General features: G+C 73.8%; 101 protein-coding genes (1 of these 101 running past the window's edge). 47 read left to right on the top strand and 54 right to left on the bottom strand.

Annotated elements, in window-relative coordinates:
* Positions 1–39, bottom strand: partial view of an alpha/beta hydrolase gene (locus tag CFP66_RS36465; RefSeq protein WP_094929900.1) — the start only. The gene continues 1,533 nt to the left of window position 1, outside the view; the window shows 39 of its 1,572 coding nt (coding positions 1–39); its start codon is at positions 37–39; the stop codon falls past the left edge of the window.
* A gap of 199 nt (positions 40–238) precedes the next feature.
* Between CFP66_RS36465 and panB the strand changes: the two genes are divergently transcribed.
* The gene (panB, locus tag CFP66_RS36460) at positions 239–1,117 is read left to right on the top strand and encodes a 3-methyl-2-oxobutanoate hydroxymethyltransferase (RefSeq protein ID WP_369805251.1); all 879 of its coding nucleotides are present in this window, start codon (positions 239–241) and stop codon (positions 1,115–1,117) included.
* 132 nt (positions 1,118–1,249) lie between these two features.
* Here panB and CFP66_RS36455 read toward each other — a convergent pair whose 3' ends face one another.
* The 5 genes from CFP66_RS36455 to CFP66_RS36435 all read right to left on the bottom strand — a co-directional run bounded on the left by CFP66_RS36455 (position 1,250) and on the right by CFP66_RS36435 (position 8,588).
* Positions 1,250–2,350: a glutamate-cysteine ligase family protein gene (locus CFP66_RS36455; protein WP_233160012.1), complete on the bottom strand. Its 1,101-nt coding sequence runs from the start codon at positions 2,348–2,350 to the stop codon at positions 1,250–1,252.
* Positions 2,351–2,442: 92 nt separating this feature from the next.
* On the bottom strand, positions 2,443–3,861 hold the full coding sequence (locus CFP66_RS36450) for an RNB domain-containing ribonuclease (RefSeq protein ID WP_198961904.1): 1,419 nt from the start codon (positions 3,859–3,861) through the stop codon (positions 2,443–2,445).
* A 585-nt stretch (positions 3,862–4,446) separates the two neighbouring features.
* Positions 4,447–5,181 carry a maleylpyruvate isomerase family mycothiol-dependent enzyme gene (locus CFP66_RS36445; protein WP_233160011.1) on the bottom strand — a complete coding sequence of 245 codons (735 nt, stop codon included), beginning with the start codon at positions 5,179–5,181 and terminating at the stop codon, positions 4,447–4,449.
* The gene (locus CFP66_RS36440) at positions 5,178–6,008 is read right to left on the bottom strand and encodes a fumarylacetoacetate hydrolase family protein (protein WP_094929897.1); all 831 of its coding nucleotides are present in this window, start codon (positions 6,006–6,008) and stop codon (positions 5,178–5,180) included. Before CFP66_RS36440 ends, CFP66_RS36445 begins: the two co-directional genes overlap by 4 nt.
* A 222-nt stretch (positions 6,009–6,230) precedes the next feature.
* A complete protein-coding gene (locus CFP66_RS36435) occupies positions 6,231–8,588 on the bottom strand; it encodes a xanthine dehydrogenase family protein molybdopterin-binding subunit (RefSeq protein WP_094929896.1) in 2,358 nt (785 codons plus the stop codon).
* A 183-nt stretch (positions 8,589–8,771) separates the two neighbouring features.
* Here CFP66_RS36435 and CFP66_RS36430 point away from each other — a divergent pair, with 183 nt between their 5' ends.
* Positions 8,772–10,421: a fumarate hydratase gene (locus tag CFP66_RS36430; protein WP_094929895.1), complete on the top strand. Its 1,650-nt coding sequence runs from the start codon at positions 8,772–8,774 to the stop codon at positions 10,419–10,421.
* Between the two features lie 24 nt (positions 10,422–10,445).
* On the opposite strand, the gene CFP66_RS36425 is transcribed toward CFP66_RS36430, so the two are convergent.
* The 3 genes from CFP66_RS36425 to CFP66_RS36415 are packed head-to-tail and all read right to left on the bottom strand — an operon-like array spanning position 10,446 to position 15,339.
* A complete protein-coding gene (locus CFP66_RS36425) occupies positions 10,446–13,256 on the bottom strand; it encodes a bifunctional GNAT family N-acetyltransferase/acetate--CoA ligase family protein (protein ID WP_198961912.1) in 2,811 nt (936 codons plus the stop codon).
* Positions 13,257–13,271: 15 nt separating this feature from the next.
* Positions 13,272–14,441, bottom strand: a complete 1,170-nt coding sequence (locus tag CFP66_RS36420; RefSeq protein WP_094929893.1) for an acetoin utilization protein AcuC — start codon at positions 14,439–14,441, stop codon at positions 13,272–13,274.
* Positions 14,442–14,475: 34 nt separating this feature from the next.
* Positions 14,476–15,339, bottom strand: coding sequence for a sulfurtransferase (locus CFP66_RS36415; protein ID WP_094929943.1), 864 nt, complete (start codon positions 15,337–15,339; stop codon positions 14,476–14,478).
* 93 nt (positions 15,340–15,432) lie between these two features.
* Between CFP66_RS36415 and CFP66_RS36410 the strand changes: the two genes are divergently transcribed.
* Both CFP66_RS36410 and galE read left to right on the top strand, forming a co-directional pair.
* Positions 15,433–16,155, top strand: coding sequence for a metal-dependent transcriptional regulator (locus CFP66_RS36410; protein WP_198961903.1), 723 nt, complete (start codon positions 15,433–15,435; stop codon positions 16,153–16,155).
* Positions 16,156–16,269: 114 nt separating this feature from the next.
* A complete protein-coding gene (gene galE / locus CFP66_RS36405; RefSeq protein ID WP_094929891.1) occupies positions 16,270–17,229 on the top strand; it encodes a UDP-glucose 4-epimerase GalE in 960 nt (319 codons plus the stop codon).
* Positions 17,230–17,276: 47 nt separating this feature from the next.
* Here galE and CFP66_RS36400 read toward each other — a convergent pair whose 3' ends face one another.
* Positions 17,277–18,413, bottom strand: coding sequence for a DUF4192 domain-containing protein (locus CFP66_RS36400; protein ID WP_094929890.1), 1,137 nt, complete (start codon positions 18,411–18,413; stop codon positions 17,277–17,279).
* 249 nt (positions 18,414–18,662) lie between these two features.
* Between CFP66_RS36400 and sthA the strand changes: the two genes are divergently transcribed.
* Positions 18,663–20,078, top strand: a complete 1,416-nt coding sequence (gene sthA / locus CFP66_RS36395; RefSeq protein ID WP_094929889.1) for a Si-specific NAD(P)(+) transhydrogenase — start codon at positions 18,663–18,665, stop codon at positions 20,076–20,078.
* A 17-nt stretch (positions 20,079–20,095) separates the two neighbouring features.
* Here sthA and CFP66_RS36390 read toward each other — a convergent pair whose 3' ends face one another.
* On the bottom strand, positions 20,096–20,986 hold the full coding sequence (locus tag CFP66_RS36390; RefSeq protein ID WP_233160009.1) for a M23 family metallopeptidase: 891 nt from the start codon (positions 20,984–20,986) through the stop codon (positions 20,096–20,098).
* Between the two features lie 519 nt (positions 20,987–21,505).
* Here CFP66_RS36390 and CFP66_RS36385 point away from each other — a divergent pair.
* Positions 21,506–22,699, top strand: a complete 1,194-nt coding sequence (locus CFP66_RS36385) for a hypothetical protein (RefSeq protein ID WP_094929888.1) — start codon at positions 21,506–21,508, stop codon at positions 22,697–22,699.
* 55 nt (positions 22,700–22,754) lie between these two features.
* On the opposite strand, the gene CFP66_RS36380 is transcribed toward CFP66_RS36385, so the two are convergent.
* Complete coding sequence (locus tag CFP66_RS36380) at positions 22,755–23,096, bottom strand: hypothetical protein (RefSeq protein ID WP_143517474.1); 342 nt, start codon at positions 23,094–23,096, stop codon at positions 22,755–22,757.
* Between the two features lie 117 nt (positions 23,097–23,213).
* Here CFP66_RS36380 and CFP66_RS36375 point away from each other — a divergent pair, with 117 nt between their 5' ends.
* Together CFP66_RS36375 and CFP66_RS36370 are read left to right on the top strand one after the other, a co-directional pair.
* Positions 23,214–23,888 carry a response regulator transcription factor gene (locus CFP66_RS36375; protein ID WP_094929886.1) on the top strand — a complete coding sequence of 225 codons (675 nt, stop codon included), beginning with the start codon at positions 23,214–23,216 and terminating at the stop codon, positions 23,886–23,888.
* Positions 23,885–25,210: an ATP-binding protein gene (locus tag CFP66_RS36370; protein ID WP_198961902.1), complete on the top strand. Its 1,326-nt coding sequence runs from the start codon at positions 23,885–23,887 to the stop codon at positions 25,208–25,210. Before CFP66_RS36375 ends, CFP66_RS36370 begins: the two co-directional genes overlap by 4 nt.
* Before the next feature lie 9 nt (positions 25,211–25,219).
* Here CFP66_RS36370 and CFP66_RS36365 read toward each other — a convergent pair whose 3' ends face one another.
* From CFP66_RS36365 to CFP66_RS36355, 3 genes are all read right to left on the bottom strand, one after another.
* A complete protein-coding gene (locus CFP66_RS36365; protein WP_094929885.1) occupies positions 25,220–26,161 on the bottom strand; it encodes an NADP-dependent oxidoreductase in 942 nt (313 codons plus the stop codon).
* A 116-nt stretch (positions 26,162–26,277) separates the two neighbouring features.
* Complete coding sequence (locus CFP66_RS36360) at positions 26,278–26,661, bottom strand: tautomerase family protein (RefSeq protein WP_094929940.1); 384 nt, start codon at positions 26,659–26,661, stop codon at positions 26,278–26,280.
* Between the two features lie 49 nt (positions 26,662–26,710).
* The gene (locus CFP66_RS36355; RefSeq protein WP_233160007.1) at positions 26,711–26,959 is read right to left on the bottom strand and encodes a YkvA family protein; all 249 of its coding nucleotides are present in this window, start codon (positions 26,957–26,959) and stop codon (positions 26,711–26,713) included.
* Between the two features lie 279 nt (positions 26,960–27,238).
* On the opposite strand from CFP66_RS36355, the gene CFP66_RS36350 reads away from it, so the two are divergent.
* Positions 27,239–27,718 carry a hypothetical protein gene (locus CFP66_RS36350; RefSeq protein ID WP_094929884.1) on the top strand — a complete coding sequence of 160 codons (480 nt, stop codon included), beginning with the start codon at positions 27,239–27,241 and terminating at the stop codon, positions 27,716–27,718.
* Between the two features lie 7 nt (positions 27,719–27,725).
* Here CFP66_RS36350 and CFP66_RS48710 read toward each other — a convergent pair whose 3' ends face one another.
* Positions 27,726–27,896, bottom strand: a complete 171-nt coding sequence (locus CFP66_RS48710) for a hypothetical protein (protein ID WP_198961901.1) — start codon at positions 27,894–27,896, stop codon at positions 27,726–27,728.
* A 208-nt stretch (positions 27,897–28,104) separates the two neighbouring features.
* Between CFP66_RS48710 and CFP66_RS36345 the strand changes: the two genes are divergently transcribed.
* Positions 28,105–28,782: a PadR family transcriptional regulator gene (locus tag CFP66_RS36345; RefSeq protein WP_094929883.1), complete on the top strand. Its 678-nt coding sequence runs from the start codon at positions 28,105–28,107 to the stop codon at positions 28,780–28,782.
* Between the two features lie 52 nt (positions 28,783–28,834).
* Here CFP66_RS36345 and CFP66_RS36340 read toward each other — a convergent pair whose 3' ends face one another.
* The 3 genes from CFP66_RS36340 to CFP66_RS36330 all read right to left on the bottom strand — a co-directional run bounded on the left by CFP66_RS36340 (position 28,835) and on the right by CFP66_RS36330 (position 31,673).
* Positions 28,835–29,230 carry an SCO5389 family protein gene (locus tag CFP66_RS36340; protein WP_094929882.1) on the bottom strand — a complete coding sequence of 132 codons (396 nt, stop codon included), beginning with the start codon at positions 29,228–29,230 and terminating at the stop codon, positions 28,835–28,837.
* A 45-nt stretch (positions 29,231–29,275) separates the two neighbouring features.
* Positions 29,276–30,235 (bottom strand): ATP-binding protein, encoded by a 960-nt coding sequence (locus tag CFP66_RS36335; protein ID WP_094929881.1) that lies wholly within the window; start codon positions 30,233–30,235, stop codon positions 29,276–29,278.
* A 109-nt stretch (positions 30,236–30,344) separates the two neighbouring features.
* Positions 30,345–31,673 carry a nitrate/nitrite transporter gene (locus CFP66_RS36330; protein WP_233160006.1) on the bottom strand — a complete coding sequence of 443 codons (1,329 nt, stop codon included), beginning with the start codon at positions 31,671–31,673 and terminating at the stop codon, positions 30,345–30,347.
* Positions 31,674–31,785: 112 nt separating this feature from the next.
* Between CFP66_RS36330 and CFP66_RS36325 the strand changes: the two genes are divergently transcribed.
* Both CFP66_RS36325 and CFP66_RS36320 read left to right on the top strand, forming a co-directional pair.
* A complete protein-coding gene (locus CFP66_RS36325; protein ID WP_094929880.1) occupies positions 31,786–32,715 on the top strand; it encodes a proteasome assembly chaperone family protein in 930 nt (309 codons plus the stop codon).
* A gap of 252 nt (positions 32,716–32,967) precedes the next feature.
* The gene (locus tag CFP66_RS36320) at positions 32,968–34,752 is read left to right on the top strand and encodes a BCCT family transporter (RefSeq protein WP_094929879.1); all 1,785 of its coding nucleotides are present in this window, start codon (positions 32,968–32,970) and stop codon (positions 34,750–34,752) included.
* A 74-nt stretch (positions 34,753–34,826) separates the two neighbouring features.
* Here CFP66_RS36320 and CFP66_RS36315 read toward each other — a convergent pair whose 3' ends face one another.
* Positions 34,827–35,144 carry a putative quinol monooxygenase gene (locus CFP66_RS36315; RefSeq protein WP_094929878.1) on the bottom strand — a complete coding sequence of 106 codons (318 nt, stop codon included), beginning with the start codon at positions 35,142–35,144 and terminating at the stop codon, positions 34,827–34,829.
* 29 nt (positions 35,145–35,173) lie between these two features.
* Positions 35,174–36,187 (bottom strand): LacI family DNA-binding transcriptional regulator, encoded by a 1,014-nt coding sequence (locus CFP66_RS36310; RefSeq protein ID WP_094929877.1) that lies wholly within the window; start codon positions 36,185–36,187, stop codon positions 35,174–35,176.
* Positions 36,188–36,303: 116 nt separating this feature from the next.
* Here CFP66_RS36310 and CFP66_RS36305 point away from each other — a divergent pair, with 116 nt between their 5' ends.
* The 5 genes from CFP66_RS36305 to CFP66_RS36285 all read left to right on the top strand — a co-directional run bounded on the left by CFP66_RS36305 (position 36,304) and on the right by CFP66_RS36285 (position 40,901).
* Positions 36,304–37,647: an NAD(P)H-dependent oxidoreductase gene (locus CFP66_RS36305; RefSeq protein ID WP_094929876.1), complete on the top strand. Its 1,344-nt coding sequence runs from the start codon at positions 36,304–36,306 to the stop codon at positions 37,645–37,647.
* A gap of 72 nt (positions 37,648–37,719) precedes the next feature.
* Complete coding sequence (locus tag CFP66_RS36300) at positions 37,720–39,165, top strand: Nramp family divalent metal transporter (protein WP_094929875.1); 1,446 nt, start codon at positions 37,720–37,722, stop codon at positions 39,163–39,165.
* Positions 39,162–39,500, top strand: coding sequence for a hypothetical protein (locus CFP66_RS36295; RefSeq protein WP_094929874.1), 339 nt, complete (start codon positions 39,162–39,164; stop codon positions 39,498–39,500). The genes CFP66_RS36300 and CFP66_RS36295 overlap by 4 nt, the downstream gene beginning before the upstream one ends.
* A 16-nt stretch (positions 39,501–39,516) precedes the next feature.
* Positions 39,517–40,233 (top strand): HAD family hydrolase, encoded by a 717-nt coding sequence (locus CFP66_RS36290; RefSeq protein ID WP_094929873.1) that lies wholly within the window; start codon positions 39,517–39,519, stop codon positions 40,231–40,233.
* 38 nt (positions 40,234–40,271) lie between these two features.
* Positions 40,272–40,901, top strand: coding sequence for a proteophosphoglycan 5 (locus CFP66_RS36285; protein ID WP_094929872.1), 630 nt, complete (start codon positions 40,272–40,274; stop codon positions 40,899–40,901).
* Positions 40,902–40,914: 13 nt separating this feature from the next.
* Here the strand turns inward: CFP66_RS36285 and CFP66_RS36280 are convergent, their stop codons facing one another.
* Positions 40,915–41,223, bottom strand: coding sequence for a hypothetical protein (locus tag CFP66_RS36280; RefSeq protein WP_094929871.1), 309 nt, complete (start codon positions 41,221–41,223; stop codon positions 40,915–40,917).
* 308 nt (positions 41,224–41,531) lie between these two features.
* On the opposite strand from CFP66_RS36280, the gene CFP66_RS36275 reads away from it, so the two are divergent.
* Positions 41,532–42,131 carry a class I SAM-dependent methyltransferase gene (locus CFP66_RS36275; protein ID WP_233160005.1) on the top strand — a complete coding sequence of 200 codons (600 nt, stop codon included), beginning with the start codon at positions 41,532–41,534 and terminating at the stop codon, positions 42,129–42,131.
* Positions 42,132–42,332: 201 nt separating this feature from the next.
* Here the strand turns inward: CFP66_RS36275 and CFP66_RS36270 are convergent, their stop codons facing one another.
* From CFP66_RS36270 to CFP66_RS36235, 8 genes are all read right to left on the bottom strand, one after another.
* Positions 42,333–43,238, bottom strand: coding sequence for a sugar phosphate isomerase/epimerase (locus CFP66_RS36270; RefSeq protein ID WP_094929870.1), 906 nt, complete (start codon positions 43,236–43,238; stop codon positions 42,333–42,335).
* On the bottom strand, positions 43,235–44,404 hold the full coding sequence (locus tag CFP66_RS36265; RefSeq protein WP_094929869.1) for a dihydrodipicolinate synthase family protein: 1,170 nt from the start codon (positions 44,402–44,404) through the stop codon (positions 43,235–43,237). The genes CFP66_RS36270 and CFP66_RS36265 overlap by 4 nt, the downstream gene beginning before the upstream one ends.
* Positions 44,405–44,471: 67 nt before the next feature.
* Positions 44,472–45,599 carry a Gfo/Idh/MocA family protein gene (locus CFP66_RS36260; RefSeq protein WP_233160003.1) on the bottom strand — a complete coding sequence of 376 codons (1,128 nt, stop codon included), beginning with the start codon at positions 45,597–45,599 and terminating at the stop codon, positions 44,472–44,474.
* Positions 45,600–45,604: 5 nt separating this feature from the next.
* The gene (locus tag CFP66_RS36255; RefSeq protein ID WP_233160002.1) at positions 45,605–46,369 is read right to left on the bottom strand and encodes an ABC transporter ATP-binding protein; all 765 of its coding nucleotides are present in this window, start codon (positions 46,367–46,369) and stop codon (positions 45,605–45,607) included.
* On the bottom strand, positions 46,362–47,099 hold the full coding sequence (locus CFP66_RS36250) for an ABC transporter ATP-binding protein (RefSeq protein WP_094929867.1): 738 nt from the start codon (positions 47,097–47,099) through the stop codon (positions 46,362–46,364). Before CFP66_RS36250 ends, CFP66_RS36255 begins: the two co-directional genes overlap by 8 nt.
* Positions 47,096–48,163, bottom strand: a complete 1,068-nt coding sequence (locus CFP66_RS36245; RefSeq protein WP_233160001.1) for a branched-chain amino acid ABC transporter permease — start codon at positions 48,161–48,163, stop codon at positions 47,096–47,098. Before CFP66_RS36245 ends, CFP66_RS36250 begins: the two co-directional genes overlap by 4 nt.
* Positions 48,147–49,031 carry a branched-chain amino acid ABC transporter permease gene (locus tag CFP66_RS36240; RefSeq protein ID WP_094929866.1) on the bottom strand — a complete coding sequence of 295 codons (885 nt, stop codon included), beginning with the start codon at positions 49,029–49,031 and terminating at the stop codon, positions 48,147–48,149. Before CFP66_RS36240 ends, CFP66_RS36245 begins: the two co-directional genes overlap by 17 nt.
* Positions 49,028–50,245: an amino acid ABC transporter substrate-binding protein gene (locus CFP66_RS36235; RefSeq protein WP_094929865.1), complete on the bottom strand. Its 1,218-nt coding sequence runs from the start codon at positions 50,243–50,245 to the stop codon at positions 49,028–49,030. The genes CFP66_RS36240 and CFP66_RS36235 overlap by 4 nt, the downstream gene beginning before the upstream one ends.
* Positions 50,246–50,365: 120 nt before the next feature.
* Between CFP66_RS36235 and CFP66_RS36230 the strand changes: the two genes are divergently transcribed.
* From CFP66_RS36230 to CFP66_RS36215, 4 genes are all read left to right on the top strand, one after another.
* Positions 50,366–51,397 (top strand): LacI family DNA-binding transcriptional regulator, encoded by a 1,032-nt coding sequence (locus CFP66_RS36230; RefSeq protein WP_094929864.1) that lies wholly within the window; start codon positions 50,366–50,368, stop codon positions 51,395–51,397.
* Positions 51,398–51,680: 283 nt separating this feature from the next.
* The gene (locus tag CFP66_RS36225; RefSeq protein ID WP_094929863.1) at positions 51,681–53,369 is read left to right on the top strand and encodes a hypothetical protein; all 1,689 of its coding nucleotides are present in this window, start codon (positions 51,681–51,683) and stop codon (positions 53,367–53,369) included.
* Between the two features lie 128 nt (positions 53,370–53,497).
* Positions 53,498–53,776 (top strand): hypothetical protein, encoded by a 279-nt coding sequence (locus tag CFP66_RS36220; RefSeq protein ID WP_094929862.1) that lies wholly within the window; start codon positions 53,498–53,500, stop codon positions 53,774–53,776.
* Positions 53,777–53,875: 99 nt separating this feature from the next.
* Positions 53,876–54,205 (top strand): hypothetical protein, encoded by a 330-nt coding sequence (locus CFP66_RS36215; RefSeq protein WP_094929861.1) that lies wholly within the window; start codon positions 53,876–53,878, stop codon positions 54,203–54,205.
* 70 nt (positions 54,206–54,275) lie between these two features.
* Here the strand turns inward: CFP66_RS36215 and CFP66_RS36210 are convergent, their stop codons facing one another.
* From CFP66_RS36210 to CFP66_RS36195, 4 genes are read right to left on the bottom strand one after another with little or no spacing between them, the layout of a single operon-like run.
* Positions 54,276–55,811, bottom strand: a complete 1,536-nt coding sequence (locus CFP66_RS36210; protein ID WP_094929860.1) for an alpha-N-arabinofuranosidase — start codon at positions 55,809–55,811, stop codon at positions 54,276–54,278.
* Between the two features lie 19 nt (positions 55,812–55,830).
* A complete protein-coding gene (locus CFP66_RS36205) occupies positions 55,831–56,754 on the bottom strand; it encodes a carbohydrate ABC transporter permease (RefSeq protein WP_233160000.1) in 924 nt (307 codons plus the stop codon).
* Positions 56,751–57,686, bottom strand: a complete 936-nt coding sequence (locus CFP66_RS36200) for a carbohydrate ABC transporter permease (protein ID WP_094929859.1) — start codon at positions 57,684–57,686, stop codon at positions 56,751–56,753. The genes CFP66_RS36205 and CFP66_RS36200 overlap by 4 nt, the downstream gene beginning before the upstream one ends.
* Entirely contained in the window at positions 57,683–58,987 is a 1,305-nt protein-coding gene (locus CFP66_RS36195) for an extracellular solute-binding protein (RefSeq protein WP_094929858.1), read from the bottom strand. The genes CFP66_RS36200 and CFP66_RS36195 overlap by 4 nt, the downstream gene beginning before the upstream one ends.
* Before the next feature lie 114 nt (positions 58,988–59,101).
* On the opposite strand from CFP66_RS36195, the gene CFP66_RS36190 reads away from it, so the two are divergent.
* The 4 genes from CFP66_RS36190 to CFP66_RS48700 are packed head-to-tail and all read left to right on the top strand — an operon-like array spanning position 59,102 to position 61,616.
* Positions 59,102–60,088, top strand: a complete 987-nt coding sequence (locus tag CFP66_RS36190; protein WP_094929933.1) for a LacI family DNA-binding transcriptional regulator — start codon at positions 59,102–59,104, stop codon at positions 60,086–60,088.
* A gap of 60 nt (positions 60,089–60,148) precedes the next feature.
* Positions 60,149–60,544, top strand: coding sequence for a helix-turn-helix transcriptional regulator (locus CFP66_RS36185; protein ID WP_094929857.1), 396 nt, complete (start codon positions 60,149–60,151; stop codon positions 60,542–60,544).
* The gene (locus CFP66_RS48705; RefSeq protein WP_198961898.1) at positions 60,541–61,032 is read left to right on the top strand and encodes an SRPBCC family protein; all 492 of its coding nucleotides are present in this window, start codon (positions 60,541–60,543) and stop codon (positions 61,030–61,032) included. Before CFP66_RS36185 ends, CFP66_RS48705 begins: the two co-directional genes overlap by 4 nt.
* Positions 61,029–61,616, top strand: a complete 588-nt coding sequence (locus CFP66_RS48700; RefSeq protein WP_233159999.1) for a TIGR03086 family metal-binding protein — start codon at positions 61,029–61,031, stop codon at positions 61,614–61,616. Before CFP66_RS48705 ends, CFP66_RS48700 begins: the two co-directional genes overlap by 4 nt.
* 181 nt (positions 61,617–61,797) lie before the next feature.
* Here CFP66_RS48700 and CFP66_RS36175 read toward each other — a convergent pair whose 3' ends face one another.
* Positions 61,798–62,928, bottom strand: a complete 1,131-nt coding sequence (locus tag CFP66_RS36175) for a M20/M25/M40 family metallo-hydrolase (protein ID WP_233159998.1) — start codon at positions 62,926–62,928, stop codon at positions 61,798–61,800.
* Positions 62,929–63,040: 112 nt separating this feature from the next.
* On the opposite strand from CFP66_RS36175, the gene CFP66_RS36170 reads away from it, so the two are divergent.
* From CFP66_RS36170 to CFP66_RS36140, 7 genes are all read left to right on the top strand, one after another.
* Positions 63,041–63,796 (top strand): GNAT family N-acetyltransferase, encoded by a 756-nt coding sequence (locus tag CFP66_RS36170; protein ID WP_094929856.1) that lies wholly within the window; start codon positions 63,041–63,043, stop codon positions 63,794–63,796.
* The gene (locus tag CFP66_RS36165) at positions 63,793–64,440 is read left to right on the top strand and encodes a MurR/RpiR family transcriptional regulator (protein ID WP_094929855.1); all 648 of its coding nucleotides are present in this window, start codon (positions 63,793–63,795) and stop codon (positions 64,438–64,440) included. Before CFP66_RS36170 ends, CFP66_RS36165 begins: the two co-directional genes overlap by 4 nt.
* A 1-nt stretch (position 64,441) precedes the next feature.
* Positions 64,442–65,566: an o-succinylbenzoate synthase gene (gene menC / locus CFP66_RS36160; protein WP_094929854.1), complete on the top strand. Its 1,125-nt coding sequence runs from the start codon at positions 64,442–64,444 to the stop codon at positions 65,564–65,566.
* Positions 65,563–67,005, top strand: a complete 1,443-nt coding sequence (locus CFP66_RS36155) for a Na+/H+ antiporter NhaC family protein (protein ID WP_094929853.1) — start codon at positions 65,563–65,565, stop codon at positions 67,003–67,005. The genes menC and CFP66_RS36155 overlap by 4 nt, the downstream gene beginning before the upstream one ends.
* Positions 67,002–68,582, top strand: coding sequence for an amidohydrolase family protein (locus CFP66_RS36150; RefSeq protein ID WP_094929852.1), 1,581 nt, complete (start codon positions 67,002–67,004; stop codon positions 68,580–68,582). The genes CFP66_RS36155 and CFP66_RS36150 overlap by 4 nt, the downstream gene beginning before the upstream one ends.
* Before the next feature lie 72 nt (positions 68,583–68,654).
* The gene (locus tag CFP66_RS36145) at positions 68,655–70,076 is read left to right on the top strand and encodes a Na+/H+ antiporter NhaC family protein (protein ID WP_094929851.1); all 1,422 of its coding nucleotides are present in this window, start codon (positions 68,655–68,657) and stop codon (positions 70,074–70,076) included.
* Positions 70,073–70,870, top strand: coding sequence for a serine hydrolase (locus tag CFP66_RS36140; RefSeq protein ID WP_094929850.1), 798 nt, complete (start codon positions 70,073–70,075; stop codon positions 70,868–70,870). The genes CFP66_RS36145 and CFP66_RS36140 overlap by 4 nt, the downstream gene beginning before the upstream one ends.
* On the opposite strand, the gene CFP66_RS36135 is transcribed toward CFP66_RS36140, so the two are convergent.
* Positions 70,865–71,698 (bottom strand): aminoglycoside phosphotransferase family protein, encoded by an 834-nt coding sequence (locus CFP66_RS36135; protein WP_198961897.1) that lies wholly within the window; start codon positions 71,696–71,698, stop codon positions 70,865–70,867. The genes CFP66_RS36140 and CFP66_RS36135 overlap by 6 nt on opposite strands.
* 175 nt (positions 71,699–71,873) lie before the next feature.
* Here CFP66_RS36135 and CFP66_RS48180 point away from each other — a divergent pair, with 175 nt between their 5' ends.
* A complete protein-coding gene (locus CFP66_RS48180) occupies positions 71,874–72,155 on the top strand; it encodes an META domain-containing protein (protein WP_158228335.1) in 282 nt (93 codons plus the stop codon).
* A 42-nt stretch (positions 72,156–72,197) separates the two neighbouring features.
* On the opposite strand, the gene pgm is transcribed toward CFP66_RS48180, so the two are convergent.
* The gene (gene pgm, locus CFP66_RS36125) at positions 72,198–73,823 is read right to left on the bottom strand and encodes a phosphoglucomutase (alpha-D-glucose-1,6-bisphosphate-dependent) (protein ID WP_094929849.1); all 1,626 of its coding nucleotides are present in this window, start codon (positions 73,821–73,823) and stop codon (positions 72,198–72,200) included.
* A 472-nt stretch (positions 73,824–74,295) separates the two neighbouring features.
* Positions 74,296–74,691 carry a hypothetical protein gene (locus CFP66_RS36120; RefSeq protein WP_143517472.1) on the bottom strand — a complete coding sequence of 132 codons (396 nt, stop codon included), beginning with the start codon at positions 74,689–74,691 and terminating at the stop codon, positions 74,296–74,298.
* Positions 74,692–75,068: 377 nt separating this feature from the next.
* Between CFP66_RS36120 and recC the strand changes: the two genes are divergently transcribed.
* The 4 genes from recC (at position 75,069) to CFP66_RS36100 (ending at position 84,653) form a co-directional block, all read left to right on the top strand.
* On the top strand, positions 75,069–78,392 hold the full coding sequence (gene recC, locus CFP66_RS36115) for an exodeoxyribonuclease V subunit gamma (protein WP_094929847.1): 3,324 nt from the start codon (positions 75,069–75,071) through the stop codon (positions 78,390–78,392).
* Positions 78,389–81,811: a UvrD-helicase domain-containing protein gene (locus CFP66_RS36110; protein ID WP_233159997.1), complete on the top strand. Its 3,423-nt coding sequence runs from the start codon at positions 78,389–78,391 to the stop codon at positions 81,809–81,811. Before recC ends, CFP66_RS36110 begins: the two co-directional genes overlap by 4 nt.
* Positions 81,808–83,655, top strand: coding sequence for an exodeoxyribonuclease V subunit alpha (recD, locus tag CFP66_RS36105; RefSeq protein WP_094929846.1), 1,848 nt, complete (start codon positions 81,808–81,810; stop codon positions 83,653–83,655). Before CFP66_RS36110 ends, recD begins: the two co-directional genes overlap by 4 nt.
* A 104-nt stretch (positions 83,656–83,759) precedes the next feature.
* Positions 83,760–84,653, top strand: a complete 894-nt coding sequence (locus CFP66_RS36100; protein ID WP_198961896.1) for an ornithine cyclodeaminase family protein — start codon at positions 83,760–83,762, stop codon at positions 84,651–84,653.
* A 110-nt stretch (positions 84,654–84,763) separates the two neighbouring features.
* Here CFP66_RS36100 and CFP66_RS36095 read toward each other — a convergent pair whose 3' ends face one another.
* From CFP66_RS36095 to CFP66_RS36075, 5 genes are all read right to left on the bottom strand, one after another.
* Positions 84,764–85,267: a bifunctional nuclease family protein gene (locus CFP66_RS36095; RefSeq protein ID WP_094929928.1), complete on the bottom strand. Its 504-nt coding sequence runs from the start codon at positions 85,265–85,267 to the stop codon at positions 84,764–84,766.
* 126 nt (positions 85,268–85,393) lie between these two features.
* Positions 85,394–86,347: a hypothetical protein gene (locus CFP66_RS36090; RefSeq protein WP_094929844.1), complete on the bottom strand. Its 954-nt coding sequence runs from the start codon at positions 86,345–86,347 to the stop codon at positions 85,394–85,396.
* Positions 86,344–89,709 (bottom strand): AAA family ATPase, encoded by a 3,366-nt coding sequence (locus CFP66_RS36085; RefSeq protein WP_094929843.1) that lies wholly within the window; start codon positions 89,707–89,709, stop codon positions 86,344–86,346. The genes CFP66_RS36090 and CFP66_RS36085 overlap by 4 nt, the downstream gene beginning before the upstream one ends.
* Positions 89,709–90,899 carry an exonuclease SbcCD subunit D gene (locus tag CFP66_RS36080; protein ID WP_094929927.1) on the bottom strand — a complete coding sequence of 397 codons (1,191 nt, stop codon included), beginning with the start codon at positions 90,897–90,899 and terminating at the stop codon, positions 89,709–89,711. The genes CFP66_RS36085 and CFP66_RS36080 overlap by 1 nt, the downstream gene beginning before the upstream one ends.
* A gap of 93 nt (positions 90,900–90,992) precedes the next feature.
* Positions 90,993–92,234 carry a PP2C family protein-serine/threonine phosphatase gene (locus CFP66_RS36075; RefSeq protein WP_094929842.1) on the bottom strand — a complete coding sequence of 414 codons (1,242 nt, stop codon included), beginning with the start codon at positions 92,232–92,234 and terminating at the stop codon, positions 90,993–90,995.
* 112 nt (positions 92,235–92,346) lie between these two features.
* Between CFP66_RS36075 and CFP66_RS36070 the strand changes: the two genes are divergently transcribed.
* Complete coding sequence (locus tag CFP66_RS36070; protein ID WP_094929841.1) at positions 92,347–92,724, top strand: VOC family protein; 378 nt, start codon at positions 92,347–92,349, stop codon at positions 92,722–92,724.
* A 5-nt stretch (positions 92,725–92,729) separates the two neighbouring features.
* On the opposite strand, the gene CFP66_RS36065 is transcribed toward CFP66_RS36070, so the two are convergent.
* Positions 92,730–94,403, bottom strand: coding sequence for an ATP-binding protein (locus CFP66_RS36065; protein ID WP_233159996.1), 1,674 nt, complete (start codon positions 94,401–94,403; stop codon positions 92,730–92,732).
* A gap of 341 nt (positions 94,404–94,744) precedes the next feature.
* On the opposite strand from CFP66_RS36065, the gene CFP66_RS36060 reads away from it, so the two are divergent.
* Entirely contained in the window at positions 94,745–95,362 is a 618-nt protein-coding gene (locus tag CFP66_RS36060; protein ID WP_094929840.1) for a hypothetical protein, read from the top strand.
* 25 nt (positions 95,363–95,387) lie between these two features.
* Here CFP66_RS36060 and CFP66_RS50485 read toward each other — a convergent pair whose 3' ends face one another.
* Entirely contained in the window at positions 95,388–96,353 is a 966-nt protein-coding gene (locus CFP66_RS50485) for a transposase (RefSeq protein ID WP_143517471.1), read from the bottom strand.
* A 111-nt stretch (positions 96,354–96,464) separates the two neighbouring features.
* On the opposite strand from CFP66_RS50485, the gene CFP66_RS36050 reads away from it, so the two are divergent.
* Positions 96,465–98,078: an MDR family MFS transporter gene (locus tag CFP66_RS36050; protein WP_094929838.1), complete on the top strand. Its 1,614-nt coding sequence runs from the start codon at positions 96,465–96,467 to the stop codon at positions 98,076–98,078.
* A gap of 327 nt (positions 98,079–98,405) precedes the next feature.
* Here the strand turns inward: CFP66_RS36050 and CFP66_RS36045 are convergent, their stop codons facing one another.
* From CFP66_RS36045 to CFP66_RS36035, 3 genes are all read right to left on the bottom strand, one after another.
* Positions 98,406–99,668 carry a YeeE/YedE family protein gene (locus CFP66_RS36045; RefSeq protein ID WP_094929837.1) on the bottom strand — a complete coding sequence of 421 codons (1,263 nt, stop codon included), beginning with the start codon at positions 99,666–99,668 and terminating at the stop codon, positions 98,406–98,408.
* 248 nt (positions 99,669–99,916) lie between these two features.
* Positions 99,917–102,532, bottom strand: coding sequence for an AAA domain-containing protein (locus CFP66_RS36040; protein ID WP_094929836.1), 2,616 nt, complete (start codon positions 102,530–102,532; stop codon positions 99,917–99,919).
* 129 nt (positions 102,533–102,661) lie between these two features.
* Positions 102,662–103,426 (bottom strand): GntR family transcriptional regulator, encoded by a 765-nt coding sequence (locus tag CFP66_RS36035; protein ID WP_094929835.1) that lies wholly within the window; start codon positions 103,424–103,426, stop codon positions 102,662–102,664.
* Positions 103,427–103,490: 64 nt separating this feature from the next.
* On the opposite strand from CFP66_RS36035, the gene CFP66_RS36030 reads away from it, so the two are divergent.
* The 4 genes from CFP66_RS36030 to CFP66_RS36015 are packed head-to-tail and all read left to right on the top strand — an operon-like array spanning position 103,491 to position 107,877.
* On the top strand, positions 103,491–104,819 hold the full coding sequence (locus CFP66_RS36030; RefSeq protein ID WP_233159995.1) for a D-tagatose-bisphosphate aldolase, class II, non-catalytic subunit: 1,329 nt from the start codon (positions 103,491–103,493) through the stop codon (positions 104,817–104,819).
* Positions 104,816–105,955 carry an SIS domain-containing protein gene (locus CFP66_RS36025; protein WP_094929833.1) on the top strand — a complete coding sequence of 380 codons (1,140 nt, stop codon included), beginning with the start codon at positions 104,816–104,818 and terminating at the stop codon, positions 105,953–105,955. The genes CFP66_RS36030 and CFP66_RS36025 overlap by 4 nt, the downstream gene beginning before the upstream one ends.
* Positions 105,939–106,958 carry an N-acetylglucosamine kinase gene (locus CFP66_RS36020; protein ID WP_233159994.1) on the top strand — a complete coding sequence of 340 codons (1,020 nt, stop codon included), beginning with the start codon at positions 105,939–105,941 and terminating at the stop codon, positions 106,956–106,958. The genes CFP66_RS36025 and CFP66_RS36020 overlap by 17 nt, the downstream gene beginning before the upstream one ends.
* Positions 106,951–107,877 (top strand): DMT family transporter, encoded by a 927-nt coding sequence (locus CFP66_RS36015; protein ID WP_094929831.1) that lies wholly within the window; start codon positions 106,951–106,953, stop codon positions 107,875–107,877. Before CFP66_RS36020 ends, CFP66_RS36015 begins: the two co-directional genes overlap by 8 nt.
* Positions 107,878–107,917: 40 nt before the next feature.
* Here the strand turns inward: CFP66_RS36015 and CFP66_RS36010 are convergent, their stop codons facing one another.
* From CFP66_RS36010 to CFP66_RS35995, 3 genes are all read right to left on the bottom strand, one after another.
* Entirely contained in the window at positions 107,918–108,265 is a 348-nt protein-coding gene (locus CFP66_RS36010) for a DUF1330 domain-containing protein (protein WP_094929830.1), read from the bottom strand.
* A gap of 500 nt (positions 108,266–108,765) precedes the next feature.
* On the bottom strand, positions 108,766–110,280 hold the full coding sequence (locus CFP66_RS36000) for an MFS transporter (protein WP_198961894.1): 1,515 nt from the start codon (positions 110,278–110,280) through the stop codon (positions 108,766–108,768).
* A 68-nt stretch (positions 110,281–110,348) separates the two neighbouring features.
* A complete protein-coding gene (locus tag CFP66_RS35995; protein WP_198961893.1) occupies positions 110,349–111,599 on the bottom strand; it encodes an MFS transporter in 1,251 nt (416 codons plus the stop codon).
* Positions 111,600–111,647: 48 nt separating this feature from the next.
* Between CFP66_RS35995 and CFP66_RS35990 the strand changes: the two genes are divergently transcribed.
* Complete coding sequence (locus tag CFP66_RS35990) at positions 111,648–112,316, top strand: FadR/GntR family transcriptional regulator (RefSeq protein ID WP_094929827.1); 669 nt, start codon at positions 111,648–111,650, stop codon at positions 112,314–112,316.
* Positions 112,317–112,358: 42 nt separating this feature from the next.
* Here CFP66_RS35990 and CFP66_RS35985 read toward each other — a convergent pair whose 3' ends face one another.
* From CFP66_RS35985 to CFP66_RS35975, 3 genes are all read right to left on the bottom strand, one after another.
* The gene (locus tag CFP66_RS35985) at positions 112,359–112,673 is read right to left on the bottom strand and encodes a DUF2695 domain-containing protein (protein ID WP_094929826.1); all 315 of its coding nucleotides are present in this window, start codon (positions 112,671–112,673) and stop codon (positions 112,359–112,361) included.
* A gap of 105 nt (positions 112,674–112,778) precedes the next feature.
* On the bottom strand, positions 112,779–113,114 hold the full coding sequence (locus CFP66_RS35980) for a WXG100 family type VII secretion target (RefSeq protein WP_094929825.1): 336 nt from the start codon (positions 113,112–113,114) through the stop codon (positions 112,779–112,781).
* Positions 113,115–113,232: 118 nt separating this feature from the next.
* Positions 113,233–113,805 carry a DUF3558 domain-containing protein gene (locus CFP66_RS35975; protein ID WP_158228334.1) on the bottom strand — a complete coding sequence of 191 codons (573 nt, stop codon included), beginning with the start codon at positions 113,803–113,805 and terminating at the stop codon, positions 113,233–113,235.
* An 876-nt stretch (positions 113,806–114,681) separates the two neighbouring features.
* Here CFP66_RS35975 and CFP66_RS35970 point away from each other — a divergent pair.
* The gene (locus tag CFP66_RS35970; protein WP_094929823.1) at positions 114,682–115,221 is read left to right on the top strand and encodes a putative immunity protein; all 540 of its coding nucleotides are present in this window, start codon (positions 114,682–114,684) and stop codon (positions 115,219–115,221) included.
* Positions 115,222–115,343 lie beyond the last annotated feature (122 nt).

The raw sequence follows: 115,343 nt of genomic DNA, 5'->3' as shown, positions 1-115,343 counted from the left end.
GGCGGCAGCGACGGCGACGGAGCGCAGGCGGACGAACACGGCACCAGCATGCCAGCGTCCTGCCCCGACTCCCCCGCACCACCCCGCGAGTCGCCCGCCCAACCCGCGAGTCGCGGCGCACAGGCGTGTGAACCTCGTCCCAGCCGCTGCTCGCCCCCGCGCCCCGGGTGTCACGCTGCTCCGGTCAGCACCTGACGACCCGGGGACCCGCACGGGCCTCGAGGGAGGACGGACGATGATGTCCCGACCGACGCACGCCCAGCCCGCGGACGCGCCCGAGAACCCGCCGTACCGCACCGGGCCCGCCACCGCCCCGCCACCGCGGCGCACCCGGATCCCGCACCTGCACGCGTTCAAGGAGCACGGGCAGCGGTGGGCGATGCTCACCGCCTACGACACCTACACCGCGGAGATCTTCGACGAGGCCGGCATCCCGGTGCTGCTCGTCGGCGACTCGGCCGCCAACAACGTCTACGGCTACGAGAACACGCTGCCGGTGACGGTCGAGGAGCTGCTTCCGCTGGTCAAGGCCGTCGTGCGGGGTGCGCGGTCCGCGCTCGTCGTGGCCGACCTCCCGTTCGGCAGCTACCAGGTGGGCCCCGAGCAGGCGCTGGGCACCGCGTTCCGGTTCCTCAAGGAGGGCGGCGCGCACGCCGTCAAGCTCGAAGGCGGTGCCCGCCTCGCTCCCCAGGTCGAGGCCCTCGCAGGCTCCGGCATCCCGGTGATGGCGCACCTGGGCTTCACGCCGCAGAGCGAGCACGCGCTCGGCGGGTACCGCGTGCAGGGCCGTGGCGCCGCGGGCGACCAGCTCGTCTCCGACGCCCTCGCGATGCAGGCCGCCGGCGCGTTCGCCGTCGTGTTGGAGATGGTGCCCGCCGACGTCGCCAAGCGGGTGACGGCCGAGATCGCCATCCCGACCATCGGCATCGGCGCCGGCCCGGACTGCGACGCCCAGGTCCTCGTGTGGTCGGACATGGCGGGCATGAACCGCGGCCGCAAGCCCCGGTTCGTCAAGCAGTACGCCGACCTCGGCGCCACCCTGCTCGACGCCGCGAGGCGCTTCGACGCCGACGTCCGCGGCGGCCACTACCCCGCCGACGAGCACTCCTACACCTGACACCCGCGCCCAGAGCGCGACACGGGCGCACGCAGACCGCGACTCGCGGGGGGCGTGCCCCCACACCCGCGAGTCGGGGTCTCGGCGCACGCATGTCGCGCGCTGCGCCTGTGTCGCGAGGCGCGCGGGAGTTCAGGGCTGCAGGCCGGCGACCGGCGTCCCCGCGCGGTACGCGGCGAGCATGGCCGCGGCCGGCGACTCGCGCCGCCGCCAGCGCCCACGCAGCCGTTCGAGCCGCGCGAGGTCGTCCGGGCGCCCGACCAGCGCCCGCGCCGCCGCGTCGAGCAGCTCGCCGGTGCCGGCGTGGACGGCCTCGTCGGCGAGCCCCGCGACGGCGACGTGCCGGTGCAGGGCCGCATCCGGTGTGGTGCGCCGACCGGGCAACGTCTCGTCCAGCACCAGGCCGGTGAGCAGGGACAACAGCTCGCCGTACAGATCGGGGTCCGGGCAGGAGTCGAACGCCTTGAACTCGATCCGCCCGACCTCCGCGGGCAGCCGCGCCACCTGCGTGAGCGAGGGGTCGGCGTCGACCTGCTCGTCGTCCGCGCCGAGGAAGACCAGCGCCGCGGGCCGCACGCCCGTGCGGACGGCGGTGCGCGCCGAGAGGCCGCCCCAGGGCGCCCCGTCCCGGAACGGCGAGGAGAAGGACAGCGGCACCAGCCACGGGCTGTAGTGGGTGAGCTTGCGGCCGACGTCGACGAGGGCGGTGGCGTCGAGATCCGCGCAGGACAGGTTCAGGTCCGGGCCGTAGGTCGACATGTGCAGGTGCGCCGTGCGCTCCTCGGGCGAGCCCTGGCGGTGGGTCTGCTCCCAGGCGTTCAGCGGCGGCTCGATGCGGTAGTCCGAGCGCACCGGGTTGAACGAGACCGTCGTGGCGCGCAGCCGGGTGCCGGCCAGCGCGGCGTCGAGCCGCTGCAGGTCGGCCCGCAGCGCGTCGACCGCTGCGTCCACCGCATCGTGGATGCGGGTGCGCACCTCGATGCCCTTGGGATCGCAGCGGGTGAGCTCACCGTGGCCGTCGAAGCGCTCGTAGCCCTCGACGTACCAGCGTTTGCGTTTGATCCCCTGATCACCGACCCGCAGGTCCGGGTAGTCCTTCGGGTCTTCGGGGAGCGCGTCGACCACGGACTGCAGCTCCTCGAAGGCGGTGTTCGTGTGGTCGGCGAAGCCGCCGTCGGCGAATACCATCGCGCACTCGTGCTCGATGCCGTAGCGGAACGCGCGCACGCGCACGGCCCACCTCCCCAGTTCTGCTCGGCGGACCGTCCGCCGCGACTGAGGGTAGCCTCACCACAACCCCGCGCGAACCCCGATCGAGATCATGATCATGCGGCGAACTCGATGCGCCCGGTCGCCGGATCCGCCTCCTGCAACCGCACGCGCACCACGGCACCGGCCGCGAGATCACCGGTGCACCGCGCCAGCACCGGCGGCTCCGGCACGTAGACCTCGCCCGCCTCCCCGTCCGCCTGCCCCGGACGCAGCACCACCGCGTCGAACTCCCGTCCCACGTGGGTGTGCAGGAGCGCGGCCTCGGTGCGGTCGACGCAGGCGCGGTCCACCCTCCCGGCCAGCGCGTCGGACGCGGCCATCGCCTCGGGCAGCGCCGGCAACGCGGTGCGCAACCACTCCGGCAGCTCCTGTCCCGCCACGACAGCCAGGCACACCTCGGTGCCGAAACGATCGATGAGACGCCGCAGCGGCGCCGTCACGTGCGCGTACGGGGCACCGATCCCGCCGTGCCCCGGGTCGTCGGGCGGCGGCGCGCCCGCGGCGCGGTCGAACGCCGCGTAACCGGCCCCGCGCAGCAACGTGGTGGCGGCACGGCGCAGCGCGAGGGCCGACGGGGTGTCGGCCGGCAGCCCCGCCAGCACCTCGGCCACCGAGGCGCCCTCCGGCCACGCGAAGCCCAGCTCGCGGGCCGCGCGCCGGAACGCCGCGAGCGCGTCGTCGTCCGGCGCCGGCAGCGTGCGGAGCAGGCCGACGCCCGCGTCGAGCATGATCCGCGCCGCCGCCATCCCGGTGAGCAGGGAGATCTCCGCGTTCCACGACTCGACGTCGAGCCGGCGGCGCACCTGGACCGTCCAGCCGCCCGCGCCGTCCGGCACGACCTCCTGCTCGGGCAGTTCCAGCTCGATCGCGCCGCGGCGCACCGCGTGGGCCCGCCGCAACGGCCCCAGCTCCGGAAGGCCGGCGATGCCCGGGTGCAGCGAGCCGGCAGCGATGTCCGCCTGCACGCCGGCGTAGTCCAGCCGGGCCCGCGACCGCACGAGCGCCCGCCCGACGTCGACCGCGACCACCTCGCCGTCGCCGTCCAGGTCGACCGTCCACAGCACCGCCGCCCGCGGCCCGTCCGGCAGCAGGCTCGCCGCGTCCTCGGACAGCACCGGCGGGTGCAGCGGCACCGCCCCGTCCGGCAGGTAGATCGTCTGGCCACGCCGCCGCACGTCCGTGTCGAGAGCGCCCCCGGGCACCACGACGGCACCGAGATCGGCGATCGCGTAGTGCACCCGGAAGCCGGCACCCCTGCGCACGACACCGACGGCCTGATCGAGATCCTTCGAGCCGGGAGGGTCGATCGTCACCAGCTCGACGTCCGTGGCGTCGCGGCGACCCGGCCCGGGGCCCGGCCGCTCCGCCGCCGCCTGCGTGGCCTCGGCCAACACGGCCGGTGGGAACGCGTCGGGGAGGGCGAACTCGGCACGGACGGCGGCGAAGTCCGGAACGGGACGCTGCGACGGCACGCCCGGGAGCCTCCCACGAGCGCAGCCAGGACGCGACGGGCCGCGAACCACCCCGCCCGCGAGCCGCGCCGCAACCTCCCGCGAGTCGCGCCGCAGTCCCCGCGAATCGCGACGTCCTACCCGCGAGCCGCGCCGCAGCCCCCGCGAATCGCGGCGCAGCCCCGCGAGTCGGCGCAGCCCCCGCGAACCGCGGCGCGTTGCACGCGAGTAGTGACGCAGCGGCCGCGAATCGCGGCGTCGTGCCCGCGAATCGTGGCGCAGGGGCTCGCGAAACGCGATGCGCCTCCCGGATCCGATTCGGCATGCAGCAAGACAGCGACTCGCGCAGCCCACACCCCAACTCGCGCAGCTGGTAGCCCAACTCGCGCGCCTGGCAACCCAACTCGCGTGGCTGGCAGCCCGACTCGCGCGGCCGGCACCCCGACCCGCGCGCCTGGCAACCCAACTCGCGCGGCCGGCACCCCGACTCGCGCGCCTGGCAACCCAACCCGCGCGACTGGCAGCCCAACTCGCGTGGCCGGCACCCCGACTCGCGTGGCTGGCAGCCTGACTCGCGGGTTCGGGGGTAGCGCCGGGCTCGCGCGCTCAGAGCCAGCGGGGTGGGATGAGGTGGGAGGGTCGCTTGCCGTCGGCGGTGCGCAGCTCGCGGCCCTTGCTCCGGCCGAGCAGCCACGCCGCGAGCTCCGGCGCCGACCCCCGGACCGTGAGGGCGGTGTCGGGGTCCCCGACCGACCACTGCGCGCCGTCGGCCGCGACGAGGTGCAGGGGCGGGCAGTCCGGCTTCTGCCCCATCATCGCGGTCACGTCGGCGAGGAGCTCGGTGACCATGGGAGCCGGCATGTCCGCGAAGGACGCGCCGACGTCGAGGTCGACGGCGTGGATCCACATCTCCCGCGCGCGCAGCCAGGGGATGTCGGTGGCTGTGAGATCGCGTCCCTGCGCGTTCTGCACCTGCGCCGACCACGCCGCCTTCGGCATCGCACGCACCACCTGCGCCAGGCGGTCGGACGACTCCACGACGTCGTCGCGGATCGCTGCCGGCGTGCGCATCGCCCCCGCCTCGATGTCCGCGTCGCGTTGCTCGCGCCCGGCGTAGGCGGGCGTGTGCACACCGGTGCGCGCCCAGGTCAGGAGGTTGATCAGCGCGTCCGCGTTGCGCGCGACGTGCGTGAGCACGTGCGCGCGGCTCCAGCCGGGCAGCGCGGACGGTGCCGCGAACGCCTCCTCGCCCATGCGCGTCATCAGGCCGCGCAGGTGGGCTGCGCCGTCGGCCGCCCAGGCGAGCGTGTGCGCGAGCGAGCGGTTGCCCGCTGGCGTCACGGTGCCGCCTCGAGGCGACAGGTGTTGCGGCACTCGCCGACGCCCGCAACGGTCGTGACCAGCTCGGCCCCGTCCGTCAGGTACCGCGGGGGCTTGCGCGCGTGACCGACGCCGCCGGGGGTGCCGGTGGCGATCACATCGCCCGGGTTGAGCGTGACGATCCCGGAGAGGTAGACGACCAGGTCGACCGCGTTGAACACGAGCTCGCTGGTGGTCGAGCGCTGCATCGTCTCCCCGTCGAGCACGGTGGAGACCTCCCAGCCGCCCTCGGGCAGCTCGTCGGGGGTGACCATCCAGGGCCCCAGCGGGGTGCTCTTCTCGAACGTCTTGCCCTGGAGGAACTGCTTCGTGCGGTACTGGAAATCGCGCACGCTCACGTCGTTGAGCACGGTGTAGCCGGCGATCGCCGCCTGGGCCTGCTCCGGCGTGGCGTGGCGGACCGAGCGCCCGATCACGACGGTGAGCTCGACCTCGTAGTCGATCGCCTGCGACGCGCGCGGCAGCACGATGTCGTCGTACGCGCCGACCAGGGCGGGGGCGAACTTGGCGAAGACGGTGGGGTAGTCGGGCAGCTGGTTGCCCATCTCGAGCACGTGGTCGCGGTAGTTCAGCCCGACGCAGATGATCTTCTCGGGCGACGGGACGAGCGGCGCGTAGTCCAGCCCGTCGAGCGGGTGCACCGGCCCGGCCGCCGCGGCGGCGTGCGCCGCCCAGTCCGGCCGCTCGAGCAGGGCGCGCACATCGACCTCGCCCGTCTCGACCGCGCCGTTCGCATCCACTCGCACCGCCCGGTGCCCCGTCGCCGTCCGGATCGTCGCCAGCTTCATCCCGTCTCCTCACCCATCAGACACCCGTCGGACACCTCGTCAGATGACTCGGTCGTCACGGCGGGCAGTCTCGCCCAGCGGGTTCCGGGACCCACGATCGGGGCCGGTCCGCCGGGACGGGCACTCGGTCGAACCGAGCGGAACGGGATGAATCGATCGAGCGGTGCGGTCACCACCCGAACGGGGCGCCCCGCCGCTCGCACGGCGGAGCGCCCGTCGGCGTCAGATGGTGGCCTCCGCCGCCCCGTCCTGGCTGCTGACCGGCAGCGTCGCGAACACGGCGGGCGGCTCGCGCCACGGGTCGGCGGCGCGACCGGCGCGACCGTCCTGCACCGCTCGCCATACCCGCTCGGGCGTGCAGGGCATGTCGACGTGGCGCACGCCGAACACGCTCAGCGCGTCGACCACGGCGTTCTGCACGGCCGGCGTGGACCCCACGGTGGCCGACTCGCCGATCCCCTTGGCGCCGAGCGGGTTCATGGGAGTGGGCGTCTCGGTGTTGGCCGTCTCGTAGTTGAACAGGTCGGCCGCGCTCGGCATCCGGTAGTCGGCCAGCGTGGCCGTGAGCGGCTGGCCGTCCGCGTCGTAGAGGACCTCCTCGTAGAGGGCCTGCGCGATCCCCTGCGCGAGCCCGCCGTGCTGCTGCCCCTGCACGAGCAGCGGGTTGAGGATGCGCCCGCAGTCGTCCACCGCGACGTGGCGCAGCGGTGTGACCCGCCCGGTGTCGGTGTCCACCTCCACCACCGAGACGTGCGACCCGAACGGGAACGTCGCGTCGTCCTGGTGGAAGTCGATCCCGGCGTGGAGTGGCGCGTCCTCGGCCTCGGCCCCGCTCGCGACCTGGGCCCACGTCAGGGTCACCGACGGCACGCCGGCCACGCCGAACGCGCCGTCCTCGGTGAGCTGCACGTCGTCGACGGACGCCTCCAGCATCGCCGCGGCGCGCTTGCGGGCCTGTTCCAGCACGTCGTCGGCCGCGCCCTGGACGGCGTTGCCGGCCATCTGCAGCGATCGCGACCCGCCGGTGCCCCCGCCGCGCGGCACCACGGCGGTGTCGGACTGCACGAAGCGGATCTTCTCCATCGGGATGCCGAGGCGGTCGCTGGCGAGCATCGCGAACGCCGTGGGGTGTCCCTGCCCGTGGCCGGAGGTGCCTGCCGAGACGGTGGCACTGCCGTCCGCGTGGACGGTGACCGAGCCGTACTCGTCACCGCCTCCCGCGGTGATCTCCACGTAGACGCTGATGCCGATGCCGAGCTGGACGGGGCCGCCCGCCTCGCGCCTGCTCGCCTGCTCCTCGCGGAGCTTGTCGTAGTCGACGAGTCGCAGTGCCTCGCGCAGCGGCAGGTCGTAGTCCCCGATGTCGTAGCGCACGCCCGACGGTGTGCGGTAGGGGAACTCCTCGGGCTGGATGAAGTTGCGCCTGCGGATCTCCGCCGGGTCGATGCCCAGCTCGGCGCCGGCCAGGTCGATCATCCGCTCGATGTGCGCGGTGGCCTCCGGGCGACCCGCGCCGCGGAACGCGCCCATCGGCGTGGTGTTGGTGAGCGCCACGGCGCCGTCGAACGCCAGCTTGGGGACCCGGTAGACGCCGGTGGCCATCGCCTGCGTCGAGGCGAACACCAGCCCGCCACCGAACCCGGCGTAGGCACCGCTGTCGGCCACGACCCGGGCCCGCAGCCCGGTGATCACGCCCTCGCGGGTGAGGCCGAGCTCGTAGTAGGCGACCTGGCCGCGACCCTGCGGCATCGACACGAGGTTCTCGGAGCGGGTCTCCACCCACGTGACCGGGCGTCCCAGCTTCCGCGCGACGCCGACGGCCGCCGTGTGCTCGGCGAGCATGCCCGCCTTGCCACCGAAGCCCCCGCCTACGTGCGGTGCGACCACCCGGACGCGCTCGGTCTCCAGACCGAACAGCGCCGCGGCCTGCGCGCGGAATCCGTGCGGCATCTGGGTGGACACCCAGATGGTGAGGTCGTGCTCCTGGTCCCCCGGCTGCACGGCGATCGCGTTGCCCTCCATGGGCATCACGGCCACGCGCTGGTTCACCAGCCGGGCCCGCACGACCACCTCGGCGTCGGCGAGCGCGTCCTCGTCCGTGGAGCGCTGCCCTGCGGCGAGGTTGCTGCCGAGCTCCGGGAACTGCAGCTCCGCGCCCGGCTCCAGGGCCGCCTCCATGTCGACGACGGCCGGCAGCGGGTCGTAGTCGACCTCCACGAGCTCGACGGCGTCGACGGCCGCGGCCTTCGTCTCCCCGACCACCACCGCGACGGGCTCGCCCACGAAGCGGACGCGGTCGGTGGCGAGCGGCGGGCGCGGGAGGTCGGGGTTCACGACCATCAGACCGTGGTGCGCAGGCAGGTCGAGATCACCCGCGGTGAGGACGGCGACCACACCCGGTGCCGCGGCCGCGCCGGCCACGTCGATCCCGGTGATCACCGCGTGCGCCATCGAGGAGCGCACGAAGGCGAGGTGCAGCACGCCCTCGAGGGCGAGGTTGCCGACATAGGTGGAGGCGCCGGTCATGAGGTCGCGATCCTCGACGCGGCGAACGGAGGTACCGAGAATCGATCCAGGCATGTCGATGACCCTACGGTCACCGACCCGGCCAGGCCCAGAAGTTGACGCACATCCGTCCGTCGGCGATGGTCTAGCGGAGGCTTTGCGCGCCGGCACGTCGCGACGCGCTCACCCCGGGAGGTCGGACTGGTCGGGGGCCGGTCCGGCCTCCCGACCCAAACTCCCCCGGGTTAGGTTTCTCCGGTGCCCGAGTTCCACCACACCGATGTGCTCCCCCTCGGCCCCGACGACACCGAGTACCGCCGCCTCGACCTCCCTGCCGGGGAGGTGATCGAGGCCGCCGGGCGGAGTTTCCTGGAAGTTCCGCCGGCCACGATCACCGCTCTCGTCCGCGAGTCCGTGCACGACATCCAGCACATGCTGCGGCCCTCGCACCTCGCGCAGCTGCGGGCGATCATCGACGATCCCGAGGCCTCCCCCAACGACCGTTTCGTGGCCACCGACCTGCTGCGCAACGCGTGTGTGTCCGCCGGGGGCGTGCTGCCCATGTGCCAGGACACCGGCACGGCGATCGTGGTCGGCAAGCGCACCGAGACCGTGCTCACCGGCGGCGACGACGAGCGCGCGATCTCCCAGGGGATCTTCGAGGCCTACGACGAGCTGAACCTGCGCTACTCCCAGATGGCGCCCACCTCGTTCTGGGACGAGCGCAACACCGGCACGAACCTCCCGGCGCAGGTGGAGCTCTACAGCGCGCCCGGGGCCACGCCGAAGTACGAGTTCCTCGTGATGGCCAAGGGCGGCGGATCGGCCAACAAGACCTTCCTGCACCAGGGGACGAAGGCGCTGCTCAATCCCAAGAAGCTCGCCACCTTCCTCGACGAGAAGCTGCGCGCGCTGGGCACCGCCGCCTGCCCGCCCTACCACCTCGCGATCGTCGTGGGCGGCATGTCGGCCGAGTACACGCTCAAGGTCGCGAAGCTCGCCTCGGCCCGTTACCTGGACAACCTGCCGTCCGAGGGCTCCGAGCTCGGCCACGCCTTCCGCGACCGCGATCTCGAGCAGCAGGTGCTCGAGCTGACGCGGCAGTTCGGCATCGGCGCGCAGTTCGGCGGCAAGTACTTCTGCCACGACGTGCGCGTGATCCGGCTGCCGCGCCACGGCGCCTCGCTGCCCGTCGGCATCGCGGTGTCCTGCTCCGCCGACCGGCAGGCCAAGGCCAAGATCACCCCGGACGGCGTGTTCCTGGAGCAGCTGGAGCGCGACCCGGCCCGGTTCCTGCCCGAGGCGACCTCGGAGAACCTCTCCGAGGAGGTCGTGCGGGTGGATCTGCACCGGCCGATGGCCGAGATCCGCGCGCAGCTCTCCTCCCTCCCGGTGAAGACGCGCGTGTCGCTGACCGGGCCGCTGGTGGTGGCCCGCGACATCGCCCACGCGAAGATCGCCGAGCGGTTGGAGGCCGGCGAGCCGATGCCGCAGTACCTGCGCGACCACCCCGTCTACTACGCGGGGCCGGCCAAGACGCCCGAGGGCTACGCCTCCGGCTCGTTCGGCCCCACGACCGCCGGCCGGATGGACTCCTACGTGGAGCAGTTCCAGGCTGCCGGTGGCTCGCTGGTCATGCTGGCCAAGGGCAACCGATCGGCCCAGGTGACCACCTCCTGCGCGGCGCACGGCGGCTTCTACCTCGGCTCGATCGGCGGGCCCGCCGCGCGGCTGGCCCAGGACTGCATCCGCAAGGTGGACGTGCTCGAGTACCCCGAGCTCGGCATGGAGGCGGTCTGGAAGATCGAGGTGGAGGACTTCCCGGCCTTCGTCGTGGTGGACGACAAGGGCAACGACTTCTTCGCAGGCGTCAGCCAGCCGACGCTGCAGGTCTCCTTCCGCCGCTGACCTCGCCCATCAGAAGGTGGGGCGTCAGCGCAGGCGGCGAGGGCCGCCTCGCTCCCTGCGGGTGGGGGGTGGGCCCAGCACGACGCGCGCGCCCGTGACGTAGGCGCCCTCTGGTGAGGTGAGGACCGGGTCGAGGCTGAGCGCGCGCACCTCCGGCAGATCCTCGGCGATGCGCCCCACGCGCAGCACCAGGTCTTCGCACGCGGCCAGGTCGACCGGCTCGGTGCCGCGGTAGCCGGCCAGCAACGGCGCGGCGCGGGGCGCGCGCACGAGCGCCGCGGCGTCCTGGTCGGACACCGGGACCACGCGGAACGCGCGGTCCCCGAGGAGCTCGGTGGCCATCCCGGACAGCCCGAACGACAGCAGCGAGCCGAACGACGGGTCCTCCACGATCTCCAGCACGCAGGAGACACCCTTGGGCGCCATCCGCTGCACGTACAGCTGGGACTCGCCGGTGAGCCGGGTGAGGTCGCCGTAGGCGCGCCGGACGGCGCCGGCGGCGCCGAGGTCGAGCCGGACGCCGACCAGGTCGGTGCGGTGCCGCCACCGGTCCCCGACCGCCTTGAGCGCCACCGGGTAACCGAGTTCGTCGGCCGCCGCCACCGCATCCTCGACACCGGACACCAGCCGGAACTCGGTGACCGGGATGCCGTAGCAGGCGAGCAGCTCCACCGCCTCGTCGTCGGTGAGCCGGCGCGCCTCGTCGGCGCCCAGGCGCGCGACGAGGGAACGCGCACGCTCGGTGTCGACCCCGCCCGGGGTGTCGAACTGCCCGACCGGGAGCGATCGCCACCGCGCGTAGCGGCTGACCCGTGCGAGCGCCGCCGCCGCACGCTCCGGGCTCGGGTAGCTGGGCACCGATCCCGGACCCGGCGACCCGTCCTCCCGCGCGACCGACAGCTCGGACGGCACGCCCTCGACGGCGAGGAACACCGCGATCACCGGCGTGTCGGCCCCGGCCACCGCCTCGCGCAGCGCCCGCGCGTACGCGGCGCCGGGAGTGGCGACGGGCGGGACGAAGACGGCGATGAGGGCATCGGCCCCGCCGTCGGGACCGCCGTCGGGATCGCCGTCGGACGCCTCGCCGCGCTCCGGGCCGGCGCCTGTTGCACCCTCCGCACCCGCGGCGCCGTGGCCACCCGGCGCGGCTCCGATGGCGCGGGCGACGGCCGCGGCGAACTCCTCCGGAGGTGCCGCCGTGCCCACGTCGACCGGCGGCCCGTGCAGTTCCAGGCCCTCGTCGAGCAGGGCGTCGGCGACCAGCACGCCCAGGGCGCTGGAGTTGCCCACGACCGCGACCCGCGGACCGGCCGGCAACGGCTGGTAGGCGAGCAGGAGCGCGGTGTCGAACAGCTGCGAGAGCGTCTCGACCCGGATCACCCCCGCCTGCTCGAACAGGGCGCGCACGCTGGCCTCGTCGATCGGCGCCGCGCTGGCCGCGAGCGCGGGGGTGGGCCCGGAGTGCCGGCCGCTCTTCACCGCCACGATCGGCTTGGTGCGGGCCAGCCTGCGGGCGAGCCGGGCGAACTTGCGCGGGTTGCCGAACGTCTCCAGGTACAGCAGGACGACGTCGGTGGCGGGGTCGGTCTGCCAGTACTGCAGCAGGTCATTGCCGGACAGATCGGCGCGGTTGCCGGCCGAGACGAACGTCGACAGCCCCAGCCCGCGGTCCTTCGCGGTGGCGAGGATGGCGATGCCGAGCGCTCCGGACTGCGAGAAGAACCCGACGCGCCCCACCCCGGGGACGTCGGGGGCCAGCGTGGCGTTGAGCCGGACGTCGGGATCGGTGTTGGCGACGCCGAGCGCGTTGGGGCCGATCACGCGCATGCCGTGCGCCCGCGCCTCGGCGACCAGGCGCCGTTCGGCGACGACCCCGCTGCCACCCGCGTCGGCGAACCCGGCGCTCACCACTACGAGCGCCTTGACCCCCTTGGCGAGGCAGGAATCCATGACCTCGTCGATGCCGGCGGCGGGTACGGCGACCACGGCGAGGTCGACCTCGTCGGGGATGTCGGTGACCGAGGCGTAGGCGCGCACGCCGCGCACCGACCGCGCATCGGGGTTCACCGGGAAGACCGGGCCGGTGAAGTTGCTGCGCAGGAGGTTGGCCAGCACGGCGTGCCCGATCTTCGACGGGTCGGTGGACGCCCCGATGACGGCGACCGACGCCGGGTGCAGCACGTTGTGCACGCTGCGCGCCTCGGCCCGCTGCTCGCGCGCGTCGCGCACGGCGAGCGAGCGCTCGGTGGGGTCGATGTCGAACTCCAGGTGCAGCACCCCTTCGGAGAAGGCCCTGCTGACCTGGTAACCCGCCTCCCGGAAGACCCGCACCATCTGGTGGTTCTCGACCAGCACCTCGGCCTCGAACCGGCGCAGGCCGTTCTCCCGGGCGGCGGCCGCGAGGTGTTCGAGCAGGATCGAGCCGAGCCCACGGCCCTGGTGGTCGTCCCGGGCCACGAACGCGACCTCGGCCGACTCGACCCCCGCCGGCCCGTCACCGGAACCGCCCGGCAGGCCTTCGTAGCGGCCCACGGCGAGGATCTCGTCGCCGAGGAGGCAGATGAAACCCACCCGCTTGCGGTGGTCGACGTGGGTGAAGCGCTCCAGGTCGCGTGGCGACATCCGCGGGTACGGACCGAAGTAGCGCAGGTAGCGGGTGCGGTCGGAGAGGCTCGCGTGGAACCGCAGCAGCGCGTCGGCGTCGCCGGGCAGGATCGGGCGCAGGTGCACGATGCCCCCGTCCGACGCCACCACGTCGGCCTCCCAGTGCCGCGGGTAGTCGGTGGCGGCATCGGCCGGTGGGGTGGGGCCGGTCGTGGGCTCGCTGGATGTCATGTCGGTCATGTCCCGTCAGTCCCGCGGGTCGTCCGGATCGAGGCCGTGCAGCGGGAACACGGCGCGCCGTGTCTCCAGCACCGCGGTGTCCACGCGGTCGGCGCCCTCGCTCCACGGCGTGTACCCGGTGTCGGCGCCGTCGGTCATCGAGATCGGCAACTGCTGGCCGGTGAGCCCTGCGGTGTGCGCCACCCAGCCGGCCGGGAGCGGCCGGTTCGGCTCGACGTCGCGGTCGAGGACCGTGGCGATCAGGTGGGTCCAGGAACGGGGAACCACGCGGAACAGGCCGTAGCCGCCGCCGCCGACGGCGAGCCAGCGGCCGCCGGCGGTGTGGGTGGCCAGCTCGCGCAGGGATCGGTAGATCGTGCGGTGCCCGTCGACCGACAGACCGAGGTCGGCCAGCGGGTCCTCGGCGTGGCTGTCGACCCCGCACTGCGTGACGAGGATCTGCGGCCGGAACTCCGCGACGAGCGACGGCACGACCGCGTGGAAGGCCCGCAACCAGCCGGAATCGGTGGTGCCGGGCGGCAGGGGCAGGTTGACCGCGGTACCGGCGGCCTCGCCCTCGCCGTACTCCCCCGGCCACCCGGTGCCCGGCCACAGCGTCATCGGGTGCTGGTGCAGCGAGATCGTGAGCACTCGGGGATCGGCGTAGAACGCGGCCTGCACGCCGTCGCCGTGGTGCACGTCGACGTCGACGTAGGCGATGCGGTCGAAGCCGTGGTCGAGCAGCCAGGAGATGGCCACCGTGCAGTCGTTGTAGACGCAGAAGCCCGACGCGCGGTCACGCATCGCGTGGTGCAGACCGCCGGCGATGTTGACCGCGCGGTCGGCGCGTCCCTCGGCGATCTCCTGCGCCGCCCGCAGGGACCCGCCGCACACGAGGGCACCTGCCTCGTGCATCCCGAAGAAGATCGGGTTGTCGTCGGTGCCGAGGCCGTGCCCGACGTCGAACGGGCTCTCCGGCGCGGACTTGACCGCGGTGAGGTAGCCGGGCACGTGGGCCCGCTGCACGTCCTCGTCCGACGCCGGCTCGGGCTCCACCGGCTCGATGCCCTCCAGCACGCCGAGGCCGGCGGCCAGGCGCATCGTCAGGTCGAGGCGGACCGGATCGAGCGGGTGGTCGTCCCCGAGGTCGTAGGAGAGGAAATCGGGGGTCCAGACGACCGCGGCGCGCGGGCTCATCCGTGTCGTCCCCTCGTCGGGGTCGATCCGGCCCTCACGGCGCGGCTCCGACGGCCACCGGCCGCTCGGGGTCGGCCGACCAGTTCGACCACGACCCCACGTACAGCCCGATCGGCCGCTCCGGGGGCCGCAGCCCTGCGTGCTCGGCCGCGAGGACCAGTGCCGCGGCCGTGGCCCCCGACCCGCAGTAGGCCCCGACCTCCCCCTCCTGCGGACCCATGAGCTCGGCGAGCCGCGCGGCGAGCGGCTCGGGCGCCAACCAGCGTCCGTCGGGCCCGAGGACGTCGGTGGCCGGGAGGTTGCGCGCGCTCGGGATGTGCCCCGCCTTCGGGTCGACCGGCTCGATCTCGCCGCGGTAGCGCTCCGGCGCCCGGGCGTCGAGCAGCGTGCCGCCACGCGCGAGCGCAGCCGCCTCGTCGGCGTCGAGCACGGGCATGCCACCGGGCCGGACGGTCACGTCACCGGTGCGAGGTCGCGACGGTTCGGCGGTGGTGGGCAGGCCCGCCTCCACCCAGCCTCGGAAGCCGCCGTCGAGCACCGCCACGCGACCTGCGGAGAACCCGGCCCATCGCAGCAGCCACCACGCACGAGCCGCCTGGACGCCCTGGGCGTCGTCGTGAACCACGACGAGCGATTCGTCGTGCACGCCCGCGCGCCGCAGCGCGGACTGCAGCCGCGCAGGCCCCGGCAGCGGGTGGCGACCCGCCCGGCCGGGTGGGTCCGCCAGGTCGGTGTCCATGTCGAGGAAGACCGCACCGGGCAGGTGTGCCGCGTCGTGATCGGGCCCCGCTGGTGGTCCGGTGAGCCGCCAGCGGACGTCGAGCACGACCGGCCGCCGCGCGGGATCGGCGGCGTCGAGCAGCTGCGCGAGGACTGTCGGGGCGATCAGGGGATCCATCAGTGCGACCACCGCGCCATCCTGCCCGGGATGGCGGGGAGTCGGCGAGCCGTCGCACCGATAGGATGGAGCCTTGACAGAAGGGCTGGGGGCGTGAACGAGCTCATCGATACCACGGAAATGTACCTCCGTACGATCTACGAGTTGGAGGAGGAGGGCGTCGTCCCGCTGCGCGCCCGGATCGCGGAGCGCCTCGGCCAGAGCGGGCCCACCGTGAGCCAGACCGTGGCCCGCATGGAACGCGACGGGCTCGTGGTGGTGGCAGGCGACCGCCACCTGGAGCTCACCCCCACCGGCCGGTCCCGCGCCGTGTCGGTGATGCGCAAGCACCGTCTCGCCGAGCGCCTGCTCATCGACGTGATCGGGCTCGAGTGGGAGTTCGTGCACGCCGAGGCCTGCCGCTGGGAGCACGTGATGAGCGAGGCCGTGGAGCGCAAGCTCGTGCGCCTGCTCGACAACCCGACGACGTCGCCGTACGGCAATCCGATCCCGGGTCTGGAGGAGCTCGCGACCACCCAGGATCCGGCCACGGCGCCGTCGAGCTCGGTGCCGCCGGTGCTGGAGGTCGGGCTGCAGCGGCTGGACGAGTTCGCGCGCCGCGGCGGCGGCCGGGTAGAGGTGCGTCGCATCGCCGAGCACGTGCAGATGGACGCCGAGCTGATGGCCGAGCTCAAGGACGCCGGCATCGTCCCGGGCCACGACGTGGAGGTGGACTCCATCTCCCGCTTCGGTGACGCCGTGCCGGTGGCCTGCAACGGCGGCGCCTCCTCGGTGGCGCCGCTGATCGCGCACGCTGTGCTGGTGCGCGCCCGCTGATTCCACCGCGACCGCGCCTCCCCCTCTCCGGATGGGGAGGCGCGGCGTGAGACGGTGGGCCGCGCCGACGTGCGGGGACCGGTCGCCGCGCGCCTTTCCTCGAGGAGGTCTGCAGTGAAGCTGCTCGTGACCGGTGGGGCCGGCTACGTCGGCAGCGTGTGCGCCGCACACCTGGTGGACGCGGGCAACGACGTGACCGTGCTGGACGACCTCTCCACGGGGCACAAGGACGCGGTGCCCGACGACGTCCGCTTCGTGGAGGCCGACCTCGCCGACGCCGCCGACGACGTGCTCGCCGAGGGATTCGACGGAGTGCTGCACTTCGCCGCCAAGTCGCTCGTCGGTGAGTCGGTGCAGCACCCGGAGCTCTACTGGGACGGCAACGTCGTGACGACGTTGCGGCTGCTCGAGGCCGTACGCCGGCACGCCACCCCGCGCCTGGTGTTCTCCTCGACCGCCGCCACCTACGGCGAGCCCGACCAGGTGCCGATCCGCGAGGACGCCCCCACCCGCCCCACCAACCCCTACGGGGCGAGCAAGCTCGCCATCGACCACGCGATCAGCTCCTACTCCGCGGCGCACGGCCTCGCCGCGGTGAGCCTGCGGTACTTCAACGTGGCGGGCGCCCACGGCCGGTTCGGCGAGCGGCACGCAGTGGAGACCCACCTCATCCCGCTCGTGCTGCAGGTGGCCTCGGGGACGAGGGACGCGGTGCAGGTGTACGGCGAGGACTGGCCCACCGCGGACGGCACCTGCGTGCGCGACTACATCCACGTGGACGACCTCGCCGACGCCCACCTGCTGGCTCTCGAACACGCCCGCGCCGGCCGGCACGCCATCTACAACCTCGGCTCCGGCACCGGCTTCTCGGTGCGCCAGGTGGTGGAGGCCTGCCGGGAGGTGACCGGGCACCCGATCCCCGCCCACTCCGCGCCGCGCCGCGCCGGCGACCCGGCGGTGTTGATCGCCTCGAGCGAGGCCGCGCAGGCCGAGCTGGGTTGGCGCCCGCGACGCACCGACCTCGCCACGATCGTGGGCGACGCCTGGCAGTTCGCGCGGAGCCGGACGCGCTGACCGGACCGCCCGCGCCTGCTCGGCCACAACGCGGGGCCGCGGGATGCTCACGCCGGCCGCCGCCGGGCGCGCCGTCCCGATCGCGGTGCCCCTACCGGTTGCACGCGCTCGGGCGCCAGGCCGGCACGCAGCCACTCCCGCACGTCCGACGGCCGTAGCCCGGCCTCGGCTGCCGACCGGACCACGCCCGAGAGCAGGTGACCCGGCCACGCGTGCTCGGCACGCTCGAGTGCGATGTTGGCCAGCGCTCCATCACCGCGCAGCAGCGCCGAGACCGCCAGGAGCACGGCCGGAACCGCCGCCTGCGGGGCGGGCGTCTCGCGCGTCAACGCCGCCCACAGCTGCTCGGTGGCCGCTGCCCGGGCGCCCGCGCTCCACTGCAGCGCGGTCTGCTGCACGGCGGGGATCGCGAGAGCGGTGGCCAACTCCACGACCCGCGAGTCGGGCAGGGCGAGCCTGCCGGCGGCGGCGTCGGCGACAGCGGCCTCGAGCGCGGCCTCGCCGGAAGTCACCTCGACGGCGAGGCCACCCCCGTCCGCCGCACCGGTGGTGCCCCCGCCCTCGTCACCCCGGATCAGCAGCTCCTCGCGGCGCCGGAGCGCGGCGGGATCGGTGGGTGCGACCAGACGCTCGAGCGCGTCGCGATCGGCGTGCACGACTCCGCCCTCCGCCACCGTGGCGACCACGAACTCGGTGACCGCGGGATCCGGGACCAGACCCCGGCAGGCGCACGCGTCGTAACAAGCCCAGTGCGCGCCGCCCGTGGTGCTCTCGGCCCACAGCAGCGTGTGCACGTCGACATCGTGTTCTGCCAGTGCCTGCGCGACGAGACCGGCGAGCCTCCGGTGCGGCAGGCACGACGGATCCCCGGTGCCGGGCGCGAGCACGACGGCGACGGCGCCCACGGGGTCGTCCAGGAGCAGGCCGCGGGCGGCGGACACCGCGACGACCTCGGCGTGCTCCGCGTACGCCGGGATCTCGGGCGGCGGCAGATCGATCCGCAGTGTGAGGCCGAGCCTGCGCCCCGAGCTGCCCCCGGTGGCCATCAGGACCAGCGAGTGGCGCGGGTGGAAGCCGAGCATCGCGGGAATGGCCGCGACCAGCTCACCCTGGTCACAGACGCGGACGACGGGCTGGTCGTCCGGCGCGGGCGAGGAGGAGCGGGAGCGGCGGGAACGGGTCATGTGGCGAGGGTGGACCGCGGAGCACGGGCGGCGCGCCCGTTCCGCCGTTCGGCTGTGGACGGGGCCGGCGGAACGGGCCGGAATCGGGCCGAGGTGGACGAGGCTGCACCTCGGGACGCGAGGACGGAGCGAGATGTCGTCGGCGAGTGTTAACCTCCCGCGCTTGCCGCGCGGCGTGCCTGCCGCGACGCTTGTGCGCGGTGCGCGGGTGGCTGTCCGGTCGCCCGTCGATGTGGGGAGGACCGTCGCGTGTACGACTACGACCTGCTCGTGATCGGGTCCGGCCCGGGGGGCCAGAAGGCGGCGATCGCGGCCGCGAAGCTGGGCAAGCGCGTCTGCGTCGCGGAGCGACGCGACATGATGGGCGGAGTCTGCGTCAACACCGGCACGATCCCGTCGAAGACGCTGCGGGAGGCGGTGCTCTACCTCACCGGGTTCGCGCAGCGGGACATGTACGGCGCGAGCTACCGCGTGAAGAGCGAGATCACCATCGCCGACCTGCTGGCACGCACGCAGCACGTCGTCGGCCGGGAGGTGGAGGTGATCCGCAACCAGCTGTTGCGCAACCACGTCGACCTCCTCGGGGGGACGGCCCGCTTCGAGGACGAGCACACCGTCACCGTCGAGGGCGACGCGCGCGGCGACCACAACACGGTCACCGCCGAGCACATCGTGATCGCCACCGGGACGAAACCGGCCCGGCCCCCGGAGGTCGAGTTCGACGACGAGCGGGTGCTCGACTCCGACGCCGTGCTGCAGATGCAGCGCGTGCCCGGCTCGATGGTGGTGGTCGGCGCGGGTGTGATCGGCATCGAGTACGCGTCCATGTTCGCGGCGCTCGGCACGCGCGTCACCGTGGTCGAGAAGCGCCCGCAGATGCTGGACTTCTGCGATCCGGAAGTGATCGAGTCGCTCAAGTTCCACCTGCGCGACCAGTCCGTCACCTTCCGGTTCGGGGAGGAGGTCGGCCGGGTCGAGGTCACCCCGAAGGGCACCGTCACGAGCCTGGCCAGCGGCAAGCGGATCGCCGCGGACATGGTGATGTACTCGGCGGGCCGTCAGGGTGTGACCGAGGAGCTGCACCTGGAGAAGGCGGGGCTCGCCGCCGACAAGCGGGGCCGCATCACCGTGGACAAGCAGTACCGCACCGAGGTGCCGCACATCTTCGCCGTCGGCGACGTGATCGGCTTCCCCGCGCTCGCGGCCACCAGCATGGACCAGGGCAGGCTCGCGGCCTACCACGCGTTCGGCGAGCCGGCCCGCGAGCTTCAGGAGCTGCAGCCCATCGGCATCTACACGGTGCCGGAGATCTCCTACTGCGGCCGCACCGAGGCCGAGCTGACGTCGGCGGCCGTGCCCTACGAGGTGGGGATGTCGCGCTACCGGGAGCTCGCCCGCGGCGCGATCGTCGGCGACTCCTACGGGATGCTCAAGCTCCTGGTCTCCACCGATGACCGCACGCTGCTGGGCGTGCACGTCTTCGGCACCGGCGCCACCGACCTCGTGCACATCGGGCAGGCGATCATGGGCTGCGGGGGCACCGTGGACTACCTGGTCGACACCGTCCTCAACTACCCGACGTTGTCCGAGGCGTACAAGGTGGCGGCGCTCGACGCGACGAACAAGATCCGCGCACTCGAGGCGTTCGACAACGGCTCGACCTGACCCGGCCGGCCCGCACGCTAGAAGCGCACCCCGTGCTCATCCAGCCACGGGCGCGGGTTGATCTTCTTGCCGCTCGCCGTGTGGACCTCGATGTGCAGGTGCGGGCCGGTGGAGCGGCCGCGGTTGCCCACCTCGGCGATCACCTCGCCGGCGGCCACCTCCTGCCCCTTCTTGACGTGGGAGCGGTTGATGTGGCCGTAGACGGTGACCATGCCGTCGGCGTGCCGCACGCGCACCCACTGGCCGAACCCGGAGGCGGGGCCGGAGTCGATCACCGTGCCGGCGAGCGGGACGTGGATGGGAGTGCCGATCGGGGCGGCGATGTCCAGACCCTGGTGCGCGCGGCCCCAGCGGGACCCGAACCCGGAGGTGACGCGGCCGGTGACCATCTGGACGGCGCCACCGGCGGTGGCCTTCGCCTGCTCGGCCACGCGGGCCTCCTCGGCGAGGCGGGCCTGCTCGGCGGCGCGCGCGGCCTCCGCGGCCGCCGCGGCGGCGGCCTCGGCGGCGGCGCGCTGCAGGTCGGCCGCCTTCACGAGTGACGCCGCGTCCGCCAGGGGGAGATCGGCCGAAGCGACGACCTCGGGCGCCACTGGCGCGACGGCGGGTGCGATGACGACGTCGGCCACGTCGGCGGGCGCACGCGGACCGATCATCTCCTCGACGGCGACCCGCAGCGCCGCGGTGTCCGCGGCAGCGGGGAGGGTCTCCGCGAGTGCGTGCTGGGCCGTGGCCGCGAGCGCACCGCCGGTGACGACGGTGGCCACGAACCGGGCCGGGAGCGATGAGGAGAGCTGCGGGACAGAGATCGACCGGTGGGCGCCACCGACCCCCGCTGCCGCCATGGCGGCGGACAGCGGGGGCCCGAGGTGCGCGCGCCGGCCCTGGGGGGAGCGGTGCCGAGCCACGACCTTTCCTTCCGGATCTCCTACCGACCCGGCCGGACGTCCCGCTCGGGGGGTGCGGGCGGACCGTCGGGGGGCGTTCGGTCCGTGTCCGGTCTGTGACCGGGTCGTTATCGATCCGAGGGCAACGCTAGCCACTGGTGGACGGTGGGCAAGCCCTCCCGCGTCCGGGCTGAGGCCGCCGGACCGGGCGGCGCGACGAGCGGCAGGATGCACCCCCACCTGCCGACACGCCGGTGGGCGGCTCGCCGTTCACCGCACGTCCACGTCCTGTCCCCCGCCGATGCACGCCCGGCGTGCCGATCGGACGGGCAACCACGCGGGCGGTACCGGCGAACGGAGCATCCGCAACCGTCGATCGTCGCAGCGGCTGCGGCGGGCGGACCTGCGGTGGTGATCAGGATCGGACGACGCGCCACCCGTCAAGAGCCCGACGGGCGCGATCACAGGGCCGCCGACAGGCCCTGCTCACCGAGGGCCGGTCCGGGTACGGTTGGTGCGCCGGCGCACGAGGGGAGCGAGGTGTTCCGCAGGTCCGACCGTGGAGGCGAGCTCCCCGACGAGCGCGTCCAGGCCGCGCGCAACGCGGCCACGCAGGGGTTCCTCGCCCTCGACGACGAGCAGCGCGCCGTTGCCGACGCAGTGCACGCGGCCACCGAGCTGGGCAGCGGCGACCGCCGGCTCGCCCGCGAGTGGGCCGAGGTCGCCGCCGCCGGGGACAGCGCCACGAACGCCTACCTGACCGCCACGCAGGAGCACCCCCTCGACGGGAGCGCGCCGGTCCGCGGCGCCCGCGAGGCCGATGAGAAGGCCCTGCGCGAGATCGAGCGGGCCCGGGAGGCGATCCGGCGGTTCCGAGCGGCGCACTCGCGCACCCTCGACGCGGCCGCGTACGCCCTCACGACGCTTCCGCGCACCGTGCAGGACGCCCGTACCGCCCTCGTCTCCGCCCGCGCCGCCGTCCAGGACGCCACCTCGTCCGGGGTCCGGTCCCGGCGGGCCGAGGACCGCCTCGCCGAGGCCGAGCGGAGCGCAGCCGGTCTCGAGGCCGCCGGAGCGGGGTTGCAAGAGCGTCGCAGCGCGGCGCAGCGCACCCTCGACCTCGCCCGCTCGGCCGCGTCGCTCGCCGCCGAGGCCCCGCAGACCGCCGCGCAGGTGCGGTCGGCCCTGAGCAGCATCGCGACGCGCCGCGCGGCCGCCACGACGAAGGCCGAGCGGATCGAACCCGCGATGTCGGCCCTGAGGCGCGAGTTCTCCGAACCCTGTTCGCGCGACCTGACCGGCGCCGAGGCCGCGGCCCGTGAGGCCATCGCGGCCGCGGAGGGCACGCTGGCCGATGCGCGGCGCCACGCCGACCACGGGGACTGGGACGCCGCGGCGGACGCGGTCACCGCCGCACGTTCCGCCCTCTCCCGCGCCGAGGACCGCCACGAGGCGGTCACGGACCGGCTCGCCTCGCTGCGCGACGTGCGTGCCGACCCCTCGCGGCACGCCGCCGACACCCGCTTCGTGCTGCGCGACGCGCAACGCCTGGTCGTGGACCGCGGCCTCGTCGACGAGTTCGGTCCCGTCCTCGACGCCCAGTCGGTGCGCCTGGACAACGCCCAGGACCGGTTGACCGGCGTGCATCCCGACTACTGGCTCTACCTCACCGAGCTGCGGGGCATCCGCGAGCGGGTGCGGGAGGTGGTGGCGCAGGCCCGCCGCCGCGCCTGACCGTGCGGTGCCCGCCCCCGACGGGCACCGCACGTCCGCGGTCAGGGCCGCGCGATCAGGGCCGCGCGGCCGCGCCGCACTCGGCCCCCGGCTCCGCCGGCTGCGCGGGCACGACGTGCACCCCTCGCTGCGGGACCCCCTCGACCCACCCACCGCGTTCGGCTTGCTCCCCACCGAGGACCCGCCCGGGTTCGGTGGGCAGCGCCCGAATCCGCTCCCGTTCCTCGTCGGTGGGCTCGCGGCGCACGATCTCGCCGTCCTCGCAGCGCACGATGACGACGTCGGCGCGCTCGCCGTCGCGGTCGCCGTCGGGCTCCCCCGCACTCGCCACGCCCGTCAGCGTGACCGACAGGGCCGCCGCCACCAGCACGGCGGCTCCGATACCCGCAATCCGCATGATCTCCTCCATTCGTCGGGAACGAGTGGAGCCTGCCGAGGCCGGGCTGAACCGGGGCTGAAGGAGCCCGAACGCGTCTTCAGGTTCACCTCAGGCCTGCGCGCGAGACTGCTCGCCGTGCGGATGCTGCTGGTGGAGGACGAGCGACGGCTGACCGACGTGCTCACGGGCGGACTCGCGGGTGAGGGGTTCGCCGTGGACGTCGCGCACGACGGGAGGGACGGCCTGTGGCTGGCCACCGAGAACACCTACGACGTGATCGTGCTCGACGTGATGCTGCCCCGACTGAACGGCTACGCCCTCTGCGCGGCGCTGCGAGCGGCGCAGAACTGGACGCCCATCCTGATGCTCACCGCCAAGGACGGCGTGCACGACGAGGCCGAGGCGCTCGACACCGGCGCCGACGACTACCTGTCCAAACCCTTCTCCTACGTGGTGCTCCTTGCCCGCCTGCGCGCGCTGGTGCGCCGCGGCGGCACGTCCCGACCGGTGTCGATCACGGTCGGTGACCTGTGCCTGGACCCGGCCGGGCTGCGCTGCCGGCGCGGCGACGTGGACATCACCCTGACGCCGAAGGAGTTCGCCGTGCTGCACGGCCTCGCCCGCCGTCCCGGCCAGGTCGTGTCCAAGCGCGAGCTGCTCGCGCAGGCATGGGATTTCGCCTACGACGGCGACCCGAACATCGTCGAGGTCTACGTGAGCGCGCTGCGTCGCAAGATCGACGCGCCGTTCGGCCGCACATCGTTGGTGACCGTCCGCGGCGCGGGCTACCGGCTGGAGGCCACGTCGTGACGCTGGGCGGGCGCTGGACGGCACGCCTGTCGGTCCGGCTCCGGGCCACGCTCGCGGCCACCGCGATCGTCGCCGCGGCGCTCGGTGTCGCCTCCGCCGTGCTCGTCGGCGTGCTGACCGCCAGCCTCGAGGAGAGCGCGGCCGCCGAGGCGCAGCGGCGCGCCACGGTGGCCGCCGACCTGCTCGACACCGCGGAGCCGCACTTCACGCGCGTCCTCGGCGAGGCGGTGTGGATCGGCAGGCTCGCCCCGGACGTCGTCGTCCGCTCGGCTCCGGCGGCGCCTGCGGACGCGGCCCCGATCGGCCCGATGGTGCCGGCCGCGCCGATGGCGGTGGGGACCGCGCGTCCCGAGTCGTTCACCGTGGCGACCCTGCCGGTGCGCACCGAGGGCGGGAACGTCGTGGTGCAGGCGAGGGCGTCGCGGCAACCGGCCGCCGCCGCACTCGCGACGCTGCGCTCGGTGCTGCTCCCCGGCGTCCCCGCCTTGCTCCTGCTGGTCGCGGGGCTCACCTGGCTCGCCGTCGGACGCGCGCTGGCCCCGGTGTCGGCGATCCGCCGCGAGCTCGCCGACATCACCGGCACCGACCTGCACCGCCGGGTCCCCGTCCCGCGGGCACGGGACGAGATCACCCGGCTCGCGCAGACGACGAACCGGACCCTCGATCGGCTCGAGCAGGCCGTGGGCCGCCACCGCAGGTTCGTGGCGGACGCCGCCCACGAGCTGCGCAGTCCCCTCGCGGTGCTGCGCACCCGCCTGGAGATCGCTCCGCCGCAGCCGCTCACCGCGGAGGCCCTGACCGACGTCGAGCGCATCCAACGCCTCACCGCGGACCTGCTGCTGCTCGCCCGGCTGGACGCGGGCGCGCCGCCCGAGCACGAGGAGGTGGAGCTCGGGCAGGTGGCCGCGGAGGAGGCCATGCGCACCCGGCCGCGCACCGACGTCCGCGTGGAGTTGCGGATCGAGCCCGGGATCGTCGTGCACGGGTGCGGTGAGCAGCTGCGGCGCCTCGTGGCCAACCTCGTGGACAACGCCGTGCGGCACGCCGGCACCGCCGTGGTCGTCGACCTGCGGGAGCGGGCCGGGGACGCCGTGCTGGAGATCGGCGACGACGGGCCGGGCATCCCGGACGAGCACCGCGACGCGGTCTTCGACCGGTTCACCCGCCTCGACGAGGCGCGGGCCCGCGACGCGGGTGGATCCGGGCTGGGGCTCCCCATCGCCCGCGACATCACCGCGCACCACGGAGGCACGCTGGTGGTGGCCGACACCACGCCCGGTGCGCTGCTGCGCGCGGTGATCCCGATGCCGCGCCGTTCCTGACGCCCACGGTCAGCCGGTGGTCAGCACCAGCTTGCCGGCCGTGCGCCCCAGTTCCCCGGCGCGGTGGGCGTGCGAGGCCCGTTCCAGGGGGAAGGTCTCGGACACGAGCACCCGCAACCGCCGGTCCTCCACGAGGCGGGCCAGCGCCTCGAGGCCGTCACCGTCGGGTTCGACCAGCATGGCGGTGGCCCGGACACCGCGTTCGGCCGCGGCCGCGAGCGCGTCGGCAGCGGCGGCCGACGGCAGGCACAGCAGCCGGCCCTCGGGGTGCAGGACGTCGAGCGAACGCACCGCGACATCGCCGCCGATGAGGTCGAGCACCAGGTCGACCGGCTCGATCGCCTTCTCGAACGCCTCCGCGCGGTAGTCGACCGCCTCGTCGATGCCGAGGTCGTGCAGGAGGTGGTGCTTGCCGACCGAGGCGGTGCCGACGACGAACGCGCCGCGTGCCTTGGCGATCTGCACGGCCAGGTGCCCCACGCCACCGGCGGCGGCGTGCACCAGCACCCGCTGCCCCGGTTGCACGGCGGCGATCTCGGTGAGGCACTGCCACGCCGTGAGCCCGGCCAGCGGCAACCCCGCCGCCTCGACCTCCGACAGCCCGGCCGGGCGGTGGGCGAAGTGGCGCGACGGTCCGGTGACGAACTCGGCGTAGCCTCCCGCCTGCCGGGGGAACCACGGCATGCCGAACACGGCGTCGCCCACGGCGAAGCGCGTGACGCCGGCGCCGACGGCGTCGACCGTGCCTGCGACGTCCCACCCCACGGTGAACGGCGGCGGCCCGAGCACCGCGGCCATCCCTGCGCCCGCCCGCGTCTTCCAGTCCACGGGGTTCACCCCGGCGGCCGCGACGCGGACCCGGATCTCGGTGGGCAGGGGTTGGGGGATCTCGGCCTCGCCGAGCTCGAGCACCTCCGGCCCGCCGGTCGACAGCTGCGTGATGACGCGCATCGTTCCCACGGCGCGATGCCTACACCGCCCGGACGCGCCCCGCGGCCCGGAAAGGCCGCTGCCCGCCCCTTGCGCGACGAACGGCATTCCCTCCGCGCCGGGCTTCCGCTACGGGCCTACGGCGCAGCGACCCGGCGCGCGGCGGCCCCGCCGATGACCCAGTCGTCGGCCCGCACGGGCACGACCGCGCCGTGCACGAGCCTGCGGTCGACGCCCAGCACGTCGACGACCAGGTCGGTGAGCGCGCCCAGCAGCCTGCGGCGCACGTCCGGCGGACGATCGGTGAACACCGCAGCGGTGAAGTACGGGGCCGACCGGCCGTCGGCCGGGATGCCGCCGGTGGCCCACAGCTCGGGCCGGTGCAGCGTGACGTACGCGCGGACGCGCTCCACCGGCACCCCCGTGACCTCCGCGTACCGGGTGCTCATCGCGACGAGCAGCTCCGCGTGCTGTGCGGGAGTGTGCATCCCCTGGACGAGGTGGACCCCGAGGACCGGCATGCGCACACCGTAGGGAGCGGCACACCGCCCGACAAGATCGGCGGATCCGCTACTCGCGCAGCGCGTCCACCACCACGGGCTGCCGGCGCTCCCACTCGAGGAACCGGTCGGTCTCGACGAGGAGGGCACCGCCGAGCCACAGCGCGACGACGGCGTCGTCCGCCAGGCCCAGCAGCGCGAGGAAGGCCTCGGGCACCAGGTCGACGGGCGAGACCAGGTACGCCAGCGCGAGCACGAGCATCCCGAGCCGCCCACGGGGCAACTCGGGGTAGCGCCCGGAGAGGGCGTCGCGCGCCATGCGTGGGATCGCGCGGAGGCGATCGCCCATGCCGGGCGCGCCCGGGTGGCGCGACTGCGAGATCGCCTGCCACAGGGCACGGAACGCCGCGATGCGGCGTGGTCCTGGCTTCGGCACGTACCGTTCAACGGCCCGGAGGCACGCCGTGTTCCGACCGGACCGACGACCGCGGCCCCGTCGTGCCCGGATCGGTCACGATCCCGACCGCTGCAACGGGTCCCACCGGAGCACGGGCTACTGTCGTCAGGCAGCGTCACGACCGTCTCCAGGAGAACTGCGATGAGCCCGATCCCGCGCATCTGCGCGCTCGCCGCTCTCGCGGTGCTGGCCGGTTGCGGCAGCTCCGTGGCCGATGCCGACTCCCCCGACCCGCGCCGGAGCACCGCCGCGGCCCCGAGCAGCTCGTTCTGCGCCGCGGCCCAGGCCAACCTGGAAGCGATCCGCCCGCTCAACGGCCTCGTCGCCCGCGGCCAGGTGCCGCCCGACGAGCTCGCCGACACAGTGGCGAACGTGCGGCGCGCGGGCGCCGACATGGCGTTGTCGGCGCCCCAGGACATCCGCGTCGACGTGGAGCGCACGGTGCAGGCGCTCGACCTGCAGCTCGACGCCCTGGTCGAGAGCGGCGGCGACGCCGCGGCGCTCACCCGCGACCCGCAGCTGATCGCCCGGCTCAACTCGCCCGAGTTCGCGGGCGCGAGCGAGCGGGTGCGCACCTACGTGGAGCGCACCTGCACCGCGGGCTCGGCCACCCGCCGCTGATCGGCGGCTATCCGCCGATCGACCGACGCGACCGGGACCTGACCGCCGAGTAGGCCGCCGCGCCGACGAACACCACGGCACCGATCACCAGTGCCCAGGTCAGGAACTCGAAAATCGCGCCGAGCACGGTGAACGCGAGCCACACCAGCACCGCGATCCCGAGGATCTTCAGGACCATCCGCCCCTCCTCCGTCTTCCCTCCGACGAGCGGGAGCCGCGAGTAGTTCCCCCGGCCGCACCCACGACCCGGCCCCGGGGAGCCGAGCGCACCCCCTTCGAGGCGTGCGTGTGACCGCCGGCGCAGAACGGACGCTTGCAGCAAGCACAGTCGCGATATATCGTGATGGCACACGAGCTAGTTGGTAGCTCACGATCAAGGAGACGAGATGAACGACGAGAACACCCACTGGGACGGCCCGCGCTTCGGGCCCCGCGGGCCGCGCGGTCGCAGGCCCTTCCCCCCGACGGTGCCGCCGTTCGCCGGCCCCGTCGACGACGAGGACGTCGAGCGCGGCGGGCACCGGCACCGCGGCCGCAGGCACCCGTTCGGACCGGGCTTCGGCCCGCCGTTCGGCCCCGGGATGCGCGGCTTCCCCGGCCCGCGCGGGCGGCGCGGGCGCCGCACGTCCCGCGGCGACATCCGTGCGGCGGTGCTCGCGCTCGTGGCGGAGCAGCCACGGCACGGGTACGAGATCATCCAGGAGATCGCGGAGCGCTCCGGTGGCGCGTGGCGGCCGAGCCCCGGCTCGGTCTACCCCACGCTGTCGCAGCTGGAGGACGAGGGCCTGGTCCGCGTCGAGCAGACCGACGGCCGCCGGGTCGTGCACCTCACCGAGGAGGGCACGCGCTACGTCGAGGAGCACCGCGAGGAGCTGGACGCCGTGTGGGCGTCGGTCGCCCGTGTGGCCGAGGACGAGGGCGCGGGCGAGATGTGGGAGCAGCTGGGCCAGCTGCACGCGGCGGCGGCGCAGGTGATGTCGGCCGGCTCGCCGGAGCAGATCGCGACCGCGACGACCACGCTCGCCGACGCCCGCAAGGCGATCTACCGCCTGCTGGCCGAATGAGACCTCGTGAGTGGATACGAGTGCTCCAGCACCCGTATCCACTCACGGGCGATCAGCAGTCGCGCAGCTCCGGGCTCTGGTTCAGGACCTGCCCGCGCGGGCTGATGAACTCGCGGTACACCGCGCCGTCCACGTCCGCCGGGGCGAACGCGGCCACGCGGTGGCAGTTCTGGAAGGCGAACACCACGCCGAAGTGGCGCTCGAGCGCACCGCGGATCGCGTTGCTCGCGAGTGCCCGCAGGAGCTCACCCCGCTCCTTCTCCGAGGGCGGCGGCACCTCGTGCTCGCCGAAGGGCGCCTCGGGACGGGCGGTGCGGTCGTCGGCGGCGGCGCTGACCACCTGCCAGGCGTACGGCAGGGAGTCACGCACCACCGCGACGAACTGGGCGTCGTCGATCTGACCGCGCTCTGCAGCCGAGAGCACGTGGGTGGGGACGTCGAGGGACACAGGGCCTCCTGGTAGTCGAACTACTGACGGACCGTGCTCGATCAGTTACGCACGGACGGTGGGCAGGGCGCCAGGTCCCGGCACGAAGTCGGGGTCGACCTGCGCGGCGAGGTCGGCGCCCACCGCCCGGTTGCCCCAGGCGGCAGCGTTGCGCAGGTGGAACTCGACGGTGCCGCGGTGGTAGGCGGCCCAGTCGCGCTGCCGCTCGTCGAGGGCGGCGAGCACGGCCTCGAGGACGGCGAGGTTGGCGGGCTCGAGCGCCCCGACGGGCGCGACGGCGCCGCGTTCGGCGGCCCGGACCCATGCCGACTGCCCGAACCAGCCCAGCAGGGCGTCGCCGACCTGCTCGCGCAGGTAGGTGACGTCGTCGGGGTCGGTGACCTTGTTGCCCAGCACCCGCAGCGCCACGCCGTGCCCGCGGGCGTGTTCGGCGTACTGCTGGTAGACCCCCACACCGCGCCGGGTCGGCTCGCTGACCAGCACGGTGAGGTCGAACCGGGTGAACAGGCCGGACGCGAAGGCGTCGGCGCCGGCGGTCATGTCCACGACCACGTACTCGCCGGGGCCGTCGACGAGGTGGTTGAGGTAGAGCTCCACGGCGCCGGTCTTGGAGTGGTAGCACGAGACGCCGATGTCGGCCTCGTCGAACTCACCGGTGACGAGGTGGCGCACGCCTCCCGCCACCGCCGAGTGGCGCCGGAGCAGTTCGCCCTCGGGGTCGAGGTCGAGCAGCCGGGAACCGGGGCCGGGGGGCGTGGTTTTGATCATCGAGGAGGCGCCCGCGATGCGCGGGTTGCTGCCGCGCAGGTGTTCCTTGAGCCAGGGCAGGTCGGCGCCGAGCGCGCGCGGCGGCGGTCCGTCGTGGCCGAGCGCCTGGCCGAGGTGCTGGTTGATGTCGGCGTCGATCGCCAGAACAGGTCTGCCCAACTCGGCGAGGTAGCGGCTGAACAGCGCCGCCGAGGTCGTCTTCCCACTGCCGCCCTTGCCGACGAACGCAATGCGCACGCCGCCTCCTCCCGTCGTCGAGATCCGAACGCGCAGATGATAATCATTGCCACTCACGGGTGACGGGTGCGACCCCGTCCATGACAGGACGTGGCGGCGGCGGAGTGGCTCAGCGCGTGCGCGTCGTGCCGCGGACCGTGCAGCGTGCCGCCAGCACCGCACGCAGCGACGGCACCACGACGCCCTCGGCCGCCATCTTGCGGCGGGCCCGTCTGCGGGCGACCAGGACGCCGACCAGCGCCGGACCCCAGATGGCGTACTGCACCACCCAAGCGGTGCGGAACCCCTCCGGTGTGTAGTCGTCCGGACCCCCGGCTGCACCGAGCAGCACGCCGACGGCGAGGGAGACGACCAGCGAGGCCAGGAACCCGGCGACGTTGACGATGCCGACCGCCGTGCCCTGGCGGTGCCCCGGGTTGAACGTCCGGGCGTAGTCGAACCCGACCATCGACGCCGGCCCCCCGAGCGCCAGCACGACCACGAGCAGCACCAGCAGCCAGCGCGGCGCGGGCGGCGGGACGAGGAGCACGGCCGTCCACACCGTGGCCGTCGCGCCGATCACCGCGAGCACGAGCCAGGAGCGGCGCAGCGGGTGCCGGGCGGTGAACTCGCCGAACAGGGGGCCGGCCACCAGCCCGACCGCGACGAGCAGCGTCAGCATCGCGCTCGCCGCGCCCGTCGAGAGCCCCTGGCCGGCCACGAGGTAGGGCACTCCCCAGAGCAGCGCGAACACCATGCCTGAGAACTGCGTGCCCATGTGCGACCAGAATCCCAGCCGGGTGCCCGGCTCCCGCCACGAGGAGAGGACGCCCTCGAGCACCTCCCGCGGGCTGGGAGCCGGTGGCGGGGCGGGCGCACCGGGCGGCCGGTTGCGCACGACGGCCAGTGCCGCGAGCCCGACGGCCACGCCGAGCGCCGCCGCGGAGACGAAGGCCGGGGTCCAGCCCGGACCGTGCAGGACGGCGGCCAGCGGCAGGGCCGAGAGCACCTGCCCGAGCTGCCCGATGAGTCCGGTCAGCTGCGTCATCAGCGGCACGCGCCGCGCCGGGAACCAGCTCGTGACGACCGACAGGACGCTGATGAACGTCAGCGCGTCGCCGATGCCGACCAGCACGCGCGCGAAGACCGCCCAGGCAATGCCACCGGCCAGGGCGAGGAGCAGCTGACCCGCGGCCATGGTCAGCGCGCCGGCGACGATCAGCCGCCGGGCGCCGAAGCGGTCGAGGAGCGCACCCACCGGGATCTGCAGGCTGGCGTAGACCAGCAGCTGCAGCACCACGAACCCGGCGAGCGCCGCGGGTGCCGCGTCGAACCGCGCCGCCGCGTCGAGCCCCGCCACCCCGAAGGAGGTGCGGTGCATGACGCCGACCAGGTAGGCGGCCAGACCGACGGACCAGACGACCCAGAGGCGGTGCTGCAGCTTCATCTCGGCCCCCATGGTGCGCCTCCGGGCGCGGGAACGGGATGCTGTGCGGGCAGACTCACGTTGCAGGGGTGGAGACGTGTGGCGGGCGGGGCCTTCGGGTCCCGTCGAGAGGCGGAGGTGTGCCGTGTTGGACCCGGAACAGCTGTACGAGGTGGCGCCCGACGCGCCCCAGCTGGACGAGCCCGTCCTGCTCGTGGCGTTGGACGGGTTCGTCGACGCGGGGGCGGCGGCCCGCATGGCCGTTGAGGCCTTGCACGAGGGGCGGGAGCCGCAGCTGGTGGCGCGCTTCGACGTCGACCAGCTCATCGACTACCGGTCCCGCCGCCCCCCGCTGCGCTTCGACACCGACCGCTGGGCCGACTACACGCGCCCCGAGCTGGACGTCGTCGCGCTCACCGACACCGGCGACACCGAGTACCTGCTGCTGGCAGGCCCGGAGCCGGACATGCAGTGGGAACGGTTCAGCGCGGCCGTCGAGCAGGTCGTGCGGCGGTTCGGCGTGCGTCTGGTGATCAACCTCACCGCGATCCCGATGGCCGTTCCGCACACCCGCCCGATCGGCGTCACGGTGCACGGCACGAACCCGGAACTCACCGAGGGCCACGAGGCGTGGTTCGCCACGGCCGAGGTGCCGGGCAGCGCGGTCGCGCTGATGGAGTACCGGTTCGGTGAGGCCGGGCTGGACGCGATGGGCTTTGCCGTGCACGTGCCCCACTACCTCGCGCGCGCCGAGTACCCGCAGGCCGCGCGGGTGCTGCTGGACCACGTCGGCCTCGCCGCCGGGCTCTACCTCCCCACCGAGTCCGTGTCGGCCGCGGCGGAGAAGACCGAGGCGGAGATCGCCGAGCAGGTGGCGGGATCCGACGAGGTGCGCCAGGTGGTCGAGGCGCTGGAGCGGCAGTACGACATGGTCGCCTCCGGCCGGGGCGAGCGCTCCAGCATGGGACTCGCGGGCGAGCTGCCCAGCGCCGACGAGCTCGCCGCCGAGGTCGAGCGTTTCCTCGCCGGCCAGGAGGACGACAAGGGGCGCGACGAGGGGCCCGGCACCGTCTGACCCCGGCGAGGGGCGCAGCCCTGCGTTCCACCCACCCGTGGCGCGGTCGACCGCGTCGTTGCGGCTTGCTCTGACGGGGCGAGCGGCGCGATCATGGCCGCCACCATCACCGCAGATGGAATGGCATATAACGACCAGGTCGCCGTCCGGCCCTCCGAGTTGACGCCGTAGCCCGGTGGAAGGAGGGTGTCGGCAGCCAGGAGCCACGGAAGGGGGAAGGCTCTGGATGCGTAGGTCCAGGGCCCAGACGGGATGACCGTTCATGAAACACCCAAGAGTGCCGAACCGGCACCCCCGGCAGAGCCGGGATCGCTGACAACCGCAGCCGAGGAGCGGCACCCCATCGACCGATGGGTCTTCGGGATCGCCGCAGGCCTGGTCATCGTCCTGATCATCTGGGGCGCCACCTCCACCGCGACCCTGAGCGCGGTGTCCAGCTCGGTACTCGCCGGCCTCATGCACGTCGGCGGGTGGGCGTTCGTCCTGATCGCCTCCGGCTTCGTGGTCTTCGCGCTGTGGCTCGCGTTCAGCAAGTACGGCAAGATCCCGCTCGGCAACGACGACGAGGGTCCGGAGTTCCGCACGGTCTCCTGGATCGCGATGATGTTCAGCGCCGGCATGGGCATCGGCCTCATGTTCTTCGGCGTCAACGAGCCGCTCACGCACTTCACCGATCCGCCACCGGGCACGGTGGCGCCGGCGTCGCCCGAGGCGCTCGACGTCGCGATGGCCACCACGCTGTTCCACTGGACCCTGCACCCGTGGGCGATCTACGCCGTGGTCGGGCTGGCGATCGCCTACAGCACCTTCCGCCGGGGCCGCCGACAGCTGATCAGCTCCGCCTTCGCGCCCCTGCTCGGTGAGCAGCACACCGAAGGGGTCTTCGGCAGGGTCGTCGACATCCTCGCGATCTTCGCCACCCTGTTCGGCTCGGCCGCGTCGCTCGGGCTCGGTGCCCTCCAGATCGGGGCCGGCCTGGAGGCCAACGGGCTGCCGCCGGCCACCACCGGCCTGCTGCTCGGCATCATCGCCGTGCTCACCCTCGCGTTCGTCGCCTCCGCGGTGTCCGGGGTGGCGAAGGGCATCCAGTGGCTGTCGAACATCAACATGGTGCTCGCCGGGATCCTGGCCCTCTTCGTATTCGTGGCCGGGCCCACCATCCTGATCCTCAACCTGGTCCCGACCGCCATCGGCGACTACTTCGGCAACCTGGCCCAGATGGCCGCCCGCACCGAGGCCTCCGGCGGCGACGCCACGGCCGAGTGGCTGTCGGGCTGGACCGTCTTCTACTGGGCCTGGTGGATCTCGTGGACGCCGTTCGTCGGCATGTTCATCGCCCGGATCAGCCGCGGCCGCACGATCAAGCAGTTCGTCGTCGGCGTGCTGCTCATCCCGAGCGGCGTCAGCCTGGTGTGGTTCGCGATCTTCGGTGGCGCCGCGATCCAGACGCAGCGCGACGGCACCGACCTCTCCTCGCTCAGCCAGGAGGGTCAGCTCTTCGGCCTGCTCCACTCGATGCCGCTCGGCGGGGTCCTCAGCGTCGTCGCCATGCTGCTCGTCGCGATCTTCTTCGTGTCGGGTGCCGACGCGGCCTCGGTCGTGACCGGCACGCTGTCGCAGCGGGGCTCGATCGAGCCCTCCCGCTGGGTGGTGATCTTCTGGGGCGTCGCGATGGGTGTGATCGCAGCGATCATGCTCGCCGTCGGGGCCGGTCAGGACGATGCCCTCACCGGCGTCCGGGACATCACGATCATCTCGGCGGCGCCGTTCGCCCTCGTGATGGTGGCGCTGTGCGTCGCGTTGGCGAAGGACCTGCACCACGACTCGTTGATGCGCCGGGATCGGCGGTCCATCGCAGCCGTCGAGCAGGCGGTCGACTTCGGCACGGAGAAGTACGGCGACGAGTTCGTCGTGGCCGTCAAGGCTGCGCCGGACACCCCGGAGTCGTCGGACACCGGCACGCAAGACCTCATCACCAAGGAAACCACCACGAAGAGCGGGGCGACGGCCACGTCACAGGCCGACCGCACCGACTGAGCGAGAGTTCACCCGCCTCCGGCGCGGCCTTCCGATCGGAAGGCCGCGCCGGAGTGCGTTGCGGGGGACGTCGGTCAGAGGCGTCCCTTCGCGGCATCACCGCCGGGCACCGGGGTCATCCGCGCGACGACCGGCGGCTTCTCGAGCAGCCCGGAGACCGCCTTGCCCAGCCGCGCGACCGGCTCACCGCTGCCGTGGGCGTCGAGCAGCTCGGCCGACTCCCACTTCTCGATCAGGACCAGGCTCCCGTCCGCCGCGTCGTGCAGGGCGTAGAGCTCGCACCCCGATTCGGCGTGGACGTCGGCGAGCGCGCCGAGGATCGCGGACCGGGCCTCCTCCTGACGTCCCTGCTGCGGGACGAAGACCGCCGTGACAACCACCGTGTCGGGCATGTGTGCTCCTGGGTTTCGGGGACGGGACATCAGATCCTGGCCGTGCTGGACCGCTCGAGGAACTCGGCGACCACGCGAACGCGCCGGGGTGCGGGGGGCAGCTTCTGCCGCATCCGTGCGTGCACCAGCTCCACCGAGTGCAGCGCGAGCATGTCGATCGGCTGGCGGACCACGGTGAGCGGCGGGCGGATCAGCTCGGTCCACGGGTTGTCGTCGAAGACCACCACCGAGAGGTCGTCCGGGATCGCGACACGGGCCTGGGCGAGCATCCGCAGCACGACGCGCACCTGCGCGGTGTTGGCCACGACGAGACCGGTCGGCGGGTCCTCGAGCGCGAGCATCTGGGCCACGACCTCGGCCCCGAGGTCGCCGCGGAACGGCGCGGGGCGCACGAGCGCGTCGTCGCGTGCCAGGCCGCGCTCACGCAGGGCCTGCTCGTAGCCCTGCACCCGCTCGACGCCCGTGCTCGTGTCGAGCGGACCGGAGACGATCCCGACCCTCGTGTGGCCGCGGTCGAGCAGGTGGCGCGTGGCGGTGGCGGCGGACCCGACGTTCTCGATGCTCACCACGTCCACCTGGGCGAGCTCGCCGACGGTGCGGTCGACGAAGACGACCGGGATGTCGAGGGCGGAGAGCTTCTCCCAGCGCTCCACGTTGTGCCCGGTGGGTGTGCCGATCATGCCGCCGACGGAGCGGTCGAGGAGCGTGTCGAGGGCCTGCCCCTCCAGGTGCGGGTCCTCCTGCGTGGTCATGACCAGGATCTGCAGGTCGCGCGAGCGCGCTTCGGCGACCACCCGGTCGGCCAGTCGCGCGAAGAACGGGTTGGTCAGGTCGGCGAGCAGCAGGCCGATGGTGTCGCTGTGACCGTGGCTGAGCTCGCGCGCCGCGGCGCGCGGGCGGTAGGCGAGGGCGTCGATGGCCTCGAGCACCTGGGCGCGCTTCGCCGGGGCGACCGCGCCCGTGCCGTTGAGCACGCGCGACACCACCGAGACGGAGACCCCCGCGTGGGCGGCGACGTCCCGGATGGTGGCCGCCTTCTTCATCCCGCTCCCTCCGCGCTGCGCCGGGCCATTCAACCCCAAGTCGATCGTTGACCGTGGCGAAACGTGCGTGGTACAAAACTGGAACCGGTACCACTCTAGCAGCCACAGGAGTCCCCGTGAACTTGCACGACCTGCTGCAGGCCCGTGAGCGCGACGGCGAACCGATCCGGGTGGGCCTCATCGGCGCCGGCCGGTTCGGCACGATGTTCCTCGCCCAGGCGCGCACGACCCCGGGGATCCACGTCGCGGCGATCGCCGACATCAACCTCGACCGGGCGCACCAGTCGCTGAAGCTCGTCGACTGGCCCGAGGACGCGGTCACCGACGACCTCGCCACCGCGCTCGCCGACGGCACCACCGCGGTGCTCCCGGACGCGTCGCCGCTGTTCACCGACCGCGTCGACGTTCTGGTGGAGGCCACCGGGAACCCGATCGTCGGCACGTCGCACGCCCTCGCCGCGTTCGACGCAGGCCAGCACGTGATCATGGTGACGGTCGAGGCGGACGCGGTGGTCGGGCCCGCCCTCGCCCGCCGTGCGGCCGACCGCGGGCTCGTGTACTCGATGGCCTACGGCGACCAGCCCGCGCTGATCATGGAGCTGGTCGACTGGGCCCGCACCAGCGGCTTCCACGTCGTGTGCGCGGGCAAGGGGGCCAAGTACCTCGAGCACTACCACGAGATGAACCCCGACAACGTGTGGGAGAACTGGGAGTTCTCCAAGGAGCTCACCGACTCCGGGCAGCTGAACCCCTACATGCACACGGCGTTCCGGGACGGCACGAAGGCGGCCATCGAGATGGCCGCGGTGGCCAACGCGGCCGGCCTGGCGCCCTCGGACGAAGGGCTGACCTTCACCCCGGGCGACGTCGAGCAGATCGCCACGATCTGCCGGCCCCGCGAGGTCGGCGGGGTCCTGGCGCACGAGGGGTCCGTCGACGTCATGTCGAGCGTCACCCGCGACGGCACCCCGATCCCGCACAACACGCAGGAGGGCGTCTTCGTGGTCGTGAAGGCGACCAACGACTACGTCTCCGGCTGCTTCTCCGAGTACGGCTGGCACGCCGACCCGACGAAGCAGTACGCCGCGCTCTTCCGCCCGTACCACTACATCGGCCTCGAGCTCGGCGTCTCGATCGCCAACGCCGTCCTGCGCGGCATCGCCACCGGTGCCCCGAAGGGGTTCTCCGCCGACGTGGTGGCCACCGCCAAGAAGGACCTCGCCGCCGGCGACGTGCTCGACGGCGAGGGCGGCTACACGGTCTGGGGGAAGCTGATCTCCGCGCGGGCGTCCGTCACGCGGCGCGCGCTCCCGATCGCGCTCGCCCACCACGTCGCGCTGCGGCGCGACGTCGCGAAGGGCGCGATCGTCACCTGGGACGACGTGCAGTTGGACGAGGCCGCGTTCGGCCGCGTGCTCGAACTGCGGCGCGAGACGGAGCGACTCCTCGAGCAGCCGTGACGACGCCCTCGCTCCTGGGCCTCGCTCCGATGGCCTGAGCCGGGCCGCCGTCCACGAGAGGAAGGGTCTGCAATGGTGCGTCCAGAGAATCCCGAGGCCGAGATGTCCCCGCAGCCGCCGCTCCTGCCGGAGGTGCCGCCCGAGCTGGCCCGCAAGCGACTGAGCCTGAAGACGATCCTGCTGTTCTTCGGGCCCGGCGCGATCATCGCCTCGCTCACCGTGGGCAGCGGCGAGACCGTCCTCGCCTCGCGGCTCGGGGCGGTCTTCGGGTACGCGATCCTGTGGCTCGTCGTGGTCGGCGCCGTCACGAAGGCCGCGATCATCTACGTCTCGAACCGCTACATCGTGCTGACCGGCGAGCACCCCATGAGCGGCCTGGCGCGGGCGATCCCGGGGCCCCGCGGCTGGTTCCCGGCGCTGGTCGGCGCGCTCGCGGTGCTCTCGTTCCCGTTCGTGGCCAGCGCGCTCGCCACCGGCATCGGCAGTTACCTGAACGTCGTGTTCGGCGGGCCCGCCGTGGCCTGGGGGCTGGTGCTCCTGGTGCTCGCCGCGGCGCTGGCCTGGTTCGGCTGGTACGCGCTGCTGGAACGGGCGCAGGTGGCCATCGTCTCGCTCAAGGTCGCCCTGGTGGTCGTGGCCGTGTTCGCCGCCCAGCCCCGGTGGCTGGACGTGCTGGCCGGCTTCGTCCCGCAGGGCTTCGGCTACGAGCCGTTCGTCTTCACCGACTACCCCGAGATCGCCGACCGCGCCGTCTGGGTCGAGGCGGTCGTGTTCATGGGCGGGCTCGGCGGTGGCATGTACGACTACATCGGCTACGCCGGCCTCATGCGCGAGAAGCGGTGGGGCGCGCTGGGCCTGCCGGGTCGCGACCGGTCCGTGGACGCGCCGCTCGCACTGGCCGACACCCCCCAGGAGCGCACGCGGGTGCGCGGCTGGTCGCGGGCGCCGCTGGGCGACGTGGTGCTCAGCTTCACGGCGATGGCTCTGACGGCGGTCGCGTTCGTGATCACCGGCAAGGAGATCCTCGGTGCGGCGCGCAACGTGCCCACCGGGCAGAACGTCCTCACCTACCAGGGCGACGTGCTCGGCGTGATCCATCCGGTGTTCCGGTACTTCTACGTCGTCGCGATCATCATGGTCTTCTTCGGCACCATGTACGCCATCTGGGAGGTCTACTCCCGGACCACCTACGAGTCGCTCTCCGCCGTCTCGGCGAAGGTGCGCACCCGCGGTCTCGGCGCGACGCGCAAGGTCGTCTACGTCTATGTGTTGCTGGGCGCCACCGCGCTGATCCTCACCGGCGCCGACCTCGTCGCGCTGATCACGCCGGCGAACATCGTCGGCGGCACGGTGGCGTGCGGCATCTACGGGCTGGGCCTGCTCGTGCTGGAGCGGCGTGTGTTCCCCGCGGGGCTGCGCACGAGGCCGGCCGCCCGCGCGCTCGTGGCCGTGTCGTCGGTGGTGCTGCTCGTCTCCGGGCTCGTCGCGCTCGGCCAGTACCTGGGGGTGCTGTCGTGACCGGGCTCCGCACGTCGCCGGGGCACCTGCTCGCGGCGGGCTGCTTCCTCGTCCTCGCCGGGCTGCGCGCGGCGGAGGGATCCTGGCTGTGGGCGGGCGTGTTCGGCCTCGCCGCGGTCGTCCAAGGTGTCGTCGGGTCGCGGATCGCGGGCCGTCCGGCGGCGCCACGCCCGGGGAGCGGTCCGCGCGAGGCCGCGACGTGGAAGATCCTCACCGTGTCGTCGTGCGCGCTGAGCGCGGGGCTGCTGCTCGTGCAGCCGGTGCTCGGGCTGGTCGCCGCGACCGTCGCCCTCTACTGCCTGCGGGCGGCCCGGGTCCACCGCCCGACCGGGTGAGCGGGAGCATGGCGACATGGCGATCAAGGGTGTGCTCTTCGACTTCTCCGGGACCCTCTTCCGCATCGAGAGCACGCAGCGCTGGCTCACCGCGGTGCTCGACGAGGCGGGGACAGTCCTCCCACCCGCCGACGTCGACCGACTGACGCAGGAGCTGGAGCGGGCCGGTGCCCTGCCCGGTGGGTCGGCCCCGCAAGCCGTTCCCACGCACCTGGACGAGCTCTGGGCCACCCGCGACGAGAGCGCCGAGCGCCACCGCGCCGCCTACACCGGGCTGGCCCGCCAGGTCGAGCTCCCGGACCCGCGCCTGTACGACGCCCTCTACGACCGCCACATGTCCCCGGCGGCGTGGCAGCCCTATCCCGACGCCGCCGACGTCCTGGCGGCGCTGCAGCAGCAGGGGATCCGGGTCGGGGTGATCAGCAACATCGGCTGGGACCTGCGGCCGGTGGTGCGGGCCCACGGGCTCGACGGCGCGGTGGACGCGTACGTCCTGTCCTACGAGCACGGCATCCAGAAGCCCGACCCGGCGCTGTTCCGGATCGCCTGCGACGCGCTCGGTACCGACCCGCACGACGTCCTGATGGTCGGCGACGACCGCACCGCCGACGCCGGTGCCGCCGCGATCGGCTGCGCGGTCCGGTTCGTGGACCACCTGCCGGCCGACCGCCGCCCCGACGGCCTCCGCCCGCTGCTCGCCCTGCTCGACCGGCCCGCGCCGCCGTCGGCATAGCGGGCCTGGGAGCATGGCGCCGATCCGAGGGGGACGCCATGGAGCTCGTCGTGCTGGACCTGCCGCAGCCGGGGACGATGCGCGGTCGGTGGGCGGCGTTCGCCGCGGTGTGCGCCGCCCGCGGCTGGGGCGACAGCTGCCACGCCGCAGGGCCCGTGTGGCACTTCGACGACGGCGGCGGCAACTGGGCCGACCTGCACCACCTCGGCGACGGGCGGGCCGTGCTCGTGGGGCACGACCACGAGTACTCCGACACCTACTGGTCCACCGCCGCGGAGTACTTCCAGGAACCGGAGACCGACCTGCTCGCGGGCGCCCCCGCCTGGTGGGAGCCGCCTGCCCGCGCGGCGCTGGACCGCGGGCTGTGGGTCGGTTTCGTCTACGGCTTCTCCGAAGGCACCTGGCGGCGTGCCGAGTACGAGCCCGACGACGGGTTCGCCTCGGTCGGCCTGCCCGCCACCGACGACGACCGGTGCCGCGAGCTCGTGGGCGAGTTCGTGCAGGACGCGCCGGGCCTGGCCGGGTCGGCCCCGGACCCGCGCGCCGTCGACGCGCTGCTCGCCGCGGATGCCGCCGTCGACGAGGCGCACGTCGTGGCCGTGATCGGCTCCACCGGGTGGGACCCGGCGGCGGGGGCCGCCGCCGCCCGCGAGTTCCTGCGGGTGTGACGGCCGGAGCCGGTCAGACGGGCACTCCGTCGTCGTAGCGCACGAGGCGCGGCGTGCTCGTCAGCTCGTCCACCAGGCCACAGAGCCCCTTGTCCATGCGTTCCTGGACGCGTTCGAGGCCGTCCAGCTCGCTGGCGAGGTCGACGGCGCGGTCGGCGGTGCCGGCGCCGTCGAGCGCCTCGTCCAGCTCCTCGCGCACGCGCTCGGCCCGTACGCGGCAGCGATCGGAGGCCTGGACGTGGGCGAGCAGGCGGGCGCGCTGGTCGGCGTCGATGTTGTCCGGTACGGACGTCACGAGCTGCTGCAGTCGGTGCGGATGCACGGCGGTCCCCCTCACGTGACGGGCATCACCGCCGACGGTACGGGCGAACCCTCGGGCAGGGGAAGGCCCGGGTCGCTACGCCCGACGAACGGCACTTCGTCCGCTGGTGTCCCGAACCGGAAGTCCGGTGCATGAATCGGCGGGGCCAGGTGCGCTGAGTGCGCCGGCGTCGTACCGGGCGCCGGTGTGCTCAGCGGAGGGCTGGGCCGTCGAGTTGTGTGGTGGGCTTCCGGTTCGGGACACCAGGTGCCGACGAGAGTGCCCTTCGTCGCATGGGTGCGCCGTCCGCAGCCCGGTAGGCTGCCCCCGTGACGGCGTGGGTGGACACCGGCCGGTTCGTCCGCGAGTTCGTGCGCGATCCTCTGCACACCGCCTCCGTGACGCCGAGTTCCGCCGCCCTCGCCGCGGCGATGGTGCGGCCGCTGCCCGCCGACGCCGCGCCGGTCGTGGTGGAGTTGGGCCCGGGCACCGGCGCGTTCACCCGCGCCATCCAGGAGCGCACCGGCGGCCGGGCGCGGCACGTGGCCGTCGAGCTGAACGCCCGCTGGGCCGAGCTGCTGGCCGAACGCCACCCCGAGGTCGACGTCGTGCGGGCCGACGCCCGCGAGCTGCCCCGCCTGCTGGCCGACCGCGGCATCGCGGCCGTCGACGCGGTGGTCAGCGGCCTGCCGTGGGTGGCCTACTCCCCCGGTGCCGACGGCCGCGGCCTGCACACCGTGATCACGCAGGTGCTCGCGCCCGACGGGGTGTTCACACAGTTCGGCTACACCTGGACCCGCTGGGCCCCGCCGGCCCGCCGCCAGCTGGCCGACCTGCGCGCCCACTTCGCCGAGGTGACGACGAGCCCGACGGTCTGGCGCAACCTGCCCCCGGCGATCGTCCACGAGGCCCGCGGCCCGCGCCGCTGAGCACTCGGGGACAGGCCTCTGGATCGACGCGACAGCCGTGATCCGTCCGAGCAGTACATCGCGGGGTGCGGGAACAGCACGCGCGTACGTCTCGCGACGATCACGGGACGAATACCGATCCGAACCGCACCTGACCGCTGCCGCGACCGCGCTGCTATGCGGCTCGGAGCGATCACCGCGCGTCCCGCCATCCGGTGCCGCTCACAGGTGCGGCTGCACCAGCTCCACGTAGCGCCGGGCCATCGTGGCGATCACCTGGTCCCCGGGCGCCGCCCAGACGTCGGCGTGGAAGATCTCCACCTCGACGTCGCCGGTGTAGCCGGTGGCGGCGACGGCGCGGGTGAAGGACGGGAAGTCCACGTGGCCGTCACCCATCATCCCGCGGGCGAGCAGGGAGTCGGCCGGCAGCGGGGTGATCCAGTCGCAGACCTGGTAGGACACGATCCGCTCCCCCGCCCGCGCGATCTGGGCGTGCACGCCCGGCTCCCACCACAGGTGGAAGGTGTCGACGACGACGCCGACCTCGTGCGGGGCGAAGTCCTCGGCGATGTCGAGGGCCTGCGCGAGGGTGGACACCACGCCGCGGTCGGCGGCGTAGATCGGGTTCATCGGCTCGATGCCCAGCGTGACGCCGCGCTCGACGGCGGCCGGCACGAGCGCCGCGATCGCCTCGGCCGCCCGGGCGCGGGCCCCTGCGAGGTCCTTGTCCCCCGCCGGCAGCCCACCGGGCACGAGCACGAGCGCCCGCGTGCCGAGGCCGGCGGCCTCGTCGAGGGCGTGCAGGTTGTCATCGTGGGCCCGAGCCCGCTCGGCCGGGTCGGAGGCGGTGAAGAACCCGCCGCGGCACAGCGACGAGACGCGCAACCCGGCGTCGTCGACGATCTGGCGGGCGACGTGGGTGCCGACCTCGGCCACCGGCTCGCGCCACAGCCCGATCGCCGGCAGCCCGGCGGCGACGGTCCCGTCCACCGCCTCCCGCAGGTTCCAGTTCGCGGTGGTGCGCTGGTTGAGCGAGAGCCGGGCCAGCCGGGGATCACCCGGCGGGGGCGTCGCCACCCGCGCCGGGGAGCCACTGGGGACGTCGACCGCGAGATCCGCCAAGGTCATCGCACGGCTCCGGCCACCGTGAGCAGGCTGCGCAGCTTCGCGGCCGCAGCCTCCGGGTCCGGCAGCAGGCGCGCGTCGTTGGCCAGCGCGAACACCTCGGACAGGTGCACCACCGACCGTGCCGACTGCAGCCCGCCGACCATCGTGAAGCCGGGCTGGTGCCCGGCGAGCCAGGACAGGAACGCGATGCCGGTCTTGTAGTAGAAGGTCGGCGCCGCGAACACCTTGCGCGACAGCTCCAGCGTGGGTGCGAACTCGGCGTCGTAGCGCTCGAGGTCGTCGGAGTCCAGCGCCGCCAGCGCGGCCGAGGCCGCCGGCGCGATCGCGGCGAACGCGCCGAGCAGCGCGTCCGAGTGGTGCGTGCCGTCGCCGCGGATCAGCTCCGGGTAGTGGAAGTCGTCGCCGGTGTAGAGGCGCACGCCCTCGGGCAGCTCGGCGCGCAGCCCGACCTCGTGCTCGGCCGAGAGCAGCGAGACCTTGACACCGTCGACCTTGCTTGCATGCGCCTCGACGAGCGACACGAAGGTGGCCGTGGCGTCGGCGACGTCCGCCGAGCCCCAGTAGCCCGCGAGCTGCGGGTCGAACGCCTCGCCGAGCCAGTGCAGGATCACCGGCTCGCGCACCTGGCGCAGCAGGGCCTCGTAGACGCGCAGGTAGTCGTCCGGGCCTGCGGCCACGGCGGCGAGCTGCCGCGACGCCATGAGGATCACCTGGGCACCGGTTCCCTCGACGAACTCGACCTGCTCGGTGTAGGCGGCGAGCACGTCGTCGACCGACGTCAGGTCCGTGCGGTGGTCGGTGCCCGCGCCTGCGGCGATGCGGGCTCCGTGCGCCTGGGCCTGCGCGGCGCTGCGGCGCACCAGCTCCTGCACGGCCGGCCAGTCCAGGCCCATGTTGCGCTGGGCGGTGTCCATGGCCTCGGCGACGCCCAGCCCGTAGGAGAACAGGTGGCGGCGGAACGCCAGCGTGGACTCCCAGTCGATCGCCGCCGGCGCCCCGGGCACGTTCTCGCCCCACGGGTCGGCCACGACGTGGGCGGCCGCGAACGCGACGCGGGTGCGGTAGGGCTGCGGGTGCGGCGTCCACACCCGCGGCGCGGCGAGCTCGATCGTGCGCCAGCCACCTCCCGCGGCGGGCACCTCTATGGACGTGTCGACGGCGGTCATCAGGCCTCCTTTCCAGGCCGTGAGTAGGGAACGAGTGCTAGCGAGTTGGTCAAGCCCTCGTATCCACTCACGGCCGCAGCTCCACGCGCACGCCTTCGGCGTTCGACCTCAGCGCCGCGTCCACCAGCTGCAGGCCGCGCACGCCGCTGGCGAAGTCGTACGGGTGCGGCCGCCCGGCGTCGACGTCGAGCAGGAACTGCTCCCACTGGGCGCGGAACCCGTTGCCGAACTCCTGGTTGTCGGGCACCTGCTCCCACTGCCCCCGGAAGTCCTGGTCGGTGGGCAGGTCCGGGTTCCAGACGGGCATGGGGGTGCGGACGCGCGGCTGGACGCGGCAGCCGAAGAGGCCCGCGACGGCCGAGCCGTGGGTGCCGTCCACCTGGAACTCCACGAGCTCCTTGCGGTCCACGCGCACCGCCCAGGACGAGTTGATCTGCGCGATCACGCCGTCGGCCAGCTCGAAGATGCCGTAGGCGGCGTCGTCGGCGGTGGCCTCGTAGGGCTCACCCTTCTCGTCCCACCGCTGCGGGATGTGCGTGACGGCCCTGGTCATCACACTGCGCACCCCACCGAACAGGTGCTCGAGCACGTAGTTCCAGTGGCAGTACATGTCCAGGACGATGCCGCCGCCGTCCTCGGCCCGGTAGTTCCAGCTGGGACGCTGGGCGGGCAGCATGTCGCCCTCGAAGACCCAGTAGCCGAACTCGCCGCGCACCGACAGGATCCGCCCGAAGAACCCGGAGTCGATCAGGCGCTTCAACTTGATCAGACCCGGCAGGTAGATCTTGTCGTGCACCACGCCGTTGATGATCCCGGCGGCCTGCGCGGCGTCGACCAGCTCCTGGCCCTCGGCCACCGACTCGGCGGTCGGCTTCTCGGTGTAGACGTGCTTGCCGGCGGCGATCGCCGCGAGGATCGTCTTCTTGCGCTCGCTCGTCACCAGCGAGTCGAAGTAGACCGGCGCGTCCTCGTCGGCGAGCGCGGTGTCGAGGTCGGTGTGCACGGTCTCGATGTCGTGCGTGCGGGCGATCTGCGTGAGCTTCTCCCGGTTGCGCCCCACGATCACCGGCTCGACCTGCAGCCGGGTGCCGTCGGGGCGCAGGACACCGCCGTCGTCGCGGATCGCGAGGATGGACCGCACGAGGTGCTGGCGGTAGCCCATCCTCCCGGTCACGCCGTTCATGACGATGCGCATGCGTACTACCTGCCTTCTCGTGAGACGGTGGGACGCCCGCCGAGGTAGAGCTCGGCGAGCTGCGGGTCGGCGAGGAGCTCCGGCGCGGGGCCGCTGATGTGCACGCGGCCGAGGTCCAGGACGCAGCCGAGGTCGGCGGTCTCCAGGGCGCGCCGGGCGTTCTGCTCGACGAGCAGGATCGCCAGTCCCGCCTCCCGCATGGCGACGACCTGCTCGAACACGACGGCGGTGGCCTTGGGGTCCAGGCCCATCGACGGCTCGTCGAGCAGCAGGACCTTGGGGTTCACCATCAGCGAGCGGGCGAATTCCACCTGCTTCTGCTGGCCGCCCGACAGCAGCCCGGCCAGCGAGCGCCAGCGCTCGCGCACGACCGGGAAGAGACCCTGCACGAACGCGACGCGCTCGGCGACTCGCTCCTTGTCGGCGAGCGTGTAGGCGCCGAGCGTGACGTTCTCGGCCACGGTCATCTCGGGGAACACGCTGTGGCCCTGCAGCACGTGCGCCAGGCCGGCGCCGAGCAGGCGCTGCGAGGACCACCCCGTCACGTCCTGGCCGTCGACGCGGACGGTGCCCGAGCGCGGGGCGAGGATCCCGCTCGCGACCTTCAGGACGGTGGACTTGCCGGCGCCGTTGGGGCCGACCAGGCAGACGACCGAACCGGCGGGCACGGTGACCGAGAGGCCGCGCAGCACGAGCGCCGCCCGTCCGTAGCCGGCCTCGATGTCGGTGAGTTCCAGCAGGGGTTCATCCGCCCGCATTTCTTCAGACACCGAGGTACGCCTCCAGCACGGCGGGGTCGGTCCGGACGCTGTCCGGCGGGCCCTGCGCGATCGGCCGCCCGCGGTCGAACACGACCACGTGGTCGGACAGGCTCATGACCAGCTCCATGTTGTGCTCGACGACGATGAAGGTGCGCCCCTCCGCGTTCAGCTCGCGCACCAGCGTGGCGATGCGGTCGATCAGCGCCGGGTTCACCCCGCCCGCCGGCTCGTCGAGCATGATCGTCTCCGGCTCGGCCATCAGCACCCCGGCGAGTTCGAGCAGCTTCTGCTGCCCGTAGGACAGGTCGCGGGCCTCGACGTCCTCCAGGTGGTCGATGCCCACGCGCCGCAGCCAGCCCTGCGCCCGCTCGACCTCGGCCGGGTCGTGCGCGGGGCGCAGCAGGCTCGCGAGCCCGCGCGGGCGGACGGCGGCGAGCACGTTCTCCCGCACCGTCATGCGCGGGAAGACCCGGCACAGCTGGAAGCTGCGCCCGATGCCGGCCGCCGCGATGCGGTGCGGTGCCCTGCCCGTGACGTCGTGGCCCCGGTAGCGCACGGTGCCCGAGTCGGGCTTGATCATCCCGGTGACGCAGTTGAAGAACGTCGTCTTCCCCGAGCCGTTCGGCCCGATCACCGCGTTGATCTTCCCGGGCCGGAACTCGACGCTCGCGTGGTCGACGGCGCACACGCCCCCGAACGTCTTGGTCAGCTCGACGGTGGCGAGCCCTTCAGCGGTCATCGCCGCACCTCCGCACGGTCCTTCCGGTCGGGAGCCTGCTCGGCGTCGGTCCGGTCCCGCTCGCGCAGTTGCGCCGCCGTCATCTCGCGGATCGAGCCCTGCTGCGGGCGGAACCGGGCGAGCAGCCCGGCGACCGCCGGGATCACGCCGTCGGGCATGAACAGCACGACGACCCCCAGCAGCAGCCCGGTGGCGATCAGGTGGAACTGGGTGTCGCCGTAGGAGACCTTGAAGTACTCGATCGCGGTGCCGACGACGAACGCGCCCAGCACGGGTCCGAACAGGTTGCGGACACCGCCGAGCAGCGCCATCAGCACCATGTAGGACCCGATCAGGATGGAGAACTGGAAGATCGGGTCGAGGTCGCCGAACCAGAGCGCGTACATGCCCCCGCCGAGCGCGGTGAAGATGGCGGAGACGACGAAGGCCACCAGCTTGTAGGCGAAGGTCGGCACACCGAGCGACTGCGCCTTGTCCTCGTCCTCGCGGATCGCCTTGAGGCCCAGCCCGAAGCGGGACCGGTCGATCGTCCACCAGGCCAGCAGGGCCACCGCCAGCAGCGCGGCGAACAGGTAGAAGAACACGACGTGGTGCTCGGGGCGCAGCAGGTCCGGGAACGGCCGGGGCACCACGAGCCCGTCCGAGCCGCCGGTGAACTCCCGCCAGCTCTGGAACACCAGCAGCAGCACCAGCACCAGCGCGATCGACACGATCACGAACGAGGCGCCGCGCACCCGCAGCGCGGCGATGCCGATCGGCACGGCCAGCACCGCCACGATGACGCCGGCCAGCCCGAGGGCGAGGAAGCTGGGCACGCCGGCCCGCGTGATCAGCAGGCCGGTGCCGTACGCGCCGAGGCCGAACCACGCCGCGTGGCCCAGCGACATGTAGCCGGTGAACCCGCCGACGAAGTTCCACGACGTCGACAGCACCGCGTAGGACAGCACGACGATGCCGGCCGAGGTGATGTAGGGGTTCGGGCTCCACATCGGGAACGAGAGCAGGGCGGCGGCGCCCACGAGGAGCGCGATCCACCGGAAGGCCGAGCTAGAAACGTTGCGCAAGGCGGCCTCCGAAGAAGCCCTGCGGGCGCACCAGCAGGGTGGCGAACAGCGCGAGGTAGAACACGGTCTGCGCCCAGGTCGTACCCAGCGGCAGCTGCAGCAGGCTCTGCATGACGCCGAGCACCATGGCCGCGATGGCCGCGCCCGGGATGCTGCCCAGCCCGCCGACCACGATGATCGCCATCAGCGGCCCGATCCAGTGCCAGTGCAGCGACGGGTAGATCGTCGAGTCGAGCGAGAGCGCGGTGCCGCCGATGGCGGCGGTGGCCAGGCCCAGCCCGAAGCCGTAGCCCGCCACCTTGTCGGTGTCGATGCCGATCAGCCGGGCCGCCTGCGGGTGCTGGATGGTGGCACGCAGCGCCTGGCCGAACCGGCTGCGCGTGAGCAGCAGGTACAGCGCCAGCAGCGACACCGCCGCCAGCCCGAACGCGATCAGTTTGACGACCGCGACCTGCGCACCGAACACCTCGATGCTCGCCGCGCTGTAGGACAGCTGCACGCGCCGCTGGGTGCCCGAGTAGAGGAAACCGAGCAGCCCCTCGATCATCAGCGCCACCGCGAACGTCAGCAGGACCGACATCATCGTCAGCGACGCCGGGCGCAGCCGGGAGATCAGCAGCCGCTGGAAGCCGACGCCGAGGGCGAAGAACAGCGGCACGGTGACGATCAGCGACAGCAACGGGTCGACGCCGAAGCGGTCGTTGACGTCCCAAGCCAGGTACGCGGCGAGCACGAGGAACGCAGCGTGGGCGATCATCACCACCCGCATCACGCCGAAGTACAGCGTGAGCCCGGCGGCCAGCAGGGCGTAGAGCCCGCCCAGCAGCACGCCGAGCACGAGGCTCTGGAAGAGCAGTGAGCCGCTCACCAGGGAGCCTTGGGGTAGGTGAACTCGGCCTCCGCCGTGTCCTGGGGCAGCACGATCCGGATCTCCCCGTCCACGTACTGCTGGATCAGGTGCGCGCTCTGCGGCCGGCCCTGGGCGTCCCAGGACAGCGGGCCGACCACCGTGTCGACGGTGTTGCCGCGCAGCCAGTCGATGAGCTGCTGCTGGCAGTCGCCCTGCTCGGCGCACCCCACGGCCTGCACCGCGGCGGCCACGACCTGCCCGGTGGTGTAGGCGTTGGCCTCGTCCTCCGAGGGCGGGTTGCCGTGCTCGGCGGTGTAGCGCTGCACGAACTCCTGGTTGGAGGGGTAGGGCGCCTCCGTTGTGTACCCGGTGGGCGAGAGGATGCCCTCGGTGCGGGCCCCGATCGCCGCCGAGAACTCGGGGTTGGTCGGCGCCGTGGAGAACGCCGCCAGCTTCGGCTGGTAGCCCAGCTGCTGCAGCGACACGATGAGGTTCACCGCGTCCTGGTACTGCGTGCCGCCCACCACGATGTCGGCCTGCGAGTCGGCGATCTGCGCGGCGATGGAGGAGAAGTCGGTGGTGTTGGGCGGGTAGACCTCATCCACCACCGTCTGGATCCCGGCCGCCTCGAGCTTCGCCTTGAGCCCGTAGGCGGTGCCCTGCGCGAAGGGGTCGTCCATCGCCGCGTAGGCGGCCGTCTGCGGGCGCTGCCCCTCCGGCATGGCGATGATCGTGTCGGCGAGGTGGTTGTAGTGGTCGTCCGCGATGGCGGGGGCGGCGTAGAAGAGGTTGTCGAAGCCCTGCTCGAACACCTCGGCCGCGGCGCCCGCCGGCTCGACGAACAGCATCCCGTACTCGCTCGCCACGCGCGCCGACGGCACGACCAGGCGGGTGGAGAACGGGCCGAACACCAGGTCGACCTGGTCCTGCGCGATCAGCGACTCGTAGTCGGCCACGACGCGGTCGGAGTTGGACTGGTCGTCGAGGATGCGCAGCTCGACCTGCCGACCGAGCAGGCCCCCCGAGTCGTTCACCGCCGCGGCCCACGCCTCGTAGCCGCGCTGGACGCCCTTGCCCGGCTCGGAGAAGTCGCCGGTCAGCGGCAGGGAGATCCCGATCGTGATCGGGTCGGTCGCGGAGTCGCCCCCGGACTCGGCCCCACCGCACGCGGTGAGGGCGAGCGCCGAGGCGCAGGCGACGCAGGCCAGTCGGAAGGCACTGCGGGCGTTCATCGTGGGGGTCCCCTCGTCGATGAGGCGGTTCGAGGCACGTAAGCGCTTCCGTAAGCGCTTGCGTAGAATAGGGTCGGCGCTCGCGGCGTGCAAGGGCCGTGAAGCAGCGAGGAGGCATCGATGCCGAAGTCCCGGTCCGCACCGCGTCTCGCGGACGTCGCCGCGCGTGCCGGTGTGTCGATCGCCACGGCCTCCCGGTCGCTGGCCGGGCGCGAGGGCGTGAGCGAGGCCGTCGCCGCGCACGTGCGCGAGGTGGCGCTGGGGATGGGCTACGTCGCCAACGTCCACGCGCGCACGCTGGCCGGCGGCGCGACGTCCACCGTCGGGTTGATCGTCCACGAGATCGGCGACCCTTACTTCGCCGAGATCGCGAGCGGTGTGATCGACGTCGCCGCGCAGCGTGGGCTCACCGTCCAGATCTGCCACTCCGCGCGCGACCCGCGTACCGAGCTGCACCAGATCCGCACGCTCATCGCCCACCGCACCGACGCGATCGTCGTCGCGGGATCCGGCTACACCGAACCCGAACTGCAGGCGGAGTCCAACGCCGTCCTGACGGCCTTCCAGGAGACCGGCGGGAGGGTGGCGGTGATCGGGCGCCACCACCTGACCGCCGACGCCGTGCGCCCGGACAACGAGGCCGCGGGCGCCGCCGTCACCGCACACCTGCTGGCGCTCGGTCACCGCCGGATCGGCGTGCTCGCCGGGCCCGCGGTCCTCACGACGGTGGCCGACCGCATCGCGGGCGTCGCCGCCGCGCTCGAGGCGCACGGGATGACGCTCGACGACGTGCCCGTCCTGCACACCGACTTCACCCGCAACGGCGGCCACGCGGGCACCGAGCAGCTGCTGGCCGAGCACCCCGACCTCACCGCGCTCATCGCGCTGAACGACGCGATGGCCATCGGCGTGCTGTCGGAGCTGCGCTCCCGCGGCGTGCCGGTGCCGGGGCGGATCTCGGTCGCGGGCGTGGACGACGTGGCGGTCGCGGCCGACCTCGCGCCCAGCCTCACCACCGTGCGGCTACCGATGACGGAGATGGGAGAGATGGCCCTCACGATGGCCCTCAAACCCCCCACGGCGCGCAGGCGGCGCAAGAACACGGGCCACGAACTGATCGTCCGCGACTCCACGGGCCCCGCCCCGGCCTGACCGCGACAAGCACACACCCAGCCCCCGACTCGCGCGCCTCACACCCCGACTCGCGCGCCTCAGACCCCGACTCGCGGGAGGGGCGGGCCCGCCACCTCCGCGAGTCGCGCCCCTGAACACGCGAATCGCGCCCCTCAGCACGCGGGTCGCGGTCCTGGGCGGCGGCGTCGTGCTGCCGTTCCGCTCAGTGCGAACGGGGCGTTACGCGAAGGCATCCCCCGCGTGAGCGATCTTCACCGCCCCCCTCGATCGGGAACGGGGACCACCTGCCAAGGTGGGCCGAGTGCGACTCGTGTTCGGCCCCGACGATCTGGAGGAGTACTCCGCCGTCCGTGACCGCCTCCGGCTGCACATCGTCGCGTGGGCCCGCAGGCGGGGCATCGCGGTGGAGCCGTCGCTGGTGGCAGCGGCGCTGGACCACAAGCACGGTGTGGACGGCAGACTCGGGCACTGGACCCGCCGGCACGTCGCCGACGCGCTGGCCGTCTGGTTCCCCCGCACGGTAGCGCTGCTGGAGGACGACCGCGAGGCCGTGCCCACCGCGCTGCACGCCTTGATCGGGTTCCTCGACGACCACGAATGGCTGGACTCGCGTTCCGCGCCGGCCGCGGAGCTGCACGCCCAGGTCCGCGACTCCACGCCGGCCCTGCACGACGCGCTGGACGACGAGCGCAACCACGACCTCGGCACCTTCTGGGCCGTCCAGATGCTGCGTCACGGCGTCGCCACCGCCGACCCGGCCGCCGTTGCCCGCTTCCTGCAGCAGGTGCACGCGGGCGAGCTCGTGATCGACCGGGCGGCCCTCGCGGAGATCCAGCGCCGGCAGGCCGACGAGCAACGCGAGCAGCCGCGCCGCGAGCTGGCCCCGGTGCTGCTGCCGGGCGCGGCGCAGATGCTCGCGGCCGCCGACTCGTCGGTGGCACTGGCCCGGCTGCGGGCGTTCACCCGCTGGGTGCGCGCGGGCCGCGCGCTGACCCGCGAGAAGCGGCTGCTGCTCTCCGACGCCCGTGCCGTGGCCGACGCCCTCGACCTCGACCACTTCTCCCGCGACCGGGCCCGCACCAGTGACGACCTGCCCGAGATCACCCTCCTGCTGCACTGGGCGCGGCAGGCCCGGCTGGTGCGGGTGGTGCACGGCCGGTTGGTCCAGGTGCGCAGTGCGGCGCCGCTGCTGTCGCGGCCGATCGAGCTGTGGCGGCGCGCGTTCGAGGCCATCGGGGGGATCGGCGAGCACTTCGGCGGCAGCAATGTGTTCGGGGCACCGTCGCTGTTCGGAATGGGCCTCGGCGAGGCCTACCCGATCCTGCTCTACCAGCTCTACGCCGCGGGCGGCGATCCGATCCCCGTCGAACGCTTCCACCGGGCGGTGCGCGATTCGGTGAACGAGCGCATGGGCTGCGTCGTCGACGACCTGGCGGGCGACACCGAGCACCGGTTGTGGCGCCGCGACGTCACGGCGCTGCTGGACGCCATGGAGCTGCTCGGGGCCGTCCACCTCTCGGAGAGCATCGGCGGCGAGGACGGCGAGGACATGTCCGAGCTGATCGAGCTGGCCGGGCGCGACGACCCGGACCCCACCCTCGTGGCGCTCACCCCGCTCGGGATCTGGGCCGTGCACGAGATGCTCGTCGAGCAGGGCGTGCACGCACCGCTGACCGGCGAGCTCGCCGACGAGGACATCGAGTACGTGTGCGTGCGCATGGCCGGCTTGCGCCGCGAGGTGGCCGAGTCCGAGCTGGAGGCCTGGGTGCAGGCCCGGACCGGGCGCGCGGCCAGCCACGAGATCATGCGCTACCTGCAGCGGGTCGAGGATCCCACGCACCGCGGGCTGGCGTTGTTCGCGCTGTCGCGGTGCGGGACGCCCGGCCGGGAGATGTCCCGCTGGCGCGCGCGGTTGAGCGCGGCGCTCCGGGCACCCACCACGGGTGCCCAACCCCGCGTCGAGTGCGACGCCCGCCTCGCCCGCCCGTGAGCGCGAGCCCACACCACTCGTTCGTGTGATACCGGTATCAGGGGCGTGACATCCCGGCTCACCACGACGAATACGGATGCGTGCAGCAGTTGCTGCGCTCCGGTCCGTACCGAGAGTGAGGAGCCTCCGTGGCGACGCCCGACCCCTACCAGTACTGGTCCGGGGCACCGAAGCACTGGGTGAACGTCCCGGCGCAGCGGCATTGCCCACCCGCGCCGGAGGAGCTCGACGCCGCCGCACGGCAGTGGCCGGGGTGGGAGGACCAGAGCTCGCGCGCGGAGTGGAGCGTCGCCGCGGTCGCCCTGGCCGTGGCGGTGGCCGCGTTCGTCCTCGCCGGGATCGGCAGCGCGATCACCGAGCGGGACGCCCCTCCCCCGAGCCCGGCAGACGGCACGTCCGTCCGGTAGAAGGCACGAGCGTGTAACGGGATCATCACGGGCGCGCGATGGACTCCGTAGGGCGGCGCTCGCCGCCCGGGGGAACCACCAACCGGGGGGTTGGTCAACATGCGCAAGATCATTCTACTTCTCAGCGCCGTCGCGGCGATGCTCCTGGTGCCGGGAGCGGCTGCCGCCGATCCGGGCACCTACGAGGTGAGCGACCAGTGGGCGCTCACCTACGTGGACGGGCGGCCGACCGTCGTGCCGGCCATGGAGGACGACACGGTGGAGGTCAGCTGCCGCGGCAACGACCAGATGACCGACTGGTCGGTGAACGACCAGGCACTCGTCGGCGGGTCGTGGGAGCACACCGCCGGCACCGGGATCTTCGTCCAGCCGGCGTTCACCGGGGAGACCGAGATCCTCGAGATCACAGTGGTGTGCGAGCGGGCCTGAGCTCCCACCAACCGGACGAACGGCACTCTCGTCGGTCTCTGGCCGACGAGAGTGCCGTTCGTTGCGGTGGTCAGGCGCGGGCGAGCTGCACCACGGCCCAGGACAGCGGCGGCAGGGTCAGCTGCGCGACGCCGTCGGCGACCGTCACGCCGTCCAGCGGGCGCAGGCCCACGCGGTCGGGGTGCTCCTCGTCGTTCGTCGTGTGGCGGTCCTGGCCCTCCGCCGCCGCGAGCACCGCCGCGTGCTGCACGCGCAGCTCGCCGAACCCGCGCACACCGACCTCGACGGAGGCCGCCTCGGCCTGGTCGCGGTTGGCCACGAACAGTGAGACCACGCCGGTCTCGGCGTCCCACGTGCCGGACGCGTCGACGAGGTCGACGTCACCGAAGCGGGGCGACTCGTAGCGGTCGCTGCGGGTCTGCACGGCGAGGATCTCGCCGGTCGCCCGGTGGCGGACCTGCTCGAACGGGTGCGCGATCGGCTGCTTCCACGCCGGGCCGCCCGGCTCGCTGCGCAGCAGGCCGATCACGTTCACCAGCTGCGCCTGGCAGGCCACGGTGACGCGGTCGCCGTGGCGCAGCAGCGAGTTGAGCAGGGTGCCGACGACCACGGCGTCGGTGATCGAGTACTCGTCCTCGATCACGCGCGGCGCCACCTCCCACTCGCTCTCGCCCTTCGCGATCGGGGACGCGCGGTGGCGCGCCTGGTACCACACGTTCCACTCGTCGAAGGAGATGTCGATGCGCTTGCGGTGCTTGCCGCGGGCGCGCACGGCGTCGGCGGTGGCGACGACCGACTCGATGAAGGTGTCCATGTCCCGGGCGCTGGCGAGGAAGTCGCCCGCGCTGTGCGGGCCGTCGTCGTGCTCCTGGTAGTAGGCGTGCGCGGAGATGTAGTCGACCTGGTCGTAGGTCTCCTCCAGCACCACCCGCTCCCACTCGCCGAACGTCGGCATGGCGTACTTCGAGCTGCCGCAGGCCACCAGCTCGATGCGCGGGTCGACCAGCCGCATGGCCCGGGCCGTCTCGGCGGCCAGCCGGCCGTACTCGGCGGCGGTCTTGTGGCCGACCTGCCACGGGCCGTCCATCTCGTTGCCCAGGCACCACAGCGTGATGTCGAACGGGTCGGCGTTGCCGTGGGCGCGGCGCAGGTCGGAGTACTTGGTGCCGCCGGGGTGGTTGGCGTACTCCAGGATGTCGCAGGCCTCCTGGACGCCGCGGGTGCCGAGGTTGACCGCCATCATCGGCTCGGTGCCGGCCGCCTTCGCCCAGCGGGCGAACTCGCCGAGGCCGAACTCGTTGGTCTCGATCGAGCGCCACGCCCGGTCCAGGCGGCGCGGGCGCTGCTCCTTCGGGCCGACACCATCCTCCCAGTCGTACCCGGAGACGAAGTTGCCGCCCGGGTAGCGCACGACGGTGGGGCCGAGCTCGCGCACCAGGTCCAGCACGTCCGTGCGCAGGCCGTCCGCGTCGGCCTTCGGGTGGCCGGGCTCGTAGATGCCGGTGTAGACGCAGCGGCCCATGTGCTCGACGAACGAGCCGAACAGGCGGCGGGGAACGGGGGCGATCGTGAAGTCGGGGTCGATGGTCAGGCGTGCGCGGGGCAAGGGGTTCCTCTCTCGGGTTTCACGTCCCGCCGAGGCCGGTGGTGGCGACCCCGCGGATGATCTGGCGCTGGAACAGCATGAACACGATGATCAGCGGCAGGCCTGCGAGCAGCGCCGAGGCCATCACCTGCGCGTAGCGCACTCCGAACGCGCTCTGCACCTGCACGAGCCCCACCGGGAGCGTCATCAGCCCGGGGTCGGAGGTGATGATGAACGGCCACAGGAAGTTGTTCCAGGCGTGGATGAACACGAAGATCGCGACGGCGGCGAGGATCGAGCGCGACAGCGGCAGCACGATCTGCAGGAAGATCCGCAACGAGCCGGCGCCGTCCACCCGGGCGGCCTCCTCCAGCTCGTGCGGGATGCCGTCGAAGAACTTCTTGAGGATGAACACCATCGCCGGCAGCACCAGCTGCGGCAGGATGATGCCCGCGTAGGTGTCGGCCAGGCCCATCGCCAGCATCTGCCGGTACAGCGGCACGATCAGGATCTGCGGCGGCACCATGATCCCGGCGATCGTCAGCGCGAACAGCACGCTCCGGCCGCGGAAGCGGGTGCGGGAGAAGCCGTACGCAGCGGCCGCCGACAGCGCCACCGTCAACACCGTGACCACGAGCGTGACCACCGTGCTGTTGACGAACCAGGTGACCAGGTTGCCGTTGGCGAGCACCGAGGCGTAGGCCTGCAGCGTGAACCCGCGCTCGGGGACGACCTCGAGCGGCACGGTGGTCGTGTCGGCCTCGTGCTTGAGCGAGGTGAGCAGCGCCCACACCAGCGGCGCCAACCAGAGCACCGCCACCACCAGCAGCGCGGTGATGATCCCGGCGCGGGCCAGTGGGGTGTAGCGCCGCACCTGCGCGGGGCCGTCATCGGAGCCTGAGCGGCGGGCCCGCGGCAGGAGGGGGGTCGTAACGGGGTTCGCGGTGTCGGGCGCGGTGGTCACGGTTCGCTCCTGCGGCTGAGCCGGGCCTGGACGAGGGCGATCAGGACGATCAGGACGAAGAACATGTAGGAGATGGCCGAGGCGTAGCCCAGGCGGTAGTCCACGAACCCGGTCTCGTAGACGTACTGCAGGATCGGCGTGGCCGACCCGCCCGGCCCCCCGCTGGCCTGGAACAGGATGTAGGCCTGGTCGAACAGCTTCAGCGAGGCGAGCACCTGCAGCACCACCACGAGGCCCGTCGTGCGGTTCAGCAGCGGCAGCGTGATCGAGAAGAGCCGCCGCCAGCCGCCGGCACCGTCGATCTCCGCGGCCTCGTACAGCGGGGCGGGGATCGCCTGCAGGGCGGCGAGGTAGAGCAGGAAGTTGAAGCCGATCGTCCACCAGACCGTGAGGATGACGACCGACCACAGGCCGATGTCCGGCTCGGTGAGCCACCCCACCGCCGGCAGGCCGAGCCCGGTCAGGACCCCGTTGAACAGGCCGTAGTCACCGGAGAACAGCCATTGCCAGATCAGGGCGACGGTGGCCACCGGCAGCAGGAACGGCGCGAAGTAGGCGAAGCGCCAGAACCACTGCCCGCGGACCCCGGTCTGCACCAGCAGCGCCATCACCAGCGCGATCGCCACCAGCGGGATCGTGCTGCCGATCGTGAAGAGCACCGTGACGCCCAGCGTGCGCCAGACCTCGGGGTCGGAGAACAGCCGCACGTAGTTGGCCAGCCCGACGAACTGCGACTCGTCGCGCACCAGGCTGGTGTCGAAGAAGCTCAGGCCCAGGCCGTAGACCAGCGGCCACAGCACGAACGCGGCGTAGACCAGCAGGAAGGGCAGGACGAACCAGATCCCGCCGCGGCCGCCGACGAGGCTCGGGCCCCCGCGGGCGGCGGTGCCCGGCGCCACGGGGCTCGCAGCCGCGACCGTCCCGGCGGTCACAGCGGGCTCCCGAAGGTGAGCTGAGCGTCGAGCCAGCCGATCAGGTCGTCGGCGCCCTGCTCCGGCGTCATCGCCCGGGTGGCCACCCCTTGCAGGCTCTGCCCGGCCCGCGACATCAGCGTCGACCCGGATCCGGAGAAGTAGGCCTCGGGATCGAACTCCACCACCTGCGCCGCCTCCCGATAGTTCGAAATCGGCTGCTCCGCCCGGTACTCCGGACTCGCTGCCACCGCGGACAGCGCCGGGATGTGCCCGCCGCCCGTCGCCCAGACGAGGCTGTTGCGCAACATCGACACCGCCATGTCGTACGCCGCCGCGCGGGCCGCGGGGTCGACGTGGGCCTGCGCCGGCAGCACGAAGCTGTGGCTGTCCGCCCGCACGTACGGCGTGGCCCCGAACAGCGCGGGGAATTGCGTCATCGAGAACGGGATCTCCGCCTCGCGGGCCGAGGTCACCTCCCACGGTCCGACGAACAGGAACCCGGCCTGCTCGCTCGCGAAGGCCGCCGGCGCCGACTGCCCGTCGAGCGTGGGCGAGCAGATCGTCCCGTCGCACATCTCCCGCAGGAACGCCATCGACCGGACCACCGCGTCCCGGTCCACCTCGGCCGGCCCGCCGTCGGGCAGCAGCATCTGCCCGCCGAGCTGGCGGAACAGCGACCAGAACAGCATCCACACGTGGGAGCTCTCGCCGATGCCGAGCGAGATCCCGATGGAGCCGGTGGCCTCGGCGGCGCGCCGGCCCGCGTCGAGCATCTGCTCGGCGTCGGCGATGGGTGCCAGCGTGCCGTCCGGGGCGAGCAGCCCGGCCCGCTCGCAGACGTCGGTGTTGTAGTAGAGGACGAGCGGGTGGGTGTCGAGCGGCAACGCCATCAGCCGGCCGTCGATCAGCACCCGGTCCAGGACGGGCTGCGGGAACTCCTCGACGCTGACGCCCCGGGCCGCGAGCTCGTCCAGGTCCCACTCGTCGAGCAGGTCGCGCCCGAACGTCGCCAGCCGGGAGGCGTGCAGCGTGGCCAGGTCGGGTGCCCGGCCGCCCGCGCACGCCATCGCCAGCTTCGTGTAGTAGGGCGGGCCCCAGTCGAGCGTGGTGTCGGTGACGCGGACACCGGGCGCCTCGGCCCGGAACTCGTTGACGAGCTCCACCATGAGCTCGCCGTCGCTGCCCCCGAAGAAGTTCCAGTACGCCAGGTCGACCGCGGCCCCCGACCCTCGCGCGCACGAGGACAGGAAGGCGGCGCCGCCGGCGGCGGCCGTCGCACGCAACAGGGTGCGACGCGACAGGCGGTGCGAGGTCGTCATCGACCACTCCCTCTCGCGTTTACATCGTGGTAAAACCCTCTCGGGAAGGCGCTTGCCTGTCAAGGGGAGACTGCAGACGTGGGGACGCAGCAACAACCGAGGCGACCGGTGACGATGCGCGACGTGGCGAGCGCCGCGGGCGTGTCGCCGAAGACCGTGTCCAACGTCGTGAACGACTACGTCCACGTCCGGCCCGAGACCCGCGCCCTCGTGCAGCAGTACGTGCAGGAGCTGGGGTACCGCCCGCAGGCCGTCGGCCGGCAACTGCGCCGCGGGCGCACCGGGGCGATCGTGCTCGCCGTGCCGCGCATCGACATGCCCTACTTCGCCGACCTCGCGGCCCTGCTGGTGAGCGCCGCGCGCGAACGCGGGCTCACCGTCGTCATCGAGCAGACCGACGGCGACATCGAGCGGGAACGCGCGGTGGCGGCAGGCTCACCGGTCCGCTACGCCGATGCGCTGATCTTCAGCCCGCTCTCGATGCCGCCGTCCGAGCTGGCCGCCCCCCGCCACGACACCCCGATGGTGCTGCTCGGCGAGCACAGCACCGCGGCCGAGGCCGACCGCGTCGGCATCGACAGCGTCGCGATCGGCACCACAGCCACCACCCACCTCGCCGGGACGGGCCGGCGGCGGATCGCGATGGTGGGCCACCAGCACAGCAGGTCGAAGTCGGCGATGGAGCAGCGGGTGCTCGGCTACACCCGGGGCCTCGAACAGGCAGGCCTGCCGGTGGACCGCACGCTCATCCGCACCGTGCGGGAGTGGGACCGGCAGAACGGCGCCGACGCCGTGGACGCCCTGCTCGCCGAGCACCCGGACGTCGACGCCGTCTTCGCCGCCAACGACGTGCTGGCCATCGGTGCGTTGCGCTCGCTGCACCGCAACGGCCGCCGCGTGCCCGACGACGTCGCCGTCGTGGGGGTCGACGACGTGCCGGAGTGCCGCTTCGCCACGCCCACCCTCACCACCGTGGCGATCGATCGGGCGTTCGTCGCGGAGTCGGCGCTGGAACTGGCCACCTCGCGGCTGGCCGATCCGGACCTCCCTCCGCGCAGCAAGACGACCCCCCACCACCTGGTGGTGCGCGAGAGCACGTGACGGCAACCGTCCTCAACCGTAAGGTTGACAACGGTCGACCGTGCCGATTTACTCAACCCCGTGGTTGAGGACGGGGATCGGCTGTCGCGGCTGTTCGCGGCGCTCGCCGATCCGACGCGACGGGACATCGTCGCCCGGTTGGCGTCGGGCGACGCCACTGTGGGCGAGCTGGCGCAGCCGTACGGCATCTCGATGCAGGCCGTCTCCAAGCACCTCAAGGTGCTCGAGGAGGCGAGGCTCGTGCGGCGCAGTCGCGACGCGCAGCGGCGGCCGGTCCACCTCGAGGCGGAGGTCTTCGACCTCATGACGAAGTGGCTCGAGCGTTACCGGCGGCAGGCCGAGGAGCGCTACCGCCGGTTGGACGCGGTGCTCGCCCGGATGGACGACGACGGCAGCGCCGAACGCGAGCGCACCGAAGCAGACGACATCGAACCCGAACGAGGAGCTGCAGGATGAGCACCACCACCGAGCACGAGACCCGGATCGAGGCCGACCCCGAGCTGCCGACGGTGCGGATCGTCCGCGAGTTCGACGCGCCGGCCGAGTTGGTCTTCCGCGCCCACGTCGACCCGAAGTGGGTCACGCAGTGGATGGGGCCGCGGTCGATCGACATGGACATCCAGGTCTGGGACATCCGGACCGGCGGCGAGTACCGCTACACCGCCCTGCGCGACGGCGCGGAGATCGCCCACTTCTACGGGTCGATCCACCGGGTGGAGGAGAACGCGAAGATCGTGCAGACGTTCGGGTTCGAGGAACAGCCCGACGCGGTCGCGCTCGAGACGCTGACGCTCACCGACATCGGCGGCGGCCGCACCCGGCTCGAGGCGTTGTCGCTGGTGTACTCGATGCAGGACCGCGACGCCATGCTCGCCAGCGGGATGGACGTCGGCGTCAGGGAGGGCTACGAGAAGCTCGACGAGCTACTGGCGGCCGGGTCGTGAGTGCCCTGAGCGAGCTGCCTCCCGCCGAGGAGCACTGGTACGTCGCCGGCCGGTTCCTCGACGTGGCGCAGCGGGCCCCGGCGCATCGGTGGGACGCGCCGGCGCCTGTCGGCGGGTGGACCGCCCGCGACGTGGTCGGGCATCTCGTCGAGTGGTTCCCGGGGTTCCTGGCCTCGGGAGCCGGCGTGGTGCTGCCGGAGGCACCCTCGGTCAAGGAGGACCCGGCCGCCGCCTGGGCCGCCCGCACCGGTGACGTGCAGCGGCTGATCGAGGACCCGGGCGAGCGGGTGCTGGAGAACCCGCACATCGGCAGGATCCCGCTCGCCGAGGCGATCGACCGGTTCTACAGCGTCGACGTCTTCATGCACACCTGGGATCTGGCCCGCGCGCTGGGACAGGAGCCCGACCTCGACCCCGCCCGGTGTGACGCGGTGGTCGCGGGGGCGCAGGAGCACGAGGAAGCGATGCGCGCCAGCGGTCAGTACGGGCCGCGGGTCGACGTCCCGGCCGACGCCCCGGCACAGGATCGGATGGTCGGCTTCATCGGCCGAGATCCAGACTGGCGACCGTCCCGGGAGCGGTGAGGACGCGGACCACCCGAGCCCGAGCAGCACACCTCGGCGCCTGACGCGGCACGGGCCTACGGTCCGAGCAGCGGCCGGCTCAGAGCCTCACCAGCACGACAGCGAGCAGGGCGGCGCGGCCGAGCTGGCCGCCCCGTGATCACCGGCTCCGGCCGCTGACTCGCGGGACGCCCAGCACGGCTCAGAGCGTCGCCAGCACGCTCGCCAGCAGCGCACCCCGCTCCGCCAGGCTCGCCGTCCGGATCTGCTCGTGCGCGGCGTGCGCGCCTGCACCCAGCGGGCCGAAGCCGTCCAGGGTGGGGATGCCGGCCGCGCCGGGGGTGTTGGTGTCCGCCGCGCCCGCCGCCGGCCGCCCGTCGACCCGCTGGCCGACGTCCGAGCCGGCCGCGGCCACCCGCGCGAGCAGCGCGGCGGCCGGCTCCGACCAGGCCGGCCTGCTGGTCAGCGTCCGCACCGTGACCTCGGCGCCGGGGCGCACGGGGGCGAGCGCGCCCAGGGCCGCGAGCACGCGGTCCTGGGTGGCGGTGTCGGCGAAGCGCAGGCCGATGTCGGCGGTGGCGCGGTCCGGCACGACGTTGGTCCGCCCGCCCCCGTCGATCGTGCCGACGTTGCACAGGACGGTGGGCTCGGCCGCGGTGATCTCGCGGACCGCGAGCAGCTGGTCCACCAGCTCGTCGACGGCGGACACGCCCGACTCCGGGTCGAGTGCCGCGTGCGCGGCCCGCCCGCCGACCTCGATGCGCACGCGGGTGCTGCCCAGCCGCGCCGACTTCAGCGCGCCGTCTGGGTGCGGCGACTCGCACCCGAGGACGGCCACCGCGCCGGCCGTCTCCGCCTCGACCACGGCACGGGCGGTGGGACTGCCGATCTCCTCGTCCGCGGCCACGACGAGCCGCACCGGACGGGCGGGCCGCATCCCGCACCGCTGCAGGACCGCCATCGCCAGCTCGACGACGACCAGCCCGCCCTTCATGTCGTAGACCCCCGGGCCGCGCAGGACGCCGCCCTCCTCGACGACCGGCATCGTCTCGCACGTGCCACACGGCCAGACGGTGTCGTGGTGGCCGATCAAGAGCACGTGCGGCTCGTCTCCGGTCCTCCCCCACCGGGCGACGAGGTGGTCCCCCGTGTCCCGCTCCACGCGCTCGGTGTCGGCGCCCAGCTCCCGGTAGCGCCGTTCCAGTACGTCGGCGAGGGCGTTCAGCGCCGTCGCGCCCCCGGTCGGCGTCTCGTGCCGGGCGTAGGAGCGCAGGCGCGCCAGCGCGTCGTCCGCGAGGGCGGCAGCGGCGCGGGACAGCTCGGATTCAGACACGGATACGAACTATATCTTTGCCATCTCGCTCACGCTGAGTCGTTGACAAGCTGGCACTACTGAGCGTAGGACGTACCCACCTCGTTCACATACGTTCGCTATCTGGAGCCTCATGTCCTCGCCCGCCGGGATCACCACCCGGTCACTGTCGACCACGGCCGAGCGGCTCGCCGCCGTGCGGCTCTACCGCGCGGTGTTCGACCTGGCCGACGACGACCCGGCGTTCACGCCGAAGCTGCTCTGCGCCCTGCAGCACAGCGGCGGCTCCGCCCTCGGGGCGTTCGACGAGCACGATCGGCTCGTCGGCTTCACCTACGGGTTCGCGGGGCTCGAGGGCGGCGCGCCCTTCCACTACTCGCAGACCGCCGCCGTCGACCCGAGCGTCCAGGGCCGCGGCGTGGGCCGGCAGCTCAAGCGGGCGCAGGCCGAGGTCGCCCGCCGGACCGGCGTGACGACGATGCGCTGGGCCTACGACCCGCTGCAGGCCCGCAACGCCCACTTCAACCTGGACGTGCTGGGCGCCACCGGGCGCTGGTTCCACCGCGACTACTACGGAATGCCCGACCACCACGGCCGCACCGACCGGGTCATCGTCGAGTGGCCGCTGGGCTCCCCGGTCCGCGCCGCCGTCCCCGACCTGCCCGCGGACGTCCCGGAGTGGGGCGCCTCGCGCACCGACGGCGACCTCACCTGGCTCGCCGTGCCGGCCGCAGGCGACGCGCTGCGCGCACTGGGCCCCGACCGTGCCCTCGCGCTGCGCGACCGCGTGGCCGACGAGCTCGACCGCCTCCTCGGCGACGGCCAGGGGCTGCGGTCCTGCCGCCGGGTCGACGAGCGCACCGCGCTGTACTGCGTGGGGGCGGCGTGACGCTCGAGAACCGGCAGCTCACGACCCCCGACGAGCGCTACGGCGCGCGCCTGCAGCGCCGCTCCACCGCCACCGCGCTGGTGGCGCAGGTGGTGGCCCAGGAGACCGCGAACCTCACCGCCACCCTCGAGCGCCTGCAGGCCGACGGCTCCCTCGAACAGGCCGCGCGCCGGATCGTGGCGGCGAAGCGGCGCTTCGTCACCGGGGGCTCCAAGTCCTGGTCCTACGCCTCCCTGCTGGCCACGGACCTGTCGGCCTCGATGGCCAACGTGACCCTGATCGACGGCACCGTGGTGCGCGCGGTCGACGTGCTCTCCGACGTGCGGGCGGGCGACGTGCTCGTCGCGTTCTCGCTGCGCCGCTACGCGCGCTCCACGGTCGTGATGGCCGAGGAGTTCGCGGCGGCAGGCGGCACGGTGATCGGCGTGACCGACCACGCGGACAGCGCGGTGGCCCGGGCGTCGGAGGTGGCGGTGGTCGTCAGCACGGACAGCGCCTCCTACGCCGACTCCCCCACGGCGGTCGCCGCCGTGGTGCACATCCTCGCCACGCTCGCCGCGGCCAGCGCCAAGGGCGCCCGGCGCAGGCTCGCGCGGCGCGACGCGCTCACCGCGCGTCTCGGCGTCTACGCGGAAGGGGACTGACGTGCGCGTCGACCACGTCGAACTGCTGGCGGTGCGGCTGCCGCTGGTGCGGGAGTTCGAGACCAGCTCGCACCGCAAGTCCTACCTCGAGCATGTGCTCGTGCGGGTGCAGGACGCGGACGGCGCCGTGGGCTGGGGCGAGATCGCCTCGCCGTCCGGGCCGTTCTTCGCCGCCGAGACCGTCGAGACCTGCTGGTCGATCGCCACCGCCCACCTGGTCCCGGCGTTGCTGGGCCGCGTGTGGGAGCACCCCGCGCAGGCCGCCGCGCTCTGGTCGCGGGTGCGGGGCAACGAGTTCGCCAAGGCGGGCCTCGACATGGCCTGCTGGGCACTCTGGTCCCAGACCCAGGGCGTACCGCTGGCCGGGGCGCTGGGCGGGGAGCGGCGCACCGTCGTCGCCGGCGTGAGCCTGGGCATCGAGGCGAGCGTGGACGCGCTGGTCGAGCAGGTGGCCCGGCACGTCGAGGCCGGCTACCCCCGGGTCAAGCTCAAGATCGCACCAGGCTGGGACGCCGAGCCCGTCGCCGCCGTGCGCGCCGCGTTCCCCGACCTGTCGCTGCACGTCGACGCCAACGGTGCCTACACCGAGAGCGACGAGCACCTCGCCGCCCTGCGCGGTCTCGACGGCGCGGGGCTGCTGATGATCGAGCAGCCCTTCGCCCCCCGCGACCTGCTGGCCGCCGCCCGCCTCCAGGCGAGCATCGAGACACCGATCTGCCTGGACGAGTCGATCGTCGACGGGCACGACCTGGCCACCGCGCTCGCGCTGGGATCGGGCCGGGTGCTGAACATCAAGGTGTCCCGGATGGGCGGGCTCACCGCCGCCGTGGCCGCCCACGACCTCGCCCGCGCCCACGACGTGCCGGTCTGGTGCGGCGGGATGCACGAGTTCGGCATCGGCCGCGCGGCCAACGTCGCGCTCTCCAGCCTGCCCGGCTTCGTCCTCCCGTCGGACGTCTCCGGGTCCGATAAGTACTACGCGCGCGACGTGGTGACCCCGCCGATCCGCGCCGACCGCGGCACCGTCCGCGTGCCGTGGGAGACCCCCGGCCTCGGACACGCCGTCGACGAGGAGTTCCTGCGGGCGCACGCCACCCGCACCAGCGAGCACAGAGGATCAGCATGACCGAACAGCCGCCGTCAGCGAAGACGGCGCCGGACGACCGCGCCAACGCCTACGAGCTGGAGCAGGGACGCGGTCGCCGCATCGTCACCACCGCGATCGCCGTCGTCGGCCTGGTGGTGTGCGCCATCGCCGGGACCGTCGCCGAAGCGCCCACGCTGTGGGGCATCCTGCCGATCGCGATGTACGCGGTGCTGTGCCTGCTCGGCATGGACCTGGTGATCGCCACCGTCGTCAGCCTCGTGGGCGGCGTGCTCATCGCGCGCCAGACGCCCGCCGAGTTCGGGGCCCTGCTCGGCGAGTCGATGGGCGACCTCGTCACCACGATCGGCGTCATCATCATGCTCGGCGCCGGCGTCGGGGAGGTCCTGCGCGTCACCGGCGTCGCCCACACGATCGTCCACTGGGTGCTGCGGGTGGCGGGCGACCGCAGCCAGCGGGCGGTGCTGCTCGGCGTGATGCTGTCCTGCCTGGTGCTCGTCACCAGCCTGGGCACGCTCGCCGGCGCGCTCGCGATCGCCGCCCCGATCCTGCTGCCGGTGGCGGCGCGCGTCGGCTTCACCCGCGCCGCCACGGCCGCGATGATGTTCGTGGGCGGCTGCGCCGGGCTCGCGCTCGCGCCGTTCGCCGGCTCGAACGTCGCGATCATGGAAGCGGCGGACGTCGACTACCTGACCTACCTGCAGTACGGCGCGGCGCCGATCGCGGTGCTGTCGATCCTGATGGCGATGTTCATCGTGCCCTGGATCCAGCGGCGCACCGCGCGGCGCGACGACTTCTACACCGACTCCGACCTGGAGACCGAGCAGACGGACGTGCCGGCCCACGCCGGGCGGGCCACCGCGGTGTTCCTGGTGCTGCTCGTGGCCACGGTCGCGTACGCGACGATCACCGCGGCCGGCACCTCGTTCCCGCTGCTCGCGCTGCCGCTGCTCGGGATCGCCACCGGCGTGGCCGCGCGGCTGCGGGCCACCGAGATCGCAGGCCACCTCTACCGCGGTGCGGCCCGGCTGGTGAGCATCTTCCTGCTGTTCTGGCTGCTGGCAGCGCTGTTCCTGGTGATCGACGGGCTGCAGCCCTACGACGTCGTGCTCGAGATGTTCGGGCCGCAGCTGCAGAACTCGTCGGGCCTGGGCTTCGCCGCCGCGATCGCGCTGCTGGGCTGGGTGGGCGTCCCGGGCGCCACCGCGGCCCAGGTGGTGCTGCTCGACGAGGTGTTCGGCGGGATCGCCAGCTCGGTCGGGCTCGGCGCGGGTGCGTGGGTGATCGTGCTGCTGTGGGCGTCGAAGGCCGACACCTACGGGCCGTTCCCGAACGCCAACATGATCGGCGCGATGGGGCTGGCCCGCTCCACGGACCTGCGGTCCCTGCTGTTCACCGGCTGGTTGGTGCTCATCCCGGCCTCCCTGCTCTACGTCGCGATCCTGGCGGTGCTGACATGAGTGACCTGGTCATCACGGGCGCAACCGTCCTGGACGGCACCGGCGCCCCACCGCGGACGGGCGACGTCGGCATCACGGCGGGCCGGATCGACGCGGTCGCCTCGACCGACGGAGCCACCCGGATCGACGCGCACGGGCTGGTGGTCTGCCCCGGCTTCATCGACCTGCACTCGCACGCCGACTTCAGCATCACCGGCCACCCGGGCGCCGACACCGCCGTCTCCCAGGGCGTCACCACGCTCGTCACGGGCAACTGCGGTTGGTCGCCCTTCCCGGTCGGTGACCTCGACACGCTGCGGGCGGCGTCGGCGTTCCTGTCCGGCGAGCTGGACTGGACGTGGAACGACGCGGCCGGGTACGCCGACGCCGTCGACGCCACCCGCCCCGCGGTGAACCTCGCGCTGCAGGTGGGGCACTCCGCGCTGCGGCTGGCCGTGCTGGGCGGGGCCGAGCGCGCCCCGGAGCCCGCCGAGCTGGAACGGATGGGCACGCTGCTGGCCGAGGCAGCCGTGCAAGGGGCCTGGGGCTTCTCCACCGGACTGATCTACGCCCCGGGCGCCTACGCCGACACCAGCGAGGTCACGGCGCTGGCGCGGGTCGCGGCGACCCACGGGCTGCTCTACTCCACCCACATGCGCAACGAGGCCGACGCCCTGCTCGACGCCGTGCGCGAGGCCGTCGCGACCGCGCGCGACACCGGCGTGCGGCTGGAGATCTCGCACCTCAAGGCGATGGGCCGCAGCAACCACGGCGCGGTCGCCGAGGCGCTGCGCATCGTCGACGAGGCACGCGCGGACGGCGTCGACGTCACCTGCGACGTCTACCCGTACACGGCGTCGTCCACGACGTTGACCTCCCGGCTGCCGGCGTGGGCGCTCGACGGCGGCGTGGCGCGGCTGCTGGAGCGCCTCGCCGACGGCCCCACCCGCGAGCGGGTGGCGAGCGGGCTGCGCGACCGGATGGCCCGCGACGTCGACCCCGAGGGCGTGGTGCTCGCCGACCTGCCCCCGGGCGCGTTCAGCGCGGCGCGCGGGCGCAGCATCGCCGACGTCGCGCGCGAACTCGGCACCGACCCCGCCGAGGCCGCGCTGCAGGTGCTCGCCGCGCACGACGGTGCGGTGTCGGTGGTCAACCACGCGATGGCCGCCGACGACGTGCGCACCGTGCTGCAGCACCCCGCGGTGAGCGTCGCGAGCGACGGCTGGGTCCTGCGACCCGAGGGCCCGGGCCGGCCGCACCCGCGCAGCTTCGGCACGTTCACCCGCGTCCTCGGGCCGTACGTGCGCGACGGTGACCTGCCGCTCGCGGCCGCCGTCCACAAGATGACCGGGCTGCCCGCCGCGCGGCTCGGGATGGCCGACCGCGGCGTGCTGCGCCCCGGCGCGGTCGCCGACGTCGCCGTCCTCGACCCGGCCACGGTCACCGACCGGTCGACCTTCGACGATCCGTGGCAGCTCTCCACCGGTGTGCAGCACGTGCTGGTCGCGGGCGAGCCGGTGCTGGCCGACGGCGCGCTCACCGGCGCCCGCCCGGGCCGGGTGCTGCGCCGCCGCACGGCCGACGCCCCGCGTCGGTAAAGCCACTTCGCTGACGCCACGCGTCAGCAAAGCCACCTTGCTGACGCTCCCGACGCTCCCCCGGAGGCTTCCGTGTCCTCGTCCACCAGCGTGTCGGACGCCAACATCTACACGCTCGACATGTCGCGGCGGCAGCAGATCGCCGCGGCCGCGCTGTACGCGGTGGCGCTGATCGCCAGCATCGCCGTCGCGATCCGCACCGACCAACCCGGGCTGTGGGGTCTCGTCCCGATCGTCGTCTACGCGGGGCTCGCGCTGCTCGGCGTCGACATGGTGCTGGCCACGCTCGGCGCGGTGATCTCCGCGGTCGTGCTGACCCGCTCCACACCCGCGGACCTCGGACCGGTCCTGATCGAGTCGATGGGCACGCTGATCGCCCTGCTCGGCGTGATCATCCTGCTCGGCGCGGGGCTCGGGGAGGTGCTGCGGCGCACCGGCGTGGCCGAGTTCCTCGTGATCGGGGTGGTCCGCCGGGTCGGGCTGACCACGCAGCTGCGCGCCCAGTTCGGCGTGATGCTGGCATGCACGATCCTGGCCGGGGCGCTGGGCACGCTCGCGGGGTCCGTCGCCATCGTCGCGCCGATCGTCATCCCGCTCCTCGCCGCGCTCGGGTTCTCCAGCCCCGCCACGGCGGCGATGTTCTTCTTCAGCGGGCTGGCCGGGCTCACCCTCAGCCCGTTCGCGCCGATCACCGCGAGCATCTACGGCGCGGCTCAGGTCAGCTGGGTCAGCTACGTCTTCACGGCGGGGCTGCCGACCGCGGTCGTGATGTTCGGTGTCGGGTTCCTCGTGGTCCGCTGGAACCAGCGGCGCACCGCCACCGCGTTCCCCTACCCGCCCGAGCGCGCGGTGGACCTGGACGCGTTGCAGGAGCCCGCCCCGGGTGCCGGGCGCGCGACGGTCGCGTTCCTGCTCACGTTCCTCGCACTCGTGGTCTACAGCGGGCTGACCGCGGCGGGCGCCACCTTCGTGCCGGTGGCGCTGGTCGTGCTCATCGCGGTCACCGGGATCGCGGCGCGGCTGCCGGTCGGCGCCCTGATGGGGGCCGTGTACGGCGGGGCGAGCCGGTTGCTCGGGATCTTCTTCCTGTTCTTCCTGCTCGCCGTGCTGTTCACCCTCGTCGACTCGATGGGCGCCTACGACGGTGTGGCCGAGCGGTTCGCGCTGTCCGAACTGGCGCCCTACCTGTTCTGCCTGGTCGTCATCCTGATCGGGTGGGTCGGCATCGCCGGGGCCGCCGCCGCGCAGGTGGTGCTGGTGAACCAGGTCTTCGGGCCGCTCGCGGTGGCCCTGGGCGTCCCGCCCGCCGCGTGGACGGTCGTGCTGCTCGCCGCCTCCCAGACCGACGGGCTCGGCCCCTTCCCCAACCCGGACATGATCGGGCAGATGGGCCTGGCCGAGTCGCGCTCGCTGCGCTGGCAACTGCTCTCGTCCTACCTGGTGCTGATACCGGTCGTCGCGCTGTACGCCGTGCTGCTCGGGATCTACGCATGAGCGCCGTCGACGCCCTGGCCGGCGTCCCCGACTTCGCGTCCGCGCAGGTCGCGGGCGAGGTGCTGGGCACCCCGCAGTACGGAGGACCTCCGCTGCGAGCCACGGGCGCGCGCCGCGGGGCCGTCCGGCTGCGCTGCGCGTCGGTGCTCAAGCCGCTGTTCGCCTGGGCCGCCGGGGCTGCACCCGCCGACGGCGAGCCCGCGGTCCGGCATTCCGACAACGCCGCCACGAACCGGATCTGGCACGGCGGCCCGCCGCAGCGGATCCTCGACCGCCTCGCCGACACGACCGGCGTGCGCTGGCACCCGCCGGGCGCGGACCGGACCTGGTTCGGCGGCATCGAGGTGAGCGCGGCCGAGGTCGTCACCGCCTACGGCGCCCTCGCCCGCGCGGCGGCGGGAGACCCGGCCGCCGCGCAGATCCTGGGCTGGATGCGGGCCGTGGCCCCGGAACAGGCTTTCGGCATCCCGGACGCGGTGGCGGACGCACTCGGCGTCGACTCGGCCGCGGTCGCGGTGAAGGCCGGGTGGTTCGGCCACGTCGACGAGACCGTCCTGCGCACGCACGTCGTCGCCGTCGTGGAGCGGGAGGGCGAGACCGTGGTCGTGGCCGCCCTGACCGCCCTCCCGGTGCCCGAGCCGGGGCGCGACCGCTACCGCGACGACGTGCACGCCGGCCGTCCGGTCCTCGACGTGCACGAGCGGCTGGCCGGCCCGCTGCTGCGGGAGCTGTTCGCCGCGACCTGCCGCGACCTGGCCCGCCTCGGCGACCGCCGGTGGTCTCCGACCTCATGATCGGCGAGTCGACGCGCGGATCTGCTCGAGCCACTCCGCGCCCAGCCGGCGCCCGTTCGGGAGCTGGTCGCCCCGATCCCAACGCCACGTCGTGATCATCGCCAGCACGAGGATCCGGCACTCGCGCAGCAGGTCCCGGTCGACATCCGGGTAGAACGCGCCGACGTCGTCGGGCGCGTGGGCGAGGTCGAACTCGACGGGTCCACGGCAACACGTCTCGAGGTCGACGAACAGGGGCCCGTTCGCCGTGGTGAGCACGTTGCCCGGGTGCGGCTCGCCGTGCAGCAACTGCCCGGCGCCGGCGCGCTCGCCGATCGCTCGTCGCAGGCGTCGTAACGTGTCGCCGAGCAGCTCCCGGTCCGCGTCGGCGAGCGCCGGGGTGTGCTCGCGGTTCGCCACGAGCCACTGCGCCTGCTCGACCCGATCCGTGAACAGCGGCGTCGGGACCTCGAGCTCGCGCATGCCGGCATGCAGCCGCTGCAGCGCGTCGGCGTAATCGGCCGGTGGGACCTCGCGAGGAGTCGCGGGTTCGTAGTAGGTCCACAACGTGACCTCGAAGCCGTCACGCTCGTGGACGCGTGGCTCCACCCGGGGGTCGAGGGCAGCCACCGGGCACCCGACCTCGGCGAGCCGCTGAGCGAGCTCGACCTCGAACCGCGCGGCCTGGTGCGCCACGGGCGCCACCCGGGCCAGTACGTCACACGGCAGCAGCCGCAGGGTGAGCCTGTTCGAGTCGTGGAGAACGACCGCGTCGTCGACCGCCAGGCCCAGTGACGAGGCGATCGACATCGCCGCGGCCACCGCTCGCGGGACCTCCGATGCCTGCACCGTCTCCCGGCCCCTCCCCAAGATCCGAGGTATCGGGTGCACATGGTCGTGGCGACAGCAATGCACAACCGATACCCCGGATCATGAGACCACGGCGCTCGCCGGTGTCGGTATCGCTCACGCCGGGCCGGGTGCGCTTCCCCCCACCACGGACGCGGACCTCGTCGGCAGCTGGTTGCCCGCCGACGGCCAGGCGGACGGCCGGGCCTTCGTCACACTGGCGGCCGACGGGCGCTGGACCGGTTCCGACGGCTGCAACAACACGAAGGGCACCTGGCGGAGCGGGCCCGAGGGCGAACTCACCGCGACGTCCGGCCCGAGCACCATGATCGGCTGCGAGAACGTCCCGATCGCCAGCTGGCTCACCGACGCCACCCGCGCCGGGTTCGACGGCGACACCCTGGTCCTGCGGGACGCGACCGGCGCCGAGACAGGCCGCCTGGTCCCACGCCTATGAGCGGCCCCTCGCTGCCGCACACACCGTCCGCGGTGCGTGCCGCTACGCCAGCGCCGCTCTCACCACCTCCTGCGCCTCCTGCTGGATCCGGGCGAGGTGTTCGGGGCCGTGGAAGCTCTCGGCGTAGACCTTGTAGACGTCCTCGGTGCCCGACGGGCGCGCGGCGAACCACCCCCCGTCGGTGACGACCTTGAGCCCGCCGAGCGCGGCGCCGTTGCCCGGGGCACTGGTGAGCCGGTCGGTGATCTTCTCGCCCGCCAGCTCGGTGGCGCTCACGTCGTCCACGGCCAGCTTGCCGAGCTTCGCCTTGTCCTCGGGGCTGCACGCGACGTCGGTGCGGGCGTAGGCGGGTTCCCCGAAGCGCGCGGTGAGCTCCTCGTAGCGCTCGCTCGGCGTCGCCCCGGTCACCGCGGTGATCTCGGAGGCGAGCAGCGCGAGGATGATCCCGTCCTTGTCGGTGGTCCACACGCTGCCGTCGGTGCGCAGGAACGACGCGCCCGCGCTCTCCTCGCCGCCGAAGCCGATCGTGCCGTCGAGCAGGCCCGGCACGAACCACTTGAACCCGACGGGCGTCTCCACCAGCTCCCGGCCCAGGTCGGCGGTCACCCGGTCGATCATCGACGAGCTGACGGCCGTCTTGCCGACCCCGGCGTCCGGCGACCAGCCGGGCCGGTGGCCGAAGAGGTAGCCGATGGCGACGGCGAGGAAGTGGTTGGGGTTCATCAGGCCGTCGGCCGTGACGATGCCGTGCCGGTCGGAGTCGGCGTCGTTGCCGGTGGCGATGCGGAACTCCCCGCGCCGCGCCACGAGCGAGGCCATGGCGTGCGGTGAGGAGCAGTCCATCCGGATCTTGCCGTCGCCGTCGAGGGTCATGAACCCGAACTGCGGGTCGACGTCGGGGTTCACCACGGTGAGGTCGAGCCCGTGGCGCTCGGCGATCGCGCCCCAGTACGCGACGCTCGCGCCGCCGAGCGGGTCGGCACCGATGCGCACGCCCGCCGACCGGATCGCCTCCAGGTCCACCACCGAGGGCAGGTCGGCGACGTACGCGCCGAGGAAGTCGTGGCGGTGCAGCCCGGCGCGGTCGAGCGACGTGCGCCGCACCCCGGCGAGACCGTCGGCCAGCAGCGCGTTGGCGCGGTCGGCGATCCAGGAGGTGGCGTCGGTGTCGGCCGGGCCGCCGTCGGGCGGGTTGTACTTGAAGCCCCCGTCGGCCGGTGGGTTGTGCGACGGCGTGACGACGACGCCGTCGGCTCGCCCACCCGTCCGCCCGCTGTTGTGGGTGAGGATCGCGTGCGAGACGGCCGGGGTGGGCGTGAACGCGTCGTCGGCGTCGGCGAGCACGTGCACGCCGTTGGCCTGGAACACCTCGATGGCCGTGACCCACGCAGGCTCCGACAACGCGTGCGTGTCCCGCCCGATGAACAGCGGGCCGCCGGTGCCCTGGTGGGCGCGGTACTCGCAGATGGCCTGGCTGGTGGCGGCGATGTGGTCGTCGTTGAACGTGGTGCGCAGCGACGAGCCGCGGTGCCCGGACGTCCCGAACGCCACCCGCTGCGCCGGCTCGCCCGCATCCGGGTGCCGGTCGTGGTAGGCGGCGAGCAGGGCGCCGACGTCGACGAGGTCCTCGGGGAGCGCAGGCGTTCCGGCGCGGGGGTGGGTCGGCATGCGCGCTCCCGGGGTGCGGCGGGCGGGACGTCGAACACCTTGCCACCGCCGCGCCGCCGCCGCCCGCTATCGGCCGGCGTCAAGATCGTTCCGAGATCGAACGTTGCGCCCCGACGAGGGCGCTCAGCTCGATCTCGGATCGATCGATCCTTCCGACATCGAGGTATTCGCCCTGGCGAGGGCGGTCACGTCGATCTCGGACGATCAGTCGCACTGGGGCCGACGAGCCGGCGAGATCGATCCGAAACGTGCACAAGCGTCGCTGCGACAGCGCTGGCGTACGTCTCGTGGCGATCACAACCGCATGCTCGTGGCGAGCCGTACGTGAGGACGGGTTCGGCAGCAACCTGGTGCGGGTCGGAACGATCTCATCGCGTCCGGGCACCTGCGGAACGCCGGGGCGCCCGCCGCCGCGGCCCGGCCGGCGGCACGCATGAGCGACCGGGCGAGTTGACTCGGCCGCGTGCTCAGCTCAGGCGCTGAGCGGGCTGCGCTGCTGCGGGATGCGCAGGTGCAGCGGGAGGTGACCGGTGCGGGCGGCCGTGTCGGTGGTGAGGTGGAAGTGGCCGCCGCGGGAGCGGCCGCAGAGGTAGGAGCGCAGCGGGCGGGCGCCGAGCGACTCCAGTTCACGGGCCGCGGCCTCGGCGTCCTGGCGCGTGGAGTAGACGACCTTGCCGTCGGTGCCCGAGCTCTGGCGGGGCAGCACGCGGCCCTCGATCTCGGCGCGGCTGGGGCGGCAGAAGATCGGGCGCCCGCTCTTCATCAACCGGGCGTGGCGGATCAGGACCTCGGCGCGGGCCTCGTCACGTACGCCCCGCTGCTCCGGCACCACCGGTCCCGTGGTGGCGTCGCTCCTGTCCGCGCTCAATGTGACCCCTCCTCCGCGTCCTGTAACCGGTGATCGCCCGGACCCCACCCTGCCGTTAACCGATCGCCGATGGGATACCACCATCGTGTCGTTTCGCCGGGCCGGTGACTGTGGGTAAAGGCGTGTGGATGGGGCTCGTCCGGCCGGTCGAGATCGTCGGTCCCCGGCGCTATCGGCCGGGTCCTCCACCGCACCGCGCCCCGCGCGGGGCGAACCAGCGCCACCGCCGCGCGCTCGGCGCGTCGATTACGAGCGCGGTGCGCCAGGGACCACACTGGTCACGCTTCGTGGTGTGTGGACAACTGCCCGCCCGCGTCCGCGACGGTCGGCGCCTCGTCCTAGCGTGTGTCGCACACGGCGGAAAGGGGGGACGGCGCATGTGGCACCTGCATCGGGCCGAACGGGCCGACGCGCTGGTCCGCGCGCTCGGCGAGCTGCTCGCCGAGCCCCTGGAGGATCCGTTCGCGAGCGAGGTCGTGGCGGTGCCGGCGCGGGGCGTGGAGCGGTGGCTGGCGCAGCAGCTGTCGCACCGGCTGGGCGCGGCGGGCGGCCGGGCCGACGGCGTCTGCGCCGGGGTGGCGTTCCCCTCCCCCACGGCGCTGGTCGCCGAGGTCGTTTCGGCGGCGGCGGGGGTCGGCGCCGACGAGGACCCGTGGCTGCCGGAGCGGGCGGTGTGGCCGCTGGTGGAGGTCATCGATGAGAGTGTCGGTGAGCCGTGGTGCGCCCCCCTCGGCGCGCATCTCGACTCCCGCACCGACAACACCGGGCAGGGACGCCGCTACGCCGTGGCGCGTCACCTGGCCGACCTCTTCGCCGCCTACGCCGCACACCGGCCTGCGATGCTCACGGCCTGGCTCGCCGGCGCCACCGTCGGGGAGTCGGCGGCCGACCTGAACTGGCAGCCGGAGCTGTACCGGCGGTTGCGGGCGCGGATCGACGCGCCGAGCCCCGCCGAACGCCTGGAGGTGGCGTGCGCCGCGCTGCGGGCGGATCCCGCGGTCGCGCCGCTGCCCGCGCGGCTGTCGGTCTTCGGCCCCACCCGGCTGCCTGCCGAGCACCTCGCCGTGCTCGCGGCGCTCGCCGAGCACCGCGAGGTGCACCTGTGGCTGCCCCACCCCTCCCCCGCGCTCTGGTCGGCGCTGCAACCGCCCCCGGCCGTCCCGCACCGGCGCACCGACCCCACCGCGGCCACGCCGCGCCACCCGTTGCTCGGTTCGCTGGGGCGCGACGCGCGCGAGCTGCAGCTGCGCCTGGCCGCCGCGGCGCCGCAGCGCGTCGACGTCCACCACCCGGTGCCCGAGCGGCCCGCCGCCACGCTGCTGGAGCACCTGCAGGCCGACCTGCGCCACGACCGCGCGCCCGACGGCGGGTTCGCACTGCGGCCCGACGACCGCAGCGTGCAGGTGCACTCCTGCCACGGGCCGGACCGGCAGGTGGAGGTCCTGCGGGAGGTGGTGCTCGGGCTCCTGCAGTCCGACCCCACCCTCGAGCCGCGCGACGTGCTGGTGATGTGCCCCGACGTCGAGACGTTCGCGCCGCTGGTGTCGGCGTGCTTCGGGCTTGCCGACGGGCCCGACGCCCACCCGGGCCAGCACCTGCAGGTCCGCCTGGCCGACCGCGCGCTGCGCCAGGTCAACCCCTTGCTCGACACCGTGGCGCAGCTGCTGGAGCTCGCCGACGCGCGGGTCACGGCGTCGCAGCTGCTGGACCTGCTGGCCACCGCACCCGTGCGCCGGCGCTTCGACCTCGACGAGGCCGACCTCGACCGGCTCCGCGAGCTGGTGCACCGCTCCGGCGTGCGCTGGGGGCTCGACGCCGCGCACCGGGCGCCGTTCCAGCTCGACGGGTTCCCGCAGAACACCTGGTCGGCCGGGCTCGACCGGTTGCTGCTGGGCGTCACGATGTCGGGCGCCGAGCACGACTGGCTCGGCACCGCGCTGCCGATGGACGAGGTCGAGTCCGGCGACGTGGCGCGCGTCGGGCGGCTGGCCGAGTTCGTCGACCGCGTCGCCGCCGTCCTCGCCGGGCTGGCCGGTGCGCAGCCGCTCGAGCGCTGGATCGCGCTGCTGGTGCACGGCCTGGACGTGCTCACGCTGGCCACCGGCACCGACGAGTGGCAGGGCTCGCAGGCCCGCGCCGAGCTCGCGGCGGCGGGGCGGGCGGCGGGCCCGCACGCCGCCACCGTGGCGCTCGGGCTCGCCGACGTCCGCGGCCTGCTCGCGGAGCGCCTGCGCGGGCGCCCCACCCGGGCCAACTTCCGCACCGGCACGCTCACCGTCGCCACGCTGGTGCCGATGCGCTCCGTGCCGCACCGCGTGATCTGCCTGCTCGGCATGGACGACGGCGTCTTCCCCCGCGCCGGCGTACCCGACGGCGACGACGTCCTGGCCCGCGAGCCGCTGGTGGGCGAGCGCGACCCGCGCAGCGAGGACCGCCAGCTGCTCCTCGACGCGATCTGCGCGGCCACCGAACACCTGGTGGTGGTGCACTCCGGCGCCGATGAGCGCAGCGGCGCGCGGCGCCCACCCGCGGTGCCGCTCGGGGAGCTCCTGGACACGGTGGCGGCCACGGCCGGGCCCGGGGCGCTGGAGCAGGTGGTGGTGCGCCACCCCCTGCAGCCCTTCGACCCCGCCAACTTCGGATCGTCCGTCCCGTTCAGCTTCGACCGCGCGGAGCTGGCCGGCGCCCGGGCCGCGGCCGGCAGCAAGAGCCCGCCCGCACCGTTCCTCGCCGAACCGCTCCCCCCGACCGAGGATCCGGGCGTGGTCTCCCTCGACGAGCTCGTCGCGTTCGTCGAGCACCCCACGAAGGAGTTCCTGCGCCAGCGCGTGGGTCTCTCGCTGTTCACCGCCGACGAGCAGCAGGCCGACGCGCTGCCGGTCGACCTCGACGGGCTCGCCACGTGGGCGGTGGGCGACCGGCTGCTGCGCGACCGGCTCGCCGGCCACCCGCTGGACCGCTGCCGCCAGGCCGAGTGGCGCCGCGGCGAGCTGCCGCCCGGTGCGCTGGGTGAGCGGGTACTGGCCGGTGTGCTCGACGACGTGGAGCCCCTCGTCAGTGCCGCGCTGCCGCACCGCGTCGGCGAGCCGCAGGACCGCGACGTCGACGTGGCCCTGCCCGACGGCACCCGCGTCGTGGGCACCGTCGGCGGGCTGCACGTCAGCGGCACGAACGGCAGCGGCACGAACAGCAGCGTGCTCCTGCGGGTGGAGTTCTCCCGGCTCGCAGCGAAGCAGCGGGTGCGGGCGTGGGTGCGGTTGCTCGCGCTCACGGCGGCCACCCGCGAGCCGTGGCGCGCGGTCACCATCGGTCGCGGCACGCGCTTCGGGCTCTCGATGGCCACCGCCGGTCCTCTCGACCCCGAGCGTGCCGCGGGTGTGCTCGCCGAGCTCGTCGCGCTGCGGCGCGCGGGGTTGCGGGAACCGCTGCCGCTGCCCACCGTGGCCGGCCACACCTACGCCACCACCCGCCGCGGCGGCGCCGACGCGGGCGCCGCCCTGGAGGAGGCGCTGCGCAAGTGGAGCACCGGCGCGGGCGCCGAGCGCAACGACGCCGCGCACGTGCGCGTGTGGGGGCCCGCGGCCGGGCCCGAGGTGCTGTCGGCCCCCGGCGCGCCCGGTGGCGAACCCACCCGGTTCGGAGCGCTCGCACTGCAGGTGTGGAACCCGCTGCTCGGCGCCGAGGACGTGGTGCGACTGTGACCGTCATCCCCTTCCCCACCCGCACCCGGGCGCGCTCGGCGTCGGTGCTCGCCCCCGCCGCGTTCGACGTGTGCGGCCCGCTGCCCACCGCCACCACCGTTCTCGAGGCCAGTGCCGGCACGGGCAAGACGTTCACGATCGCGGCGCTCGCCACCCGCTACGTCGCCGAGGGCCATGCCACGCTGCCCGAGCTGATGCTCGTCACGTTCGGGCGCGAGGCCACCCAGGAGCTGCGGGAACGGGTGCGGGAGCGGCTGGTGTCGGCGGAGCGCGGGCTCGCCGAGCCCGAAGCCGCCCGCAGCGGGGGCGACGACGTGCTCCGGCTGCTCGCCGACGCGCCGGACACCGAGGTCGCGGCCCGGCGCGCGCGCCTCGCCCGGGCCCTCACCCAGTTCGACGCGGCCACGATCGCCACCACCCACCAGTTCTGCCAGCAGATGCTCGCCGGCCTGGGCGTGGCCGGTGACGGCGACCGCGACGCGGTGTTCGTCGAGTCGATCGAGGACGTCATCACCGAGGTGGTCGACGACTTCTACGTCCGCAAGTACGGCGCGCGCAGCTCGGGCCCCTCGGCGTTCAGCCGGACCGAGGCCGTCGCGCTGGCCCGCCGGGCGGTGCACGACGGGCAGGCCCGGTTGGAGCCGCGCGACGCGGAGCCGGGCAGCACCGCCCAGGTGCGTCACCGGTTCGCGGCCGCGGTGCGGGCGGAGGTGGCGCGCCGCAAGCGGGTGCGTCGGATCTACACCTACGACGACATGCTCACCCGCCTCGCCGACGCGCTGGCCGACCCGGCGCGGGGCGCGGCCGCGCGGTTGCGCGCGCAGTTCCGGGTCGTGCTCGTGGACGAGTTCCAGGACACCGACCCGGTGCAGTGGCAGATCCTGCGCGAGGCGTTCCACGGCACCACCACCCTGGTGCTGATCGGCGACCCGAAGCAGGCCATCTACGCGTTCCGCGGCGCCGACGTCGTGAGCTACCTCGACGCCACCGAGGCCGCCGACCACCACGCCACCCTGGGGCGCAACTGGCGCAGTGACGCGCCGCTGCTCGCCGCCCTCGACACGGTGTTCGCCGGCGCGGCGCTCGGTGATCCGCGGATCACGGTCCACCCCGTGGAGTCCGCGCACCCGGGCAGCCGGCTGCGCGGCGCCCCGGTCGACACCCCGTTCCGGCTGCGGGTCGCCGCCCGCGCGGGCCTGCCACGCGCCCCGCGGCGCGACCTCGCCGTGGTCGGGCCCGCCCGCGAGCTCGTGGCCCGCGACACCGCGGCGGACATCGCGGCTCTGCTGGCGAGCCCGGCGTCCATCGACGGGCGGCCCGTCGCCCCCGGCGACGTCGCCGTGCTGGTGCGCACCAACGACCAGGGCGCGATGGTCCGCGCCGCCCTCGCCGCGGCGGACGTCCCCGCGGTGCTGTCCGGCACGGCCAGCGTGTTCGGCACCCCGGTCGCCGGTGAGTGGCTCACACTGCTGGAGGCGTTGGAGCAGCCGCGCGCGTTCCGGGTGCGGGCGGCAGCGCTCACCTGCTTCCTGGGCCGCACGGTCGGCGAGCTGTGCGGGCCCGCCGCCGAGGCGCTGCTCGACGAGCTCGGGGCCACGCTGCGCGGGTGGGCGGTGGTGCTGCGTGAGCGCGGTGTCGCCGCCCTTCTCGAGGCGATCACCACGGGCACCGGGTTGCCCGGGCGGGTGCTCGCGAGCACCGACGGCGAGCGGCTGCTCACCGACCTGCGCCACGTCGCCCAGGCGCTGCACGCCGCGGCGGTGGCCGAGCACCTCGGACCGGCCGCCCTGGTCGACTGGCTGCGCCACCGCATCGCCGACGCCGCCCAGGACGTGGTGGTCGAGCGCAGCAGGCGGCTGGAGTCCGACGCCGCGGCCGTCCAGATCATCACGATCCACCGCAGCAAGGGCCTGGAGTTCCCGGTGGTCTACGTGCCGTTCGCCTGGGACCGCAACGTCCGCGACCCGGACGTCCCGCTGCTGCACGACGGGTCCGGCGCCCGCGTGCTCGACGTGGGCGGCGAGACCGGCGAGGGGTGGAAGGAGCGGGTCGCCGCCCACCGGGCGGAGGAGGCCGGTGAGGATCTACGGCTGCTCTACGTCGCGCTCACCCGGGCGCAGTGCCAGGTGGTCACGTGGTGGGTGCCCGCCACCACCACCGCCACCTCGCCGCTGCACCGGCTGCTGGTCGGGCGCCCGGCGGTGGGCACCGATCCGGCCGAGGTCTACCGGGTGCCCTCGGATGCCACGGCCCTGGCCGGGCTGCGCGAGCTGGGTGGCGCGCGGATCTCGGTGGAGGAGGTCGGCCCCCGGGAGGCGCCCGCGTTCGCCGGTGGTGCCCGGTCCGCCGGCGGGCTGCGGGCCGCCGAGTTCTCCCGGCGTCTCGACGTCACGTGGCGCCGCACCTCCTACAGCGCCCTCACCGCCACCGCGCACGACGCGGGGCCGGGCAGCCGTCCCGGCGTCGGCAGCGAACCGGAGGAGCCGGGCGTCGACGACGAGGTGGCGGTCGAGGTGGCGGTCGAGGTGGCGGTCGAGGTGGCCGACGCCGCGGCCGCGGGCCCTGCGCAGGACGAGGGCGGTGCACCGGCCGTTGCGTCGCCGATGGCCGAGCAGCCCCTCGGGGCGGGGTTCGGCACGCTCGTCCACGCGATCTTCGAGGCCGCCGACCTCACCGCGCCCGACCTGCACGGCGAGCTCACCGCCCACGCCCGGGAGCAGCTGGAGCGCCACCCGGCACCGGGAGTGGAGGCCGCGCCGCTCGCGGCGGCGCTGCTGCCGGCCGCGCGCACCCCTCTCGGCCCGATGGCCGCCGGCCTGTGCCTCGCCGACATCGCACCGCGCGACCGGCTGGCCGAGCTGGACTTCGAGCTCCCGCTCGCCGGCGGCGACACCCCCGGCCCGCCGGCGGCCCTCGCCGCGATGGCGCCCCTGTTGCGACGCCACCTGCCCGAGAGCCACCCGCTGCACACCTACCCCGACGCGCTCGCCGAGCTCCCCGAGCAGCAGCTGCGCGGCTACCTCACCGGCAGCATCGACGCGGTGCTGCGGCTGCCCGGCTCGCGGTTCGCGGTGGTGGACTACAAGACCAACTGGCTCGGGCCGGTCGGGCCGGAGGGCCGCGAGCCCCTCACCTCCGCGCACTACACGCCGGCACGCCTGGCCGATGCGATGATCGGCGCGCACTACCCGCTGCAGGCGCTGCTCTACGCGGTGGCGCTGCACCGCTACCTGCGCTGGCGGTTGCCCGGCTACGCGCCCGAGCAGCACCTCGGAGGCACGTTGTACCTGTTCGTGCGGGGCATGTGCGGGCCGCAGACCCCGATCGTCGACGGGATGCCGTGCGGCGTGTTCGGCTGGTCCCCGCCGGCGGCGCTCGTGCGGGAGCTGTCGGACCTGCTGGACGGTGACCGGGCATGACCCTCGATCTCGGCGACGTCCGGCTGGCCCGCTCGGCCGAGGGTCTGCTCGGCGCGTTCAACACCGCAGGGGTGCTGGAGCCCGCCGACGTGCACGTGGCCACGCGCGTGGGGCGCCTCGGCGGGGAGACCGACGAGGAGGTCCTGCTCGCGGCGGCGTTGGCCGTGCGGGCGGTGCGGCTGGGGTCGGTCTGCGTCGACCTGGCGGCCGTGAGCCACACCGTGCTGGGCGAGGGCGACGAGCTCGTCGACGTCTCGGCGCTGCCCTGGCCCGACCCCCCGCGGTGGCTCGCGGCCTGCGCGGCGAGCGGCCTCGTGGCAACTGGGCCCGACGCCCCGCGCGGCCTGCCGTTGCGGCTGGTGGACGGGCTGCTCTACCTCGAGCGCTACTGGGGCGAGGAGGAGCTGGTGCGCCGCTCGCTCACCGAGCGGGCCGCCGTCGCGCCGCCGGAGGTGGACCTGCCGCAGCTGCGCCACGGCCTGGAGCGCCACTTCTCGGCGCCGGGGTCGGAACGCCAGCGCCTCGCCGCCGCGGTGAGCGTGCTGCGCCGGGTCACCGTGCTGGCGGGCGGCCCCGGCACCGGCAAGACCACCACCGTCGCGCGGCTGCTCGCCCTGCTGCACGAGCAGCCGGGTCCGCCGCCGCGGGTTGCGCTCGCCGCGCCCACCGGGAAGGCCGCCGCGCGGCTGCAGGAGGCCGTCGCCGCCGAGCTGCCCGAGGAGCTGCGCTCACGCACCCCGGACGCCGCCACCCTGCACCGGCTGCTCGGCTGGCGGCCGGGCGGCCGCTTCCGCTACGGGCGCGCCCAGCGGCTCCCGTTCGACGTCGTGGTGGTCGACGAGACCTCGATGGTGTCGCTCACGATGATGGCGCGGCTCCTGGACGCCGTACGCCCGCAGGCCCGGCTGGTGCTGGTGGGCGACCCCGACCAGCTGGCCTCGGTCGAGGCCGGGGCCGTGCTCGGCGACCTGGCCCGGGCGTCCGGGCGCCCGGAGCCCGCACTGGACGCCGCCCTGGAGTCGGCCGGGATTCCCGGGGGTCTCGTCGAGGGGTCTGTGATCAACGGCGTCGTCACGCTGCGGCACGTGTGGCGCTTCGGCGGCGCCATCGCCGAGTTCGCCCGCGCGGTGCAGGCCGGCGACGCCGATGCAGCGGTCGCCCTGCTCCGCGCCGGGCACGACGACCTCGGGTTCGTCGACACCGAGCCCACCGTGGGCGCGGGCGCCGAGCCGGGCGCAGGGGGCGTCCGCGCCGACGTGGTGGCCGCCGGCCGGGAGCTCACGGAGGCGGCCCTGCGGGGCGACGCGTCCGCCGCCCTCGCCGCCCTCGAGCGCCACCGGGTGCTGTGCGCCCACCGCCGCGGGCCCTTCGGCGTCACGCGCTGGAGCGCGGAGATCGAGCGCTGGTTGCGGGCCGCGCAGCCCGACGCAGCATCCGGCCCCTGGTACCCGGGCCGTCCGGTGCTCGTCACCGCCAACGACTACGACATCGGGCTGTTCAACGGCGACACCGGCGTGGTCGTCGCCCTCCCCGAGGGCCTGCGCGTCGCGTTCGCCCGCGGCGGCGTTCCCACGCTGCACCCGCCCGCGCGGCTGTCCGAGGTGGCCACGGTGCACGCGATGACCGTGCACCGCGGGCAGGGCAGCCAGTTCCGGCGGGTCACGGTGGTGCTCCCGCCCGCCGAGTCCCCGCTGCTCACCCGCGAACTGCTCTACACGGCCGTCACCCGCGCCGCCGAGTTCGTGCGGGTGGTCGGTACGGAGGAGGCAGTGCGCACCGCCGTGCAACGGCCGATCAGCCGCGCGAGCGGCCTGCGCCACCGGCTGGGCGGCGAGCTGCGATGAGCGAGCGCCGGCGAGAATCATCGGCACAGCACCCGCGCGCAGCGCCGCCCGTGAACGATCCGGCTGCACCGCGTGTGTTCACCGCGGACGAGGTACGGGCACGAGTGCCACCCCGGCGCGCCCGCCTGCTCGTCGAAGCCGCGCTCAGCGGCGGGTTCGACCCCGCCACCGACCCGCCCCGGGTCCATGCCCCGGCCGGCGCGGGCCACCTGCTGCTCATGCCGTCCACGCTGGGCGGGTGGAGCGGGGTGAAGGTGGCCTCGGTCGTCCCTGACAACCCGGCCGCCGGGCTGCCGCGCATCCAGGCCACCTACGTGCTGATGGACGCCGCGACCCTGACGCCTCGCGCGATCCTCGACGGTGCGAGCCTCACCGCGCTGCGCACGCCCGCCGTCTCGGCCGTCGCGGCCGACCACCTGGCCGCGCCCGACGCCGCCGAGCTGCTGGTCTTCGGCACCGGTCCGCAGGCCGTCGGGCACGTCGTGGCGCTGGCCGACATCCGGCCGTTCACACGCGTGCGGGTCGTCGGCCGGTCGCCTGCCAAGGTCGCCGACGTGATCGCGCAGGTGGGCGCGCGCGGCGTCACCGCCGTGGCCGGTTCGGTGGGCGACGTGGCCGGCGCCGACGTCGTGGCGTGCGCCACCGCGGCCGACGAGCCGCTATTCCACGGCGCGCTCGTGCGCGACGGCGCCTGCGTGGTGGCGATCGGCTCCCACGAGCCCGGCCGCCGCGAGCTCGACGCCGGGCTGATGGGCCGGGCGCTGGTGGTCGTGGAGGACCCGGGCACCGCGTTGCGCGAGGCCGGTGACGTCGTGCGCGCCGTCGAGGAGGGCGCCCTGGACCCAGCCGGTCTCGTCGGGCTGGGCGCCCTCGTGCGCGGCGAGGTCGCCCGCCGCGAGGATCGGCCGAACGTGTTCAAGGGCACCGGGATGGCCTGGCAGGACCTGGCGGTCGCCGCCGGCGTGGTCGGGGCGACTGAACGCTCACCGCTTCCCTGACACCGCGACACAAGTGCGGCCAGGCCCCAACTCGCGGGAGTGAGAGCCCGACTTGCGAGGCTGAGCGCCCGACTCGCGGGGGTGAGAGCGCGACTCGCGGGGTGAAGGGGTCAGCTCGGGTCGAAGTCCTCGGGGGAGGCGGAGTCGAGGAAGCGGCGGAAGCGCTCGACCTCCTCGCTCTCCTCGGGCGCCTCCTCGTCCTCGTCGGCGAGCGCCTCGGCGAGGCCGGCGACCTCGGCCACCGCGGCCTCGTCGAGCACGGCGTCCTCGGCCTCGATCGGCACGTCCACGTGCAGCGCGACGGCCACCGCGTCGCTCACCCGGGCCGACACGCGCGTTTCGGCGTCGAACACCAGCTCGGCGTGGAAGACGCTGTCGCGCAGCATCGTGATGCGCACCAGGTCCAGCCGCCGGTCGAAGGCTTCCACGATCTGCAGGAGCAGCTGGTGGGTCTGCGGCCGGGGCAGCTCGACGTGGCGGCGGGCCAGCTCGATGGCCGTGGCCTCGGGCACGCCCACCCACACCGGCAGCACCCGCCTGCGACCACCCGTCTCCTGCAGCAGCAGGACGGGCTGCACCGCCATCGGGTCCCTGCCGAGCGCGACCACCCGCATCTGCTGCACGATGTTCTCTGCCTCCGCTTCGCTTCGGCGGGCTCGCGGGCCCTCCAGGCGCCGTCCCGCTCGCTCTCTCCACGGTTCTCCGCCGCGCACTTGGCGTCAACCGGAACCGGCCACGAATCAGGCGGCCGCCGCCCGGCGCAGTGCGCGGTACAGCAGGTTCGGCTCCCCCAGCCGCCTGCGGAGCTCGCGCTCGAGGCCGGCGATCGGGTAGAGGTTCTGCGGCGCGCGGGAATCCTTGTACTCGGTGGAGGCGAACCGGGGCAACGTCACCTGGCTCCGGGAGGCCAGGGCCACCGCGTCGGCGGCGGAGAGCTCCGCGCTGCACTCCACGCGGACGATGCCGGCCCACGGCGCACCCGGGCGGCACGGCAGGCGCAGGTACCAGGTGTGGCGCTCCCAGGAGCTGCCGAGCCGGAACACCGGGGTGCGCTCCCCGGAGCGCAGCTCGGCGACCACGCCGCCGAGCGGGGGCGGGAGGTAGTCGCTGCGGTGGCTCTTGACGAAGCCGATGGCCCGCGGCAGGTGCTGGCGCCCGCGCAGCGGTCCGTCGACCACGAGCAGGTCGTCCTCGCCGCCGTGGCCGGTGCGGGCGACCGCGGCGGCGGTGAGTTCGGTGTCGCCCAGCTCCCGCTGCAGGGCGAGGCTCAGGACCTGGGCCGGGGCGATGTCCGGACGTCCCGCGGTGAGGGTGGCGCGGTAGGTACCCGCCGGGGTCACGACGTCGGCCGCCGATTCCGCGGTGGTGAACAGGCCGCGCCGGACGTCGGAGGTGAGCAGGTGCGCGCCGGACTCGCGGCAGCAGCACACCACGCCCGCGGCGTAGGAGGCGCACAGGGCGGGCGAGGCCGCCGCGTCGGTGCCGTCCTCCACCCAGACCTGGGCGTCGACCCGGCGCACGCCGTCCACGAACAGCACCGCCGCTGGGGCGACCGCGGCCGGATCGGGTGGGACCGGCTGCCACTCCGAGCCCGGGATCTCGACGTCGAGCGCCACCTGCGCGGCCGACTCGCCCAGCTCCGTGTCGAGGCTGGTGCCGTAGGAGGGGCTCCAGGGGTCGACCGCGAACCTCACAGGCTCTCCCGGACGACGCTGGACGTGCGCTGGTCGCGGCTCACCACGTACCGCACCGGCACGCGCTCGGCGAGCGCCGGCACGTGGGTGATCACGCCGACCATCCGGTCGCCGCGGGTGGCGAGGTTCTCGAGCGTGCTCGCGACGACGTCGAGGTTGTTCTCGTCGAGCGTGCCGAAGCCCTCGTCGAGGAAGATCGATTCCAGGTGCGCGGCGCCCTGCGCGGCCAGCCCCGACATCTGGGTCGACAGCGCGAGCGCGAGCGCGAGGCTGGCCTGGAACGTCTCGCCGCCCGACAGCGTCTTGACCGGGCGGCGCGCGTCGGCGTCGGCGTGGTCGACCACCAGGAACTCGCCGCCCTCGTGCGTGAGCGCGAACTGGCCGCCCGAGAGCTCCGCGAGGCTCTCCGACGCGTCCGCCACCAGCGCGTCCAGCGCGGAGGCCACCAGCCAGCGCGGGAAGCCGTCGGAGCGCAGGAGGCCACCGAGCAGCTTCGCGACCTGCTGCGCGGACTCCGCCTCGTCCCGGTCCGCGCGGATCTTCTCCGCGGCGGCGCGACGCTCGGCCACCCGCTCCTGGGCCGAGCGCGCCCGAGCCAACGCCCCGGCGACCGCGGCGGGCGCGGACTCCGCGATCGGTCCACGGGCAGGCACCTCGTGGGCGGCGAGATCGTGGGCGGCGAGATCGTCGGCGAGGCGCTGTTCGAGCCGGTCCCGGGCCTGCCGCGCCGACGCGGCCGCGGCGGCCGCCTCGTCCAGCCGGCCGGCGCGCGCCTGCGCCTCCTGCCGTGCCCATCCGGCGAGCTCCTCCCACGCGGCGAGCAGCGCCTCGCCTGCGAGGGCGGGCGCCCCGAGCGGCACGAGCGGATCGCGGGCGGCACGCAGCGCGGACCACCCGGCCGCGACCTCGCGCTCGACCTCGCCCGCGGTCTGCTCGGCGGCCCGCAGCGCCGTGCGCGCCGAGCGCAGCTGCGCGTCGGCCGTGCGGACGCCGGCCTCGAGCGCGTCGAGCTGCTCCAGCGCGGACGCCGCCTCCGCGTCGGGTGGCGCGTCCTGCAGCGCGGTGCGCAGCTGCGTGACGCGACGCTCCGCGACCTCGACGGCCGAACGCGCCTCCTGCTCGACGCGCGCGGCCGCCGTCTCGTCGCGGCGGCGTTCGGCGGCGGCCCGCTCGGCGGTGCGCCATGCCTGCTCTGCGGTGTCCCGCTCACGTTCGGCCTCGGTGAAGGCCGCGCGTGCGGCGGGGAGGTCGCGCTCGCGGGCAGCGGCCTCCGCACGGGCCCAGTCGACGAGGGCGGTCCAGCCGGCGAGGACGTCGGCACCGGCGGGCGCGGGCGCGCCGAACGGGACGAGCGGGTCGCGCGCGGCGCGCAGCCCTGCGGCGGCCGTGTCGAGCTCCGCGCGCAGCGCCTCGACCGCGGCTGCGGCCGAGTCACGGGCGCGGCGGGCGACCCGCACGGCGTCGGCGGCCTCCTCGGCCTCCCGGGCGAGCCGGTCGAGGCCGGCGAGCGCGGCCTCGATGCCTGCGGCGGTGGGCAGCTCGGCGGTGGCCGACGGGCCGGTGCCGGGCAGCACGCCCACCAGCGCGGACCGCAGCCGGGCCAGGGTGGTGTCCACCCGCTCGACCTCGCCACGGGCCCGTTCCCGCTCCGAGACTGCGGTGCTCTCCGCACGGTGTGCCTCGTCGTGGGCCCGCGTCGCCGCGGCGAGCTCCTGCTCCACGGCGGCGAGGCCGTGGTCGGCGCCGGAGGGCAGCGGCGGTGGCAGCGTGGCCACGGCCTGCGCGCACACCGGGCAGGGCTCCCCCGGGCTGAGCGCGGGGCGCAGCGACGCGGCGAGGTCGGCCCGCAGGGCGCGGTCGTGTCGTTCCCGGACGTGGTCGAGCCGGTGCCGTGCGTCGGCCAGGGTGGCGCCGGCGGCCTGCACGCCGCGCTCCGCCTCCGTGGCGCGCGCGGCCGCGGTGGCGTGCTCGGACTCGGTGCGGGTGAGCTCGTGGCGGTCGCGCAGGGCCTGCTCGAGCGGGCCGCGCGCCGGCGCGGCGGCGAGGGCGGTGCGCGCGGCCGCGTCGGTGGCCTCGGCGGTCTCGAGCGCGGCCACGGCACCGGCCAGGGTGTTGTCGGCCGCGGCCCGGCGCTGCGCCACCGCGTCGAGCCCGGCCGGCGGGGCGATCGCGGCGAGCGCGTGGCGCTCAGCGGCGAGGCGGCGCCCGTACTCCTCGCGCTCGGTGAGCCGCGCGGCGGCGGCGTCGCGGACGGCCCGGGCCTCCTCGACCCCGCCGTGCGCGTCGGCGGCGTCGTTCGCGGCCGTGGTGTAGGCGGCTGCGGCCTTCTCGTGCCGCTCGCGCGCTCCCGGCAGCTCGGCGGTGAGGGTCGCCAGCTCGGCGTGGTGGCGCCGCGCCTGCTCCAGCGGGCCGCGGGCGGGCGCGGCGGAGAGGCGCTCGCGTGCGGCGGTGTCGGCGGACTCGGCCACCGCGGCGGCCTCGGCCGCGGCGGCACGCCGTTCGGCGGCCTCGCGGTGCCGCGCGTCCAGGGCCGCGGGCCCGTCCGGCACGCGGACCGCCTCCAGCCGCTCCCGCTCGGTGCGCACCTGGGCGGCGGTGGCCTCGGCGCCCTCCAGCGCCGCGGCGGCGGCAGCCAGCTCCGGCACCGCCGCGCCGACGCGGTCGCTGAGCTCGGCCAACCGGGCCACCCGGGCGGCGGCGTCGAGCTCGGCCTCCTCGGTGGCGTCGGCGTACGCGCCGAGCTGCTCGCCGAGCACCTCCGCGCGCTGGCGTTGCGCGGCGGCCTCGCTGTTGGCCTCCCGGGCGATGACGTCGTAGACCCCGAGCCCCAGGATGCGCACCAGCTTCTCCTGGCGCTTGCGCGGCTCGGTGTGCAGGAACTCGGCGAACTCGCCCTGCGGCAGCACCACGCAGGTGCAGAAATCCCCGAACGGGAGCCCCAGCAGCTCCTCGACAGCCTTGGTGACGGGCCCGGCGCCGTCGGCGAGGGGGTCGCTCTCCTCGTCGACGCCTCCGGTGCCGGCCGGGTCGCGCAGCCGCTCCAGGCGCGCGCCGCGCACGGAGACACCGCCGCTCGCCGAGCGCCGCAGCTCCCGCGCGACGACGTGGCGGGCGCCGCCGACGTCGAACACCAGCCGCACGGTGCCCCGGTTGACGGTGGGCGCGAGGGCCAGCGCCACTGTGCGGGCGTTGTCCCAGCGGGGCACCGACCCGTACAGCGCGAACGTCAACGCGTCGATCACGGTGGACTTGCCGGCACCGGTGGGACCGACGAAGGCGAAGTAGTCGGCGCCGCGGAAGTCGACCGACGTGGGCTCGCGGAACGAGCCGAAGCCCGCCATCTCGAGCAGGACGGGACGCATCAGCTCCCCCCGGCGCCGCTGCTCGGGCCCGCGAGCGGCCCTTCGGTGACCCGGTCGTGCAGCCGCGCGAACAGTTGCTCCACCCGCGGATCGGCGACGTTGCGCGTGCCCAGGTACTCGCGGAACAGCTCCGAGGGTGTGCGCTCGGGCCCCGCGGCCGGGCGGGACCCGGCGACGGGCGCGGCGAACTCGGGGTCGATCCGCACTTCGAGGGCGTTGGGCAGCAACGCCACCACCTCCTCGCGCAGGCCCGCGCGGGCCGGCTCGCGCACCCAGACGCGCAGGAAGTCCTCGCCCACCTGCTCGGCGAGCGCGGCCAGCTCGGCGACGGTGCCGCGGAGCGTGCGCAACCTGCGCCCGGAGGTGATCGGGATGTCGGTGACCACCGCGGGCGTGCCCGGGGAGGCCTCCACCAGGCAGACGACGGAGGTGTTGTCCTGCTCCCCGAAGTCGATCGCGAGCGGGGCGCCGCAGTAGTGGACCGGGCAGGGAGCGTCGATGCGCTGGCGGCGGTGCAGGTGCCCGAGCGCGACGTAGTGCGACTCCACCGGGAACACCGTGGCGGGCACCGCGTACTCGAAGATCGATTGCGCCGCGCGCTCACCGCCGCCGAACACCCCGTTGAGCACGGTGAGGTGGGCCATCACCAGGTTCACCGAGTCGTCGCGGAAGCCCTCGGTGAGGGTGCCGAGGATGTCGCGCAGCTGCTGGTCGTAGGCGCCGGTGTTCTCCGCGGGTGTGTGGGCCACGAGCTCCGCGGCGCGCACGGCGTAGCGCTGCGACAGGAACGGCAGCACCGCCACCGTGGCCCGCTCCCCCGTGGACCTCGCCGTGAACTCGACGACGCCACCCCGAGCGGCCGTGCGCACCGTGCCGACCAGCGTGATGCCGGCCGCGTCGGCGAGCGGGCGGTAGGCGTCGATCGCGGCCGGGTGGTCGTGGTTGCCGGCGATCGCGATGACCTGCGTGCCGCCCTTGGCCAGCCCCATCAGCGTGCGGACCACCAGCTGCTGGGCCTGCGCGGAGGGCGCGGCCGTGTCGTACAGGTCGCCCGCCACGAGCACCGCGTCGACCTCGTGCTCGCGCGCGATGCCGACGATCTCGCGGAGCACCTGCTCCTGCTCGTCGAGCCGCGAACGGCCCTTCAGCGTCTTGCCGACGTGCCAGTCGGACGTGTGCAGCAGTCGCATCAGGCGGCAATCGTAGGCGCGGCGCCCCACCGATCCGGGGACGCGCGCCGTGGAACGCACACCCCTCGCGACGAACGGCACTCTCGTCGCTACCTAGCCGACGGGAGTGCCGTTCGTCGCGTCGCCGAGGGGTGTCAGACGCGACAGCATCAGGACCGCGACGTCGTCGGCGGCCTGGTCGGCGCCGAGCATCTCGGACATCACCTTGCCGCACACCGCGTCCGCCGGTCCGGGGTGCAGCGCCTGGCACAGCCGGTCGAGGCCGGCGTCGAGCACGAGGCCCCGCCGTTCGATGAGGCCGTCGGTGTAGAGGAACAGGCCGTGGCCGGGCGGTAGGGGCAACGGGGTGCTGCGGCGTGGGCGAGTGGCGTCGACGCCCACCGGCAGGTCGGGTGGCAGGTCCACGACCTCGGCAGGCGCGTCCGGCGAGAGGGACACCGGCGGCGGGTGGCCCGCGGTGGACAGCACGGCGCAGTCGTGCGACGGCGAGATGACGACGCACAGCACGGTGGCCATCGCCCCGCGCTCGAACTGCCGGACGTGCACGTCGAGGCGCTGGAGCAGGTCTGCGGGATCCTCGGTCTGCAGGGCGCAGGCGCGCAGGACCGTACGGATCGTGCCCATCGTGGCGGCCGCGGCGATCCCCCGGCCGACCACGTCCCCGACGACGACGCACACGTGCCCGGAAGGGAGCTCGAAGACGTCGTACCAGTCGCCCCCGACCTCACCCCCGCCACCGGGCACGTACCGGCTCGCGAACTCCAGGCCCGGCACGGCCGGCAGCGCGGCGGGCAACAGGCTGCGCTGGAGCGCACCCGCGGCCGCCCGCGTCGCCTGGACCTGGCGGGCCTGGACCGCGAGGGCCACGCGGTCGGCGGCCAGGCAGAGCAGCTCTTCCTCCTGCTGCGAGAAGCAGCGGGTCGACAGGCTCCCGACGTGCAGGACGCCGATCGCCTCCCCGCCCGACAGCAGGGGCACACCGAGCAGGGAACGGATCCCCTTCTCGCGCAGGATCGGGTTGAGGACGTTCGAGTGGTCGACGTGCTCGAGGGTCACCGGCTCGCGCTGCGCCGCGATCCGTCCGGCGAAGCCGCGGCCGAGCGGGATCCGCACACCCTGGCGGACCTCCTCCTCGATGCCGCGGGCCGCCGTCGCCACGAGGTACTGACCTGCCGGTTCCAGCAGGAGCACCGCAGCCGTGTCGACCTCGAGGAGCTCGCGCACCCGGTCGAGCAGCTCGACGAGCAGCTCCTCGACGCCGAGGTGACCGAGGGTCGTGTCGGTGACGGCCTCGATCCGGCGCAGCCGATCGTGCATCGGTTCGTCCGCCGTCATGGCCGGAGCCTAATGCCGCGGGCGGTGCGGTGAAGGGGTGACGCCACTAGCAGGCGCGGCGCCTCCGGAGTAGAAAGCGACCTCCTCAGGGTTCGCGCGGAAGGAGCGCAGAATGCGTGGCGTCGTGCACTTCGAGATCCCGGCCGACGACGTCGGGCGGGCGAAGGAGTTCTACAGCTCGGTCTTCGACTGGCGGCTGGAGGACCTGCCCGGGATGGACTACACGGCCGTCCACACCACGGAGGTCGACGGGCAGACGCAGATGCCGACCACGCCCGGAGTCATCAACGGCGGTCTGGTGCCCCGCAGCGGGGACACCCCGGCGCCGGTGCTCACGGTGGACGTGGAGTCGATCGACCAGGCCCTGAAGCAGGTCGAGGCCGCCGGCGGGCGCACCGTCCGGCCGCGGACCGAGATCCCCGGGATGGGCGCGTACGCCTACTTCACCGATCCCGAGGGCAACACCGTCGGCCTCTGGGAGAACCCCTGACCCCGTCAGAACGGCGCCTCGTCGTCCTCGTCGGAGGTTCCCGCCGGTAGCCGCGCGAACGGGTCGCGCGGTGCGTGCCCGTTCGTGCCGGCGCCGGCGCTCGCCGGCGGACCGGCCGACTCCGACAGCCGCGTCGCCCAGGCCGGGAACGGGAACTCGACGGCGAGCGGCACCGGGATCTCCGGCTGCGAGACGAACATGGTGCCCGGCTTGGCCAGGGTCGCGCGCTGACGTTGCGAGGGCGGCAGGAAGCCGTACTCCGGGCGTCCGGCCTCGGCCGGGTCCAGCCGCCCGACGACCTTGACCGACGAGTTGGAGACGATCCGGCGCTCCACCTCGCTGGCCGTCTGCTGCGCTCCGATGAGGATGATCCCCAGCGACCGGCCGCGCTCGGCGATGTCGAGCAGCACCTCCTTGATGGGGCTCCCGCCCTCGCGGGGTGCGTACTTGTTCAGCTCGTCGATCATGGTGAAGAGCAGGCCGCCCGGCCCGGCGGCCTCCTTCTTGCGGGTCTCGGCCGCCAGCACCACGCCGACGACGAAGCGCTGGGCGCGCTCGGGGAGGTTGTGCAGGTCGACCACGGTGACCTGGTGGGCGTCGGTGCTGACGCGCCGGCCCGGGGAGTCGGTGAGGTCGCCCCGCACGATCGAGCGCAGCGGGCGCAGGCTGGAGCGCATCCGCCGCAGGAACGCGTTGATCGTGCCGGTGCCGGTGACCGGTCCGGCCCAGTCGCGGCGCTCGTCCTCGTCGGTGAGCCGGTCGGACACGAACTCCACGAGGTCGTCGTAGGTGCGCAGCACCTGCCCGCCCACGGCGATCGCGCCGTCCCCGACCGGGGTGGCCTCCCGCTTCAGCCGCGCCGCAACCTGGTGGATCACCATCGTGTACTGGTTGCGCTCGTCCTCGGCGTCGGCGAAGACGTAAGGCAGCAGCTCTTCCGTGCAGAACTCGGCCAGCGTCCACCAGAACGCGCTGACACCGCTCGTGCGCCCGGTGACGTGCGGGCGGCCGGACAGGTCGTCCGGCGTCGGCGGGGCGAAGAACCCGGCCGACGAGAACGGCCCGGCCGGCAGGCCGACGGTCGCGTAGGCGGACACCAGGTTCTCGTCCAGCTTGGTGTTGGCGTGGTCGAGGAAGAGCAGGTCCTCACCCTTGACGCTGAAGACCAGCGCCTTCGCGTTCACCGAGCGGCGTCCGAGCACCCCGCTGCGGAAGATCGAGTAGAGCAGGAAGAGCGCGAAGCTGGTCTTCGTGGCGACGCCGGAGATGCCGCTGATCGAGACGTGGCCGCCGCGCGTGCCGTCGAGGAACTCCAGGTTGACGTAGATCGGGTGCCCGTCACGGCCCAGCCCGACCGGGACCTTGAGGTCCATCTTGTCGAAGTACAGCGCCTGCGCCCGCTCCTCGCCGGTGGCGCGGGTGGCCACCGCGCCGGGCGTCGGCGGCACGTAGCACTCCGGTTCGACCCGTGTGGTCGTGACCTCGGCGATCTCCTGCACCTGCGCGGGCAGTACGCCGTCGGCGATGAGGAAGACGTCCGAACCGAACGTGGCGCCCTCGTGCCGGGCCCGCACCTCGGTGACGACGCCCGCCGTCAGCACCGGCCCGATCCCGGGCACCGAACGGACGGTGACCACGACGTCGTCGAGCTGCAGGTACTGCTCGGGCGCGAGCGCCACGCTGAACTGCAGCGGGGTGGAGTCCTCCGTGCCGACGACGCGGCCGACAGGTGGAGCGGTTGAGTCGGACAGGGCTCCTCCTCTGACGACGGCGCCGCTCGACGATAGCGACCGGCCCGGCGACGGTCGCGCAGGGCGCCCGGCGCGGCGACGCCCGCCGTCACCCGTTCGTCGCAAGCACGGGTGCACTCGCCGCGACCGCTGACCCCCGAGTGGCGTCCGGCCGCGCCGCTGCGGCGGCGATCTGCGCAGGTCACGCCGCGGAAATGACCATGGCGCACGCCCTACCTCCGCACCGTCCGGTTGGGTAATCTTCCGGTCACCTGTCGTGAGGAGTGGGGATGTCGCAGGCCGGGCTCACCGGGCTCGTCACCCGGTTGCTGGAGTCGATGTGCCGGGCGCTGTGGGGCTTCGCCCCTCGGATGATCCCGCACATCGTCGCGCGCCTCGGACCGATCCGTGCCGTGCTGTGGTTCGGCGTGAACATGCCGCGGTTGCTGCGCACGATGCAGGTCCTCGGTCCGCTGCGCACCCACCTCGCCGCAGTGGCCATCTCGCTGCACAACAGCTGCACCTACTGCGCCTACGGCCACGCCTTCGCCCTCGAACTGATCTACCTGCGCGACCACGGCCGGCTGTTCCCCGTCGACGCCCACACGATCGCCGGCTGGCGCGACCTCGGGCCCCGCGAGCTCGGCCACCGGCTGCGCAGCGTGCTGCAGGAAGCCGGGCTGCACGTCGAGGCGCTCTGGGCCGATCGCACGCTCGCCCTCGCCTCCGGCGAACAGCGTCCCGTGGACGTCTACGAGGCCAGGATCGTCCACATGGTCGGCATGCTGGGGCGGATGAACCGCATCGCCGTCGAGGCGGGCGTCGAGCCGGACGAGGCCCAGAACCCGATCAACAAGGACATCGCGCTCAAGGCGCGCTACGCGCAGCTGCGCGCCGCCACCACCTGAGGCCGCCCTCCCGTCCGGGCTGCGCTCAGCTCTGCACGAGGCGCTCGAGGATCCGCTGGTAGACCCCCTCTGCCGACCAGCAACGGTGCCGCCTCCACAAGGTCTGCCACGAGCCGAACTCAGCGGGTAGGTCGCGCCAGGAGCAGCCCGTCCGGTAGCGCCAGAGGATGGCCTCCAGGGCCTGACGGTGATCCCGGCGCGGGCGTCCCCGGCGCCCGGCGTGGGAGGGGAGCTCGGGCTCGATGAGCTCCCAGAGCTCGTCGCTGATCACCCCGGGCCCGGGCGCGCTGTCGCGCACGGTGTCGGGAGCACGCTCCACCTCCCGGTGGAGGTCACCGCGCGGCGCGGCCTGCAACCGCTCACCGATCGCCATGAACTGCTCGAAGGTCATCGCGGTGGCCGGGAGCGCGGGGCCCTGGCGCGGGCGCAACCCGTCGAGGGCGATGGCCAGATGGCGTCGCCACGCGTCCGGCGCGACCTCCGCGGCGGCCGGGATCACCCGCTGCAGCGAGCACACGACGACCAGCACGTCGGTCAGCTCGACGTCGTTGCGGACGGCGCCCGCCCGCTGCGCGCGGTCGAGCAGGGTCTGCGCCAGCTGGATGCCCTGGAGGCACACCTCGTTGAGCGCGGGCGACTGCGGCATCCCCTGGGTGATCAGGTCGGCGAAGGCCCGGTCGTGGGCGAAGGCTGCGCAGGTCTCCTCGAGCCAGGACACCATCGCGTCCCACGGGTCCGGGACCTGCAGGACCCGCTCCCGGATCCGTTCCAGGTCGCTGCCGTACTCGGCGAAGATCGCCTCGCAGAGCACCTCACGGGTCGGGAAGTGCCGGTACAAGGTGGCGTTGCCCACCCCGGCCCGGCGCGCGATCTCGCCCAGCGAGGCCTCCAGCCCGTGTTCGCGCATGACCTCCCGGGCGGCCTCGAGCAACCGCCGGCGGTTGCGCCGGGCATCACTCCGCAATCGGGGGCTCACGACGGGGACGGACACGGGGCGTGATTGTATCTACAAAGCGAGGAGGGCTCCCCGGATAGGCCGGTGGACCCGGTCCCTCAGGCGCAGCGTCGCGCTCCATCGCCGCCCGGTGTCGAAGGGGAGCTCATGACCAAATCGCTGGACCGTGATCCTCCGCGCGATCGTCTGCGCGACGACACGGCCGAGCGTCCCCAGGCGTCGCGCCACCGGGCGGCGCCCCCTCCGGCACCACCCGCCACGCCCGCCGCGACGGGATGGGGCGTCCCGCTGGCCGTGCTGATCACCGGCATGTTCATGTCCGTCCTGGACCTCAGCATCATCAACGTCGCGATCCCCTCGATCCGCAAGGACCTGGGCGCCAGCATCGACAGCGTCCAGTGGATCAGCACGGCCTACAGCCTCACCGAGGGCGTCATGGTGCCGGCCAGCGCCTGGCTGGGCGCCCGGTTCGGGCTCAAGCGCCTCTACATCGCGCTGATCGTGCTCTTCACGATCGCGTCGCTCCTGTGCGCCCTGTCCACCGGGCTGAGCGGGCTGATCGGGTTCCGGATCCTGCAGGCGATCCCGGGGGGCGTCCTCCCGGTCACCTGCATGACGATCCTGTTCCGCATCGTGCCCAAGGAGAAGCTCGGCGCCGCCATGGGCATGTACGGGCTGGGCATCGTCGTCGCGCCGGGCATCGGCCCCACGCTGGGCGGCTACCTCGTCGAGCACACGAACTGGCGCATGATCTTCCTGATCAACGTGCCGGTCGGCATCCTCGGCGCGATCGCGGCCGTCCTCTGGCTGACGAAGTTCCCGGCCGAGAAGAGCAAGCCCTTCGACTACATCGGGTTCGGCTGCATCGCCGTCAGCCTGTTCTCCCTGCTGCTCGCGCTCGAGGAGGGCGACCACTGGGGCTGGACCGACTACCGCACCGTGATGCTGTTCCTGGCCGCGGCCGTGTTCATGGCGCTGTTCATCGTGGTCGAACTGCACGTCGAACACCCGGTTCTCGACGTGCGGGTGTTCAAGTACTGGCCGTTCGTCAACTCGCTCCTGCTGATCAGCGCGATGTCGATCGGCCTTTTCGCGGTGCTGTTCTACATCCCGTCGTTCCTGCAGGACGCGCAGGGCTGGACGCCGTTGAACACCGGCCTGACCCTGCTGCCGCAGGCCATCGCCATGGCGCTGATCATGCCGTTCGCCGGCCTGCTCTACGACAAGATCGGCGCGCGGTGGCCCGCCGTCGTCGGGCTCGCGCTGGTCGGTAGCGGGATCCTGCTGCTGTCCCGGATCAACGTCGACATCACCCGCGGGGAGCTCATCCTCGGGATGGTCGTCATGGCCACCGGTATGGCCCTGGGCATGATGCCGATCATGACCGGCGGCCTGTCCGTCCTCCCACCCGAGTTCTCCGCCAGCGGCAGCGCGTTCAACACCCTCATGCAGCGGGTGAGCTCCGCGCTCGGCCTCGCCATGATGACCGCGCTCGTCCAGGACAACAGCGCCTCGTTCATGGCCGACCGATCCACCATGCTGCAGTCCGGATCGAGCGCGCAGCTCACCGAGCTGGAACAGCAAGGGGCCTCCGGCATGCTGCCGCTGTACGAGGAGGTGTCCGGGCAGGTCCAGGCCGCGGCCTACAGCAGCGGGTTCTTCATCGCCGGCTCGCTCACGCTGGTCGGCGTGCTCCTGGCCCTGTTCCTGCGGTCCGGGAAGCCTTCCGATGATGGTGGGGACCGCCCGGTCGCGCACTAGTGGCTCGGCGGCCGAACGGTCACCGGGCGGATGCGGGTGGTGATCGCTTCGAGAAGCACCTGACGTCGCCGCGACAGCACCCACGCACTGCTCGCACCGATTCACCCGGCCACCTCGCCGACGGGCAGGGGCAGGGGGAGCCGGCCGACTGCGCGGAAGGCCAGGGCGGGGCGTGAGGCAGTGGTCGCGAGCCGGGAACGGCCTGCGAGACGTACGTGAGTGCGGTCGCGAGGGCCATGGCGTGCGGCTCGCACCGCTCGCCCCGCATGCTCAGAACAGGCGTCGTTCGTGGTCGACGCACAGGGCGCTACTGGTGCCACCCGCCGATCAGCAGACCGAGTCCGACGGCTTCGGGTTGGCCAGGCCGAACAGTGCCCGGGCGCGCAGCCCCACCCACGTGCCGGCCAGCGCGGCGACGGCCCAGACCCAGCCGGACAGGCTGCCGGACGCGATGCCGGCCAGGTACGCCCCGATGTTGCAGCCGCTCGCCAGCCGGGCGCCGATCCCCATGACGATCCCGCCGATCACCGCGGCCAGCGCAGTGCGCCACGGGATGGAGCGGTGCATCACCCAGGCACCGCCCGCGGTGGCCGCGACCGCCGCCCCGATCATGATCCCGATGTCGGTGAGCGACGTCTTGTCCGCCAGCACCGGGCCCGCGAGCGACTTCGCCTGCGCGGGCTGCTGCCAGTACGCCCAGGTCTCGGGCGCCAGGCCGATCGCCTGCAGCGCCTTGGCGCCCCACAGCGCGAACGCGCTCGTGATGCCCCACGCCCCGCCGGAGACCAGGAGCACGGCGCCGCCCAGCAGTGCCAGCGCGAGCGCGCCGACCCACAGCGGCCACGACCCGCGCAGGATCCTCGCCGCGCCCCGCGCCGTCGGCGGCACCCCGGCGGGCGGCGGGTTGCGGCGGGCCTGCACCGCGCGGCTGACCGCGACCACGACCAGCAGCGCCGCGATCGTCACGGCCCACGAGCCGAACCAGCCGATGTGCTCGGACAGCACCACCTCCGGCAGCGCAGGCAGGTCGTCGACGAGCGGGTAGGCCCACGTGTAGAGCACCGAGCCCGCCACGAACCCGAAGAGCGTGAGCACGATCGTGCCCTGCCCCGACCCGACGGCGAACAGGGTGCCCGAGGCGCACGCCCCGCCCAGCTGCATGCCCAACCCGAACAGGAATGCTCCGAGCAGCAGCCCGACGCCCAGCGGTCCGCCCGACGGCGCGGGCTCGGAGCCGAACAGGCCCGCGCCGGTGCCGATGATCAGCGCGAACAGGGTTGCCGTGGTGCCGAGCAGCACGGCGTGCGCGCGCAGCCCGGCCCCGTTGCCGACGGCGACGAGCTGGCGCCACGCGGAGGTGAAGCCGAAGCGGGAGTGGAACAGCGCGACACCGAGCCCGACGCCGAGCGCGAGCAGCACGGCCTGGCGGGCACCGTGCGCGAGGCCGACGTAGGCGATCAGCGCCGCTCCCAGCACGCCGATCGCGGCGAGCGGGCGCCACTGGACGGGCGCCGCCGGATCCGGGACGGGCGGCGCGGCGCAGGTGGGCGCGGGAGTGAAGACGGAACGGGAAGGGGCGGCGGTAGCCACAGGGAGAACCTCGAGGACGCAGGGAAGGACGGGCGGCGATCGTCAGGGACGACAGGCCGCCGCGCGCTGCGTGCAGTTGTCGACGTGACGCCGACGCGTGAGGTTCACCCGACGAGGCTAGCCCGCCGTCCCCCGCCCGCGCACCGTCCGAGCGGTCACACACCGACAGCTGTCCCCGCGCACCGACTGCAGTCGGTGTACGACGCCAGAAGTCGGTGTGCGAGCGCCGCGCGGCCGCTGCTCGGAGCTCAACCGACCGGCCGCGCCGCGTCCCGCGGTTCCTCCGAGCCACTCGGCTCGGGCTCCTGCGGGCTGCGACGCTGCTCCGGGATGGGGCGCGGGGCGTCGCCGCTGTCCAGCTCCCGCAGCTGGGCGCTGACCTCGGCGAACGCCGCCTCGACAGGCCCGATCGGCGGGTCGACCGTGCCCAGCAGGGCCGCGGCGCTCCACGTCCGGACCTCGCCCCGCTCGACGGCGTCGCGCAGCGCCCGCAGCGGGCCGGCCTCCGCGGCACCGACGGCCGCCCCGTCCGCCAGCAGGTAGAGCCGGCGACGAGCGGTCGCGACCGCCAGGCCGAACGCGCGCTGCCCGTCGTCGGGCACCTCGGTGCGGAGGTCGACCACCGCCGTCGCGAACTCCCGGCCCTGCAGCGCGTGAACGGTGTCCGCGGTGACGCCCATGACCAGGCCGTGGTCGCGGAAGGAGGCCAGCACGGCCTCCGCGCGTGCGGCGCACGGCGCCACGACGCCGACCGGCCCGTCGGGCGCGTGGAGCGCGGCGAGGGCGCGGGGCAGCGCGGTGACGAGTCCGTCCGCGGCGGGGACCGCAGCCGTGGCCACGTCGATCAGCACGACCTCGGTGCGCGGTGGCGCGTCGGCGTCGTGCAGTCGTTCGTAGAGCGCCTCGTTCGCCAGCCGGCGCAGCCCGGCGCCGAACCGGGACTGCTGGGTGAGCGCCACACACCCCTCGTGCGCGACGGCCTCGTCCGGTGTCCCGATCCCGACGTGGGAGAAGCAGGTGGCACCGATCCACCGCCGCAGCTCCGGGCCCGCGTCGTCGGGGAGCGCCGGGGCGAGCTGGAGGAGGTCGCCGACGAGGACCGCGGTGGTGGTGGCGCGGCACAGCACGAGGAGGACCTCCGCGAGCGGCACCGCGCCCGCGCCGTCGACGAGGACGGCGTCGAAGGTGGCGTGGCCGAGCGCGGGATGGCTGCGGGAGCGCGCCAGCGTCGTCGCGACGACACCGGCCTCCCCGAGGATCCGCGCCACGGCACCGGAGCGCAGCGCACGCGCCCGCTCCAGGAGCTCGCGGTGTTCGGCCGCGAGCTCCTCGCGCCGCGCGTCCGCACCCTCCATACGGCCGAGCAGTTCCTGCAGGCGCGCGTGCCGGGCGGGCAGCCCGCGCTCCTCGCTCTCGCTGACCAGGCGCCGGTCGTCGTCGGTGAGCGGGCCCCAGCCCTGCGCCTCCGCGACGGTGGCGCGCAGCTCGGCCAGCCGGTCGCGGGCCCGCCGGAACTCCTCGTCGGCTATGGCCATCGCGTTCTCGGCCCGCGCCACCCGCGCGTCCACCGCGTCGACGTCGGCCCGGCCGCGCTCGCCGAGGACCGCGCGCGCGCCCAGCTGCGCGTCCAGCCAGCGCCGGCGCCCCTCGGCGGCCGCGACGGTGAAGCGCCGCAACTCCGTGTCGGCGGCGTCCACGGCGCGCCGGCGCTGGCGCCGCCCGCGCCACCCGGCCGACCGTTCCTCGGCCTCGAGCGCCCTGAGCTGCAGGCGAAGGGCGTCCTGGCGCTGGGCGATGGCGGCGAGGCCTTCCACGGCGCGACGTTCCTGCTCGAGGGCGTCCCGCACCGGGTCGATCTCGGCGCGTGCGGCCAGCGCCGCCCGCAGCTCCGTCGCGGCGGTCATGGTGGCGCGGCGTGCGTCGTCCGCCTCGGCCTGCGCCTGCTCCACGCGCGTGCCGAGCCCGTCGAGCACGCGCTCGGCCTCGATGCGCGCGACGGCCGCCCGGTAGACGGGCTCGTCGTGCTCACCCAGCTCCACCCGGAGCCGCTCGACCTCCTCGGCCGCCTCCTCGATCTCCCGCAGCTCGGCGGCGATCGCGGCACGCTGCTCGTCGAGCTCCCGCGACGCGGGCGCCGCGAGCCGCTCCAGCGAGACGCCCGGGTCGCCCGCGATCTCCGCCCGCGCCGCGGCTCCGACCCGCACCGCGGTGCCCGCCGCCGGCGCCATCCGCGCGAGGGCGGCGTGCAGCACGTCGTCGACCGCGGAATCCGTGGTCGAGACGAGCAGCACCCGCTTGCCCGCGCCCACGAGCTCCTCCACCGCACGGGCCAGCACCTCGGTCGTCCCGGTGCCCGGCGGGCCCCAGACGAGGCGGACCCCCGGGCTCAGGCAGGCGCGCAACGCCTCGCCCTGCTCCCCGGACAAACCCTCGGTCCCCGGGTGGTCCGCCGGCGCCCCGGACAACCGACCCTCGGCCAGCGCCTGCGCCAGCGGCGCCGGCCCGGCGACGCGCAGGCCGTCCCGCAGCGCCTCGCGCAGGGACCGCGGCGACAGCGACCGCACCCACAGGTGCCTGCTGCGTTCCGGCAGCCCCTGCGGCGGCCGCAGGAGCAGCACGCCGACGTCGTCGCGCAGCTCGTCGACCGGATACGCCGGCTCGTGCTCGGGCCCCTGCGCACCCGCGAAGCACGCCTCGACGATCGCGCACTGCTCCCGGCCGCGCCGGTCGACGACGAGCTGCCCCTCACCACCCGGAACCGCCACGCCGAGATCGGACCACGCCGCCACCCGGCCCGGCCCGTCCTCCCGCGCGATCCACCGCTGCACCGCATCGATGGCATGCGCCAACCACTCCGCGGCCATCAGCCCCCCGCTCGCCGCTTCCCCCGACCCCGATTGAACCAAGGACGGGCGCGCGATCACGGGGCTGTCCGGGTGAGCTTCCCGACTCGGTCCGGCGGTGACGCCTGACCGCCGGATCCGGTAAGGGCACTAGGTGATGGAGGCCCGGAACTGGTAGCGGTCGCCCCGGTACGCCTGGTCCGTGATCTCCAGCGGGTGGCCGTGCTGGCTGTTGGTGAGCTGACGTGCCATCAGGACCGGAACGGACGTGCCTTCGAGGTCGAGGAGGCGGCGCTCCTCGCGGTTGGGGGGTCGCGCCTCCACCGCGTACTCGGCACGCCGCGGGATCTGCGGGGGGTCGGCGGTCAAGAGGGTGGCGTAGAGCGATGCCTGCGTGAAATCGGTGTCGGCGAGCGCCGGGCACAGGGCGAGCGGCAGCCGGTTGTGCTCGAGCACCACGACCATCCCGTTCAACGAGCGCAGCCGCCGCATCTCGAAGAGGTCCGCGCCGGGGGCGAGGCGCAACCGTTGTGCCTCCCGAACCGTGCACGGGCGGACGCGGGACAGCAGCACCTCGCTGCTGATCGGGATGCGATGTTTGCGGGCGTAGTCGGCGAAGCCCTCGACGTGCGAGGTGGCGGTCGCGGTCGCCACCTCACCGGCGACGAACCAGCCGCGGGAGGGTGCGGCCTGAACCGCGCCCCGCTCGGCGAGCAGCGACAGCGCCGAGCGCAGCGTCACCCGGGAGACCTCGTAGCGCTCGGTGAGGGTCCGCTCGGAGGGGAGGCGGTCACCGCTGCGGGCACCGCCGGCGCGAAGCTCCTCCCACAGCTGTTCGGCCACGCGCTCGTACCGGGGGACCGATTCCGGATCGAGCGCTCCGCGGGCGAGCTCCAAGGGGCGCAGGCCAGGCATACCGGTATGCTACCAGTATCGATCTGATTGCAGACCAGTTTTGGCGTGCTTACTGTCTCGCGACGTGCCCGAGGCCCGTATCCCCACCAGCCCACGTCCTGCGCAGGTGCTCCGCGACCACCTGATCCGGCACCGCTGCGGCGAGCCGGTCGGAGTCACGTCCGTCTGTTCGGCGCATCCGCTGGTCGTCGAAGCCGCCGCATCGCAGGCCAGGTCCGACGGAGGCCTGCTGCTGGTGGAGGCGACGTCCAACCAGGTGGACCAGTACGGCGGTTACACTGGCATGCAGCCCGACGACTTCGCCGCACTCGTGTACCGGATCGCCGACCAGGCGGAACTGCCCCGCGCCCAGGTGGTGCTCGGCGGAGACCACCTGGGGCCGAACAGGTGGCGCGACCTCGGGCCCGCCGAGGCGATGGACCGCGCCGACGCGCTGGTCACCGCCTACGTCCGCGCGGGCTTCGCCAAGATCCACCTCGACTGCAGCATGGTGTGCGCCGGCGACCCGGTCCCGCTGCCGGGCACCCTCGTCGCGGCACGCGCCGCCCGGCTGGCGCGCGTGGCCGAGAAGGCCGCCGGCGAGCTGGAGCAGCGCGCGGACCTCGTCTACGTGATCGGCACGGAGGTCCCGGTCCCCGGCGGCGCGCAGGAGACCATCGACGCACTCACCCCGACGGCGCCGGACGCCGCACGCACCACCGTGGCCGAGCACCGGGCCGCGTTCGCCGAAGCCGGCCTCGACGAGGCGTGGGAGCGGGTGATCGCGCTCGTGGTGCAGCCGGGCGTCGAGTTCGACCACCTCCGGGTCGTCGACTACGAGCCGGATGCCGCGCGGCAGCTGAGTGAGGTCGTCACCGAACACCCTGGTCTCGTGTTCGAGGCGCACTCCACCGACTACCAGACCCGGACCGCGCTGGCCGAACTGGTGCGCGACCACTGGGCGGTACTCAAGGTGGGTCCGGGGTTGACGTTCGCGCTGCGGGAGGCGCTGTTCGCGCTGGCCGCGATCGAGGACGAGCTCATCGGCGAGGCGGACCGTTCCGACCTGGTGAACGCCGTCGAGGCCGCCATGCTGGCCGACCCCACGTGGTGGGCGGGCTACTACGACGGGGATCCCGACCAGCAGCGGCTGGCGCGTCGCTACAGCTACAGCGACCGGTCGCGCTACTACTGGCCGCACCCGGCGGTGTTCTCCGCGGTGGAGCGCCTGTTCCTCAACCTCGACGACGCCGGGATCCCGCTCCCCGTGCTCAGCGAGCACCTGCCCGAGCAGTACCGCCGGGTCCGCACAGGCGAGCTGCCCGGCAACGCGCGCGCCCTCGTGGTCGACCACGTCCGCGACGTGCTGCGCGACTACGCGTACGCCTGTGGTGCGGAAGGAGCCTCCGCGTGACCCGCCGGAGCGTCGACGGCGCGGGCGGGCTGTGGACCGCGCGGGAGATCGCCCAGCAGCCGGTCGTGTGGCGCGAGCTCGCCGGATCCCTGAGCGCCCAGCGGCGGCAGATCGACGGCTTCCTCACGCCGCTGCTCGCCCGCGACGACCTGCGGATCGTGCTCACCGGTGCCGGCACGTCCGCGTTCGCGGGCCAGATCGTCGGCCCCGGGCTCACGCGGGCACTTCGTCGCCGCGTCGACGCCGTGGCCACCACCGACCTGGTGAGCAACCCCCGCGAGCACCTCGCCGAGGACGTGCCGACGCTGCTGGTCTCCTTCGCCCGCTCCGGCGACAGCCCCGAGTCGCTGGCCGCGGTCCGGCTCGCCGACGAGCTGGTGACCGACTGCCGGCACCTGGTCCTGACCTGCAACCCCGACGGCCGCCTGTACCGGAGCTTGAGCGGACCGGCCGGGCAGGGCAACCGTCGCAGCCTCGCGCTGCTGATGCCACCGGGCACCAACGACCAGGGCTTCGCGATGACCTCCAGCGTCACCAGCATGATGCTGGCCGCGCTGACTGTCCTGGGCGGGTGCCACGACGTCGCCCGGCTGGCGGACGCCGCCGCGGCCGCGCTGCCCGACCTCGAGAAGTGGGCCCGTGAGGTGGTCGACGAACGCCCCGACCGGTTCGTCTACCTCGGCAGCGGCGCCTTGACCGGCCTGGCCCGGGAGTCCGCGCTCAAGCTGCTCGAGCTGACCGCCGGGCGGGTCGTGAGCTTCGCCGACTCGTCGCTGGGGTTCCGGCACGGCCCCAAGTCGGTGCTCACCGACACCACGGTCGCGCTCGTCTACCTGTCCAACGACCCCTACACGCGCCGCTACGACCTCGACATCGTCCGTGAGCTGCAGCAGGCCATGCCCGCAGGGCGCGTGGTCTCCATCGGCTGCCGCGACGACGCCGAGGAGGAGACCTGGTCGTTCCCGGCGCTGGGCCACCTGCCCGACGCCACGGTGGCGCCGGTGCTCGTACTGGCGGCACAACACATCGCGCTGGCGCAGTCGCTCGCGCTGGGCCTCGATCCCGACAGCCCGTTCCCGGCGGGCGGGGTGAACCGGGTCGTGGAGGGAGTCACCATCCATGAGCTCGATCAGTGACCCGAGGGGCCCCGGCGTGTTCCTGGGCGTCGACGGCGGCGGCACCAAGACCGCGTTCGCGCTGCTGACCGGCGACGGCAGGCTCCTGGCCACCGCGCTGGCTCCCAGCTCCTACTACCTCGGACAGAGCATCGACCTCGTCGAGGACGTGCTGCGCAGCGGCATCGGTGCCGTCTGCGGCCACGCGGACGTGCCGCCGGAACAGATCAGCCACGCGTTCGTCGCGCTGCCCGGCTACGGCGAGGTCAGCAGCGACGTCGAGACGTTGGACGCGATCCCCGGCCGCGTCCTCGGCCACCAGCGCTACGGCTGCGACAACGACATGGTCGCCGCGTGGGCGGGGTCGCTGGGCGCCGTCGACGGCGTCAACGTGATCGCCGGCACCGGGTCCATGACCTACGGCGAGCACGACGGCCGTGGGCTGCGCGTCGGCGGCTGGGGCGAGCTGTTCGACGACGAGGGGTCGGCCTACTGGATCGCGATCCGCGGGCTGGGGGCGTTCGCGAAGATGTCCGACGGCCGGCTGCCCGCGGGCCCGTTGCGCGAGCGCATGGCCACCCACCTGCAGCTCGCCACCGACCTGGACCTCGTCGACGTCGTCGTGAACCGCTGGCGGGGCGACCGGGCACGGGTGGCAGCACTGGCGCACGTGATCACCGCGGCCGCCGCCGACGGCGACGACGCCTGTGCGCGCATCCTCCGCGAGGCCGGACGCGCGCTGGCCGACCTGGTGACGGCCACCGTCGCCCGGCTCGGCTACGCGCCCGGTGACGTCGTCCCCGTGTCGTGGTCGGGCGGGGTCTTCACGTCCGAGGAGGTGCGCGCCGCCTTCCGCGAGCACCTCCTCGACACGCCGGTCGACCTGCGCGACCCGCTCCTGCCCCCGGTCCTGGGCGCCGCGCTGTACGCGGCGCGGCTCGCCGGCCGCCCGCTGAGCCCCGAGGCCGTCGACGGGCTGCAGGCATACGCAACCACCGTGCTTCAAGGAGGAAGTCATGAGTGACCGCCGCTGGATCCCCTACGCCGGGCTCCTGGTGCTGTTCTGGGGCGTCTGGGGAGCGTTCTCGAGCGCGCCGACCACGCTGTACGACTACCCCGACGAGATGGTCTACATCCTGTGGGCGATCACCATGCTCATCCCCGCCTACTTCGCGATGCGCGGCCACAAGCTCGACCGGCGCCCGATCGCGGCCGGGTACGGCCTGATCGTCGGCCTCACGGGTGCCGGTGGCCAGCTCGTCTTGTTCCAGGCCCTCACGATCGGGCCGGCCTACCTGATCTTCCCGCTCATCGCGATCTCCCCCGCCATCACCGTGCTGATGGCCGTGCTCATCCTGCGCGAACGCATCCGCACACTGGCCACCGTCGGCGTGGTCGCCGCACTGGCGTCCATCGTCCTGTTCAGCGTCAGCAGCGGGTCCGGTGACACCGGGAGCGGCCCGTGGCTGATCCTGGCCCTGATCGTCATGATCGCCTGGGGTGTCCAGGCCTTCTTCATGAAGAAGGCCGCCACCGTCGGCGTGAACGACGCGACGACGTTCGCCTGGATGACGGTCAGCGGCCTGCTGCTCATCCCCGTCGCCTTGGTCATGATGGGTGGCTTCCCCGGCGACGCCCCCTGGCAGGCCCCCGCCCTGACGCTGGGCACCCAGCTGCTCAACGCCGTCGGCGCGCTGTTCCTCGTCATGGCGCTGTCCCGCGGCAAGGCCGCCATCGTCGCGCCGGTGACCAACGCGCTCGCACCCGTGCTCACCATCGTGCTGTCGCTCGCCGTGTACCAGACCCTGCCGTCGATCTACGGGTTCATCGGCATCGTCCTGGCCATCGGCGGCTCCACGCTCATGGTGTACGCCGACGAATCCGGCGGCGAATCCCCGACCGCGACGCCTCCTACCGTGGCTGCGGGGCCGCCGTCCTCCTGACCGCCCGCAGGCGCGTGAGGCCACCTACCTCGGATGTGAGCTACCCGGCAGGCAGGGCCTCGCGCATGGCGGCCGCGGTGCGAGCCGGGTCGTAGCCCTCGGGCACGCCGTCGACCACGATGATGTCGCCGTCGACGTGCCGCGAGCGCAGCGGCGCGATCTCCTGGTACTCGGGAGAGTTCCACCAGGCCTGCGCCTCGGCCGGCCCGGGGAAGCCGATCATCACGACGTTCCCGGGCCAGGCGCCCTCCTTCACCTCGTGCTGCGTGGCGTGCACGAGGAAGCGGCCGCCGTGCGGTGCGAACGTGGCGGTGATGCGCTCGATGTACTCGGCGACATCCGGGTGCGGGGCGGCATCCCGCAGGTGGGCGATGACGTAGGTGGGCATGGTGTCCCTTCCGGTCGTGCGGCTTCCGTACACCGACGATCATGACGCCCGGGCGTATCGGAGTCGATGACCTGGCAGGTAAGCGTTCGGGCGCACAGCCCCACTCCGGCGCACCGATGGCGAGGCCCGCCGGAGGACTGCGGCCGCGTCCACGGCTACGAGCTGTTCTGCGCGGCCACCGACCCGGGGCTCCCCCGCCACGCCGAAGCGCGTGCCGAGGTCGCGCGGATGTACGGCTTCGAGACCGTTCCCCCCGGCTTGTTGCTGCACATCACCGAGCGGATGCCCGTGACGTCCCGGGACGCGTGCGAGAACCACGCCTCCCCCGTCCTGCCAGCCGAGGGCAGCCCGATCAGCGGGATCACCGCCGGTCACGTGGAGCGTGCGCGACCGGCTGGGCACGCTGGGGCCACACGGCAGGGACCGGCGACCCACGCCGGAGGGGATCGCCTTCGCGCGCGCCGCCCTGCGCACCTGGCCCTGACCTCGCGCGGCGGCCGTCACCGCAGCGCGGGACGCTCGCGCAGCACGGTGAGGGTCAGGACCACGACCAACGCCAGCACCGCCGCGCCGTACCAGCCCACGGCGCCGAACGCCGCGGTGAACGCCGTGCGGGCGGCCTCGGCGAGCTCCGCCCCCGCGGGCGCGGGCAGCGACTCCGCGGCGAGGAGCGCCGGGGCCAACCCCTCCTGGGCCGCCGCCGGCACGCCCGCCGGCAGCTCCGCCGCGAGCCGGGCGCCGTACACGGCCGTCACCACGGATCCCGCGGCCGCCACCCCCAGCGCGACTCCCAGCTCGCCGGCCGTCTCCGACACCGCCGACGCCGAGCCGGCACGCTCGGGCGGCACCGATCCCAGGACCAGGTCCGTGCCCAGCACCCCGGTCGGCACGACGCCCAGGACCGTCACCGCCACCAGCCCGACCAGCACCGCGGGCGACACGTCCGCGCCGACCCGCGTGATCGCGATGCACCCCAGGAGCGACACGGCAGCGGCAGCGGCGAGCAGCCGGGTGCGCCCGACCCGCTGGGCCAGGCGCGGCGTCAGCAGCGAGCCCACCACGGTGGCCGCCGCGACGGGGAGCATCCACAGCCCCGCCTCCAGCGCGTCCACGCCGCTCACGAGTTGCAGGAACTGCGGGAGCAGGTAGAACAGCCCGTTGAGCGCCAGCAGCCCGAGCAGGATGAGGCTCACGGCCGCGACGAACTCGCGCCGGGCGAACAGCGCCACGTCGAGCATCGGGTCGGGCATCCGCCGCTGGCGACGCACGAACGCCCACCCCGCGCCCAGGCCCACCGCGACGGCCAGCGACGGCACGAACCCGAGCCCGTGCGCCGCGGTCTCCTTGACCCCGTACGCCAGCGGCAGCATCGCCGCGAGCGAGAGCGCGATGCTCGCCACGTCGACGCCGCGCACCCCCGCCGGGTCGCGGTGCTCGGGCAGCAGGACCGGCCCGAGCACGAGCAGCGCCAGCATCACCGGGACGCCGAGCAGGAACACCGATCCCCACCAGTAGTTGGCGAGCAGCAGCCCGCCCACGATCGGGCCGAGCGCCACCCCGGCGGAGAACATCGTCATCCAGACGGCGATCGCGGTGGTGCGCTGAGCGGGATCGCGGAACATCGTGCTGATCAGCGCCAGCGTCGAGGGCATGAGGGTGGCCCCGGCGATCCCCAGCAGCGCGCGGGCGGCGATCAGCGTCTCGGCGGTCGGCGCGTACGCCGCCACCACGGACGCGACGGCGAACGCCGCACCACCGATGAGCAGCAGCCTGCGACGCCCGATGCGGTCGCCGATCGACCCCATCGTGACCAGGAAGCCGGCGATGAGGAAGCCGTAGACGTCGAGGATCCAGAGCTGCTGCGTCGCGCTCGGTTGCAGGTCGGCCGTCAACGCGGGTGCAGCCAGGTACAGCACGCTCACGTCGAGCGCGAGGACCAGCAGGGGAAGCGCGAGCACGGCCAGGCCGAGCCACTGCCGCGCCCCCGCACGCGGAGGGCTCTGGGAATGCGTCATGACTCCAGCTTCCGAGTTCGACCCGGCTACAGGTCAAGTGCATTCGGCGGGCGCGATCGCGCCACCCGTCAGACGTACCGCGGCCGGCCGACGATCCAGCCCAGGACGATCTCGAGCAGCAACACCACGACCAGCATCCACAGGGAGACCGCCCAACCGCCGGTGGTGCCGTGCAGCACGCCGAACAGGAACGGACCGACCGAGCTGATCAGGTAGCCGATGCTCTGGGCCATCGCGGAGAGGCCTGCGGTGTCGGCGGCGGTGCGGGTGCGCAGCGCGATCACCCCGAGCCCCAGCGGGAACACCCCCATGCCGACGCCGAGCAGGAGCGTCCACGCCCATGGCGCCGCGGTCGGGGCGATGAGCAGCCCGAACACGCCCAGCAGACTGACGGTGGCCAGCCCGCTGATCCACCCCGACTGCGAGCGCCGGGCCAGCGCGATGGGCGGCAGGACCAGGCTGATCGGGATGCCGATGAGGCTGATCACCGCGAGCATCAGCCCGGCCTCGGTGCGGGCGATGCCTTCGCTGACGAAAAGCTCGGCCAACCAGCCCATCGTGACGTAGGCGAACAGCGCTTGAAGACCGAAGAACCCGGTGACGGCCCAGGCCAGCGGACTACGCATGAGGTTGCGACGAGGGGGCGGAGCATCCCCGACCGTCACCCCTGCCGGTTCGTGGCGCGCGGCGCGCCACCAGACCACCAGCGCGGCCAGCGACAGCACCGCCCACGCCGCCACTGCCGCCCGCCAGCCGCCGAACAGCTGCTCCAGCGGCGGCGTCAACGCGGCGCCGATCCCACCGCCGGCGGCCAGCGCCGCCGTGTAGATCCCGGTGACGCGCCCGACCTGCCCCGGGAACGACTCCTTGACCACCACCGGGATGAGCACGTTGCCGATGGCGATCCCGGCAGCGGCGATGAACGTGCCGCCGAGCACGACCCACGGCCCGTCCAGCACCCGCAGCAGCAGCCCGCCGGTGAGCACGACCAGCGACAGCCCGACCGCACGCGCCATGCCGAACCGGCGCCCGATCGCGGGCGCGGCGATCGCCGCCAGCCCGAAGCACAGCGTGGGGACGGCGGTGAGCGTGCTGGCCCAGATGGCCGACGCGCCGAGGTCCGCCCGCACCTCGCCGAGCATCGCGGCCATGCTGGTGACCGCGGGGCGCAGGTTCATGGCGGCCAGCGCGACGCCGACGACCAGCAGCGGCGTGCCGAGCAGGGCGGTGTGTCGGGCTCGCTGCACCGTCTCCGCAGCGCCGATATCGACCAAGGCCTCCGTGTCGGTGCGCGCCGACGTCACCCGCTCCATCCCCATTTCAGCTATGATCCCATACATAGGATGTTCGGATGATGGGATGCGTCGGTGCCTCTGATCACACCTCGCCGCGCCGGACTGGTCGAGCAGGCCATCGACCAGCTGCAGGCCACGATCGTGTCCGGGGAGTGGCCCGTCGGCGGCCGCATCCCGCCTGAGACGGAACTCGCCACGGCCCTCGACGTCGGCCGCAACACCGTCCGCGAGGCGGTGCGCGCGCTCGCCCACGCCGGCCTGCTGGAGGTCCGCCAGGGCGACGGCACGTTCGTGCGCGCCACCACCGAGCTCTCCGGGGCGCTGCGCAAGCTGTGCGGCAGCGAGCTCCGCGACGCGCTGGAGGTGCGCCGCGTGCTGGAGGTCGACGCCGCCCGCCTGGCCGCCGTCCGCCGCACCGCCGACGACCTCACCGCCCTGCACAACGCCCTCGCCGAGCGCAACGCCGCCGTACGGGACCAGGACGTGGAACGCGCCGTGCACACCGACACCGCCTTCCACCTCGTGGTGGTGCGCAGCGCCCACAACGACCTGCTGACCGAGCTCTACCGCGGGGTGGCCGAGGTGGTGGCCCGCAGCGTGGCCACCACCATGCCCGCCGGCCTGGACAAGCAGGACGAGATCTCCCACGACGGGCTGGTGGAGGCGATCGCGGCGCAGGACGTGGAGCGCGCAGCCCGGGAGGCGGGAGACTTCCTGACCCGCCTGCTCGACGAGAACTGACCACCCCCTCGAGGTCCCGGCCGTTGGTCCGGCCCGACGCGGTCAGTCCGGACCCGCGCCGTCGTCGTCGAAGATCCGGTCGAAGTCGCCGCCCAAGACGTTGAGCACGACCTCGCAGTCGCAGAAGCCGCCGTTCTCCTCCAGCTCGTGCCGCAACTGCGGCCAGCCGACCTCGGCACCCCGCGCCCATTCCTGGGCGACGCGCAGGGTGCCGTCACAGGAGCGCAGCGCCGACTCGAGCGCCTTGGCCAGGCCCACCAGCTGTTCCAGCGAGAGGCTCAGCCCGGGCTGCTCGCACTCGAGATCGTCCAGCTCGTCGTACTCGTGCCAGGGCAGGTCATCGAAGATGTTCGTCATACCGCCGACGGTGCTCCGGCACACCGACGGTGCCGGACGGTCCGGCGGGAGTTATCCACAAGCCGTGCGCCCCGGCGGCTGCCGAGCCACGGCGGCCCTGGCTGCTCACAGCCGCCCCCACAGCGCCGCGTTCTCGCCCTCCGTGCGGCGGTAGTGGTCCTCCATCAGCTTCAGCGACTCGCGGATCTTGAGCAGCTCGGCCTCCAGCGCCACCATCGCCGCGTACGGCCCGTCATGCGCGTCCATCACACGGGAGTTGTAGGCACCCACGACTTCGGCGCTCACGGGGTCGCCGAGCCACGGCTCCCGGATGTAGGCCTCCTGGCGCAGCCGAACCAGATGCCGGCTCAGCTCGGTGAGGGATTCGTCGAATGCTGCGCGGACCGCCGGAATCGCGGACGGCTCGATCCGCAGGGCGGCGGGCGGGAACTGTCCGGGCATGCACACTCCTCGGTCCGCGACGGCGTCAAGCCGACGTTAGGCCCGCTAAGGCGATTCAGGGGCCAGACGAGCACGAATGTGTGCGATCGTGAACGTCGCTGCTACTCGCGGAGCGTGTTCATGAGTTGAGCAAGGTCATCATCGCTGCTCCCGCGACGGTTTCCGCATCCCGGCACAGCTGCATCTGGGGGATCGGGGGCTGCTGACCGCCAGTCCCATACTGCACATCAAGGAGCTGGCCAGCCGCGACGTCCACGATCACAGTGCAGTAGTCCGTGAACCTCGTCGGCACCGCCACCACCGCGGGAAAACCCTGGACCGTCACCTGCTGGAGGTCTGTTGCCAATTCACCGGAGGTGAACCGCTCGATCCCCACGGACCCCACCAGGCTCACCCCGACCGTCACTGCGCGGGGCTCGAACCCGCGCACCGTGCACAGCGGAACCTCGGTCCCTTCGTACAGGCCCACCCGATCCCGTGTAGACACCGGCCGGCCGTCCAACCCCAGCTCCACCCGCTGCTGCTCCGTCAGCAACGAACACGGGTCCACCCCGTCCAGCCGCACCTCCCGCGGCCGCGCCGGCAGTTCGATCCCCCCGCCCGGCGAGCCTTCCGGCGCGGAAGGCGGCGACGGGGAGCCGCCGACGGCGCATGCGGATGTCAGCACAGCCAGCACCACGGCCAGCACCACGCCCCTCACCCCTCGCACGAGGAGCACGGTAGCGCCACGCTCACACTGCGGACATCGTTTCGCGGGACCTGTAGGCCGCCTCGCGCAGTCCCGGGGCCAAGGGCCGGTGGTCGCTCGCGACCTCGGCCCGCGATCCGCAGCGCACACCGAGCCGCCGGTGGTCCCCGCACGGGACCGCGGGCTGCAGCGCCAGGTGATCGCCGTTTCGGTGCGATTCCGACGCGATCGAGGGCAGCCGCGAGTCGGGCCGCAGATGCCAGACGGTGATCGCTGCGAGAGGCACCTGACGCCGTCGCGACAGCATCCACGCGCTTCTCGAACCGATCATCAGCCCTGATCACCCCGACAAGTACGCCACCGTCGCAGCGGCAGCACCCAGGTACTGATCAGATCGATCACCGCGCTCCGCGTCCCGCCCCGCAGCGGCGATCACGGGCGAAGTCGTGATCGACGATCGACCGCACCACCATGTGCCCGTGATCGATGCAGTGCCCGCGGTGCGGGCACGACCGCCGCGCTGCACCGAGCTGACGATCACAGCCGGCGGTGCTGCTCGCGACGGAGGAGCGCAGGCGCCGGCCTCGGCATTCGTTCAACCCCTGTGCTGGGAACACGACGCCTCGCGGCCGGCCGCAGCTGCGCCACCAGCTCCTGGCGCAATGGCACGGTGCGGGCCGCTCGGCTCCGCGAGTTCCAGCGCGGCGTGACAACCCGCCGGGAGCGCACCACACCGGCACGCGGTGGCGGTCTGCACCAGCCTGCGCTGCAGGTCCTTGGCCTTCTCGAGGTCCCCGACGCCGACCGCACAGAACTCCCTTCCGGCACAGAGTTCCGCTCCTGGTTCCCTGACGCGCTCCTGCGCGCGAGGATGGCGTTGTGGCTGATGACACCACGACGATCGAGCTCAGCACGTCCGAACTCCGGGACGTGGCCGGCTACGCCGTGGCGTGCGCCCGGCCGGCCCTGGTGATCTTCGAGGGTGAACGTCCCGACGACCGGCGCGCCCGGGACGCGATCGACGCGGCACAGGCTTTCGCCGACAGCGGCAGGCGCGTCAAGGCCATACGCGACAGCGCATGGGCCGCGCACCGGGCGGCGCAGGAGACCCGCGATGCAGGACAGGCTGCGGCGAGCGACGCGGCGCGAGCCGCCCTCGCCGCGGCCAGCGCCGCGTTCCTCCACCCGCTGGCGAAGGCGACCCAGGTGAAGCACATCCTCGGTTCCGCCGCTCATGCCGCGCGCGCGTTCGAGCTCTCCGCCGGGGGCGATCCTGCCGTCGGTGCCCACCACATCGCGCAGTCGCAGCTCCTCGCGCACGCCGTCGTGGTGGACGTCCTGAGGCGCTACCCCGACGCCCCGCGTGGCGGAGGCCGCGTCGGAGAACTGATCCGCCAGCTGGACGCGTCGCTGCGCTGAGGCGCCAACAGCCACAAAAACAAATGAGCCCCGCCAGAAGGCGGGGCTCATTTGAAATGTTAAATGTCGGCGGCGACCTACTCTCCCACACCCTAACGAGTGCAGTACCATCGGCGCTGGAG

This window comes from Pseudonocardia sp. MH-G8 (assembly GCF_002262885.1).
GTDB lineage: Bacteria > Actinomycetota > Actinomycetes > Mycobacteriales > Pseudonocardiaceae > Pseudonocardia.
This window is presented reverse-complemented; position numbering and strand designations above follow the sequence as displayed.

Coding starts and splice junctions, on each gene's coding strand:
- panB (WP_369805251.1), top strand. CDS start 239: ATGTCCCGACCGACGCACGCCCAGCCCGCGGACGCGCCCGAGAACCCG.
- CFP66_RS36440 (WP_094929897.1), bottom strand. CDS start 6,008: ATGAAGCTGGCGACGATCCGGACGGCGACGGGGCACCGGGCGGTGCGA.
- CFP66_RS36435 (WP_094929896.1), bottom strand. CDS start 8,588: ATGCCTGGATCGATTCTCGGTACCTCCGTTCGCCGCGTCGAGGATCGC.
- CFP66_RS36425 (WP_198961912.1), bottom strand. CDS start 13,256: ATGACATCCAGCGAGCCCACGACCGGCCCCACCCCACCGGCCGATGCC.
- CFP66_RS36420 (WP_094929893.1), bottom strand. CDS start 14,441: ATGAGCCCGCGCGCCGCGGTCGTCTGGACCCCCGATTTCCTCTCCTAC.
- CFP66_RS36415 (WP_094929943.1), bottom strand. CDS start 15,339: ATGGATCCCCTGATCGCCCCGACAGTCCTCGCGCAGCTGCTCGACGCC.
- CFP66_RS36400 (WP_094929890.1), bottom strand. CDS start 18,413: ATGACCCGTTCCCGCCGCTCCCGCTCCTCCTCGCCCGCGCCGGACGAC.
- CFP66_RS36380 (WP_143517474.1), bottom strand. CDS start 23,096: ATGCGGATTGCGGGTATCGGAGCCGCCGTGCTGGTGGCGGCGGCCCTG.
- CFP66_RS36365 (WP_094929885.1), bottom strand. CDS start 26,161: ATGCGCGTCATCACGCAGCTGTCGACCGGCGGGCCGGAGGTGCTCGAG.
- CFP66_RS36360 (WP_094929940.1), bottom strand. CDS start 26,661: ATGCCGGTCCTCGGGGTCCACCTCGTCCAGGGGATGCACACTCCCGCA.
- CFP66_RS36355 (WP_233160007.1), bottom strand. CDS start 26,959: ATGGCGCGCGACGCCCTCTCCGGGCGCTACCCCGAGTTGCCCCGTGGG.
- CFP66_RS36350 (WP_094929884.1), top strand. CDS start 27,239: ATGAGCCCGATCCCGCGCATCTGCGCGCTCGCCGCTCTCGCGGTGCTG.
- CFP66_RS48710 (WP_198961901.1), bottom strand. CDS start 27,896: ATGGTCCTGAAGATCCTCGGGATCGCGGTGCTGGTGTGGCTCGCGTTC.
- CFP66_RS36345 (WP_094929883.1), top strand. CDS start 28,105: ATGAACGACGAGAACACCCACTGGGACGGCCCGCGCTTCGGGCCCCGC.
- CFP66_RS36330 (WP_233160006.1), bottom strand. CDS start 31,673: ATGGGGGCCGAGATGAAGCTGCAGCACCGCCTCTGGGTCGTCTGGTCC.
- CFP66_RS36320 (WP_094929879.1), top strand. CDS start 32,968: ATGACCGTTCATGAAACACCCAAGAGTGCCGAACCGGCACCCCCGGCA.
- CFP66_RS36315 (WP_094929878.1), bottom strand. CDS start 35,144: ATGCCCGACACGGTGGTTGTCACGGCGGTCTTCGTCCCGCAGCAGGGA.
- CFP66_RS36310 (WP_094929877.1), bottom strand. CDS start 36,187: ATGAAGAAGGCGGCCACCATCCGGGACGTCGCCGCCCACGCGGGGGTC.
- CFP66_RS36300 (WP_094929875.1), top strand. CDS start 37,720: ATGGTGCGTCCAGAGAATCCCGAGGCCGAGATGTCCCCGCAGCCGCCG.
- CFP66_RS36290 (WP_094929873.1), top strand. CDS start 39,517: ATGGCGATCAAGGGTGTGCTCTTCGACTTCTCCGGGACCCTCTTCCGC.
- CFP66_RS36285 (WP_094929872.1), top strand. CDS start 40,272: ATGGAGCTCGTCGTGCTGGACCTGCCGCAGCCGGGGACGATGCGCGGT.
- CFP66_RS36270 (WP_094929870.1), bottom strand. CDS start 43,238: ATGACCTTGGCGGATCTCGCGGTCGACGTCCCCAGTGGCTCCCCGGCG.
- CFP66_RS36265 (WP_094929869.1), bottom strand. CDS start 44,404: ATGACCGCCGTCGACACGTCCATAGAGGTGCCCGCCGCGGGAGGTGGC.
- CFP66_RS36260 (WP_233160003.1), bottom strand. CDS start 45,599: ATGCGCATCGTCATGAACGGCGTGACCGGGAGGATGGGCTACCGCCAG.
- CFP66_RS36250 (WP_094929867.1), bottom strand. CDS start 47,099: ATGACCGCTGAAGGGCTCGCCACCGTCGAGCTGACCAAGACGTTCGGG.
- CFP66_RS36235 (WP_094929865.1), bottom strand. CDS start 50,245: ATGAACGCCCGCAGTGCCTTCCGACTGGCCTGCGTCGCCTGCGCCTCG.
- CFP66_RS36230 (WP_094929864.1), top strand. CDS start 50,366: ATGCCGAAGTCCCGGTCCGCACCGCGTCTCGCGGACGTCGCCGCGCGT.
- CFP66_RS36215 (WP_094929861.1), top strand. CDS start 53,876: ATGCGCAAGATCATTCTACTTCTCAGCGCCGTCGCGGCGATGCTCCTG.
- CFP66_RS36195 (WP_094929858.1), bottom strand. CDS start 58,987: ATGACGACCTCGCACCGCCTGTCGCGTCGCACCCTGTTGCGTGCGACG.
- CFP66_RS36190 (WP_094929933.1), top strand. CDS start 59,102: ATGCGCGACGTGGCGAGCGCCGCGGGCGTGTCGCCGAAGACCGTGTCC.
- CFP66_RS48705 (WP_198961898.1), top strand. CDS start 60,541: ATGAGCACCACCACCGAGCACGAGACCCGGATCGAGGCCGACCCCGAG.
- CFP66_RS36170 (WP_094929856.1), top strand. CDS start 63,041: ATGTCCTCGCCCGCCGGGATCACCACCCGGTCACTGTCGACCACGGCC.
- CFP66_RS36155 (WP_094929853.1), top strand. CDS start 65,563: ATGACCGAACAGCCGCCGTCAGCGAAGACGGCGCCGGACGACCGCGCC.
- CFP66_RS36150 (WP_094929852.1), top strand. CDS start 67,002: ATGAGTGACCTGGTCATCACGGGCGCAACCGTCCTGGACGGCACCGGC.
- CFP66_RS36140 (WP_094929850.1), top strand. CDS start 70,073: ATGAGCGCCGTCGACGCCCTGGCCGGCGTCCCCGACTTCGCGTCCGCG.
- pgm (WP_094929849.1), bottom strand. CDS start 73,823: ATGCCGACCCACCCCCGCGCCGGAACGCCTGCGCTCCCCGAGGACCTC.
- recC (WP_094929847.1), top strand. CDS start 75,069: ATGTGGCACCTGCATCGGGCCGAACGGGCCGACGCGCTGGTCCGCGCG.
- recD (WP_094929846.1), top strand. CDS start 81,808: ATGACCCTCGATCTCGGCGACGTCCGGCTGGCCCGCTCGGCCGAGGGT.
- CFP66_RS36095 (WP_094929928.1), bottom strand. CDS start 85,267: ATGCGGGTGGTCGCGCTCGGCAGGGACCCGATGGCGGTGCAGCCCGTC.
- CFP66_RS36085 (WP_094929843.1), bottom strand. CDS start 89,709: ATGCGTCCCGTCCTGCTCGAGATGGCGGGCTTCGGCTCGTTCCGCGAG.
- CFP66_RS36080 (WP_094929927.1), bottom strand. CDS start 90,899: ATGCGACTGCTGCACACGTCCGACTGGCACGTCGGCAAGACGCTGAAG.
- CFP66_RS36075 (WP_094929842.1), bottom strand. CDS start 92,234: ATGACGGCGGACGAACCGATGCACGATCGGCTGCGCCGGATCGAGGCC.
- CFP66_RS36070 (WP_094929841.1), top strand. CDS start 92,347: ATGCGTGGCGTCGTGCACTTCGAGATCCCGGCCGACGACGTCGGGCGG.
- CFP66_RS36060 (WP_094929840.1), top strand. CDS start 94,745: ATGTCGCAGGCCGGGCTCACCGGGCTCGTCACCCGGTTGCTGGAGTCG.
- CFP66_RS36050 (WP_094929838.1), top strand. CDS start 96,465: ATGACCAAATCGCTGGACCGTGATCCTCCGCGCGATCGTCTGCGCGAC.
- CFP66_RS36040 (WP_094929836.1), bottom strand. CDS start 102,532: ATGGCCGCGGAGTGGTTGGCGCATGCCATCGATGCGGTGCAGCGGTGG.
- CFP66_RS36035 (WP_094929835.1), bottom strand. CDS start 103,426: ATGCCTGGCCTGCGCCCCTTGGAGCTCGCCCGCGGAGCGCTCGATCCG.
- CFP66_RS36020 (WP_233159994.1), top strand. CDS start 105,939: ATGAGCTCGATCAGTGACCCGAGGGGCCCCGGCGTGTTCCTGGGCGTC.
- CFP66_RS36015 (WP_094929831.1), top strand. CDS start 106,951: ATGAGTGACCGCCGCTGGATCCCCTACGCCGGGCTCCTGGTGCTGTTC.
- CFP66_RS36010 (WP_094929830.1), bottom strand. CDS start 108,265: ATGCCCACCTACGTCATCGCCCACCTGCGGGATGCCGCCCCGCACCCG.
- CFP66_RS36000 (WP_198961894.1), bottom strand. CDS start 110,280: ATGACGCATTCCCAGAGCCCTCCGCGTGCGGGGGCGCGGCAGTGGCTC.
- CFP66_RS35995 (WP_198961893.1), bottom strand. CDS start 111,599: ATGGGGATGGAGCGGGTGACGTCGGCGCGCACCGACACGGAGGCCTTG.
- CFP66_RS35985 (WP_094929826.1), bottom strand. CDS start 112,673: ATGACGAACATCTTCGATGACCTGCCCTGGCACGAGTACGACGAGCTG.
- CFP66_RS35980 (WP_094929825.1), bottom strand. CDS start 113,114: ATGCCCGGACAGTTCCCGCCCGCCGCCCTGCGGATCGAGCCGTCCGCG.